This is a genomic window from Streptomyces sp. DT224, assembly GCF_049844595.1.
In the GTDB taxonomy this organism is placed as follows: Bacteria; Actinomycetota; Actinomycetes; order Streptomycetales; family Streptomycetaceae; genus Streptomyces.
Window position 1 is genome coordinate 1 of record NZ_JBNCLI010000018.1, and the last position, 88964, is coordinate 88964.

Annotated in this window: 64 protein-coding genes, 11 tRNA genes, 1 other RNA gene, 2 pseudogenes and 1 riboswitch; of the genes and pseudogenes, 43 read left to right on the forward strand and 35 right to left on the reverse strand. The window is 71.8% G+C overall.

The features are described 5' to 3' along the window. Positions 1-328: 328 nt before the first annotated feature. Entirely contained in the window at positions 329-883 is a 555-nt protein-coding gene (locus ACLQ2N_RS33695) for a MarR family winged helix-turn-helix transcriptional regulator (RefSeq protein ID WP_018101704.1), read from the reverse strand. A gap of 155 nt (positions 884-1038) precedes the next feature. On the opposite strand from ACLQ2N_RS33695, the gene ACLQ2N_RS33700 reads away from it, so the two are divergent. Continuing rightward, positions 1039-2334 (forward strand): MFS transporter, encoded by a 1296-nt coding sequence (locus tag ACLQ2N_RS33700; RefSeq protein WP_425819382.1) that lies wholly within the window; start codon positions 1039-1041, stop codon positions 2332-2334. 9 nt (positions 2335-2343) lie between these two features. On the opposite strand, the gene ACLQ2N_RS33705 is transcribed toward ACLQ2N_RS33700, so the two are convergent. Continuing rightward, complete coding sequence (locus ACLQ2N_RS33705; protein ID WP_425819224.1) at positions 2344-4005, reverse strand: ATP-binding SpoIIE family protein phosphatase; 1662 nt, start codon at positions 4003-4005, stop codon at positions 2344-2346. Positions 4006-4184: 179 nt separating this feature from the next. Then, on the reverse strand, positions 4185-5501 hold the full coding sequence (locus ACLQ2N_RS33710; protein ID WP_425819226.1) for an NAD(P)/FAD-dependent oxidoreductase: 1317 nt from the start codon (positions 5499-5501) through the stop codon (positions 4185-4187). Between the two features lie 419 nt (positions 5502-5920). Here ACLQ2N_RS33710 and ACLQ2N_RS33715 point away from each other — a divergent pair, with 419 nt between their 5' ends. Together ACLQ2N_RS33715 and ACLQ2N_RS33720 are read left to right on the forward strand one after the other, a co-directional pair. Further along, entirely contained in the window at positions 5921-6799 is an 879-nt protein-coding gene (locus ACLQ2N_RS33715) for a TetR/AcrR family transcriptional regulator (protein WP_425819228.1), read from the forward strand. Between the two features lie 227 nt (positions 6800-7026). Next, positions 7027-9063, forward strand: a complete 2037-nt coding sequence (locus tag ACLQ2N_RS33720; RefSeq protein ID WP_425819230.1) for a sigma-70 family RNA polymerase sigma factor — start codon at positions 7027-7029, stop codon at positions 9061-9063. 50 nt (positions 9064-9113) lie between these two features. Here the strand turns inward: ACLQ2N_RS33720 and ACLQ2N_RS33725 are convergent, their stop codons facing one another. Both ACLQ2N_RS33725 and ACLQ2N_RS33730 read right to left on the reverse strand, forming a co-directional pair. Beyond that, complete coding sequence (locus ACLQ2N_RS33725; RefSeq protein ID WP_425819232.1) at positions 9114-12626, reverse strand: AfsR/SARP family transcriptional regulator; 3513 nt, start codon at positions 12624-12626, stop codon at positions 9114-9116. 264 nt (positions 12627-12890) lie between these two features. Next, positions 12891-14999 (reverse strand): asparagine synthase-related protein, encoded by a 2109-nt coding sequence (locus ACLQ2N_RS33730; RefSeq protein WP_425819234.1) that lies wholly within the window; start codon positions 14997-14999, stop codon positions 12891-12893. A 1247-nt stretch (positions 15000-16246) separates the two neighbouring features. Between ACLQ2N_RS33730 and ACLQ2N_RS33735 the strand changes: the two genes are divergently transcribed. The 4 genes from ACLQ2N_RS33735 (at position 16247) to ACLQ2N_RS33750 (ending at position 21715) form a co-directional block, all read left to right on the forward strand. Next, positions 16247-17824 (forward strand): sporulation protein, encoded by a 1578-nt coding sequence (locus ACLQ2N_RS33735; protein ID WP_425819236.1) that lies wholly within the window; start codon positions 16247-16249, stop codon positions 17822-17824. 92 nt (positions 17825-17916) lie between these two features. After that, positions 17917-19167, forward strand: coding sequence for an L-2-hydroxyglutarate oxidase (gene lhgO, locus ACLQ2N_RS33740; RefSeq protein WP_425819238.1), 1251 nt, complete (start codon positions 17917-17919; stop codon positions 19165-19167). Between the two features lie 71 nt (positions 19168-19238). Beyond that, the gene (gene trmB, locus ACLQ2N_RS33745; RefSeq protein ID WP_425819384.1) at positions 19239-20105 is read left to right on the forward strand and encodes a tRNA (guanosine(46)-N7)-methyltransferase TrmB; all 867 of its coding nucleotides are present in this window, start codon (positions 19239-19241) and stop codon (positions 20103-20105) included. 50 nt (positions 20106-20155) lie between these two features. Continuing rightward, on the forward strand, positions 20156-21715 hold the full coding sequence (locus ACLQ2N_RS33750) for a PrsW family glutamic-type intramembrane protease (RefSeq protein ID WP_425819240.1): 1560 nt from the start codon (positions 20156-20158) through the stop codon (positions 21713-21715). Positions 21716-21736: 21 nt separating this feature from the next. Here ACLQ2N_RS33750 and ACLQ2N_RS33755 read toward each other — a convergent pair whose 3' ends face one another. The 4 genes from ACLQ2N_RS33755 to ACLQ2N_RS33770 form a co-directional block, all read right to left on the reverse strand. After that, entirely contained in the window at positions 21737-22681 is a 945-nt protein-coding gene (locus tag ACLQ2N_RS33755; RefSeq protein WP_425819242.1) for an aldo/keto reductase, read from the reverse strand. Between the two features lie 166 nt (positions 22682-22847). Then, the gene (locus ACLQ2N_RS33760) at positions 22848-24017 is read right to left on the reverse strand and encodes a M23 family metallopeptidase (RefSeq protein WP_425819244.1); all 1170 of its coding nucleotides are present in this window, start codon (positions 24015-24017) and stop codon (positions 22848-22850) included. An 11-nt stretch (positions 24018-24028) separates the two neighbouring features. Continuing rightward, positions 24029-24182: riboswitch (cyclic di-AMP (ydaO/yuaA leader) on the reverse strand. Positions 24183-24393: 211 nt separating this feature from the next. Further along, positions 24394-25557 carry a PP2C family protein-serine/threonine phosphatase gene (locus ACLQ2N_RS33765; protein ID WP_425819246.1) on the reverse strand — a complete coding sequence of 388 codons (1164 nt, stop codon included), beginning with the start codon at positions 25555-25557 and terminating at the stop codon, positions 24394-24396. A gap of 187 nt (positions 25558-25744) precedes the next feature. Continuing rightward, positions 25745-25818: transfer RNA gene (locus ACLQ2N_RS33770), tRNA-Met, on the reverse strand. Between the two features lie 169 nt (positions 25819-25987). On the opposite strand from ACLQ2N_RS33770, the gene ACLQ2N_RS33775 reads away from it, so the two are divergent. Beyond that, positions 25988-26392, forward strand: a complete 405-nt coding sequence (locus ACLQ2N_RS33775) for an SHOCT domain-containing protein (protein WP_425819248.1) — start codon at positions 25988-25990, stop codon at positions 26390-26392. 117 nt (positions 26393-26509) lie between these two features. On the opposite strand, the gene ACLQ2N_RS33780 is transcribed toward ACLQ2N_RS33775, so the two are convergent. The 6 genes from ACLQ2N_RS33780 to ACLQ2N_RS33805 form a co-directional block, all read right to left on the reverse strand. Further along, positions 26510-26583: transfer RNA gene (locus ACLQ2N_RS33780), tRNA-Lys, on the reverse strand. Positions 26584-26681: 98 nt separating this feature from the next. Next, a complete protein-coding gene (locus tag ACLQ2N_RS33785; protein ID WP_425819386.1) occupies positions 26682-28811 on the reverse strand; it encodes an FG-GAP-like repeat-containing protein in 2130 nt (709 codons plus the stop codon). A gap of 47 nt (positions 28812-28858) precedes the next feature. Continuing rightward, a complete protein-coding gene (locus tag ACLQ2N_RS33790) occupies positions 28859-31957 on the reverse strand; it encodes an FG-GAP-like repeat-containing protein (RefSeq protein ID WP_425819250.1) in 3099 nt (1032 codons plus the stop codon). A gap of 242 nt (positions 31958-32199) precedes the next feature. Further along, positions 32200-34260, reverse strand: a complete 2061-nt coding sequence (locus ACLQ2N_RS33795) for a DEAD/DEAH box helicase (protein ID WP_425819388.1) — start codon at positions 34258-34260, stop codon at positions 32200-32202. A gap of 241 nt (positions 34261-34501) precedes the next feature. After that, positions 34502-35077, reverse strand: a complete 576-nt coding sequence (locus ACLQ2N_RS33800) for a hypothetical protein (protein WP_425819252.1) — start codon at positions 35075-35077, stop codon at positions 34502-34504. A gap of 136 nt (positions 35078-35213) precedes the next feature. Further along, positions 35214-35564, reverse strand: coding sequence for a metallopeptidase family protein (locus ACLQ2N_RS33805; RefSeq protein ID WP_018101725.1), 351 nt, complete (start codon positions 35562-35564; stop codon positions 35214-35216). A gap of 109 nt (positions 35565-35673) precedes the next feature. On the opposite strand from ACLQ2N_RS33805, the gene ACLQ2N_RS33810 reads away from it, so the two are divergent. The 6 genes from ACLQ2N_RS33810 (at position 35674) to ACLQ2N_RS33835 (ending at position 41807) form a co-directional block, all read left to right on the forward strand. Then, positions 35674-37191, forward strand: a complete 1518-nt coding sequence (locus ACLQ2N_RS33810; protein ID WP_425819254.1) for a metallophosphoesterase family protein — start codon at positions 35674-35676, stop codon at positions 37189-37191. A gap of 80 nt (positions 37192-37271) precedes the next feature. Next, positions 37272-37344: transfer RNA gene (locus ACLQ2N_RS33815), tRNA-Glu, on the forward strand. Positions 37345-37382: 38 nt separating this feature from the next. Next, positions 37383-37457: transfer RNA gene (locus tag ACLQ2N_RS33820), tRNA-Asp, on the forward strand. Between the two features lie 24 nt (positions 37458-37481). Further along, positions 37482-37558 (forward strand) — tRNA-Phe (locus ACLQ2N_RS33825). Positions 37559-37682: 124 nt separating this feature from the next. Further along, positions 37683-41627 (forward strand): ATP-dependent RNA helicase HrpA, encoded by a 3945-nt coding sequence (hrpA, locus tag ACLQ2N_RS33830; protein ID WP_425819256.1) that lies wholly within the window; start codon positions 37683-37685, stop codon positions 41625-41627. A gap of 105 nt (positions 41628-41732) precedes the next feature. Beyond that, a tRNA-Asp gene (locus tag ACLQ2N_RS33835) sits at positions 41733-41807 on the forward strand. Positions 41808-42592: 785 nt separating this feature from the next. Here ACLQ2N_RS33835 and bldC read toward each other — a convergent pair. After that, positions 42593-42799, reverse strand: coding sequence for a developmental transcriptional regulator BldC (gene bldC / locus ACLQ2N_RS33840; RefSeq protein ID WP_003949541.1), 207 nt, complete (start codon positions 42797-42799; stop codon positions 42593-42595). A 534-nt stretch (positions 42800-43333) separates the two neighbouring features. After that, positions 43334-44179, reverse strand: coding sequence for a hypothetical protein (locus ACLQ2N_RS33845; RefSeq protein ID WP_425819264.1), 846 nt, complete (start codon positions 44177-44179; stop codon positions 43334-43336). A gap of 177 nt (positions 44180-44356) precedes the next feature. Between ACLQ2N_RS33845 and ACLQ2N_RS33850 the strand changes: the two genes are divergently transcribed. Beyond that, entirely contained in the window at positions 44357-45448 is a 1092-nt protein-coding gene (locus tag ACLQ2N_RS33850; RefSeq protein ID WP_425819266.1) for a Leu/Phe/Val dehydrogenase, read from the forward strand. Positions 45449-45737: 289 nt separating this feature from the next. Further along, complete coding sequence (locus ACLQ2N_RS33855) at positions 45738-45995, forward strand: DUF3073 domain-containing protein (protein ID WP_073966783.1); 258 nt, start codon at positions 45738-45740, stop codon at positions 45993-45995. Between the two features lie 126 nt (positions 45996-46121). Here the strand turns inward: ACLQ2N_RS33855 and purM are convergent, their stop codons facing one another. The 4 genes from purM to ACLQ2N_RS33875 all read right to left on the reverse strand — a co-directional run bounded on the left by purM (position 46122) and on the right by ACLQ2N_RS33875 (position 50648). Beyond that, a complete protein-coding gene (purM, locus tag ACLQ2N_RS33860; protein WP_425819268.1) occupies positions 46122-47195 on the reverse strand; it encodes a phosphoribosylformylglycinamidine cyclo-ligase in 1074 nt (357 codons plus the stop codon). 60 nt (positions 47196-47255) lie between these two features. Further along, a complete protein-coding gene (gene purF / locus ACLQ2N_RS33865; RefSeq protein ID WP_425819270.1) occupies positions 47256-48782 on the reverse strand; it encodes an amidophosphoribosyltransferase in 1527 nt (508 codons plus the stop codon). 363 nt (positions 48783-49145) lie between these two features. Then, the gene (locus tag ACLQ2N_RS33870; protein WP_425819272.1) at positions 49146-49946 is read right to left on the reverse strand and encodes a sterol carrier family protein; all 801 of its coding nucleotides are present in this window, start codon (positions 49944-49946) and stop codon (positions 49146-49148) included. 63 nt (positions 49947-50009) lie between these two features. Next, positions 50010-50648 (reverse strand): TetR/AcrR family transcriptional regulator, encoded by a 639-nt coding sequence (locus ACLQ2N_RS33875; protein WP_425819274.1) that lies wholly within the window; start codon positions 50646-50648, stop codon positions 50010-50012. A 126-nt stretch (positions 50649-50774) separates the two neighbouring features. Here ACLQ2N_RS33875 and ACLQ2N_RS33880 point away from each other — a divergent pair, with 126 nt between their 5' ends. Continuing rightward, complete coding sequence (locus ACLQ2N_RS33880; RefSeq protein ID WP_425819276.1) at positions 50775-52307, forward strand: MFS transporter; 1533 nt, start codon at positions 50775-50777, stop codon at positions 52305-52307. 122 nt (positions 52308-52429) lie between these two features. Here the strand turns inward: ACLQ2N_RS33880 and purL are convergent, their stop codons facing one another. The 3 genes from purL to purS are packed head-to-tail and all read right to left on the reverse strand — an operon-like array spanning position 52430 to position 55613. Beyond that, a complete protein-coding gene (purL, locus tag ACLQ2N_RS33885; RefSeq protein WP_425819278.1) occupies positions 52430-54679 on the reverse strand; it encodes a phosphoribosylformylglycinamidine synthase subunit PurL in 2250 nt (749 codons plus the stop codon). Continuing rightward, positions 54676-55356: a phosphoribosylformylglycinamidine synthase subunit PurQ gene (purQ, locus tag ACLQ2N_RS33890; RefSeq protein WP_425819280.1), complete on the reverse strand. Its 681-nt coding sequence runs from the start codon at positions 55354-55356 to the stop codon at positions 54676-54678. The genes purL and purQ overlap by 4 nt, the downstream gene beginning before the upstream one ends. Next, a complete protein-coding gene (gene purS, locus ACLQ2N_RS33895; RefSeq protein WP_018101738.1) occupies positions 55353-55613 on the reverse strand; it encodes a phosphoribosylformylglycinamidine synthase subunit PurS in 261 nt (86 codons plus the stop codon). Before purS ends, purQ begins: the two co-directional genes overlap by 4 nt. Positions 55614-55999: 386 nt before the next feature. Between purS and ACLQ2N_RS33900 the strand changes: the two genes are divergently transcribed. The 8 genes from ACLQ2N_RS33900 (at position 56000) to ACLQ2N_RS33935 (ending at position 60761) form a co-directional block, all read left to right on the forward strand. Next, complete coding sequence (locus ACLQ2N_RS33900) at positions 56000-56335, forward strand: histone-like nucleoid-structuring protein Lsr2 (protein WP_425819282.1); 336 nt, start codon at positions 56000-56002, stop codon at positions 56333-56335. 133 nt (positions 56336-56468) lie between these two features. Next, positions 56469-56540 (forward strand) — tRNA-Gly (locus tag ACLQ2N_RS33905). Between the two features lie 79 nt (positions 56541-56619). Further along, positions 56620-56692, forward strand: a tRNA-Gly gene (locus ACLQ2N_RS33910). A gap of 188 nt (positions 56693-56880) precedes the next feature. Next, positions 56881-57825: an ABC transporter ATP-binding protein gene (locus ACLQ2N_RS33915; RefSeq protein WP_425819284.1), complete on the forward strand. Its 945-nt coding sequence runs from the start codon at positions 56881-56883 to the stop codon at positions 57823-57825. Continuing rightward, on the forward strand, positions 57822-58622 hold the full coding sequence (locus tag ACLQ2N_RS33920) for an ABC transporter permease (protein WP_425819286.1): 801 nt from the start codon (positions 57822-57824) through the stop codon (positions 58620-58622). The genes ACLQ2N_RS33915 and ACLQ2N_RS33920 overlap by 4 nt, the downstream gene beginning before the upstream one ends. A gap of 18 nt (positions 58623-58640) precedes the next feature. Further along, positions 58641-60086 carry a sensor histidine kinase gene (locus tag ACLQ2N_RS33925; protein ID WP_425819390.1) on the forward strand — a complete coding sequence of 482 codons (1446 nt, stop codon included), beginning with the start codon at positions 58641-58643 and terminating at the stop codon, positions 60084-60086. After that, on the forward strand, positions 60055-60666 hold the full coding sequence (locus ACLQ2N_RS33930) for a response regulator (RefSeq protein WP_425819288.1): 612 nt from the start codon (positions 60055-60057) through the stop codon (positions 60664-60666). The genes ACLQ2N_RS33925 and ACLQ2N_RS33930 overlap by 32 nt, the downstream gene beginning before the upstream one ends. Positions 60667-60688: 22 nt before the next feature. Then, positions 60689-60761 (forward strand) — tRNA-Gly (locus tag ACLQ2N_RS33935). Positions 60762-60812: 51 nt separating this feature from the next. On the opposite strand, the gene ACLQ2N_RS33940 is transcribed toward ACLQ2N_RS33935, so the two are convergent. The 6 genes from ACLQ2N_RS33940 to ffs all read right to left on the reverse strand — a co-directional run bounded on the left by ACLQ2N_RS33940 (position 60813) and on the right by ffs (position 69234). Beyond that, on the reverse strand, positions 60813-61727 hold the full coding sequence (locus ACLQ2N_RS33940) for a phosphoribosylaminoimidazolesuccinocarboxamide synthase (protein WP_425819290.1): 915 nt from the start codon (positions 61725-61727) through the stop codon (positions 60813-60815). 116 nt (positions 61728-61843) lie between these two features. Further along, positions 61844-63307, reverse strand: coding sequence for a N,N-dimethylformamidase beta subunit family domain-containing protein (locus tag ACLQ2N_RS33945; RefSeq protein WP_425819392.1), 1464 nt, complete (start codon positions 63305-63307; stop codon positions 61844-61846). Between the two features lie 194 nt (positions 63308-63501). Beyond that, positions 63502-65328, reverse strand: a complete 1827-nt coding sequence (locus ACLQ2N_RS33950; RefSeq protein ID WP_425819292.1) for a hypothetical protein — start codon at positions 65326-65328, stop codon at positions 63502-63504. A gap of 234 nt (positions 65329-65562) precedes the next feature. Further along, a complete protein-coding gene (gene purD / locus ACLQ2N_RS33955; RefSeq protein ID WP_425819294.1) occupies positions 65563-66831 on the reverse strand; it encodes a phosphoribosylamine--glycine ligase in 1269 nt (422 codons plus the stop codon). An 81-nt stretch (positions 66832-66912) separates the two neighbouring features. Then, the gene (locus tag ACLQ2N_RS33960) at positions 66913-69075 is read right to left on the reverse strand and encodes a DNA polymerase III subunit gamma and tau (protein WP_425819296.1); all 2163 of its coding nucleotides are present in this window, start codon (positions 69073-69075) and stop codon (positions 66913-66915) included. A gap of 64 nt (positions 69076-69139) precedes the next feature. Further along, an RNA gene (gene ffs / locus ACLQ2N_RS33965) (signal recognition particle sRNA small type) lies at positions 69140-69234 on the reverse strand. A gap of 111 nt (positions 69235-69345) precedes the next feature. Between ffs and ACLQ2N_RS33970 the strand changes: the two genes are divergently transcribed. The 3 genes and pseudogenes from ACLQ2N_RS33970 to ACLQ2N_RS33980 all read left to right on the forward strand — a co-directional run. Beyond that, positions 69346-69433: transfer RNA gene (locus ACLQ2N_RS33970), tRNA-Ser, on the forward strand. Between the two features lie 277 nt (positions 69434-69710). Then, on the forward strand, positions 69711-72155 hold the full coding sequence (locus tag ACLQ2N_RS33975; RefSeq protein ID WP_425819394.1) for a helicase-associated domain-containing protein: 2445 nt from the start codon (positions 69711-69713) through the stop codon (positions 72153-72155). 94 nt (positions 72156-72249) lie between these two features. Continuing rightward, positions 72250-72783: pseudogene (locus ACLQ2N_RS33980) on the forward strand (HNH endonuclease); the annotation flags it as partial. Positions 72784-72919: 136 nt separating this feature from the next. Here the strand turns inward: ACLQ2N_RS33980 and ACLQ2N_RS33985 are convergent. Together ACLQ2N_RS33985 and serS are read right to left on the reverse strand one after the other, a co-directional pair. Next, positions 72920-73384 (reverse strand): annotated as a pseudogene (locus tag ACLQ2N_RS33985) (ATP-binding cassette domain-containing protein); the annotation flags it as partial. Positions 73385-73536: 152 nt separating this feature from the next. Next, positions 73537-74829 (reverse strand): serine--tRNA ligase, encoded by a 1293-nt coding sequence (serS, locus tag ACLQ2N_RS33990; protein WP_425819298.1) that lies wholly within the window; start codon positions 74827-74829, stop codon positions 73537-73539. Between the two features lie 402 nt (positions 74830-75231). On the opposite strand from serS, the gene ACLQ2N_RS33995 reads away from it, so the two are divergent. The 3 genes from ACLQ2N_RS33995 (at position 75232) to ACLQ2N_RS34005 (ending at position 76946) form a co-directional block, all read left to right on the forward strand. After that, a complete protein-coding gene (locus ACLQ2N_RS33995; RefSeq protein ID WP_425819300.1) occupies positions 75232-75852 on the forward strand; it encodes an HhH-GPD-type base excision DNA repair protein in 621 nt (206 codons plus the stop codon). Between the two features lie 69 nt (positions 75853-75921). Next, the gene (locus tag ACLQ2N_RS34000; RefSeq protein WP_003955420.1) at positions 75922-76218 is read left to right on the forward strand and encodes a type II toxin-antitoxin system VapB family antitoxin; all 297 of its coding nucleotides are present in this window, start codon (positions 75922-75924) and stop codon (positions 76216-76218) included. Positions 76219-76349: 131 nt separating this feature from the next. Next, positions 76350-76946 carry a LytR C-terminal domain-containing protein gene (locus tag ACLQ2N_RS34005; protein WP_425819396.1) on the forward strand — a complete coding sequence of 199 codons (597 nt, stop codon included), beginning with the start codon at positions 76350-76352 and terminating at the stop codon, positions 76944-76946. A gap of 57 nt (positions 76947-77003) precedes the next feature. On the opposite strand, the gene upp is transcribed toward ACLQ2N_RS34005, so the two are convergent. Further along, the gene (gene upp / locus ACLQ2N_RS34010) at positions 77004-77639 is read right to left on the reverse strand and encodes a uracil phosphoribosyltransferase (RefSeq protein WP_018521931.1); all 636 of its coding nucleotides are present in this window, start codon (positions 77637-77639) and stop codon (positions 77004-77006) included. Between the two features lie 116 nt (positions 77640-77755). On the opposite strand from upp, the gene ACLQ2N_RS34015 reads away from it, so the two are divergent. The 5 genes from ACLQ2N_RS34015 (at position 77756) to ACLQ2N_RS34035 (ending at position 80299) form a co-directional block, all read left to right on the forward strand. Next, entirely contained in the window at positions 77756-77983 is a 228-nt protein-coding gene (locus tag ACLQ2N_RS34015; RefSeq protein ID WP_425819303.1) for a hypothetical protein, read from the forward strand. A gap of 192 nt (positions 77984-78175) precedes the next feature. Next, positions 78176-78730: a hypothetical protein gene (locus ACLQ2N_RS34020; protein ID WP_425819305.1), complete on the forward strand. Its 555-nt coding sequence runs from the start codon at positions 78176-78178 to the stop codon at positions 78728-78730. Positions 78731-78799: 69 nt separating this feature from the next. After that, complete coding sequence (tadA, locus tag ACLQ2N_RS34025) at positions 78800-79297, forward strand: tRNA adenosine(34) deaminase TadA (protein WP_425819307.1); 498 nt, start codon at positions 78800-78802, stop codon at positions 79295-79297. 77 nt (positions 79298-79374) lie between these two features. Next, a tRNA-Ser gene (locus tag ACLQ2N_RS34030) sits at positions 79375-79462 on the forward strand. 174 nt (positions 79463-79636) lie between these two features. After that, positions 79637-80299 (forward strand): rRNA methyltransferase, encoded by a 663-nt coding sequence (locus ACLQ2N_RS34035; protein ID WP_425819309.1) that lies wholly within the window; start codon positions 79637-79639, stop codon positions 80297-80299. A gap of 10 nt (positions 80300-80309) precedes the next feature. Here ACLQ2N_RS34035 and ACLQ2N_RS34040 read toward each other — a convergent pair whose 3' ends face one another. After that, positions 80310-80804, reverse strand: coding sequence for a TrmH family RNA methyltransferase (locus tag ACLQ2N_RS34040; RefSeq protein WP_018101784.1), 495 nt, complete (start codon positions 80802-80804; stop codon positions 80310-80312). Between the two features lie 102 nt (positions 80805-80906). On the opposite strand from ACLQ2N_RS34040, the gene ACLQ2N_RS34045 reads away from it, so the two are divergent. From ACLQ2N_RS34045 to ACLQ2N_RS34065, 5 genes are all read left to right on the forward strand, one after another. Continuing rightward, positions 80907-82064: a DUF371 domain-containing protein gene (locus tag ACLQ2N_RS34045; RefSeq protein WP_425819311.1), complete on the forward strand. Its 1158-nt coding sequence runs from the start codon at positions 80907-80909 to the stop codon at positions 82062-82064. A 333-nt stretch (positions 82065-82397) separates the two neighbouring features. Next, positions 82398-82562, forward strand: a complete 165-nt coding sequence (locus ACLQ2N_RS34050; RefSeq protein ID WP_203600732.1) for a hypothetical protein — start codon at positions 82398-82400, stop codon at positions 82560-82562. 9 nt (positions 82563-82571) lie between these two features. Then, the gene (locus tag ACLQ2N_RS34055) at positions 82572-82865 is read left to right on the forward strand and encodes a Dabb family protein (RefSeq protein WP_425819313.1); all 294 of its coding nucleotides are present in this window, start codon (positions 82572-82574) and stop codon (positions 82863-82865) included. A gap of 227 nt (positions 82866-83092) precedes the next feature. Continuing rightward, positions 83093-84004, forward strand: coding sequence for an RNA polymerase sigma factor SigF (locus tag ACLQ2N_RS34060; protein WP_425819315.1), 912 nt, complete (start codon positions 83093-83095; stop codon positions 84002-84004). Between the two features lie 234 nt (positions 84005-84238). Next, positions 84239-85105, forward strand: a complete 867-nt coding sequence (locus ACLQ2N_RS34065; protein WP_425819317.1) for an RNA polymerase sigma factor SigF — start codon at positions 84239-84241, stop codon at positions 85103-85105. A gap of 172 nt (positions 85106-85277) precedes the next feature. On the opposite strand, the gene ACLQ2N_RS34070 is transcribed toward ACLQ2N_RS34065, so the two are convergent. Further along, positions 85278-85490 carry a hypothetical protein gene (locus ACLQ2N_RS34070; RefSeq protein WP_161208819.1) on the reverse strand — a complete coding sequence of 71 codons (213 nt, stop codon included), beginning with the start codon at positions 85488-85490 and terminating at the stop codon, positions 85278-85280. A 249-nt stretch (positions 85491-85739) separates the two neighbouring features. Between ACLQ2N_RS34070 and ACLQ2N_RS34075 the strand changes: the two genes are divergently transcribed. Continuing rightward, positions 85740-86261, forward strand: a complete 522-nt coding sequence (locus ACLQ2N_RS34075; RefSeq protein WP_425819319.1) for a MarR family winged helix-turn-helix transcriptional regulator — start codon at positions 85740-85742, stop codon at positions 86259-86261. 23 nt (positions 86262-86284) lie between these two features. Continuing rightward, the gene (locus tag ACLQ2N_RS34080) at positions 86285-88783 is read left to right on the forward strand and encodes an MFS transporter (RefSeq protein ID WP_425819321.1); all 2499 of its coding nucleotides are present in this window, start codon (positions 86285-86287) and stop codon (positions 88781-88783) included. The last annotated feature ends 181 nt before the right edge of the window (positions 88784-88964 follow it).

The window sequence follows — 88964 nt, forward strand, 5'->3', positions numbered from 1 at the left end:
CTTTCGCGTTTCCCTTTCCGGCGAGTCCGACTCTATCAGATCCTTTCGGGCCTGATTCCCAGTCAGCGGGGCTTGTCCTCCGGGCTGTTGGGCCCTTCCGACGTCCAAAACTCTAGCGGATTTTCCCGGCGGCTCATAATCGGGCCTTCGAAACGAATTTCGGCATGCCGAAAATTCCCCGAACGGGAGATCGTGCTGAGTTTGGAGTGCCGCATCCGCGGCGGGATCAGTCACCACAGAACCGTTCAGGCTCCGTGGCAACCCGAAGAACCTTACGGATCGCCGAGGGGTGTGTCAACCCCCGCCCCTGCCTCCCCGGCAGGGCCACTCAGTCCAGGTCGGTGAGCCGACCGCCGGCGTCCGGCTGGGCATGCTCCACCCTCCGCAGCAGGCGGGTCAGCATCGCTCCGAGCACCCCCCGCTCCTCGCCGTCGAGGTCCTGGAGCAGGTCCGCCTCGAAGTCCGTGGCCATCCGCATCGCCTCCAGCCACTTCGTACGCCCCTCGTCCGTCAGCTCCACGATGACGCGGACGCGGTTGTTCTCGTCGCGGTCGCGGGTCACCAGCCCCTCACCGGCCATCCGGTCGATCCTGTGCGTCATCGCGGCCGGGGTGAGCCCGAGCCGCTTGGCGAGTTCCCCGGGACCGAGGCGGTAGGGCTCCCCTCCCAGGACGAGGGTCTTCAGCACCTCCCACTCGGCGTTGCTGATGCCGAGCGCGGCGAGCTGTCTGCCGTACGCGACGTTCATCCGGCGGTTCAGCCGGCCGAGCGCGGAGACGACCTGTTCGACCTGGGGGTCCAGGTCGCGGTACTCGCGCTGGTAGGCGGCGATCTGCTCGTCGAGGCTCGGCTCATCGAGTCCGGGCTCGGTGGTGTCGGACATGGCGCGCAGTATGGCATGCCACCCATAGCCGTCGAAGTCCTTCGGCTCGTAGTATTCAACATCTAACTTTAGTGGTAAAGTCTTCGGGTTCGAGTCGTTCGATCGGTACGGCTCAGAGGTTCGAGAGCTTGAGGTAGGTGAGTGTGACCAGGGAAATGGGCGCAGCGCTGCGGCGGATCCAGCTGGGGAGCGCGCTGAGCGCGTTCGGGCTCGGGTTCACCTTTCCGTACCTGTACGTCTATGTGGCACAGGTGCGGGATCTGGGCGCCGGTACGGCGGCGATCGTGCTGGCGGTCTTCGCCATGGCGGCCCTTGCCGTCCTGCCGTTCACCGGCCGGGCGATCGACCGTCGCGGGCCGCTGCCCGTGCTCATCGCAGCCTCCGGTGTCGCCTCCCTCGGCGCCATCGCCCTCGGCGTTTCCTCGCAGGTCACCACCGCTGTCCTGGCTGCGGCCGTGCTCGGCGCGGGTACCGCTGTCATGCAGCCCGCGCTCGCGACCATGCTCGTCCGGTGCACCGGCGCCGCCACCCGCACACGGGCCTTCGCCATGCAGTTCTTCCTGCAGAACCTGGGCCTGGGCATCGGCGGCCTGGTCGGCGGGCAGATCGTCGACACGAGCAGCCCGGCGTCGTTCACGCTGCTGTTCCTGATCGAGGCGGTGATGTTCCTGGTGCTCGGCGTCATCGCGGCGACCGTGCGGATGCCGAACGCGTCCATGAGTGCGCCGGAGACGGTGGCCGGGGCGCCTGCGGCGCGCGGCGGACTGCGTGCGCTGGTCTCGCACCGCGCGATGGTGCAGCTGTGCGTCCTTGGCTTCGTGCTGTTCTTCGCCTGCTACGGCCAGTTCGAGTCCGGGCTCGCGGCGTACGGCACCGAGGCCGCCGGGATCGAGCCCTCCACGCTCGGCGTGGCTCTGGCCGCCAACACCGCCGTGATCGTCGTCGCCCAGTTCGTGGTGCTGCGTCTCGTGGAGCGCCGGCGGCGCACCCGGGTCATCGCGGCTGTCGGCCTGATCTGGGCCTTCGCCTGGATCGTGGCCGGTTACGCGGGCCTGGGGCACGGCAGCCAGACCATGGCGACGGCGGCGATGATCTCCACGTACGCGCTGTTCGGCCTCGGCGAGTCCATGCTCTCGCCGACCGTCGCACCGCTGGTCGCTGACCTGGCGCCGGAGTCAATGGTCGGCCAGTACAACTCGGCGTTCGCGCTCTGCAAGCAGCTCGCGCTGGCCGTCGGCCCGGCCGTGGGCGGTCCGATGGGGGCCTCCCTGCACGGCCCGTACATCGTGACGTTCGTCGTGTTCTCGCTCGGCATCACCGCGCTCGCGCTGCGCCTCGGCCGACGGCTCACCCCCGTACAGGACCGGCCCGCGCTCGCACACGCGCCGTCGCGGGTGGTGGCCGTCTCCGTGCCGGAGAGCGCGCCGGAGCCCGTGGCCGCCGCGCGCTGAGCGCGGACGCTACTGCGGCAGAACGAATTCGCACCACACCGCCTTGCCGCCGCCCGGCGTGCGGCGACTCCCCCACGACGTGGCGATCGAGGCCACGATCGAGATGCCCCGGCCCGCCTCGTCCGCCGGTTCGGCGCGGCGGCGGCGCGGCAGGTGGTCGTCGCCGTCGGTCACCTCGATGATCAGGCGGCGGTCCGTGCGGCGCAGGCCGAGGCGCATCGGCGGCGTGCCGTGCTGGAGGGAGTTGGCGACCAGCTCGCCGGCGGCGAGGACCCCGAGATCGCACAGCTCCACCGGGAAACGCCACGAGGCCAGCACGCCCGTCGCGAAGGCACGGGCGCGGGGAGCCGCCTCGATGCCGCCGAGCAGATCGAGCGAGGCGTTGTGGAACAGCTCGGCGGCGGCGCCCGTGCGCGCCGGATGCTGCACGACCAGGACCGCCACGTCGTCGTCGTGCTCGGCGGTCACGTTGAGGGAGCGGATCAGCCGGTCGCAGACGACCTGCGGCGCGCCCGTCGCCCCGGACAGCGCCCGCTCCAGCGCCCCCACGCCCTCGTCGATGTCCTCGCTGCGGCGCTCGACCAGCCCGTCCGTATAGAGGACGGCGGTGGAACCGGGCGGCAGCGGGATCGTGCCCGAGGTGTGGATCCAGCCGCCGGTGCCGAGCGGCGGGCCGATCGGGTCCTCCGCTCGGCGGACCGTGCCGTCCTCCTCGCGCACCAGGATCGGCAGATGGCCCGCGGAGGAGTAGACGAGCAGTCCCTCGTTGGGATCGTGAACGGCGTAGGCGCAGGTGGCGATCTGGCTGGCGTCGATCTCGGCGGCGAGCCCGTCGAGCAGCTGGAGGACCTCGTGCGGCGGAAGGTCCAGCCGGGCGTACGCCCGTACGGCGGTGCGGAGCTGCCCCATGACGGCGGCGGCGCGCACCCCGCGCCCCATCACGTCGCCGATGACCAGTGCGGTGCGGCCCGCGCCGAGGGTGATGACGTCGTACCAGTCGCCGCCGACCGCGGCGTCCGTGCCACCCGGCTGGTAGGTGGCGGCGATCCGCAGGTCGTCGGGCTGTTCCAGCTCCTGCGGGAGCAGGGAGCGCTGGAGCGTCACGGCGGTTTCGCGGTGCCGGCCCTCGCTGGCGCGCAGCCGCTCGGCGGCCTCGGCGTGATCGGTGACGTCTGCCGCGTACACGAGGACTCCGCCGTCGCGGCCCTTCTCCTTGTCGGGGCGCACGGGCGTGCAGGTCACGGTGTACGAACGGCCGTCGGCGGCCTTGCGGGACTTGACCGTGCGCGGGGTGCCGCTGCGCAGGACCTGGTCCATGAGGGGGAGCAGGCCGATCTGGGTCAGTTCGGGCATCACCTCGGCGGCCGGGGCGCCGCAGGGCCGGGGGCCGAAGGCGGCGGTGTACGCGTCGTTGACGTAGGCGACGTGGTGGCCGGTGCCGTGCACCAGGGCGACGAGGGCGGGCAGCCGGCCCAGGATGTCGCGGGCGGAGAGGTCCTCCAGATCGGGCGCCGAGGGCAGGGGGACGCCGGCGGACCCGCCCTGCGGCGGGGCGGCGCCCGGTTCGGCCCGGGTGTACTCGGCGCGGGCCGCCGGTACGGAGCTGTGGTCCTCCCGGGCGGCGCGACGCTGCGTACCGGGGAGGCGGGCGCTCCAACGCGTGAAGTTCACGGAATTTCTGGCCTCGTGTGTCGGTCTGGTCCGCTCGGGCGGGTGCTTCCTCTGCCAGGGCGTCGGGCGCGTTCGTCGCTCCTGGGGCGGTCTTCGCTGGTCACTGTCGGTTGCTGCCGGCCGGGTCACTCTGTGCAGATGTGGGCCCACCCATGGTCACACGTCCAGTGTGTCGGACCCTACTGACAGTCGTCCCCGTCGGGCCGCGGCCGGCGCCCGGCGGCGAGTTCGAACTCGGCCCGGGGATGCTCCAGGGAGCCCAGGGAGACGATTTCGCGTTTGAAGAGGCCGGCGAGCGTCCATTCGGCCAGGACGCGTGCCTTCCGGTTGAAGGTCGGGACCCGGCTCAGGTGGTACATGCGGTGTATCAGCCAGGCCGGATACCCCTTGAGCCGGCGCCCGTAGATGTGTGCGACGCCTTTGTGGAGTCCGAGCGAGGCGACGGAGCCCGCGTAGCTGTGCCGGTATTCGGTGAGCGGTCCTCCGTCGAGTGCGGCGGCGACGTTGTCCGCGAGGATCTTCGCCTGGCGGACGGCGTGCTGGGCGTTGGGGGCGGTCGTACGGCCGGTTCCGGCAGCGGTGAGGTCGGGTACGGCGGCGGCGTCCCCCGCTGACCAGGCGTGCTCGGTGCCCTCGACGGTCAGCTTCGCCGTGCAGACGAGCCTGCCGCGTTCGTCCAGGGGGAGGCCGGTGGCGGCGAGGAGTGGCGCTGGCTTGACGCCGGCCGTCCACACGAGGGTGCGGGTGGGGAAGCGGGAGCCGTCGCTGAGCACGGCGACGCGGTCCTCGCAGGAGTCCAGCCGGGTGTCGAGGCGTACGTCGATGTTGCGTCCCCTCAGTTCCCGTACGGCGTACCGGCCGAGGGATTCGCCGACTTCGGGCAGGATGCGGCCGGTGGCCTCCACGAGGATCCACTTCAGGTCCTCGGCCTTGATGTTGTGGTAGTACCGCGAGGTGTAGCGGGCCATGTCCTCCAGCTCCGCGAGCGCTTCCACGCCTGCGTAGCCGCCGCCGACGAAGACGAAGGTCAGGGCGGCGTCACGGACGGCGGGGTCGCGCGTGGCGGACGCGATGTCCATCTGTTCGATGACGTGGTTGCGCAGCCCGATGGCCTCCTCGATCGTCTTGAAACCCACACCGTGGTCGGCGAGGCCGGGGACGGGGAGGGTACGCGAGACGGACCCGGGGGCGAGGACGAGCTCGTCGTACTCGATCTCCAGGGCGCCGGTGCCGTCCTCGCCGCTGGCGAGGGTGGTGACCGTGGCGGTGCGCTTGGCGTGGTCGATGGCCCGGGCCTCGCCGATGACGATGGTGCAGTGCGGCAGGACGCGGCGCAGCGGTACGACGACATGGCGCGGCGAGATCGAGCCGGCGGCGGCCTCGGGGAGGAACGGCTGGTACGTCATATAGGGCTCGGGCGCGACCACCACGATCTCTGTCTCGCCGCTTCTCAGTCTCTGCTTCAGCTTCCGCTGGAGACGCAGCGCTGTGTACATCCCGACGTAGCCCCCGCCGACGACAAGGATGCGCGTACCCGGCGGGGGGCCGGGGGGTGTGCCCCCGGAAGCTGAAGCCATCACCACCCCATGACGCAACGTGCACCGGAGTTTGTCCACAGCCCCGGCAAATTGTGTGACCGGAGGTCATGGACGGGCCGCTGGTGCCGGACGGCCTGCTGGTTCGCAAGCTTCGCAGGTCAGGCATCGCGGTAGGGGGCCGGGACGGGGATCAAGTGGTGACCAACCGGTCCTTGCGCCGATCGGGGGGCGCTCCGGGCGGAACTGCCCTCTTCTGAATTGACCCTGGCTCAACTATGTTCGTATGTCGTCGGGGTGTCGGACCGTGCAGATCAGTCCCCCCGCGACGAACACGGCGGGAGTCTCCGGGGGGAGACGTCATAACCGGGGGAACAGTTATGGACATTCAGGAAACGCATTGGCCGGCTACTGCTGTCACGCCTGAAGAAAGCGGACCTATCGGGGCGGTTGGCACCCTCAACGGAACGGGCGGCACCACGACGGCCGCGCCTCCGGCGGCGGTGAACGGGCTGGGCAACGGACTCGGTGCCCAGCCCGGTGGCGCGTCGGCGCACGCACGATCGGCACCGCTGCGGGTGGACGCGCAGCGCAACCTCGAGCACGTGCTGCGCGCTGCGCGCGAGGTGTTCGGGGAGCTGGGGTACGGCGCTCCGATGGAGGACGTGGCCCGCCGGGCCAGGGTCGGCGTCGGCACGGTCTACCGGCGTTTCCCCAGCAAGGACGTGCTGGTGCGGCGGATAGCCGAGGAGGAGACCTCCCGGCTGACCGACCAGGCGCGTTCCGCGCTCGGGCAGGAGGACGAGCCGTGGTCGGCGCTCTCGCGCTTCCTGCGGACCTCCGTGGCCTCGGGGGCGGGGCGCCTCCTGCCCCCGCAGATACTGCGGGTCGGGGTGGAGGCCGAGGACGCGACCGTGGTCGGGGAGGCCGGCGAAGCCGCGGGGGACGAGCCGCGGGTGCCCCAGCAGCGGCAGGAGACGGGCACGGCCGCGACCCGGGCGGTGTCCCGGCAGCGGCCCGGTCCGGAGACCGGCGGCGAGGACCTGGGCGCCGGTGCGACCGAGCTGCTGGAGGTCGTGGGGCGGCTGGTCGACCGGGCACGGACCTCGGGCGCGCTGCGCCACGACGTGACGGTCTCCGACGTCCTGCTGGTGATCGCGACGGCCGCCCCCGCGCTGCCGGACGCGGTCCAGCAGGCGGCGGCCTCTTCCCGACTGCTGGACATCCTGCTGGAGGGACTGCGCTCACGGCCCGAGTGACGGGTGCGGGGCACGGGGGTGCGGGGCGGGCCGCGACGTCCTGCCTCTCACCCACCGTCATGTCGACCGGACCCCTGCCCCTGCCCCGAATGAGTGCCCGCTAGTGCTCACATTCGGGGAGGACGCCCCGGATGAGTGGTTGGTGGGACGGAGGGCCCGGCGCGTCGGCGCTCTGTGGCACGCTTGCCCGGTATTCGGGTCCGATGGCGCATACGGGGGCGTCCGCGATGAGCGGTGACGGGCAGAGGGAAGAGTCGTACGACGGTGTGGCCACCGCCGGTGGCGGCAGTACGGGGGCGGCCGGCTCGCCTGGGCACCAGGTACCGGGCCAGGCCGTTTCCGGCCATCAGGACGTCGGCGCGGACGCGGACAACCCCGGCGGAACGGTCCTGCCGGGCCCCTGGCCGCCCGCACCGGTCGAGGACGACGGTGCGGCAGAAACTTCCGGGAGCCCCGGCGCGGGCCCCGCCGGGACCGTTCCCGCCGTACCGATGCAGCGGGCGGGGCGGGGCTCAGGCAGGGCGGACGGGGCGGCCGGGCCTTCGGACGCGCAGTTGATCCAGCGCATGCGGGAGGGCGACGACCTCGCGTACGACGAGCTGTTCCGGCGCCACTCCCAGGCGGTCCGCCGCTACGCCCGCACCTGCTGCCGGGACGCGCACACCGCCGATGATCTGACCGCCGAGGTCTTCGCCCGGACCCTGCAGGCGGTACGGGGCGGCAAGGGGCCCGAGGAGGCGGTGCGCGCCTATCTGATGACGGCGGTCCGGCACGTCGCCGCCGCCTGGACGAAGACCGCGAAGCGCGAGCAACTGGTGGACGACTTCGCCGCGTTCGCCGCTCAGGCCGCCCGGTCATCGGAGGTGTCCGACGACGACACCCTCGACCTCGGCGCGGACGTGCTCGCGATGCACGAGGCCGAGCAGTCGATGGCCATGCAGGCGTTCCGCAGCCTCCCGGAGCGCTGGCAGGCCGTCCTGTGGCACACCACCGTCGAGGAGGAGTCGCCCAGCGACGTCGCGCCCCTGTTCGGACTGACCGCCAACGCCACATCGGTGCTGGCCAGCCGGGCACGTGAAGGGCTCAAGCAGGCGTATCTGCAGGCCCATGTGAGCCAGGCGCTCACCTCCGGCGGCGACTGCGCGCGGTACGCCGACCGGCTCGGCGCGTATGCCCGGGGTGGGTTGCGGATGCGGGCGGAGCGCGGGCTGCGGGGGCACCTGGACGAGTGCGCGAAGTGCCGGGTGGCGGCGGGCGAGCTGGCCCAGGTCAACGCCGGTATCCCCGCGCTGCTCCCGGTCGCGGTCATCGGCTGGTTCGCCGCCGGGTACGCCCTCAAGGCCGCCGGGATCGTGGCGGGGGGCGCGGTCGGCGCCGCCGGGGCGAGTGCCGCGGCGGCGGCCACCGGAGGGGGCTCGGCCACGGGCACGGCAGGTGGTGCGGCGGCCTCCGAAGGGCTCGGCGCACCTGCCAAGGCCAGCATCGCCGCGGCGGTGGCCGTCGCGGCGGCGGCCGGGCTCGTCTGGGCCCTGGTGGGCGACGACAGCCCCCGGCCCGAGGCGAAGCCGGTCCCCAAGCCCCCGGCCGCGGCGCCCGCCGTGCCCTCGCCCACGCCGCCGAAGCCGACCCCGCCGGAGCCGGCGCCGCCGAAGCCCGCGCCGCCGGTCCTCCCACCGCAGGAGCCCACGCCCCCGCCCACGCCCGAACCGACACCGACGCCCACACCGACGCCTCCGCCGAGTCCCACTCCGCCGCCGAAGCCCACTCCGCCGCCGAAGCCTTCCGCCCCACCGCCCACCCGGACCCCGCCGCCTCCCGTGCCGGCACCGGACGTCTACCAGGTCAGCGAGCTGGGCTACACCCTCTTGGGCGACCACACCGCGCCCGAGGTGGTGCTCGGGGAGAGCGGCTGGATCTGGCAGCGCTCCGGCATGTCCGTCGGCGGCACGCGGTACGCGCACGGGGTGACCGTCAACAACCGTTCCTCGGTGGTCATCCAGCTGAACCGTCAGTGCACCCGGTACGAGGCCATGGCCGGGGTGGACGACCTCACCCTGGGTCTCGGCGCGGTGCGGTTCTCGGTGTTCGGCGGGGACGGGAGGCGGCTGTGGCAGTCCCCCGTGGTGCGGGGCAACGACCCGGCCGTGCCGGTCGGGGTGAATGTGGCGGGCCAGCAACGGATTCGGCTGGTGGTCGAACCGGAGCGGCCGTTCGGCAGGGTCGCCCTGGCGGACTGGGCGGAGTCACGCATCAGCTGCCGCTGACGATCGCGGGAGCCCCGCCTCGGCTCCTCGGCGCGGCCTGACGGCGCGTGTCACGGCAGGTCCGCGACGATCTCCTGCAGCAATGCGATGACGTCGTCCAGGGACAGCCCATGGCCCGCCGCGCGCTCCTCCTCGTAACGCGCGGAGCCCAGCGCCCCGCGGCACAGGCGTTCTGCCGCATCGGCCTCGGCCTGCTCCCCCTCGCTCCGAGGGGGTGACGTCCGTCGCCAGTCGTCGGCGGCGACGGACACGCGGACGGCCACCGCGTGATGGCCGAGCCTCGCTAGGACCGACACCGCGCCGTCCGCCAGATGCGCCGTGACGATCTCGGCGCACCGGGCCTCCTTGGCCGCGACGAGGGCCCCGGTCAGCCCACGCGCCCCAGCGACGAGGCCGCCTTCGGGCCCGGGTTCGTACACCGCGATCCGCGCCGACAGGCCGGCCATCGCCACGGTGAAGTGCGACGGCGGGCCGCCGCGCCCGGCCTCCTCCAGGGCGGCCGTGAGCAGCCGCCGGGCGTCCGCGATGTCGCCCCGGTAGTACGCCATGGTGGCGCGCAGATAGTGGACGTACGCGGTGGCGTCATGGGCCTGGTGGCGTTCGGCCTCGGCCTCCGAACTGTCGAGCCGCTGCTGGGCTCCCGCCAGGTCTCCGGTCCGGTAGGAGAGTTCGGCGAGCCGGGCCAGGAGGAACGGAGCCTCGGCATGGGCGCCGACCTCGCGGGCGAGCAGCAGCGCCTCCTCGTACGCGGTGCGCGCCTCGGTATAGCGTCCGCGCATCATGCCCGCTTCCGCCGCCGCGCTCGCCACCTGGGCGCGCATCCAGCGGTCCCCGACGCGGCGGCTCAGGGCGCGCAGTTCCTCCAGATCATCGTCGATCCCGGGCATCCCGCCCGGCATGTCGACCACCATGTGTGCCCGGAACATCAGGATGACGCCGTACTCCCACGGGCCGCCGTGCGCACGGGCCTTGTCGACCGCCGCGTCGATCTGCCGCCTGCCGTCCTCCGGCGTACCGGTGAGATACGCGGTCATCGGCCAGAGCAGTCCCGGGAACCGGACGCTGTGGGTGAGCGAGGTGGCGAACGCGTCGGCTACCCGGACCACCAGCGCGTGGAGCGCGGTGTCGTCGTGTGCCATCGCGGACTGCCCGCTCTCTGCCGCGAAGAAGAACCACAGCATGTGCAGGTTCATCCGGGGCCAGTACCGGGGGTCCGACTCGTCGGTGGGCTCGGGGCCGAGGGCAAGGGCCTTCCGGGTCCAGGACAGGCCCTCGGAACGGTAATTGCGAAGCCACCAGAACCAGCCCATGCCCAGCACCAGACGGGCCGCCTCCACTTCGGCGGAGGCAGATGGCGAGGTGGAGCGCTGGAGGGCGGCCCGAATGTTGTCGAGGTCGGTCTCCAGGCGCTGGATCCAGGGCAGCTGGTCGCCGGAGCGCAGGAGCGGCTCGGCCTCCTCGACCAGGGCGAGGAAGTACGCGGTGTGCGCTGTCTCGGCGGCCGCACGCACCTCCGGGTCCTCGGTGCACCGCTCGGTGGCGTACTCGTGGATCGTCTCCAGCAGGCGGTAGCGCATCGCGCCGTCCGCGTCCGGTGCGGCGACCACCAGGGACTTGTCGACCAGCGCCCCGAGCAGGCCGGCGGTGTCGGCGGGAGGTCCGCCGGAGACGGCCGGTGTCCTGATGACCGCTTCGGCGGCGGCCAGGTCCCATCCGCCCGCGAAGACCGAGACCTGCCGCAGGGCCGTGCGCTCGTCCTCGTCCAGGAGGTCCCAGGACCAGTCGACAACCGCTCGCAGCGTCTGCTGGCGAGGCAGTACGGTCCGGCTGCCGCCCGTCAGCAGACGGAACCTGTCGTCGAGCCGGTCCGCGATCTGACGCGGTCCGAGCAGACGGAGCCGGGCGGCGGCCAGTTCGATCGCGAGCGGCAGCCCGTCCAGCCGACGGCAGATCTCCGCGATGGCGTCCGCGTCGTGCGCGGGCCCCTGACCGGGGTCGAAGCCGGGGCGCACGGCCCTGGCGCGCTCCGTGAACAGGCGGTACGCGGGGTCGGCGGGGAGGGGGCCGACCGGTCGTACGGACTCGCCGGGGACCGCGAGCGGTTCCCGGCTGGTGGCGAGGATACGCAGATGCGGGCAGCGGGTCAGCAAGGTCTCGGCCAGTGCGGCGGCGGCGCCGATGACGTGCTCGCAATTGTCGAGGACCAGGAGAACGGGCGCGGGGCGGGCGCCGTGGCCCAGGCGGTCGACAAGAAGGTCGACCGGGTCCGCGCGCGGGGGCGCGCCATCAAGGGCGGTGTCCCGCAGCAGGGCGGTCTCGCGCAGCCCGAGCGCGGAGAGCACCGCGCCGGGGACGGCCTCGGGGTCCTCGACGGGGGCGAGTTCGGCGATCCAGATGTCCGGAGGAGCGGAGCCGGAGGCGGAGGCCAGGTGTGCGGCGGACTCCTCGGCGAGGCGGGTCTTCCCGGAACCGCCGGGGCCGGTGAGGGTGACCAGCCTCGACCGGGTCAGGTCGTCGCGGATGGCGCGCAGTTCGGGCTCGCGCCCCACGAAGGAGGTCAGCCGGGGACGCAGATTGCTCCGACCGTGTTTCACGTGAAACAACCCGGTTTCGGCCGGTGCGGGCGCCGGGGTGAGGAGTTCGCGGTGCAGGGCCGCCAGTTCGGGCCCGGGATCGGTGCCGAGCCCGTCGGCGAGGGCCCGGCGCGCGTCCTCGTACGCGGCGAGCGCGTCGGCCTGCCGGCCGTCGGCGCGCAGGGCCCGTATCAGCTGGGCCCGGAAGCGTTCGTCGTACGGGTGGGCGGCGGTCAGTTCGGTCAGCTCGGCAACCAGGGCGGCGGCGGACGGGGCGAGGGCCTCGCCGGGCTCGGCGGCGTAGGGCTCGGCAAGGGAGCCCGTCTCGAAAGCGGGCTCCGTGGCGTCCCCGGCCTCCGCAGCTCGCGCGAAGCCGGAGACCCCAGCGGCGGCCCCCGAGCCCCCGGCCGCAGCGGTGATCGCGGCGCGTCCCGCACGCGGAGCCGTGGGCGCGGCGCCGAAGCCCGCACCCCCGACGCCGCCCCTCGCGCGGCGCAGGTCCGCCTCGATGCGGCGTTCCAGGGCGGCGAGACGGTGGGCCTCGGGGCGGAGTGCATGGCCCTGCTCCCCGCCGGGCAGGTCGGCCAGGGCCGGGCCGCGCCAGAGGGCGAGCGCGCGCCGCAGGGTCCGGGCGGCCTCGTCCGATGCACCCGCCTCCAGTTCGGCCCCACCGTGCCGGGCCAGCCGCTCGAACACATAGAGGTCGACGTCGTCCGGGCCGGCCGTAAGGCGGTAACCACCCGGCGTACTGGCCAGTGCCTCCCGGCCCAGCACCCTGCGGAGCCGTCCGACGAGGGCCTGGAGCGCGGCGGGCGCGTCGGCGGGGGGATCGTCCGCCCAGACGTCGTCCACGAGGTCGGCCACGGGCACGGGACGTCCCGGCCGCAGGGCGAGGGCGGCGAGAAGGGCACGCAGCCTGCTGCCGCCGAGGGGCAGCACACCACCGTTCTCGTCTCGCGCCTCGGTGGCGCCCAGGATCAGATACCGCACGTCACCATTGTGTCCCGCGGAACCGCCGGTGAGCAGCGGTCGGACGGACCGGGACGCCTGAGGACGAACCCACCCCGCCGCGCCCACACTCCCCGGGGACGCCCGAGCACGACCCACCCCGCCGCGCCCACACCCCCGGGAACGCCCGAGGACGAACCCGCCGCGACCCGACCCCACCCGGAACACCCGAGGACAAACCCACCCCGCCGCGCCCCACTCCCCGGGACACCCGAGCACGACCCACCCCGCCGCGCCCCACCCCTCTCACCCCTGAAGCGAGCGCCGGGCCGGGACGACACCCCCCGCCACCGCGCGCTGGCGGGGGGCCGCTGTGCCGGTCCAGCAGGTGCCGCGCCGGGAGACGAGGCGGCGTAGCCACAGTTCCGTGGAGGCGAGCTCGGCGAGGCCGTCCAGGGGCAGCGGCTCGCCCTCGGAGGCCGCGCGCAGGGCCTTGCGTACGACGCGAGCCTCCACCAGTCCGGCGTCGGCGAGCAGCGGGGCGTCGAAGAGCGCGATCAGCTCAGGCAGGGCGGCGCGCAGCCCGGTCCGGGTCACCGCCGTCGAGGTGTACTGCGAGGGGGCGCCCCAGCCGGGAGGCAGCTCGTGGATGCCCGCGCCCGCCAGCACGCGGCGCAGGATCGCCGCGCGGGCGCCCGGCTGGACCCGCAGCGACTCGGGCAGCGCACGGGCCGCGCGTACGACCTGGTTGTCCAGGAAGGGGGCGTGCAGCCGCTGGCTGCGGATCTCGGCGGCCTGCTCCAGGATGCGGTGGTCGGCGGCACTGCGGGCGAGGGCGGCCCTCGCCCGGGCCTCTCCCGGGCGCTGGACCGAGGACGGGCGGATCGCCGCCTCCTGAAGGCGAACCGAAACTTCTGCCAGCGCCTCGCCGGTCAGCCACCGGGCGGCCGGCCCCGGTCTCGACCAGGCGAGTGCGGCGAGCGAGGCGTCGGCCGGGGTGTCGAGGCCGGGCGCGATGCGGTTGGCGTCGGGCAGCCGGCCGGCAGCCGTTTCGAGGCCGGTGCGATAGGACGTACGGGCCAGCTTGCGGGCCGCCCGGTACACGGTCAGCGGTACGAACAGCGAGTGCGCGGTGGGGCCTTCGGCCTTGGCGAGGGCGGCGACCGGGCGCAGCAGGTGGCGGCGGCGCCGGTCCATCAGCAGGTCGGCGAGGCGGGCCGGGTGGGCGTCGAGCACCTGCCGGGCGCCGGCGCCCACGAAGTGGTCGGCGCTGCCCGCGGAGAGCCGGCGCCGGTGGCGTTCGGCGAGGACGAGGGAGGGGGCCGGCTCGTCGGTGAGCGGGCCGGCGCCCAGCTCGGCGTAGGGCAGGGCCTCTTCGCCCGCCGCGACGACGACGTGGTGGAGGCGGGGGTTGGCCGCGATGGCACGGGCCCGCTCGAGTTCGGGTTCGTGGGCGCGGGTCGTCAGGTCGTTGAAGGTGACGGCGAGCAGCCGCTCCCCCGCACCGGTGCCGTGGCCCAGGATCGTGCCGGGCAGCCCGGGGAGACCGGCGGCGAGCAGGGCGAGGGTCGCCGACGCGCTGCCCCCGGAGAGGTCGGCGCCGATGCCGGGCACGGGGGCGCCCCGGGCGGCGCGGCGTTCGGCCGGGCCCATACCGGGAACCGGACCGGGGTCGGGCGGCAGGGTCTCCGGCGCGTGGCGCGGAGCCAGGAGCCGGGCGCGCACCGCTTCGACCAGGGCGTCGCGCACCCCGTCGACGGCGCTCACCGGGTCGAGCTCGGGCGCGGCCACGGCGAGGGAGGCCACCGCCTCGTATCCGGTGATCTCCCGTGAGCCCTCGCGGAGGATCAGGGCGTGTCCGGGCGGGATGCGCTTCACGCCCGCGTAGGGCGTGCCGTCCCGCAGCGCCTCCGGGGTCTCGGGGCAGGCCAGCAGGGCGGCCAGGTGGCCGATGTCGAGCTGGGCCTCGATGAGGTCGGCGAGCGGCAGCGCGGCGGTGGCGTACGCCGTGCCGCCGGCCCAGGGCGTGTAGAAGACCGGGCGGGCTCCGGCGAGGTCGCCGACGACGGTGATCCGGCGGCCGATCTGGACGACGACCGTGTAGCTCCCGGTCCATGCGGTCAGGTGGCGCAGGGCGCCGCCCCGGGCGGCGAGCAGCCCGACGCGCAGCTGTTCGTCGGTGGCCCCGCAGCAGCCGAGAACGGCGAGCCGGACCATGGGGGCACCCTCGGCGGTGTCCACCCGGACGGTGCGGATCTCGTCGGGCCGCCAGTCACCGACCGCCCAGAGCGGATCGGGGTCGCCCCAAAGGAGTTGGGAGCCCACGGGGTGCATCGTGCGCCCGTCGCCGCCGCCCACCGCCCCGGCCGTGCCGAAGCTCGCGGCGATACTGCTCCAACCCACCAACCAACGCATCGCCGCCTCCACAGGCTGTGGACAACAACGGCGCGGCAGGCAAGCACCCGGAGAACTCCGGTGACGATCGGCGCCGTTGCGGACATGCTGCCACGACAACGGCGCGCAGGAGTGGCTACGGACGGCGCACGTCGTGAGCGCATGCGCCCCTGGCAAAGGCCGCGATGCGGACGCCGCGACGTGCGTTCCGCACAGCGCCCGCCCGCGTCACCCGGAAGGACAACGGAATTACGGATTCCGGGCGTTGCGTTCCCCCGCTCGGTCCCGCGCGAACGGCCCGCTTCCAGCCAAGCCCCGAACCCGGGTCGCGCGGCGGCGGAACGGTCGGCGCCCCCTCCGGCCCGACCTCGCCCGACCGTCGATATCCGGCCAATCTCGGCGCAGAGGGGAACCGTTGATCTCATGATGCGTTGACCGATTCATATGCGTTTAACCGCATTCCATCGACGTCGCCCCGGTCAGCGCATCCGCAAGGCCCCGCCCCTGCCGCACCGTCGGCCCGCCCCTGCGGAACACACGGTCCGGGGGGCGGGCCTCGCCCCCCGGACCGGTCCACCGCCTGCGGGGAATGAGGCGGCGATATCCCCCAGCCCCCTGCTTCCAACGCAGCGGGCCGATCCACGCAGCACCCATGCAAGCGCCGCCTCCCGGGCCGGGCCAGAGCGCACATGCGGGCGCACGGCCACACACCGGGGTGCACGCACCGAGCCCTCGGCGGACCCCGACCGACCCGGCCGGACCCGACCGGTACGCCGGCTGTCGCGTACGCCCCGCGCGCCGGTCCGCGCTGGTCGGCGGGCGGCGGAAGCGGCGGGACGAAGCCCGTACACGGCTGCGGCGAAGCGGAATCGCACACCCTCACCGGCCGACCCGCACCCCGCCCCGGCGATCTCCACTCCTCCTCCCCCGCACCCCCGTCATTCCCCCGCTCTTCCTTCTCCCTTCCTCCGCCGCGCGTTCGCCTCCACAACCTCATCCACCCCTCACGCCACTTCCCGTCCCACGGCAATCCGCGAGTGGCCGGGACGGACAACAATCCCGCCATACGGACGTCCGGCCCTTAACGGTAGGGATGCGACGAACTACGCTGGGTGTACTGATGTTCTCTGCAGGGCGGCATATTCCCCGGGGCACGGCCACATGCGTGTGCGGGCGGAGTGACAGGGTTCGTCCCTGGGGAGAACACGGTACGAATGCCGCGCGCCGAGACGGTGACGCGGCTGCCGTCTGTGTGTCGAGGGGTGGCCATGTCCAGGGAGCAACGAGGACCGAACGAGAAGCTCGGCACCGTTCTCGCCCTCGCGGGAATCAGCAACGCCGGGCTCGCGCGGCGGGTCAACGACCTCGGGGCGCAACGCGGACTGACCCTCCGCTACGACAAGACGTCCGTCGCCCGGTGGGTCTCCAAGGGCATGGTGCCCCAGGGCGCCGCGCCCCATCTCATCGCCGCGGCGATCGGCGCCAAGCTGGGCCGGCCCGTTCCGCTGCACGAGATCGGTCTCGCCGACGCCGATCCGGCGCCGGAGGTCGGGCTGGCATTCCCGCGCGACGTGGACGCGGCCGTCCGGTCGGCGACGGATCTGTACCGGCTGGATCTGGCCGGGCGGCGCGCGGGCAGCGGCGGGATATGGCAGTCGCTCGCGGGCTCGTTCTCGGTGAGCGCGTACGCCACACCCGCGTCCCGCTGGCTGATATCCCCCGCCGACCCGTCGGTCGCACGGACATCGGCCACCATCGGGGGGCAACCACCCGGCGCACACGGCGCACCGGGGGCGCACGGCCCCACCGGAGCGCCCGTACAGCCGGGCACCCCCGCGTCGCCCGCCCAGGCGACCGGCACGGCCACCGGCCACAGCCTGCTCATCCCCGCACAGCCCGGCCCCGAATCCGGAGCCGACGCCTCCTCGCTGCGCGTCGGCCACAGCGACGTCTCCAAACTGCGCGAGGCCGCCCAGGACGCGCGCCGTTGGGACTCCAAATACGGCGGCGGCGACTGGCGCTCCTCGATGGTCCCGGAGTGTTTACGCGTGGACGCGGCCCCGCTCCTGCTCGGCTCGTACAGCGACGAGGTCGGCCGTGCGCTGTTCGGCGCGGCGGCCGAGCTGACCCGGCTCGCCGGCTGGATGGCCTTCGACACCGGCCAGCAGGAGGCGGCCCAGCGCTATTACATCCAGGCACTGCGCCTCGCGCGGGCGGCGGCCGACGTGCCGCTCGGCGGCTATGTCCTGGCGTCGATGTCGCTCCAGGCGACCTACCGCGGCTTCGCCGACGAAGGCGTCGACCTCGCGCAGGCCGCCGTCGAGCGCAACCGGGGCCTCGCGACCTCCCGCACGATGAGCTTCTTCCGCCTGGTCGAGGCCCGCGCGCACGCGAAGGCGAACGACGCACCGGCCGCGGGGGCCGCGCTCAAGGCGTCCGAGAGCTGGCTCGAACGCTCTCGGGAGGGCGACGCCGACCCGGCGTGGCTGGGCTTCTACTCGTACGACAGATTCGCGGCCGACGCCGCCGAGTGCCACCTCGACCTGAAGGCGCCCCGACAGGTCCGGCGCTTCACCGAGCAGGCGCTGTCCCGGCCCACCGAGGAATTCGTCCGCTCGCACGGGCTGCGGCTCGTCGTGTCGGCCGTCGCCGAGCTGGAGTCGGGCAATCTGGACGCCGCCTGCGCGGCGGGCACCCGGGCCGTGGAGGTGGCGGGCCGCATCTCGTCGGCGCGGACCACGGAGTACGTGCGCGACCTGCTGCACCGCCTGGAGCCGTACGGGGACGAGCCGCGCGTCGTGGAGCTGCGCGAGCGCGCCCGCCCTCTTCTGGTCGCCCCGGCATAGCGGTCGCGATTCCCGGGAAGCGCCACGCTGGCCGCACGGGTTCGGGTGCGTTGTCAGTGGGTCGGTGCACTATCGGGGTGGGAGGTGGCGTGATGATGACGCACGCGGCGTACGACTGCGATGTGCTGGTGATCGGCGGCGGGATCGTCGGCCTGTCGGCCGCGTACGCGCTCACGCGCACCGCGCCGGGCACCCGCGTGACCGTGCTGGAGAAGGAGAGGGGCCCGGGGCGCCACCAGACGGGGCGCAACAGCGGGGTGATCCACAGCGGGATCTACTACCCGCCGGGCTCGCTCAAGGCACGGTACGCGCTGCGCGGCAGCGCCGAGATGACCGACTTCTGCCGGGACCACTCCATCGCCCACGCGGTGACCGGCAAGCTGATCGTCGCCACGGACCGCGCCGAGCTGCCCCGGCTGCACGCCCTGGTCCAGCGCGGCCGCGAGCACGGTCTGCCGGTGCGCGAGCTGGGGCCCGCGCAGATCGCCGAGTACGAGCCGAAGGTGCGGGGCCTCGCCGCGATCCGGGTCGGCACGACGGGCGTATGCGACTTCCGGGCGGTCGCCGGGCGCCTCGCCGACGAGGTACGCGGCGCGGGCGGCGTGATCCGCTTCGGCGCCGAGGTCGCGGCGATCGACCGCCGCCCCTGGGGCGTGGCCGTGCGCACGGCCGACGGTCTCGTGGTCCGGGCCAGGGTGCTGGTGAACTGCGCGGGGCTGCACTGCGACCGGATCGCCCGGCTGGCAGGCGACGACCCGGGGATGCGGATCGTGCCGTTCCGGGGGGAGTACTTCGAGCTGGCGCGGCCCGAGCTGGTGCGCGGGCTCGTCTATCCGGTGCCCGACCCGACGTTCCCGTTCCTCGGCGTCCACCTGACCCGGGGCTTCGACGGCTCCGTCCACGTCGGTCCCAACGCGGTGCCCGCCACCGCCCGCGAGGGCTACGGCCGGCCCGTCGTCCGGCCCCGCGAGCTGATGGACACGCTCAGCTGGCCGGGCTCGTGGCGCATGGCCCGAAGGCACTGGCGGTACGGGGCCGGTGAGGTGCACCGCTCCCTCTCGAAGCGCGCGTTCACGGAGGCGGTCCGCCGCCTCCTGCCCGAGGTCACGGAGGAGGACCTGCGCCCCGCGCCGGCCGGGGTCCGCGCCCAGGCCGTGCTCCGCGACGGCACACTGGTGGACGACTTCCTGATCCGCGAGGCCCCGCACACGGTGCACGTGCTGAACGCCCCGTCGCCCGCCGCCACCGCCTCGCTGCCCATCGGCCGCGAGGTGGCCCGCCGCGCCCTGCTCCGGGCCCGGGCGGCCGGCTGGAAGCCGCCGGAGCGCGCGGCGGCGGGGTGACCCCGTGCCTGTCGGCACCGGACGCCCCCGGACGCCCGGCCCCGTAGAATCAGGGCATTGTGTCTGAGCCGATGAACCCCTCCCGCCCGACGCCCGGCGACCCCGCCGAGGCGGACGGCGCCGCGTCCGCAGCGCCCGACGGCACCGTGCCCACCACCGCCGGAATCCCGGACGACGTGCGGGCCGCGTCCCTGGAACGCGCGCGCCGGATGCGTCAGCAGCCCCGCTTCCCCGGCGGCCCCGCGGCCGACCCGGCCGGCTCGCACCACGAGCGCCGCATCCGCAGCTTCCAGCCGCGCCGCAGCCGGGTCACGCCCGGCCAGCAGAACGCCCTGGAACGGCTATGGCCCAAGTGGGGCCTGGACATCGACGGGTTGAGCGTCCTCGACCTGCCCGCCCTGTTCGGCGGGCTCCCGGTGGTGCTGGAGATCGGCTTCGGCATGGGTGAGGCCACCGCGCAGATGGCGGCCGACGACCCGGGCACCGGCATCCTCGCCGTCGACGTGCATACGCCCGGTCAGGGCAACCTGCTCGGTCTCGCCGACCGGAACGGCTCGACCAACATCCGGGTCGCCAACGGTGACGCGATCATCCTGCTGCGCGAGATGCTGGAGCCGGAGTCGCTGGACGGGCTGCGGGTCTACTTCCCCGACCCGTGGCCCAAGTCCCGCCACCACAAGCGCCGGCTGATCCAGCCGGAGTTCCTGGACCTGGTGGCGGGGCCGCTGAAGCCCGGCGCGATCGTGCACTGCGCGACCGACTGGGAGCCGTACGCCGAGCAGATGCTCGACGTGCTGACCGCGCATCCCCGCTTCGAGAACACGGTGGCCGACGGCGGCTACGCCCCGCGCCCCGCCTTCCGCCCGCGGACCCGGTTCGAGGGCCAGGGCCTGGGGAAGGGCCACGTGGTGCACGACCTGCTCTTCGCACGCGTCTGAGCCGGGCGGACACCATGGCCGTTGTCGGACCCGCTCGTTAGGGTCGAGGGGTGTCCGACGGGTCTGTTCAGCGACAAGAGCGGGATCAGCCGGCCGTCCCGGTGCTCCAGGAGCAGCGGGTCGGCGAGATCCTGGCCGCCGTGCCGGCGCGTGGCCAGTGGCGCTACCGCCCGCGCCGCGTCGGCCTGCTCTGGCGGAATCGGACGTTCCGAGCGGTCGCCGTCTCCACGCTGCTCGCGCTCTGCGGGGTGGTGATCCTCGCCCTGGTCCGCGACCAGACCGGCACCGAGGGATTCCTCGTCGGCCTGGGCCTGGCCGTCCTGCCGGTCCCCGTGCTGATGACCGCCTTCCGCTGGCTGGACCGGGTCGACCCGGCACCGTGGCGGAATCTGCTGTTCGCCTTCGCGTGGGGCGCGTGCGCGGCGGCCCTGGTCGCCATCCTCGCCAACTCGTTCGCGGTCCGGTGGATAGCCGACAGTGATCCGGGGAACGCGGACACCCTCGGCGCCACGGTCATCGCACCGGTGGTCGAGGAGAGTGCCAAGGCGGCGGCCGTCCTGCTGCTCTTCCTCTTCCGCAGGCGGGAGTTCACCGGGATCGTGGACGGCGTCGTCGCCGCCGGCTTCACGGCGACGGGGTTCGCCTTCACCGAGAACATCCTCTACCTGGGCAACGCCTTCGGTGAGGACCAGCAGACGGACTCCGGCTTCGCGGCGGTGACCGTGGTGACGTTCCTGGTCCGGGCCGTCATGACCCCCTTCGCCCACCCGCTCTTCACCGTCCTGACCGGCATCGGTCTCGGGATCGCCGCGAGCACCGCACCCGGCCGCCGGGTGCGGCTCATCGCCGTCCCGCTGCTCGGCCTGGTCCTCGCCATGGGCATGCACGCCCTGTGGAACGGCTCGGCGACCTTCGGCCGGTACGGCTTCTACATCGTGTACGGGGCGTTCATGGTCCCGGTCTTCGGCCTGGTGACCTGGCAGGTGGTCCGGGCCCGCCGCAAGGAGCTGCGCTCCCTGGCCGTCGAGCTCCCCGCGTACGCCGAAGCCGGCTGGCTCACGCCCGACGAGCCCCGCGCCCTCGCCTCCATGCGGGCCCGTGCCCTCGCCAGGAACGCGGCGCGCCGGCGGTACGCGGCGAGCGTCTCCGGCCATCCGTACCACCCGGCGTACGCGACGGTCCGCGCCAAGGAGGCGAAGGAGCGCGGCAGGGCGGCGGCGCGTGCGGTCGCCGAGTACGAGGCGTTCGCGACGTCCCTCGCCTCCCTGCGGCGGCAGGCCGGCCGGGGCAGGGCGGACCCGGACTTCGCCGCGCGCGAGCTGGAGCTGCTGCACCACCTGTGGCAGCGCCGTGAGATCGCCGGCCCAGCCCTCGCGTACGCGGCCCGGGCCACCCACCGCCGGCCGCCCGGCTACACGGCCGCCTGGCCGCCCGGCCGGCCGTACGCGGGCACCACGCCGTACGCGTACGGCGGCCCGCCCCCGTACAACGGCGCCCCGAACTCGTACATCGGCCCGTCCCCGTACCCGGCACAGCCCTACGACCAGCAGCCCCGCACCGCACCGCCCTGCACCGGAGGTCACCGGCCCGATCCGTACACAGGCCGGTGACCTCCGCGCAGGCGAACGAGCCTAGGCCGAGGCCGCCGTCAGCGTCGACAGTTCCTCGTCCGTCAGCTGGAGACCGGCGACCGCCAGCAGCGCGGGCAGTTGGTCGACCGTCCGGGCGGAGGCGATCGGCGCGGCGACCGTCGGGCGGGAGGCGAGCCAGGCCAGGGCCACCGTCGCGATCTCGGCGTCCCGGTCCCGCGCCACCGTGTCGAGCGCGGCGAGCACCCGCCGGCCGCGCTCCGACTCCAGGTGGCCGGCCGCCCTCCCGGCGCGGGCGCTGTCCACGGTCGTCCCCGGGCGGTACTTGCCGGTGAGGAAGCCGGCGGCCAGCGCGTAATACGGGACGGCCGCGAGCCCGGCGTCGGCGGCGGTGTCCTGGAGATCGCCCTCGTAGGTGTCCCGCGAGACGAGGTTGTAGTGCGGCTGGAGCGCCACATAGCGGGCCAGTCCCTCGCGTTCGGAGAATTCGAGGGAGGCACGCAGCCGGGCCGGGCTGATGTTGGAGGCGGCGATCTCGCGGACCTTGCCCTCCTTCACCAGCTCGTCGAGGGCGGTGATGATCTCCTCGACCGGGACGGTCTCGTCGTCGAAGTGCGTGTAGTACAGATCGATGTGGTCCGTGCCGAGCCGGCGCAGCGACTCCTCGGCGGCCGACTTGATCGTGGGCGCCGAAAGGCCCTTGTAGCCGGGGAGGGCGCCGACTTTGGTGGCCACCACGACGTCGGACCGGTTGCCGCGCGACGCGAGCCACTTGCCGATGACCGTCTCCGACTCTCCGCCCTCGTTGCCGGGAACCCAGTGCGAGTAGGCGTCGGCCGTGTCCACGAAGTTGCCGCCGGCCGCCGTGTACGCGTCGAGGACGGCGAAGGACCGCTCCTCGTCCGCGGTCCAGCCGAAGACGTTTCCACCGAGGCAGAGCGGGAAGACCTGGAGGCCGGACGGGCCGAGATTGCGCAGTGAAGTCATAAGGGGGAGAACGGTTTGCGCACACCCCGCTATTCCGTGCCGCATACATCCGTCAGGCCGCGGCCACGCGAACCGGCAGCCCTGACGTCGGGGGGTGTGCGTCAGGGCTGCCGGGGTTCGGACGGCCGCCTACCGGGAAGGGCCGGGTCTTCGGGGGAAACGGACCTCAGACGGTCAGACCGCGGGCGCGCAGCCAGGCCATCGGGTCGATGCCGGTGCCGTCCGGGGTGTGGACCTCCAGGTGGAGGTGCGGGCCGGTCACATTTCCGGTCGCGCCTACGCGGCCGATCGTGTCGCCGGTGGTGACCTTCTGGCCGACCGTGACGCCGATCGAGGACTGGTGGCAGAACCACAGCTCGGTACCGTCCTCCAGCTCCAGCACCGTGCGGTAGCCGTAGGCGCCGGACCAGCCGGCCGACTTGACGGTGCCGGTGTGAATGGCCTTGATCGGGGTACCGGTCGGGGCCGCGAAGTCGAGGCCCGTGTGGTAGCCGGAGGACCACATCGAACCGGCCTCGCCGAACGTCGAGGTGATCGTGTACGAGGAGGTGGGAATGGCGTAGCCGGCGGCGAGCTTGGCCAGGCGCAGGGCCTCGGCCTTCTTCTTCGCCTCCTCCGCCTCCCTCTTCTTCTCCGCGGCGGCCTTGGCCTCGGCCTCGTCCTGCTGCTTCTTCGCCTCGGCGGCCGCCTTCTCGGCAGCGGCCTTCTCCTCGGCCGCCTTCGCCTCGGCGTCGGCGGCGCCCTGCTGCTGTTCGGCCTGCTGGAGGATGCGGGCGCGCAGCGCCTCGCCGGCGTCCGTGGTGCCCTGCTCGGCCTCGGCGGTGGTGATGCCGGCGGTGGTCAGCGGTGCGGCGGCGGTGGCGGTCGCGGGGGTTTCCGCCTCGCTCTCGCCGGAGAACAACGCACCCACGCCGGGAAGGGACTTGGCGTCGGGGAGATTGTCCGCGATGGAATCGGGAAGAGAGATGGAGACCGGCGGTTTGCTCTGTGCGGTGGCCATGCCGCCCGCGCCGACGGCCGCGATGACACCGACGCCGAGGACGGTGGAGCTACGGGCCAGACCATTGCGCTGCTTGGCGACGCGGTGCTTGCCGCGGACGGGACGGACGGACTCCTCGGTGGGGTTCCATTCCTCCCAGGTCCGCTCGGAGTCGGCGTCGTCGGCGCGGAAGCCGCTGCCGAAACCGGCACCGGTGCCGAAGCCGTCGCCCCGATCGGCCGCGTAGTCGCTTCCCTGTTCCGGAATGTACGCGGCGCCGGGGACGGACGCGGAGTCGGCACCGTATTCGGGCACGAACCGGGAAGGTGATTCGGGGGCAGGCTTGTTGGACGCCACGCGGGCGCACTCCTTTCCTTCCTTCTCGCCTACCGGGTTAGCTGACGGGTTCGGAGCAGGAAGGTCTCCTACGGGTCCCTCCGCCTCTTGTGAAGACGAAGATGCCCGATTCACCCCATGTAGGTGGTTCCCCGGTTCCCTTGCGGAATTCGGCGCACGCGCGCGGCGCCGTCCCTGACGACGGCTGGGACAACCGCGCTGCGTTATCGAACGTTAATAGACAGACGGGTCCGATTCCAAGCTGTTCCCACTGATCGTTCACGCCCATGGCCTGGACTTTACGGGACACAACCGGGTGGAACCGGGCGAGTTGATCGCCACCCGGCCACTACGCGTTTTCTGACGTTGCGTCAAATGTTATGCGGAGCGACGCTCCTCAGTCACCCAGCGTGGCACCCCGCTTGACGATCTTCACCGTCCTGCGGCGGTCCGGCTGCCCCTTCGCCGGCCGGGCCACCGCGAGCAGCGCCATGTCGTCGGTCGACTCGCCCCCCGTATGCAGTCGTACGTCGTCGGTCAGCGCGGACAACAGCTCCTCGGGACCGGGGAAGAGGCGCCCGCGCAGCCGCTCCGCCGGGTCGTAGAAGACACCGTCGGCGTTCCGCGCCTCCGACAGGCCGTCCGTGTAGAACAGCAGCGTCCCGCCGGGCGGCAGCTCCCAGCCCTCCGCGCGGTCCGGCCGCACCCCCAGGCCCAGGCCCAGCGGAAGCGCGGGCTCCGAGGGAGTCAGCGCCTCCACCGCCCCGTCCCCGTGCAGCAGCAGCGGGTCGGGGTGGCCCCGGTTCACGATCCGCGCCACCTGGCCGCCCGGCGGGATCTCCGCCAGGACAGCGGTGACGAACTCCTCGAACTCGTCGAACCCGCCACCCCGGGTCGACTCGCGTGCCAGCGCGCGCTCCAGCCGCTGCGCCACGCCCTCCAGCGACTTCTCCTGCTCCGCCGCCTCCCGGAACGCCCCGATCACCACCGCCACCGCGCCGACCGCCTCCAGCCCCTTCCCGCGCACGTCGCCCAGCACCAGCCGTACGCCGTACGGAGTGTCAGCGGCCGCGAAGAGGTCTCCCCCGACGAACTCGTCCGCCTGTGCCGCCTCGTACCGCGCGGCCACCTGGAGTCCGCCGATCCGCTCGGGCGGCGCGGGCAGCACGGCCCGCATGGCCGTCTCGGCGATGATCCGGGCGGACGCCAACTGGTCGCTGCCGCGCCGCACGACCCGGTTGATCACGCACGCCTGCACGGCGACCGTGAGCACGGTGACCATCTCGATGAACGAGACCACCTCGACCAGATCACCGGTGCAGAGCCGGATTCCGGCGACGGCGAGCACCGAGGCGATCCCGATCCGGATCGTGGTGCCCATACCGAAGAAGGGCGCGGCGGTCAGCGGGGCGGCCGCGAACATCGGGACGGCCGTGTAGGAGGGCGGCGTGAAGAGGTCGAACACCACCCCGATGACGATCATCGCCACCGGCAGCACCCGGACGAACCGGCGGCTCACCGCGCCGTCGGGCCCGCGCCACCGTCGTTCCCACTTCCCCACCTGCGGTCTCCTGCCCGGTGCAGCCACGGCCGCGGACGGTACCGCGCACCGCCTCCAGCCTCGCGCCCGCGCGGTCGCCGGGCGAATCCTCGGCCGCCGATGGGGCGAAGCGGGTGCGCTCGTTCGGAACCCCGCCGAAACGCATCAGGCCCGGCACGCTGCCTGCGTGCCGGGCCTGATCCTTCAGTAGCGGGGACAGGATTTGAACCTGCGACCTCTGGGTTATGAGCCCAGCGAGCTACCGAGCTGCTCCACCCCGCGTCGGTGAACCCAACTCTACGTCATGTTCGGGGCCCCCATGACCACGGCCCGCACGCCCCGGCCCCCTCGCCTCCCCGCCCCGCGCCCCACATCGACGAGCAATGGGGTGAATGTGGTGATATGACTGTTTTCAGATTCAGCCAGTCCGACGCGGACCCGGGAGTGGACGATGGACGACTATCCCCTGCTCAACCTGTTCTGGACGATGCTCTGGTTCTTCCTCTGGATCATGTGGCTCTTCCTGCTCTTCCGGGTCATCATGGACATCTTTCGCAGCCACGACCTGAGCGGCTGGGGCAAGGCCGGCTGGCTGATCCTCGCGCTGGTACTGCCCTATGTGGGCGTGCTGATCTACGTGATCGCCCGCGGCAAGTCCATGGGCAAGCGCGACGTCCAGGAGGCGAGGGAGCGTGACGCCGCCTTCAAGGCGTACATCAGGGACGCGGCGGGTACGGAGGACGGCAGCCACAAGGGCAGCCACGTGGAGGACCTGTCGAGGCTCGCCGACCTCAAGGACAAGGGTGCGATCACCGAGGAGGAGTACCAGCGGGCTAAGACGAAGCTCCTGGTCTGACACACCCTCGGGCGTCGGCCCCTGCCGGCTCCGGCCCGGACGACGGCACACAGCACCGCCCGCCCTCGGACACGACAGAGCCCCGGGCCGCGCACGCGCGGACCCGGGGCAACGAGGTAGGCCGTGTGGGACTCGAACCCACAACCAACGGATTAAAAGTCCGCTGCTCTGACCAATTGAGCTAACGGCCCTCGGCACATCACCCCCGAGCATAGCCCGCCCCGGCCGCGCAACCGATCGGGTATCGGCTGCGCGGCCCCGTCATCGGGACCGGGGCGGGCTCAGAGCCTCAGAAGATGCCCTTGTACGTCTGCCAGCCGGTGGCGATCTGCGTACGGGATCCGAACGAGCCCTTGCCGTTGCCGTTGTTCCGGAACAGCTTGCCCGCCGAGTCGCGGACGACGATGTCGTTCCGGCCGTCGCCGTTCAGGTCGCCGATGCCGACCATGGTGTTGTACGAGCGGCCCCAGTCGGTGAACACCTTCACGCGCGCGGCGAAGCGGCCGTTGCCCAGGCCGTTGTAGCGCCAGAGTCCGCCGTTGCGGTCGTGGCCCAGCAGATCCGGGATGCCGTCGCCGGTGATGTCGCCGACGCCGGTGATCTGGGCGTACGTCCGCCAGTCGGTGTTGATCCGGGTCTTCGGGAGGAACTTCCCGGCGGCCGTGCCCGCGTAGAAGTAGAGGTCCCCGGTGGACTTCTGACGGGCCACGAGGTCGGCCCGCCCGTCGCCGTTCAGGTCGCCGGGCGACGTCAGCACGTCGTACTGCTGCCAGCCGCCGCCGATCACGGTGTGCTTGCCGGCCGGCCGGTAGCCGGAGGTGCCGCAGCTGCCGTCGTACCGGCGCAGTTCCCCGCCGGGCATCCGGACCAGCAGCTCGGAGCAGCGGTCGCCGCCGGTGTCCGCGAAGGGCACGGCGACGGTGCCGGCCGGCCAGCCGGTCCCGGACTTCTTGCCGCTGAAGACACCGGAGGTCTGGCCGAACTGAAGGGTCAGGTCCCCGTAGGCGTTGAGCGTGACGAGGTCGCCGCTGCTGTACTGGCCCTGGTCGTGGAAGCCCGGCCGGCCGCCGGTCACGGACAGGCTCCCGCTGGTGGAGTACGTCCCCGAGCCGTCCTCGGCCGTCGCCTTCAGCGTCCAGGTGTGCTTGCCGTTGCCCGCGTAGTCGCCCGCGGCCGTACGGCCGTCCCAGGCGACGTCGGCCTCGGTGCCGGAGTCGCCCTTGAGGGTGCGCACCGTACGGCCCGTCCAGTCCTTGACGGTGTACGTCCAGGAGACGGGCTTGTTGAACTGCCAGGTGCTGTTCCAGCTCTCCAGCCCGTCGACGCCCTTGACGTCCATGTAGGCGCCGCCCAGGTCGGACGCGATCTTCGCGAGAGGCTGCGCGGGCACCCCGCTGGGCACGATGTGCAGGGTCTGCGCGGCGTCGAGATACACGATGTCGCCGCCGAACTTGTCCACCGCCCAGGTCAGCCGCCGCTGGTCGGCGGTCTTCCCGGCGGGGAGGTCCGCGACCGCGCGCGGGGCGGCCGCCTTGCCCGTGTGGAAGTCGGTGAGCAGCAGCTTGCCCGCCGTCCGGTCGTGCCGGACGAGGTAGCCGTCGCCGACGAGGGCGGGCCCGGACGGCACGGTGAACGACTTCTTCGCCGTACGGTCGTACACGCCGGCCGCAGCGCTCGTCCCGCAGTTCCAGTAGACGAAGCGGCCGACCGCGCGCACCTCCTTGATCACGCAGGGAGCGCCGGTGGCCGCCGTCTCCACGGCCTTCTTCGTCCCCAGGTCGGTCGCGGCGAGCGCCCCGGTGGCGGTGGTCGCCGCCCAGAGCGTGGTGCCCCAGACGGATGCCGCGCCCGGGGTGCGGACGATCGGATCGGCGGTCGAGGTGTAGCTCGGGTACATGCCCGCCCGCTGCTTGACGGGGGACCCGCCGTTGACGACGTAGGCCCGCCCGGTCAGGTCCACGATGTCGGCAGTGGCCACGGGGTACTTGACGTCACCCCCGTGGTACGAGTTTCCGGGAGCCCAGAACTTCACCGACTCGGTACCGGCGTCGTCGCCGTCGACGAACACCGTGCCGACGTCACCGTGACCGGACGCGACCAGCTCGACGCAGCCGCCGTTGTCGCAGGGCACCGTCCCCAGGTGCGCGCCGTTGGCGTACGTCCCGGCGAAGACACGGCTCTCGCGCGCCCCCACGGTCATGCCATCGGCGGACACCCGGCGGTCGTACACCATCCGGTCGCCGGAGGGGCTCCGCTCCGCCGTCACCAGCCGTCCACCCGCGAAGTCGAGGCCGTACACCCCGGTCGTCGCCACAGTGGCCGGGGCGGGGTCGGCGGCGCTCGCCGGTACGGCGGCCGTGGTGAGCACGGTCGCCCCGGCCACGGCGCCCACGAGCGCGGCGCGCCCGCGTATGAACACGGTCAAGAGAAGTTCCTTTCCGGAATACCCGGATGTCGAGTGAGTCATCAGAAGAGACGGGTGTACATCTGCCAGCTGCCGCCGACCTTGGTACGCGCCGCCAGCGCGCCCTTGCCGTCGCCGCGGTAGCTCCACAGCACCCCGGACGTGTCGCGGGCCAGCAGGTCCGCGACGCCGTCGCCGTTCAGGTCGCCGGAGCCGACCATCGTGTCGTACATGGTCCAGCCGTACCCGATCTTGGTGCGGGTGCCGAGTGTGCCCTTGCCGGTGGCCGGATAGCGCCACACGTTGCCCGAGCGGTCGCGGGCCACCAGGTCGCCCTTGCCGTCACCGTCCATGTCGCCCATGCCGGCCAGGAGGTACTGCTGCCAGCCGTAGCCGATCTTCACCCGGGGCTCGAACAGGCCGTTGCCCTTGCTCTTGTAGAAGTACAGGTCGCCCGTGGGCGTCCGGCCGAGCAGGTCGGCTCGCCCGTCGCCCGACATGTCGCCGGGCGAGGTCAGGGCGTCGAACATGTTCCAGCCGGTGCCGATCTTCTTGTACGGCGTGCCGGGTTTGAGCGCGGCCCCACAGGCGGGCGTGTACGCGCGCAGCTCGCCCTCCTGCGTACGGACCAGCACGTCGTTGCACCGGTCGCCGCTGATGTCCTCGAACGGCACGGCGGCGGTCACGGTGTTGCCGCCCGTCCAGCCGGTGGCCGACACCTTGTCCTCGACCCGCCCGGTCCCGGTGCCGGTCCCGGCCCGCCAGTCGGCCTGGCCGGCCGGGGTGAACGCGAGCAGGTCCCCGAACCCGTCCTTCTTGACGAAGTCCCGCGCCACCGCCGCCCCGCCGGTCAGCTTGAGGGTGCCGGACGTGGTGAGGGCGGCGCCGTTCCCGTCAGCGGGGACGGCGGTGAGGGTCCAGGTGTAGGAGCCGTTGGGGGCGTACGCGCCGGAGGCGGTCTTCGCGTCCCAGGCGGCCGTGATCAGGCCGCGCGCCTCGCCGCCCGACAGGGTGCGCACGATGGCACCCGTGGCCTGATTCGTCAGCGTCAGCTGCCAGGAAGCGGCAGGCTTCGACAACCACCAGCGCGCCGTCCAGGACGGGACCCCGCCCCGCAGCGCCGCCGATGCCGGTACGTCGGAGTCGATACGGGCCAGCGGCGAGGCAGGGACCCCCAGATCGGCGACCGTGATGTCTCCGTCGGCCTGCCGCTGATACGCGATACGTCCGGTTCCGGTGTCGATGGCGTACTTCTGTTCCCGCTCACCGTCGCCGGCCATCACGTACGTGTGCACCGGTACGGGCGTCTTTCCCCGCACGTCAGTGATCTTCACGTCGTCTCCGTTGCGCCATGCGACGTAGCCGTCGCCGAGCACGGACACCGGGTCGAGATAAGTCAGATTGGTCTTCTTCTCGAGATCGAACACGCCGCCTCTGGCGGTGCTTCCGGCGCAGTCCCAACTGAGCCAGTGCGACGTCACCTTGATGGACTCGGCCCTGCACCCGGTGCCGAGATCCACCGTCTGCCGCACTGCCCCGGTCCGGGCGTCGCGACTGACCACCGTGCCCGCCACCGGGCCCGCGCCCCACACCTGGTCTCCGTACAGATCGACGTCCTCACCGCTGAACGGCATGCTCGCCAGCAGCTTCCCCGTGTCCAGGTCCACGGTGACGGCGCCCGCGTCGTCACCGTCGGTACGGCCGGCGCCCCCCAGCGCGTAGCGGCCCGACACGTCCTTGACCTGGAACCGGGAAAGACCGGGGACCGACAGCGGAACGGCCTCGGTACCTCCCGGCCCCACGAGCCACGGCATCTGTGGGCGATCACCGCCGGGCGCCGGCATGATCACGGTCCGTCCGTCACCTGTGGCGAACAGGGTCGGGCACCCGTCTCTGTCCCCGCAGTCCGCCAGATCGAAGCCACGGTCACCGGCCGGCCCCGTGCCACCGGCGGCAAGCGGGCCCGACACGGACACCGTTCGCGAGCGGAAGCCTCTGCTCTGGTCGGGCAGGAACTCCAGCGATTCGAGCCTCCCCTGACTGAAGCTCATCTCCAGCGGTCGCGAGGTCGCCGGTGTGACGTCGGCCAGCTTGCCCGTGGTCGGCCCGCCGTCACCAGGACGGACCAACTGCACGCCCAGCCCGTCAGGGCGGGAGCCGGCCACCACGAGCAGCCCGCCGTCCGGGGTGGGCATGGCGTCCGCCCGCCCGTAGGCGAAGAGCACCTCCTCGGGGCCGCCGTCCAGGGGAACGGTCACGAGTCGGTACGGAGTCGAGCCTCCCTGCCCGGAGGCGCGCGCGACCACCAAGTGCTGCCCGGTGACGCCGAGAAGCCGGTCGCCTTCCGCGTACGGAAGGTCCTTCACCTGGCTCGCGGGCAGAGGCCCCGTCTGCGACGTGCCCTTCGCGTAGAACGTGACCTTGCCGTCCTTGGTCCACTCCACCACGTGGTCGCGCGACACCACCGTGGACGCTGTCGCCGCGGAGACGCCGGAACCCACCGGGCGGGCCTCACCGGTCGTCAGCGAGATCCACAACGGCCGGAGGCGGTCTCCCTGGCCGTACCGCACCAGAACACCATCGGCCCCACCGGTGACCGCCTTGAGAGGGCGCTCGGCGCCGTCCGGCCATCCGACGACCTCTGTGTCCTGGACAGCACGGTTCACGAGACGCAGCAGATGCCACTCCGGCGCCGCCGTGGGGCTCGTGCGGCTGTAGGTCACGACGGTCGTTCCGTAGGTACCCACGTAGTGGTGCCCGGCGGGCAGTTCGACGTAGGAATTGGTCCCTGCGGCCACGTCGTACAACCGGATCTCGCCGGCTTCGGCCATCCCCCCGCTCTGGTACGCGGCCACGACGTCGGATCCGGCCCCGTAGGTACCGTCGGCATCGGGCCCCTCGAGGTCGTTGTAGATGATGTGGTTCTCACCGCTGTACGAACTCCAGAACTGACCGCGCCCCTCCTCGTACCGGAGGTACCCCGTCGGCCCGGCCGACAGAGGGATGACGGTCCTCGGCTGTGCGGCGACGTCTGCGGGAAAAACCACCTCGTCCCCGGTCGCCGCACGAGCGGGTCCTGCGTCCAGTGGCACGAAGCCCGCACCGATGACAAGGGCCGCGACAACGGCCGCCGCACTGCGCATGCCCATCTGACGTCTCAAGCTGAGTCCCTCCCGGACACCCTCGAAGAGGCATGGGGAGGACGCGGCAGCATGTGCCGCGGTCTGCGTGAAGTGAAAGCCCCCCGGCCCCGACCCCCCATGCGAGTCACGTGACATTAACAGCAGCCGCGCATGCACAGATAGCTGGATTCGAACCCGTTCAAGGAACAGGGCCACACAACGAAAGCGGGCCCGTCCGCGAAGGACGGGCCCGCTTCATCAGGTCGGAGACCTACGGACGATCAGCCGTTGCGCTTCCAGCGCGGCTTGTCGTCACGGCGGCCGAAGGAACCGGTGCTCGTGCCGGTCGAACGGTGGTCGTCGCGGCGGCCGGTCGGACGCTCGCCGCCGGAGCGGAAGCCACCCGACGGGCGGTCGTCACGACGGTCACGGTTGAACGGACGGTCGCCACCGCCGGAGCGGAAGCCGCCCGAGGGACGGTCGTCACGCCGGTCTCGGTTGAACGACGGGCGCTCGTCCCGGCGCTCGAAGGAGCGGCCGCCGCGGTCGTCCCGGCGGTCGCCGCCGGAGCGGAAGCCACCGGACGGGCGGTCGTCACGACGGTCACGGTTGAACGGACGGTCGCCACCGCCGGAGCGGAAGCCGCCCGACGGGCGGTCGTCACGCCGGTCGCGGTTGAACGACGGGCGCTCGTCCCGGCGGTCGTTGCCCCGGTAGCCACCCGACGGGCGGTCGTCACGGCGGAACGGACGGTCGCCGCCCCGGTCGTCGCGGCGGTCGTTGCCCCGGTAGCCACCGCGGTTGTCGCGGCGCTCGTAGTTGCCCCGGTCGTCGCGGCGGTCCTCGCGGGCGGCCGGCTGCTCCGGCACGGAGGCGGCGGCAGCCGCGAGGGCGGCCTCGGCCTCGGCGGTGACCTCGGCCACGGCGGCCTCGGGGTCGTCGCCGCGCTCACGGGCGGCACGCGCCACCAGGCGGTCGGCCTCCTCGCGGAGCTCGACGGCGCGGCGCTGGGCGCGCTCCAGCTGCTTGGTCAGCTCGGCGGCCTCGCGTTCGGCCTGCTTCGCGGCGTTGTTCGCGGAGTCGGCCTGGACCTCGGTGAGCGAACGGGCGCCGGTGATCTCGGCGACCTCCGGCTCGAAGACGCCCGCGCCCTGCACGATGTGGCGCGAGGCGTCGACGCCCGCGTCCTCCATCAGGCGGAAGATCTGGCGGCGCTGGTGCGGCAGGGCCAGCGAGACGACCACACCGGACTTGCCGGCACGGGCGGTACGGCCCGAGCGGTGCAGGTAGTCCTTGTGGTCACCGGCCGGGTCCACGTTCAGGACCAGGTCGATGCCGTCGACGTGGATACCGCGCGCGGCGACGTCGGTCGCGACGAGCGCGTTGACGTAACCCTTCTTGAAGTCCTCCAGGACCCGGGTGCGCGCGCCCTGCGTCATGCCGCCGTGCAGCGCGTCCGCCTTGACGCCCGCGTCGACGAGCTGCTCGGCGATGCGGTCGGCGCCCAGCTGGGTGCGGACGAAGATGATCGTGCGGCCCTTACGGGCGGCGATCGCGGAGGTGACCGGCGCCTTGTCCTTCGGCTTCACGACGAGGACGTGGTGCGACATGGTCGAGACGTTGCCCTGGGCGGAGTCGACCTCGTGGGTGACCGGGTTGCTCAGGTAGCGCTTGACCAGCGTGCCGATCTCGTTCTCCATGGTGGCGGAGAAGAGCATGCGCTGGCCGCCCCCGGGGATCTGGTCCAGCAGCTCGGTGACCTCGGGCAGGAAGCCCAGGTCGGACATCTGGTCGGCCTCGTCGAGGACGGCGACCTGGACATTCTCCAGCGAGCAGGCGCCGCGGTTGATGATGTCGCGCAGCCGGCCCGGGGTGGCGACGAGGATGTCGACACCGCGCTCCAGGGCGTAGATCTGGTTGCCCATCGACGTACCGCCGCAGACGACCTTCATCTTCAGGCCGAGCACGTCGCCGTACGGCTGGAGCGCGTCCGCGACCTGCATCGCGAGCTCACGCGTCGGGGTGAGGATGATCGCGCGGGGCTTCTTCTTCTCGGTGTGGCCGTCCGCCAGGGCGGACAGGGTCGGCAGACCGAAGGAGAGGGTCTTGCCGGAGCCGGTGCGGCCGCGGCCGAGGATGTCCTTGCCGGCCAGGGCGTCCGGAATGGTCGCCGCCTGGATCGGGAAGGGCGTGGTCACACCGTTCTGCGCGAGCTTGCGGACGATGCCCTCGGGCAGGCCCAGGTCGGCGAAGGTGACGGTCGGCTCAGCGGCCTCGGAGGACTCGGCGACGACGGCCTCGGCGACAGCGGTGAGCTCGTCGTTCTCGACGTTCTCGGGCATGACGGTGTGGTCAGAACTGGAAATTGACATGCGAAATGCGAAACCTTCCGGAGTCTCGGCACGCGCCCATAACTCCGTGATTTCGCAATGTCGACCGCCTCAATGCGGTCCAGCCACGGCAAGGGAGAGTACGCGCCACACGGCGCTCTTCTGTGTCGGCGCCGGGCAATAGGATCAAGCGATCTACCACCATACGCACTCTCACCCCCGTTGCGCAAACCGCCTCCCCTGATCCACCCCCTCAGACCGGCCCCACCTGCGGTGATGCCTCCGGCGTCCGCAGCGCCGCCACCCCGCCCGGCCACCCCATGGCATCGGTACGGAACTGAGCGGCCGGAGACGCCGAGGGCGCCGGAGGCGCGGGCTCCGAGGGCTCCGGCTCGGGCTCCGGCGGCTCCGGCGGCGCGGGCGTGTCCGCCGGATCCTCCGGACCGGGTACGGGGCCGGCCGGCGCCGAGGGCTCCGGCGGCGCGGACGCGGCCGGACCCGCCGGCAGGGAGGGGCGGGCGACCCGGTCCCCGCCCGCGTCGGGCGCGCCCCCGGGCCCGTCGGCGGCCGGGGCGCTCACCGAGGGCGACGCGGAAGCGCTCGCCCCGGCGCCCCGGCGCTCCGACTGCGCACCGGCGCCCCCGAACCGGGAGCGGCCGGTCCCCGTCACCGTGGAGCCGTTCGGCTCGACGGCGGCGTCCTTCGGCTCGGCGGACCGCGAGGGCGCCGGTTCCGCCCCGTCGGAGCCGACGCTCATGCAGCCGGTGGACGTGGCGAGCGTGACAGCGGTGACCGCTGCCCAGCGGACAGGAACGGAGAACGGGCGCACGAGGGCACCTCCGGGGACACGAGGAAGGGCGGGGCCTGACACGAACGAGCCGGGTGCGCTGTGCCCAACTCCCGCGACCCCGCCCGGGACACGCCCGGCGGGCCGGCTCCTTCCCGGCGGTCGCCCCGCGCCCGGCTCACCCGTAACCGAGCGCGTGCAGCCTCTCGTCATCGATGCCGAAGTGATGGGCGATCTCGTGGACGACGGTGATCTCCGTCTCGGCCACCACGTCCTCGCGCGTCTCGCACATCCGCAGCGTCGGGCCCCGGTAGATCGTGATCCGGTCCGGCAGCACGCCCGCGTACCACTCCCCGCGCTCGGTCAGCGGCGTGCCCTCGTACAGCCCGAGCAGTTCCGGGTCGTCGGACTCCGGCTCGTCCTCGACGAACACCGCGACGTTGTCCATCAGCCGGGTCAGCTCCGGCGGGATCCGGTCCAGCGCCTCGGCGACCAGTTCCTCGAACGCTTCCCGCGTCATCTCCAGCACGCGGCCATTGTCCCGTACGGCCACCCGGCCCGCCCAGGCCCCGCACCCGTGCCCTCGCCCGTCCCCGCACCCGGGCATACCCGCGCCGTGCCTGGGGCAGGGGCACCCAATGGCCCGCGCCCGACTCCCCCTCCGCCGCCCGATACCCCGCCGCGCCGCCCACGGCCCCCTCGCCGCGCCCCGGCCGTTCCTCCGGGCGCTCGGACTGGTCGTCGTGGTGCTGTTCGGCGCCTGGCTCGGGCTGCTCGCGGTCGGCAGCGTCCGGACGACCGTGGGGCCGATGGACACGACGATGACCCTGCGGCCCTCGCTCAGCGGCGGCACCAAGATCAACGTCTCCCCGCTCGGCGCCCTGGAGCTGGACTCGCACCACGCCCCGGTCCGCCTCGACGTGGACGTGGACCGGCTCGACCCGGTCCGCTCGCAGGCGCTGGTCCAGCACCCCGAACGGCTGGCCGGGCTGGAGGACGAGGTCACGTCGGACGTCGCGGCGGGCACCCGCGAGCTGGCCCTGCGCTCCTGCGTGGCGGTGGTGACCGGGGCGACGGCGCTGGGCCTCGCGGTCTACCGCCGGCCACGCCGGGCCCTGGCGGCCGGGGGGCTGGCCCTCGCGCTGTTGGCCGCGTCCGGCGCCGGCGCGTACGCCACCTGGAACCCGAAGTCGGTCTTGGAGCCCAAGTTCTCCGGGCTGCTCTCCAGCGCCCCTTCGGTCGTCGGCGACGCCCGCTCGATCGTCAGCGACTTCGACGTCTACCAGCAGGAACTGGCCCGCCTGGTCACCAACGTCACCAAGTTGTACGACGCCACCTCGACGCTCCCCGTCTACAGCCCGGACCCGGCGACCCTGCGCGTCCTGCACGTCTCGGACGTCCACCTCAACCCGGCCGCGTGGCACATCATCGGCTCGCTCGTGGAGCAGTACGACATCGACGTGATCATCGACTCCGGCGACACGATGGACCACGGCGCCGCCGTCGAGAACAGCTTCCTGGACCCCATCGCCGACCTCGGCGCCCCCTACGTGTGGGTGCGCGGGAACCACGACTCGGCGGTCACACAGAAGTACCTGACCGACAAGAAGCGCTTCCCGAACGTGCACGTCCTGGACCAGGGCCGCGCCGTGACCGTCGGCGGGCTGCGGGTCGCCGGGGTCGGAGACCCGCAGTTCACCCCGGACCGCACAGGCCCCGAGCAGGCCGAGGACGTAGAGAGGGTGGCCGGCCGCACGCTCGCCGCCGCCCTGCGCGAGCAGCAGCGGTCCGGGACCCCCGTCGACATCGCCGTCGCCCATGAGCCGGAGGCCGTGAAGGAGACGGACGGCGAGGTGCCGCTGGCGCTGGCCGGCCACGTGCACCACCGGCAGAACGAAGTCCTGAAGGGCGGTACCCGGCTGATGGTCGAGGGCTCCACGGGCGGCGGCGGGCTGCGGGCCGTCCAGAACAAGAAACCGGAACAGGTGCTCGCGTCGGTGCTCTATCTGGACCGCTCCACCCGCCGCCTGCAAGCCTGGGACGAGATCACCCTGGGCGGCCTCGGACTGACGACGGCCGAGGTCAGCCGCCATCTGCCGGAGCAGGAGCCGGCCCTCACGCGTCCCTCTCCGACCGGGCCGACCCCGTCCCCGTAAACCGTTTTGGCGAACGCCCCCGGCATCCCATATGCTTCTCACGTCCCCGACGCGCTGCAAGGCGCGCAGGTGGGCCCTTAGCCCTCATCGTCTAGTGGCCCAGGACGCCGCCCTTTCAAGGCGGTAGCACGGGTTCGAATCCCGTTGGGGGCACGCTTGAACGTGTGCGAGACTTGTCTCGCACATTGCTTGGTCCTGTGGAGCAGTTAGGAGTGCTCGCCACCCTGTCAAGGTGGAGGCCGCGGGTTCAAATCCCGTCAGGACCGCTGAGGTTTCACGTGAAACCTCGTGGCTGGGTAGCTCAGTTGGTACGAGCGATCGCCTGAAAAGCGATAGGTCGCCGGTTCGATCCCGGCCCCAGCCACCACCCGAAGGCCCCGCCCACTGGACGGGGCCTTTGTCGTGCCGGACCGCCTCCGTCCTCCCCGGAGCGACCGCCACCCGAAATGGGTTCGCCCTTCCTCCGGCCCGGGTGAGATCCTGGGGTCCGTATGTCTACTTCCTTCGCCGATCTCCAGTCCCGGCTCGCGCAGCTCTCGCTCCGCGACGCGAACCGGCTCGGCCGCCGCCTCGAAGGCGCCCGCCGCATCCGCAAGCCCGAGGCCCAGCAGGCCGTACTGGACGAGATCGCCGCCCAGGCGGACAAGGCAGCCGGGCGGCTCGAGCAGCGGGCCGGCCGGATGCCCGCCCTCACATACCCCGAACAGCTCCCGGTCAGCCAGAAGAAGGACGAGATCCTGGAGGCGATACGCGACCACCAGGTCGTGATCGTCGCGGGTGAGACCGGCTCCGGCAAGACCACCCAGATCCCCAAGATCTGCATGGAGCTGGGCCGGGGGCTCCGGGGCATGATCGGGCACACCCAGCCGCGCCGGATCGCCGCGCGCACGGTGGCCGAGCGGATCGCCGACGAGCTGAAGACGCCGCTCGGTGAGACCGTCGGCTGGAAGGTCCGCTTCACCGACCAGGTGAACCCGGACGCGACCTTCGTCAAACTGATGACGGACGGCATCCTGCTCGCCGAGATCCAGACGGACCGCGAGCTGCTGGCGTACGACACGATCATCATCGACGAGGCCCACGAGCGGTCGCTGAACATCGACTTCCTGCTCGGCTATCTGGCCCGCTTGCTGCCCAGGCGCCCCGATCTGAAGGTCGTCGTCACCTCCGCGACCATCGACCCCGAGCGCTTCTCGCGCCACTTCGGCGACGCCCCGATCATCGAGGTCAGCGGGCGTACGTATCCGGTCGAGGTCCGTTATCGGCCGCTCCTCGAGGAGGACGGCGACGACGCCGACCGCGACCAGATCACCGCGATCTGCGACGCCGTGGACGAGCTCCAGAGCGAGGGCCCGGGAGACGTGCTCGTCTTCCTCTCCGGCGAGCGCGAGATCCGGGACACCGCCGACGCGCTCGGCAAACGGAACCTGCGCAACACCGAGGTGCTCCCCCTCTACGCGCGCCTGTCGCACGCCGAGCAGCACCGGGTGTTCCAGCGCCACACCGGCCGCAGGATCGTGCTGGCCACCAACGTCGCCGAGACCTCGCTGACCGTCCCCGGCATCAAGTACGTGATCGATCCGGGCACGGCCCGCATCTCCCGCTACAGCCACCGCACCAAGGTGCAGCGGCTGCCGATCGAGCGGATCTCGCAGGCCAGCGCCAACCAGCGCAAGGGCCGCTGCGGCCGCACCTCGGACGGCATCTGCATCCGGCTGTATTCCGAGGACGACTTCCTGACCCGCCCGGAGTTCACCGACGCGGAAATCCTGCGGACGAACCTGGCGTCCGTCATCCTCCAGATGACCGCCGCCGGCCTCGGTGACATCGAGAAGTTCCCCTTCATCGACCCGCCGGACCACCGCAACATCCGCGACGGCGTACAGCTCCTCCAGGAGCTCGGCGCGCTCGACCCCGCGGAGAAGGACCCGAAGAAGCGGCTCACCCCGCTCGGCCGCAAGCTCTCGCAGCTGCCGGTCGACCCGCGCCTGGCCCGTATGGTCGTGGAGGCCGACCGCAACGGCTGCGTCCGCGAGGTCATGGTCATCGCCGCCGCGCTCTCCATCCAGGACCCGCGCGAGCGGCCGTCCGACAAGCAGACGCAGGCCGACCAGCAGCACGCCCGGTTCAAGGACGAGACGTCCGACTTCCTGGCGTTCCTGAACCTGTGGCGCTACATCCGCGAGCAGCAGAAGGTGCGCGGCTCCTCCAGCTTCCGCCGGATGTGCAAGCAGGAGTACCTGAACTTCCTCCGCATCCGCGAGTGGCAGGACATCTACGCCCAGCTGCGCACGGTCGCCAAGCAGATGGGCCTCGAGCTCAAGGAGTCCTCGACGGGTGCTGACGCGCCCGAGCAGTCGGTGCACACCTCGCTGCTCGCCGGACTGCTGTCGCACATCGGACTGAAGGACACCGAGAAGAACGAGTACCTGGGCGCCCGCAGCGCCAAGTTCGCGATCTTCCCCGGTTCGGCGCTGTTCAAGAAGCAGCCGCGGTTCGTGATGTCGGCGGAGCTCGTGGAGACGTCCCGGCTCTGGGCGCGGGTCAACGCCAAGGTCGAGCCCGAGTGGATCGAGCCGCTGGCCCAGCATCTGCTGAAGCGCACCTACAGCGAGCCGCACTGGGAGAAGGACCAGGCCGCGGTGATGGCGTACGAGCGGGTCACGCTGTACGGCGTGCCGATCGTCGCCCAGCGCAAGATCAATTTCGGCCGGATCGACCAGGAGACCTCGCGGGACCTCTTCATCCGCAACGCCCTGGTCGAGGGCGACTGGCGCACGCACCACCAGTTCTTCCACGACAACCGCAAACTGCTCGGCGAGGTCGAGGAGCTGGAACACCGCGCCCGGCGCCGCGACATCCTCGTGGACGACGAGACGCTGTTCGACTTCTACGACCAGCGCATCCCCGAACACATCGTCTCCGGCGCCCACTTCGACTCCTGGTGGAAGCACAAGCGGCGCGACGAGCCGGACGCGCTCGACTTCGAGCGCTCGATGCTCATCAACGAGAAGGCCGGGGCCGTCACCAAGGACGACTACCCGGACTCCTGGCGGCAGGGGAAGCTGAAGTTCCGGGTGACCTACCAGTTCGAGCCGGGCGCGGACGCCGACGGTGTGACCGTCCACATTCCGCTTCAGGTGCTGAACCAGGTGACGTCCGAGGGCTTCGACTGGCAGATCCCGGGCCTGCGGGAGGAGGTCGTCACCGAACTGATCCGCTCGCTGCCCAAGCCGATCCGCCGGCACTACGTGCCCGCGCCGAACTACGCCGACAAGTTCCTGGACCGGGCCGTGCCCCTCCAGGAACCGCTGCCGGTCACGCTGGCCCGTGAGCTCCAGCGGATGGTCGGGGTCCCCGTCACCGCCGACGACTTCGACCTGAGCCGGGTCCCGGACCACCTCAAGATCACCTTCCGGATCGTGGACGAGCGGCGCCGCAGGGTCGCCGAGGACAAGGACCTGGAGGCGCTGAAGCTCAGGCTGCGCCCGAAGGCCCGCCAGGCCCTCTCCAAGGCCGCCGCGGCCACCGCGGGGCCCTCCGGCGAATCCATCGAACGCTCGGGTCTGAAGGACTGGACCATCGGCACGCTGAACAAGGTCTTCGAGACGCGGAGGGCCGGGCAGCCGGTCAAGGCGTACCCGGCGCTGGTCGACCAGGAGGGAGCTGCGGCGGGCACAGTGGCCGTACGCCTCTTCGACACCGAGGCCGAACAGGCGCAGGCGATGTGGCGCGGCACCCGGAAGCTGATCCTGCTGAACATCCCGGTCAACCCCGCGAAGTTCGCGTCGGACAAGCTGACGAACCAGCAGAAGCTGGCCCTGTCCCGTAATCCGCACGGCTCGATCCAGGCCCTCTTCGACGACTGCGCGACGGCGGCCGCCGACCGGCTGATCGCGGCACACGGCGGCCCGGCGTGGGACGAGGCGTCGTTCCGGACGCTGTACGACAAGGTGCGCGCGGACCTGGTGGACCTGACCGTGCGCACGGTCGGCCAGGTGCAGCAGATCCTGGCGGCCTGGCAGGCGTGCGAGCGCCGGCTGAAGGCCACCAACAGCCTGGTGCTGATCAACAACGTCACGGACGTACGCGATCACCTGGCGCGTCTGATGCCGCCCGGCTTCGTCACCGCGACCGGCCTGCGCAGGCTGCCCGACCTGATGCGCTACCTGGTGGCGGAGGACCGCAGGCTCCAGCAGATGCCGACCAACGTCCAGCGCGACACCACGCGCATGGAGAAGGTCCACGAGATGCAGGACGAGTACGCCTGGCTGCTGGAGCAGTTGCCCAAGGGCCGGCCCGTCCCGCAGGAGGTGCAGGACATCAGGTGGATGATCGAGGAGCTGCGGGTGAGCTACTTCGCGCACGCCCTGGGCACCGCGTTCCCCGTCTCGGACAAGCGGATCGTGAAGGCGATCGACGCCGCCGCACCCTAAGGGCTGTCCGTTACGGGACCGCGACCCTCAGTGAGTTCGACCGCACCCGCTGGACTCCTGTACAGTCTGTCTTCGCAGCCGGACGCGAGGAAGGCAGCGAAACCTGGTCCTGTGGAGCAGTTAGGAGTGCTCGCCACCCTGTCAAGGTGGAGGCCGCGGGTTCAAATCCCGTCAGGACCGCAGAACGAAAGCCCGGATCTCATTGATCCGGGCTTTCGCGCGTCTTGACCGCGGTGTTCGCCGACGAGTACTCAGAAACCTGGTGCCGCCCCGGAATCCCGGAGCGGGGCGGCGCACATGCACCAGGAGGTGGCGCGATGGGGGCAGCCACGGGCGCGAGTCACCGTGAACGGGCACCCGCCCGCTGCGGCTCGCCCTGAAGCCCTGAAGGCCCCGCAGGCCGCCCGGACACCGGACCGGCGCCCGCCGGACCGCCCGAGCCGCCCACGGGGCGCCGACAGGCCTCCGTACGGCCTTGGTGAAGCGGGGACGTAAGTCCTCCCACGAGATGACCTTCGGCGCGGCCAACGACCTCCTCACAGTGGCAGGCTCGTAGTTGGCAACACTCGTGCAGTGTGACGGGTGTCACTGAATCAGTTTTGAGAAGGGGGCCCTTTACACCCTTCCTACAACTAGCGAATTTAATATGTGCAATTGCACCTCACGGAAGGATGTCTTCCGGATACCCCCGCGCTGCCCGCCGACACCCCTGGCGAGCCCCCCGGCCGCCCGGCCGGGCTGCGCGAACGGCACCGTGGGCCGACGGGGAGCAGTCCCGGCCGGAACCGGTGCAGGCGCAAAAAAATCGCGCTGGACCCGGCGGAGTCCAGCGCGATCGGATGACATGACCCGTACGGCACAGGTGTGGCGCCCGTTGGGGCGGGCGCCCGTCATATGGAGCTATGGGTGAGCAAGTGGGTTGGGGGACCCAGAAGCCCAGGTGTGGCGGGGTGGCAGGGGGTTTGTCAGGCCTCGCTGCGCTGCTGCGGAATACCCGCAAGCAGTGCGCGGACCTCTGCCTCGCGGTACCGGCGATGCCCACCGAGCGTGCGGATGGACGTGAGCTTGCCTGCCTTCGCCCAACGGGTAACCGTCTTCGGGTCCACGCGGAACATCGTGGCAACCTCAGCCGGGGTCAGCAGCGGCTCGGCATCAGGGGTGCGAGCGGTCATGAGCGGCCTCCTCGGGAGAACCGAACCATCTCGGTTCTTTCCTCTAAATTCTGCACCTTGACCCACGTTGCCCGAAATGGCGGACGCGGGCCGAGTCGGTTATAGGACGAACGGCTTGTCCTCGGCACTACAACTACACCATCCGTCCAGCCACGTCGGCCAAACCGATGGAATTGCCCTCCCAGGTGTTCATCAGCGACGGAAAGCCGATGGACCATGCCATAGCGGACAGTCACACCACCGTGACGATCAGTCACAGGAGCGATCAGGGGTCATCAGACCCCTCATAGCGTGCAATGCTGAGCGATCCGCCCATACATGGACGGATGGAGTCCTCACCGGACTCCTTGTCCTATTTTGGCACGAGGGGTAGGGAAGGGCGCAAGGGCCCCGTAAGTGCTATCCATCACGGTTGAGGCAAAGGCCCGGTTCGGGACGTAGGTCCCACGCCCCCTGCGAACCTTCCGCCCCTTCACCCACACGTGTCACATCCGACACCGGTTCACGAGCCGTCCGCGCACGGTGCCTCGGTGGTCAGTTGGCGAACTGACGGTCCCTTACGGCCCGCCAGCGCTCCGCGAGACGCGCGTACGCCTCGGCCGCCCTCTCCGCGTCGCCCGCCCGCAGCGCGGCGATCCCCTCCGCCACGTCGGCGGCGCTCCGGTCGACGCTGAGCTCCCGCTCCGGCAGGGCGTGCACAAGCCCGCCGTAGTCCAGCTCCACGAGCGAGCGCGGGTGGAACTCCTCCAGCCACCGCCCGACGTCCACCAGCCCCGCGGTCAGCGGACCCTCGTCCATCGTCTCCCGCAGCGTCCGCAGCGACCTGGCCAGCCGGCGCCGCGCCTCGACCATCGGTGTCCGGTAACGGAAGACCGGAGGCTCCCCGTCCGGCCCGGCGACCACGTGCTCCCGCTCCTCGTCCGCGAACAGCACGAACCAGCGCACCGGAACCTGCCACACCGCCGTCCTGATCCACGGCCGGGCGTCCGGGTTGCGCTCCGCCCACCGCTCGTGGTCGGCCAGCGCCTGGCCGCGCACCACCGGCGGGAGCACCGCGTCGAGCACCGGCCCGGGGAACAGTTCCGCCAGCCCGTCCAGCGCCAGCCAGCCGCGCAGCCGGGTCCGCCACGGACACACGCACACCACGCCGTCCACCTCGGCCACGAACGCGTCGGCGCTCTCGTGCGCCGGCACACCGGCGGGCGGAGTCGCCGCCAAGCCGGCCAGCGAGCGCCTGAGTTCGTCCTGTGCCGTGGGCATCCGGTCGCGGGCCGCATAGCGGGCCCAGTGGGCGCGCTCGCCCTCCGGGAAGGCCGCCAGTGGCTCGTACACCCGGAGGTAGGACGCGTAGGGAACCAGCACCGAAGACACCACCGACATGCGGTGATCGTGTCACGCCTGTCCCCCTGCGGGGGGTGATCCTTGGCACTGGAACAGATCTACGTGGGGGTAGGACTTACGCTCTTGCCCAGCCGGGCCGTCCCTACGGCCGGTCCGGCGGGCCCTCCCCACCTTCAGGAGGGTCTTTCCGCCGCTTCGTACTTGGGAGTCACCACAGTGACCGATGTGACCGGCGCGCCTGTCGATGTCCTGCACACCCTGTTCCACTCGGACCAGGGCGGACACGAACAAGTCGTCCTCTGCCAGGACCGGGCCAGCGGCCTCAAGGCCGTCATCGCCCTCCACTCCACCGCCCTGGGCCCCGCCCTCGGCGGCACCCGCTTCTACCCGTACGCCTCCGAGGCCGAGGCCGTCGCCGACGCGCTGAACCTCGCGCGCGGCATGTCGTACAAGAACGCCCTGGCCGGGCTCGACCACGGCGGCGGCAAGGCCGTCATCATCGGCGACCCCGAGCGGATCAAGAGCGAGGAACTGCTGCTGGCCTACGGCCGGTTCGTCGCCTCGCTCGGCGGCCGGTACGTGACGGCCTGCGACGTCGGCACCTACGTCGCCGACATGGACGTCGTGGCCCGCGAATGCCGCTGGACCACCGGCCGCTCCCCCGAGAACGGCGGCGCCGGCGACTCGTCGGTGCTCACCGCGTTCGGGGTCTTCCAGGGCATGCGGGCCTCGGCCCAGCACCTGTGGGGCGACCCGACGCTGCGTGGCCGAAAAGTGGGGGTCGCCGGCGTCGGCAAGGTCGGTCACCACCTGGTCGAGCACCTGCTCGCGGACGGCGCCGAGGTCGTGATCACCGATGTGCGCGAGGAGTCCGTGCGCCGGATCACCGACAAGCACCCCGGGGTCGCCGTCGCGGCCGACACCGCCGCGCTGATCCGTACCGAGGGCCTGGACATCTACGCCCCGTGCGCGCTGGGCGGCGCCCTCGACGACCACACCGTGCCGGTACTCACCGCGAAGGTGGTGTGCGGCGCGGCCAACAACCAGCTCGCGCATCCGGGCGTCGAGAAGGACCTGGCCGACCGCGCCATCCTGTACGCCCCCGACTACGTGGTGAACGCGGGCGGAGTCATCCAGGTCGCCGACGAGCTGCACGGATTCGACTTCGACCGGTGCAAGGCGAAGGCCACGAAGATCTTCGACACCACGCTGGCCATATTCGCACGTGCGAAGGAAGACGGTATTCCGCCGGCCGCCGCAGCCGACCGGATCGCCGAACAGCGGATGGCGGAGGCCCGCCGCAGCTGACCCGCACCCCTCCGTGCGGCCACGACGCGCCGACCGGCGAGACAAGACTCACGCCGGTCGGCGGGTCGCCTGCCGATAAGAGGTTAAAATCGCAGTTGACCAGCGAGGACAGGGCGTCTCGCGGGTCCTCTTCCGGGGCGCGTGATGCGGGCGGCGTACCGTATGGCCGCGGAAGCAGGTACCGTTAAAGCTCTACAGGCACGGTCTCTCTGCCGAGAGTCCGTCCTGAAACATGAACGCGTGTCAAGACTCTGGGGCCGTCGAGCCCCGTCACCGAGGGGGTCGAGCCATGGGGCGCGGCCGGGCAAAGGCCAAGCAGACAAAGGTCGCCCGCCAGCTGAAATACAGCACCGGCGGGACGGACCTGTCGCGTCTGGCCAGTGAGCTGGGCGCATCGACTTCGAGTCAGCCACCGAACGCGGAGCCGTTCGAGGATGACGACGAGGAAGATGACCCGTACGCACAGTACGCGGATCTGTACAACAACGACGAGGACGAGGACGAGAACGACCAGTCCGGTCCGTCGTCCAAGCGCCGCGGCGCTTGACCTCGCGCTGACACATCACCCCGGTTCGGAGCTCCTCCGGACCGGGTTTTGTGCTGCCCGCGCACGGGAAGGGCGAGGCTGCTGCCGGTGACCGGCCGGGCCCGTCGGCCCGACCGGTGTTCCCGCTCAGCGTGCGTACGAACCCACCAGCTCGGCGCCGGTCGCGTGGTCGCCACGGGCGGTGATCTCCCCGGCGACCCAGGAGTCGACGCCCCGGTCGGCCAGCGTCGTCAGGGCCGCGTCCACGGACTCGGCGGGGACGACCGCGATCATGCCGACACCCATGTTGAGCGTCTTCTCCAGCTCCAGCTGCTCGACCCGGCCCGCCTTGCCCACGAGGTCGAACACCGCGCCCGGGGTCCACGTGGAGCGGTCCACCGTCGCGTGCAGGTCGTCCGGGATGACCCGGGCCAGGTTGTTGGCCAGGCCGCCACCGGTGACGTGGCTGAAGCCGTGCACCTCGGTCGTACGGGTGAGGGCCAGGCAGTCCAGCGAGTAGATCCGGGTCGGCTCCAGGAGCTCCTCGCCCAGGGTCCGGCCGAACTCCTCGACCTGGCGGTCCAGCGCCCAGCCGGCCCGGTCGAACACCACGTGGCGGACGAGCGAGTACCCGTTCGAGTGAAGCCCGGAGGATGCCATGGCGATCACGGCGTCCCCCTCGCGGATGCGGTCGGGGCCCAGCAGGCGGTCGGCCTCGACCACGCCCGTACCCGCTCCGGCCACGTCGAAATCGTCCGCGCCCAGCAGACCGGGGTGCTCGGCGGTCTCGCCGCCGACCAGGGCGCAGCCGGCCAGCACACAGCCTTCGGCGATGCCCTTGACGATCGCCGCGACACGCTCGGGGTGCACCTTGCCGACACAGATGTAGTCGGTCATGAACAGCGGCTCGGCGCCGCAGACGACGAGGTCGTCCACGACCATGCCGACGAGGTCGTGACCGATCGTGTCGTACACGCCCATCTGGCGGGCGAGGTCGACCTTGGTGCCGACGCCGTCCGTGGCGGAGGCCAGGAGCGGACGCTCGTAGCGCTTGAGCGCCGAGGCGTCGAAGAGGCCGGCGAAGCCGCCGAGGCCGCCGAGACCCGCGACCTCGGGGCGCTGCGTCTTCTTCACCCACTCCTTCATCAGCTCGACGGCGCGGTCGCCGGCCTCGATGTCGACGCCCGCTGCCGCGTAGGAAGCACCTGTTGTCTCAGACATTGCCTGGGATCTTTCGTGTGGAGATACGGGGCTGGGGGAAGGGCTGCCGGGCGGTCCGGTTCACGGACGCCGCAGCGCGTCGGACGCCGCGGTCGCCGCGGGGCCCGCCGCCAGCTCGGTCTCCAGCAGCTGCTTGCCGAGCAGCTCCGGGTCCGGGAGCTCCATCGGGTACTCGCCGTCGAAGCAGGCGCGGCACAGGTTCGGCTTGTCGATCGTCGTCGCCTCGATCATCGAGTCGATCGAGATGTACGCGAGCGAGTCGGCGCCCATCGAGGTGCCGATCTCCTCGACGGACATGCCGTTGGCGATCAGCTCGGCGCGGGTCGCGAAGTCGATACCGAAGAAGCAGGGCCACTTCACCGGCGGGGACGAGATCCGGATGTGGATCTCGGCGGCGCCGGCCTCGCGGAGCATCCGGACCAGTGCGCGCTGGGTGTTGCCGCGGACGATCGAGTCGTCCACGACCACCAGGCGCTTGCCCTTGATGACTTCCTTGAGCGGGTTCAGCTTGAGGCGGATGCCCAGCTGGCGGATCGTCTGCGAGGGCTGGATGAAGGTCCGGCCGACGTAGGCGTTCTTCACGAGGCCGGCGCCGAACGGAATTCCGCTGGCCTCCGCGTAACCGATGGCGGCCGGGGTGCCGGACTCCGGCGTCGCTATGACCAGATCCGCCTCGACGGGCGCCTCGGCGGCCAGCCTGCGGCCCATCTCCACCCGGGAGAGGTAGACGTTGCGGCCCGCGATGTCGGTGTCGGGGCGGGCCAGGTAGACGTACTCGAAGACACAGCCCTTGGGCTTCGCTTCCGCGAATCGCGAGGTGCGCAGACCGTTCTCGTCGATGGCGACCATCTCGCCCGGCTCGATCTCGCGCACGAAGCTGGCGCCGCAGATGTCGAGGGCGGCGGACTCCGACGCGACGACCCAGCCGCGCTCCAGGCGGCCGAGGACCAGCGGGCGGATGCCCTGCGGGTCACGGGCCGCGTAGAGCGTGTGCTCGTCCATGAAGACCAGGGAGAAAGCGCCCCGCACCTCGGGAAGCACCTTGGCGGCCGCCTCCTCGATGGTCAGCGGCTTGCCGTCGTCGTCGGTCTGGCCGGCGAGCAGCGCGGTCACCAGGTCGGTGTCGTTGGTCGCGGCGACCTGGGTGGCACGGCCGTCCTTGCGCGGGAGGTCGGCGACCATCTCCGCGAGCTGGGCCGTGTTGACCAGGTTCCCGTTGTGACCGAGGGCGATCGAGCCGTGCGCGGTCGCACGGAACGTCGGCTGCGCGTTCTCCCACACCGAGGCACCGGTGGTGGAGTAGCGGGCATGACCGACCGCGATATGGCCCTGGAGCGATCCCAGGGAGGTTTCGTCGAAGACCTGCGAGACCAGTCCCATGTCCTTGAAGACCAGGATCTGGGACCCGTTGCTCACTGCGATGCCCGCGGACTCCTGTCCACGGTGCTGCAGGGCATACAGTCCGAAATAGGTGAGCTTGGCGACCTCTTCACCCGGAGCCCAGACACCGAAGACGCCGCAAGCGTCCTGGGGGCCTTTCTCTCCGGGGAGCAGGTCGTGGTTGAGTCGTCCATCACCACGGGGCACGCCATCGAGTGTAGGGGAGATCGACCACTGGTCCGAATTGGGGACCTCCCACTCCACCACCGGAGAAGCGCCTTCGGAGCACGCTGCCGGACCCCTCGGAACAGTCACGCACAGTCATTGCGCCCCTTCCCCGATCTACGCGCGGCAACCGCCGGAGGGCAGGCGACGCCCGGATCACGGGCCGTTCACCGACAGGTTCCGGCCACCCGGCAGAGCCGTTGAGAAGGCCCGTGGTGGCACTGTGTGAGCCGGTCCCCGGGCGGCGGAGAGGACCAGCCCGACCGGTCGTTTCGTGGCGAGCCTCACACCGCGGGCGCCCGGTATGCGGTATCTCGGGGCACCCGCCGGGCGCCCGGGGTGGGCTCAGCCCATCAGCGGCAGCAACTCGGAGAGATCGGCGCGCTCGCCGCTCGCGGCGACCTTCGCCGCTTCGACCTCACGCGCCCACTCCGTGCGCCCGGTCGCGAGCCGTATCCAGGTGAGCGGGTCGGTCTCCACGACGTTGGGCGGAGTGCCCCGGGTGTGACGCGGCCCCTGGACGCACTGGACCACCGCGAACGGCGGCACCCGGACCTCGACCGATCCGCCGGGCGCCCTCTCGGCCAGCGCGTCGGCGAGAAGCCTGCTGCACGCGGCGAGCGCCTGCCGGTCGTACGGGACGGAGAGCCCGGTCGCCTCGTTGAGGTCCCAGGTGTGGACGACCAGCTCGACGGTGCGGGTGACCAGGAAGTCGCCGAGGCGCATCGCCCCGACCCGGGTGGCCAGCAGCCGGTCCTCGGAGGCGCCGGGCACCAGGTCCTCGAAGCGGGCGCCGGCCTCCGCGTAGAGCGCGTCCAGGTCGGGGGCGGCGGCGGCCCGTTCGGCGGTGTCGTCGGCGATCCGGGGGGCGCGGGCCGCTGTGGTGAACGGCCACTCCAGGAGCGACACCTCGGGTTTGGCGAGGGCCGGGGCGGAAAGCTCAAGCGTCCGGCTGACGTGCGAGAGGGCCATGGTGATGTGCGCGGCGAGCTCGCGCACCGTCCAGTCACCGAGTCCGCTCGGCGCGGCGAGCTGCTGCGGGGTCAGCGTGCGCACGGCGTCCCGGACATGGGCGAACTGGGCGAGGACAGCGGTGCGGGTCCTGGCCGGGTCGTAGCGGCGAGGGCGCTTCTGCGAGGGCGGCATGCCGGCGAGCCTACGACGCGGGACTGACAGGGCGTCCGCCCCGCGTGCGCCGAGCCCTCGGGGTCAGGTGCGCGTCGCGTAGTCGCCGAGGCCCTTCTCCAGCAGGTCGAAGCCCCGGTGGGCGAGGGCCACGGCGTCGGGGACGACCGCGGTGGCCGGTTCGCCTGCCAGCAGGCGCCTGCGGTTCTCGGTGAGCAGCGCGTTTCGCGTACCGAGGAGCTGGGAAGCGACGATGCGCGCGATGACCGGCTCCTCGCCCTCCTCGATCAGGGCCTCGGTGAGCTGGTCCTGGGTGCGCACGAAGAAGGAGTGGGCGCGCGTGAGCAGGGCGGGCGTCTCCACGATGAGCCGTACGATGCCCAGCGCCAACGGCTGGTCGCCCATCCCCACCGACGGATCGTGGCGCTCGACGGCCTCCACGAACTGCCGGCGCAGCGCCGCGACCACCGATTCACCGGGCGTGCGCTCCCGCACGATCCGGGCGGCGTCGCCGACATGCTCCTCCAAGGGCGCGAAGACCAGGTCTTCCTTGCTGTCGAAGTAGTTGAAGACGGTCATCTTCGACACATCGGCCGCGTCGGCGATCTCCGCGACGGACACCTGATCGAACCCGCGCTCGGAGAAGAGCTTGGTGGCCGTCTCCAGCAGCCGCCGCCGGGTTTCCCTCTTCTTGCGCTCGCGCAAGCCCATCCCCTCAGTCATGTCCTCACTGTACCAGGATGAAAATTAATCCTGGACGAAAACTTGACTCGGTACATTTATCTCGGGAACGATGAGGCCCACCACAGCGGTGCGCGTCAGCGCCGCTCAGCAGGGGGGACCCCAGCCATGCCCGGAACAGCCACCGCACCCGCACCGCGGCAGACGACCGCGGCCGAACAGCCCGCCGACGGCCGGAGCGCCACGATCGCCCTGGTGCTCTGCATCGTCACGATCCTGCTGGCGGTGCTGGACTCGAACATCGTGTCCTCGGCGACCGTCCCGATCGTCCGCGATCTGGATCCGGTCCACGGCGTCGACCGGATCCCATGGCTGATCGCCGCCTACCAGCTCGCCGCGACCGCCGCACTGCCCCTGTACGGCAAGCTCTGCGACTCCCTGGGCTCGAAGAAGGTCTTCATCGGGGCGCTCGCCACCTTCCTCACCGGGTCCGCACTCTGCGGAATGGCCCAGTCCATGGGCGAGCTGATCGCCGCACGCGCCTTCCAGGGCATTGGCGGCGGCGGGCTGATGAGCGTCACCATGGTCGTCCTCCACCAGCTCGGCGCGGCGGCCGGGGCGAAGGAGGGCAAGGCCGAGAAGAAGGCCAAGGGCGGCGACAAGAAGGGCAGCATCGGCGGGATCATCGCCGGTGCGGGCATGGCGCTCGGCCCCTGGCTGGGCGGTGCCCTGGCCGACCACGCGGGCTGGCGCTGGATCTTCTACGTCAACCTGCCCGTCGGCATCGCCGTCCTGATCGCCGCGGTCGTCGTGGTGAAGCTCCCCGTCCGCACGACGCGCCACCGCATCGACTTCCTCGGCGCCGGTCTCGCCGCCGCGTTCTCCACCGCGCTGCTCCTGGTCACCGAGTGGGGCGGCGAGGACTACGCGTGGACCTCGCCGGTCGTCATCGGCCTCGCCGTCGCCGCCGCCGCCGCGCTCGGCCTGTTCCTGTGGCGCCAGGCCACGGCCGCCGAACCGATCCTGCCGCTCTCGCTCTTCCGCCTGCGGACCATGCGGTACGGCTTCGCGGTCCAGGGGCTCGTGGGCGTCGCGATGATGGGGTCGATCGTCTACGTGATGATCTACCTCCAGGTGGTCCGCGGAGTCGCCGCCACCTCGGCCGGTCTCTTCCTGGTCCCGATGGCGATCGGCATGACCGTCGTCGGGCTCGTCTCGGGGCGCCTGGTCGCGGCGGGCTGGTCGCAGAAGACCTTCGTCATCAGCGGCACGGTCTTCGCCTCGGCCGCCCTCGCCCTGCTGACCACGCTCGACACGGACACCGGCCTGTGGACCGTGCGCGGCGCGCTGCTGCTCATGGGGATCGGCTTCGGCCAGCTCATCGGTCAGTTGATCCAGCTCGTCCAGGACACCGCCCCGCCGGCCCAGCTGGGCGTCGCCACCACCGGTGTCCGCTTCTTCCAGACCCTCGGCACCGCCCTGGGAGCCTCGCTCTTCGGAGCCGTACTCACCAGGGTCTACGCCGCCAAGGGCCCCGGCGGAACGACCAGTGACATCGCCCGCCTCACCGGGACCGCCCGCGACCAGGCCCTGGACGCCTTCGTCTCCTCGGCGGACGTGGTCTTCGCCTGCGCCACCGGCGCGATGCTCCTCGCCCTGGTCCTGGCGATCCGGCTGCCCGGCACCCGTACGAGGGCCTGACTCTTCCCCGTACGAGCAAGGGCCGAACCCCCGCCGAGGCCCCGCGCTTCCCCGTACGCACCACGCGAAAACCCCCGACCGGGCGGAACCGGTCGGGGGTTTCGGCGTGTGCTGTCCGGGAACTACGCGAGCAGCGCCGGGATCGTCTCCTCGTGCGCCGTGCGCAGCTCGCTCAGCGGGATGCTGAACTCGCCCTGGATCTCGATCGCGTCGCCGTCCACGACACCGATGCGGGTCACGGGCAGACCGCGCGCCCCGCACATGTCGTTGAACCGCAGCTCCTCGCTGCGCGGCACCGAGACGACCGCGCGGCCCGCGGACTCGGAGAACAGCAGCGTGAACGCGTCGAGCCCGTCCGGCACGACCAGCCGGGCACCCTTCCCGCCACGCAGGCAGGACTCGGTGACCGCCTGGATCAGACCGCCGTCCGACAGGTCGTGCGCCGCGTCGATCATGCCGTCGCGGGAGGCCGAGATCAGGATCTCGGCGAGCAGCTTCTCGCGGCCCAGGTCCACCTTGGGCGGCATCCCGCCGAGGTGGTTGTGGACGACCTCGGACCAGGCCGAACCGCCGAACTCCTCATGCGTGTCACCCAGCAGGTAGAGGAGCTGGCCCTCTTCCCCGAAGGCGACCGGCGTACGCCGCGTGACGTCGTCGATCACACCGAGCACGGCCACGACCGGCGTCGGGTGGATCGCCGTCTCACCGGTCTGGTTGTACAGCGAGACGTTGCCGCCGGTGACCGGGGTCCCCAGCTCCAGGCAGCCGTCCGCGAGACCGCGGGTGGCCTCGGCGAACTGCCACATGACGTCCGGGTCCTCGGGCGAACCGAAGTTCAGGCAGTCCGAGATCGCGAGCGGCTTGGCACCGGTCGCGGCGACATTCCGGTACGACTCCGCCAGCGCCAGCTGCGCACCGGTGTACGGGTCGAGCTTCGCGTACCGGCCGTTGCCGTCGGTCGCCATGGCCACGCCGAGGTTGGACTCCTCGTCGATGCGGACCATGCCGGCGTCCTCGGGCATCGCGAGCACGGTGTTGCCCTGGACGAACCGGTCGTACTGATCCGTGATCCAGGACTTCGACGCCTGGTTCGGCGAGGCGACCAGCTTAAGGACCTGCTCGCGCAGCTCCGCGCCGTTCGCCGGGCGGGCCAGCTTGCCGGCGTCGTCGGCCTGGAGCGCGTCCTGCCAGGACGGGCGCGCGAACGGGCGGTGGTACGTCGGGCCCTCGTGGGCGACGGACCGCGGCGGCACGTCCACGATCTGCTCGCCGTGCCAGAAGATCTCCAACTGCGAGCCCTCGGTCACCTCACCGATGACGGTGGCGATGACGTCCCACTTCTCGCAGATCTCCAGGAAGCGGTCGACGTGCTGCGGCTCGACGATGGCGCACATGCGCTCCTGCGACTCGCTCATGAGGATTTCCTCGGGCGAGAGGGAGGAGTCGCGCAGCGGCACGGTGTCCAGCTCGACGCGCATGCCGCCGGAGCCCGCGGAGGCCAGCTCGGACGTGGCGCAGGAGAGCCCGGCACCGCCGAGGTCCTGGATGCCCGCGACGAGCTTCTCCTTGAAGATCTCCAGGGTGCACTCGATGAGGAGCTTCTCCTGGAACGGGTCGCCGACCTGGACGGCCGGGCGCTTGGCCGGACCGGTCGACTCGAAGGTCTCCGAGGCCAGCACGGAGACGCCGCCGATGCCGTCACCACCGGTGCGGGCGCCGTACAGGATGACCTTGTTGCCGGGGCCGGAGGCCTTCGCGAGGTGGATGTCCTCGTGCTTCATCACACCGATGCAGCCGGCGTTGACGAGCGGGTTTCCCTGATAGCAGGCGTCGAAAACGACCTCGCCGCCGATGTTCGGCAGGCCCAGGCAGTTGCCGTACCCGCCGATACCCGCGACCACACCCGGCAGGACCCGCTTGGTGTCCGGGTGGTCGGCCGCACCGAAGCGCAGCGGGTCCACGACGGCGACCGGGCGGGCGCCCATGGCGAGGATGTCGCGGACGATGCCGCCGACGCCGGTCGCCGCGCCCTGGTAGGGCTCGATGTACGAGGGGTGGTTGTGCGACTCGACCTTGAAGGTGACCGCGTACCCCTGACCGACGTCGACCACGCCGGCGTTCTCCCCGATGCCGACGAGCATGGCGTCGTTGGCGGGGACCTTCTCGCCGAACTGCTTGAGGTGGACCTTGCTGCTCTTGTACGAGCAGTGCTCGGACCACATCACCGAGTACATGGCGAGCTCGGCTCCGGTGGGGCGCCGGCCCAGGATCTCGCGGATGCGGGCGTACTCGTCCTCCTTGAGGCCGAGTTCCTTCCAGGGCTGCGCGGTGTCCGGGGTTTCGGCCGCGTGCTTGACCGTGTCCAGGCTCATGCGTTGACCAGCTTCTTGATGATCGAGGTGAAGAAACCGAGACCGTCGGTGCGACCGGTGCCGATCAGCGGCTCCACGGCGTGCTCCGGGTGCGGCATCAGACCGACGACGTTGCCCGCGGCGTTGGTGATGCCGGCGATGTCGCGCAGCGACCCGTTCGGGTTGTGGCCCACGTACCGGAAGGCGACGCGGCCCTCGGCCTCCAGCGCGTCGAGCGTGTGCTCGTCGGCGGTGTAGCGGCCGTCCATGTTCTTGAGCGGTACGGAGATCTCCTGGCCCACGGAGTAGTCCGAGGTCCAGGCGGTCTCCGCGTTCTCGACGCGCAGGGTCTGGTCGCGGCAGATGAAGTGCAGGTGGTTGTTGCGCAGCATCGCGCCGGGCAGCAGGTGCGCCTCGGTCAGGATCTGGAAGCCGTTGCAGATGCCGAGGACCGGCATGCCCGCCTTCGCCTGCTCGATCACCGTCTCCATGACCGGCGAGAACCGGGAGATGGCTCCGGCGCGCAGATAGTCGCCGTACGAGAAACCGCCCGCCAGGATCACCGCGTCGACCTGGTGCAGGTCCTTGTCGCGGTGCCACAGCGATACGGGTTCCGCGCCCGCGACGCGAACGGCCCGCAGGGCGTCCTGGTCATCGAGCGTGCCCGGGAAAGTGACGACTCCGATACGAGCAGTCACTTCGACTCCTCGGCGTTCTCCACCTTGACGGTGAAGTCCTCGATCACGGTGTTGGCGAGGAACGTCTCCGCCATCTCGTGAATACGGGCGAGGGCGGCGTCATCGACCGGCCCCTCGACCTGCAGCTCGAAACGCTTTCCCTGACGTACGTCCGCGATTCCCTCGAAGCCGAGACGGGGCAGTGCGCGCTGCACCGCCTGTCCCTGCGGGTCGAGGATCTCGGGCTTGAGCATGACGTCGACTACGACGCGTGCCACTGGCACTCCCGGTGTGGTGGTGTGGTGCGGCTGTTTCTCCGGAGGGGGTACCCCGGACCCCCGCGGGTCCACTCAGCGTACCTGGCCGGAAATTCTACGCGGGTAGATATCAATCGGGATAGATCACGTCCAGATATCGGGCGATCACCGGACGGCGGAAAAGCCGCGAAACAAATGCCCCCGAGCGGCACACATAGCGGGCGGACACGCGGAAGTAATTGGACGGGCTTCACAATGCGGCACCACTCGCTGTACAAATGATTACCGGGGAATGCAGCATTGCCCCGGAGCACCGACACCAGTCGGCCCGCATCCGCGCTCACAGCCGGAAGGCCGGCATCGGCGCATGTCAGACGCGCCGACGCCGTAGGAAAGGACCGATATCCGTGGCGCAGCGCGTAGTGGTCACACTCTCCGACGACATCGACGGGGGAGCAGCGGCGGAAACGGTCACCTTCGCCCTGGACGGGAAGTCGTACGAGATCGACCTCAATCCGTCCAACGCAAAGAAACTGCGGAACGCCCTGGCCCCGTACATGGCGGCCGGCCGCAAGCAGACAAATGCCGGCAAGCACGGCAAGGCGCCCGTTCCGTACCGGCACACCTCGCTCGCACCCGACCCCGCGGCGGTGCGCGCCTGGGCGCGCTCGCACCGGATGGAGGTGCCTGCCCGCGGCCGCATCCCGAAGAGCGTGTACGAAGCGTTCCAGGAAGCGAGTTGACCCGGCGACAGGTCCGGCGGGGCGCCGGCGGAGGCCCTGCGGGGGAGCCGACTTGCGCGACACCCCCGCAGGTCGGCTAGAGTCTGGAGCACGCCGAGGGGCGAGGCCGGGAAGGCCGAACCCCACGCAGCGTGCGGGTGTAGTTCAGTAGTAGAACATCCCCCTTCCAGGGGGAAGGCGCAGTGTGCAATTCCTGTCACCCGCTCTGCACGACTCGCAGGACCACTCCGGTGGATCAGGTAGAGTAGTGCTCGCTCCACCGGTGAAAGCCGAGTGGGTGCAATGCGGACGTAGCTCAGTTGGTAGAGCGCAACCTTGCCAAGGTTGAGGTCGCCAGTTCGAACCTGGTCGTCCGCTCAGAATACGAAGGCCCCGGTTCATTACGACCGGGGCCTTCGTCATGTTCCGGGTCTTCGTCATGTTCCGGGTCTTCCAGAGGCTCCGAGTGTCTTCCCGGGCCGTGCGTCACCACCCATGACGTTTGTCATGAGTGGTCGTGACAGTCCGCACTGCCCCCGGCCCGCCGCGGACGGAAACCTGAAGACATGACCAGCGACGACATGTCCCGTGAGTGCGTGATCCAGGCGGAAGGCGTCCGGCGCAGCTACGCCGGCGGCTTCGAGGCCGTGTCCGGTGTCTCCTTCTCCGTGGCACGCGGCGAGCTCTTCGCCCTCCTCGGCACGAACGGGGCCGGCAAGACCTCCACCGTCGAGCTCCTGGAGGGCCTGGCCCGGCCCGACGGCGGCAGGGTCCGCGTGCTGGGCCACGACCCCTACGGCGAGCGCGCGCAGGTCCGCCCACGCATAGGCGTGATGCTCCAGGAGGGCGGCTTCCCGTCCGAGTTGTCCGTCACCGAGACGGTACGGATGTGGGCGGGCTGCACCAGCGGCGCCCGGCCGACCGGCGAGGCCCTGGAGCTGGTCGGGCTCGGCCACCGCGCCCGCGTCCGGGTCAAGCAGCTGTCGGGCGGTGAGCGGCGGCGGCTCGACCTGGCGCTGGCCCTGCTCGGCCGGCCCGAGGTGCTCTTCCTGGACGAGCCGACCACCGGTCTCGACGCGGAGGGTCGCCGCGACACCTGGGCGCTGGTGCGCCGGCTCCAGGAGGACGGCACCACCGTGCTGCTCACCACGCACTACCTGGAGGAGGCCGAAGCCCTCGCGGACCGGCTGGCGATCATGCACCGCGGCCGGATCGTGACCGCGGGCACCACGGCCGAGGTGACCGCCGCCCGGCCCGCCCACATCCGCTTCGAGCTGCCCGAGGGCGTTCCCCCGGCCCGGCTGCCCCTGGAGCTCCACGCCGCCGCCGACGGCCCCCGGGTCGAGATACGGACGCACCATCTCCAGGACACCCTGGCCGGACTGCTCCGCTGGGCCGCCGAGTCGGACGTCCGGCTGCACGGGCTCGACGCCCGCTCCGCCTCACTCGAAGAGGCGTTCCTCGACATCGCGAAGTCCGCCGCCGAAATCGAAGAGGTGCCCGTCCCATGACCACCGCGACCACCCCCGCCGCCGGCCCCGCGCGCACGACGACCGTGAGCCGGCTGGCGGCCCTCGGCCGGGCCGAGCTGTCGCTGCTCGCCCGGAACCGGACGGCGATCTTCGTCGCGCTCCTCATGCCGGCGGCCATGATCATGGCGATGAGATCGGCCTTCGAGAAGGTCGACCTCGACGGGACCGGGCTCACCGTCGCCGGAGCGGCCCTCATGGGCGGCGTCGGGACGGTGCTCATCCAGGCCGTCTACATGAACCTCGTCGCCGCCTACGTCGCCCGGCGCGAGGAGCTGGTCCTGAAGCGGCTGCGCACCGGCGAGGTCACCGACGGGGAGATCCTGGCCGGGACCGCCCTTCCGGCCGGCACCCTCGCCCTGGCGCAGAGCGCGGTGATCGTCGTCGCCGGTACGGCCTTCTTCGGCCTCGGCGCACCGGAGCGACCGGAACTGCTCGTGGCGGGGCTGCTGTTGGGCGTGGTGCTGCTGGCGGGCCTGGCCGCGGTCACCTCCGTGATCACCCGCACCGTGCAGACCGCCCAGCTCACGACGCTGCCGCTGTTCCTCGTCTCGATGATGGGCTCGGGGCTTTTCATCCCGCTGGACATATTCCCCGACCGGCTCGCGACGGTCTGCGCATACCTGCCGCTGACCGGCGTGATGACGCTGGTCCGGGCCGGCTGGTTCGGCGGCCCCGAGGGCACCGACCTGCTCGGCGCCGCGTTGACCGGGCTGGTCTGGACGGCGCTGGCCGTGTTTGCTGTGCAGCGGTGGTTCCGCTGGGACCCCCGCCGCTGACAAGGAGGTTGGGCCGTGATGCGCGTACGGGGCTGGCACCGCAGCTGGCAGGAGCGCAGCAAGATGGAGCGGATCGACCTGTATTCGCGGTTCACGATCTCCTGCATCCCCTGGCTCTTCGCCCTGGCCTGGCAGGGGACGCCCTTCCACCACGACATCCGCCATGAACCGCTTCCGCTGGCCCTCGGCCTGGCGCTGCTCCTGGTGAGCCTCGCGCAGTGCCTGCTGAGCAATCGCAACCTCACCGCGTCGTACGGGCACTACCTGGGCGTCTCCGCCTTTCCGGGGCGGCGCCTGCTGGCCCCCCTGGTGCTTCTGGTCGTGGCCGTCGGACTCCTGGCAACCCTGGCCGGGGTGGACGGCGTCAAGGGCTCGGGGCTGCTGCTCATGACGTTGAACGCGCCGATGGCCCTCGTGATCACGCGGGTGCTCCTGGTGCCGGTCCGCCGCTTCCTGGTCGAGTCCGTCTGCCTCACCGCCCTGATCACCAGCGCCCTCGCGGTGGCCGGCATCAAGGGCGGCACCCTGGCAGGAGTGGTGCCCTGCAGCCTCTTCGGCTGTGTGCTGGTCCTGATCTCGGTCCGACCCAGCGCCTGGAGCATGAGCGTGATGTGGCAGGCCGAGCAGGCCCGGGACATACAGGCCAGGCTCGCCGTGGCGGAGGAACGGCTGCGGTTCGGGCGGGACATGCATGACGTGCTGGGCCGCAACCTCGCGGTGATCGCGCTCAAGAGCGAGCTGGCGGTGGAGCTCGCCCAGCGCGGCAGGCCGGAGGCGGTGGACCAGATGGTCGAGGTGCAGCGCATAGCGCGCGCCTCGCAGCAGGAGGTACGCGATGTGGTGCGCGGCTACCGCGAAGCGAACCTGGACACGGAACTGGCGGGCGCGCAGGGTGTGTTGAGCGCGGCCGGTATCGAGTGCGCGGTGACCGGCGACAGCGGCGGGCATCTGCCCCCGCCCGTGCAGTCGGCCCTCGGCTGGGTCGTCCGGGAGGCGGCCACCAACGTGCTGCGCCATGGCGACCCGAGCCGCTGCCTGATCCGGGTCGGGGTCACCGCCGACACCGCGGTGCTCCAGGTGGAGAACGACGGCGCGACGCCCGCCGGAGCGGCGTCCTCGCCCGCGTCCGCGCCCGACGGGCCGGGCTCCGGGCTGGCCGGCCTCCGGGAACGGCTCGCCGCGCTGGACGGCTCGCTGGAGGCCGGACCGGCGAAGGGCGGCCTGTTCCGGCTGACGGCGACGATCCCACTGGCGGCGCTCTCGGCTGAACCCGGGGAGGGGGACGGGAGCGAGGGGAAGCCCGGCACGGCCGAGGAACCCCGTCGGCGGACGCCCGGCGCCCGCCGGGCGCCCATGAGTTTGTGTGCCGCGGCCATAGTGGCCCCGGGCGTGATGGTGGGGCCGGAAGGACCGGCCTCGTGGAGGAATGACGATGACCGCGGTACGGGTGCTGCTCGCCGATGACGAGCATCTGATCCGGGGCGCGCTCGCCGCCCTCCTCGCTCTGGAGGAGGACCTGGTGGTGGTCGCGGAGGCGGCGACGGGGCCGGAGGCGCTCGCCATGGCCCGGGCCCACCGCCCGGATGTCGCGGTGCTCGACCTGGAGATGCCCGGGGCGGACGGTGTGAGTGTCGCCACATCGTTGCGGGCGGAACTGCCGGAGTGCCGGACCATGATCGTGACCAGTCACGGCCGGCCCGGTCATCTCAAGCGGGCCCTCGCGGCGGGCGTCCGGGGCTTTGTACCGAAGACCGTGAGCGCCCGCCAGCTGGCCGGCATCATCCGTACCGTGCAGGCCGGGAACCGTTACGTGGATCCGGAGTTGGCGGCCGACGCCATCGCCGCCGGGGACTCGCCGTTGACCGCCCGGGAGACCGAGGTGCTGGAGCTCGCGGTCGACGGGGCGCCGGTCTCGGAGATCGCCGAACGGGCGTCGCTCTCGCAGGGGACCGTACGGAACTACCTGTCGGCGGCGGCATCGAAGCTGGGTGCGGAGAACCGCCATGCGGCAGTGCGTCTCGCACGCGAGCGGGGATGGGTATAGTAGTTCTCGCGCTTCGGCGCCTGCGGACGTAGCTCAGTTGGTAGAGCGCAACCTTGCCAAGGTTGAGGTCGCCAGTTCGAACCTGGTCGTCCGCTCAGATGAAAAGAAGCCCCCGGCCTTTCGGCCGGGGGCTTCTTCGTGTGGCGTTAGCGCCAGGGCGTGCCGGTGAGGAGTTCGTACGCCTCGATGTACTTGGCGCGGGTGGCGTCCACGATCTCCTGGGGCAGCGGCGGCGGAGGCTGCTCGCTCTTGCGGTCCCAGCCGGAAGCCGGGGAGGTCAGCCAGTCGCGGACGAACTGCTTGTCGTACGACGGCTGGGCGTGACCCGGCTCCCAGGTGGCGGCCGGCCAGAAGCGGGAGGAGTCCGGGGTCAGGACCTCGTCGGCGATGATCAGTTCCTCGCCGCCGTCGGCGGTGGGCGCGTAGCCGAACTCGAACTTCGTGTCCGCGAGGATGATCCCGCGCTCGCGGGCGATGTCGCGGGCCCGGCCGTAGACGTCCAGGGTGGTCCGGCGCAGCGCGACGGCGGTCTCCGTACCGACCTGGCGGGCCACCTCCTCGTAACTGACGTTCTCGTCGTGGTCGCCGACGGCTGCCTTGGTGGCGGGGGTGAAGATCGCGCCCGGGAGTTCGGAGCCGTCGGCCAGGCCGTCGGGGAGCCCGATGCCGCAGACGGTGCGCGAGGCGTTGTACTCGAGGAGGCCGGAGCCCGCGAGGTAACCGCGGGCGACGCACTCGACCGGGACCATCCGCAGCGACTTGCAGATCATCGTGCGGCCCTCCCAGTCGGCGGGGGCCCCGGCGGGCACCTCGGTCGACAGAACGTGGTTCGGCACGAGGTCGGCGAGCTGGTCGAACCACCACATCGAGAGGCGGGTCAGAACGCGGCCCTTGTCCGGGATCTCGGTCGGCAGTACCCAGTCGTACGCGGAGATCCGGTCGCTGGCGACCATGACGAGGTCACCGGCCTCGTTCCGGTACAGGTCGCGCACCTTGCCGGTGTGCAGGTGGGTGAGACCCGGCACCTGCACCGGCTCGGGCTTTTCTACGAATCCGGACACGCTGCCTCCGCGTACGTTGTTCAAGAACCGTTCCGATTGTCCCGTATCCGGGAACGCCCGGCTGCGGAGGGGTGGCGTCCGGGTGGGCGGGGCAGCGCGGAGTGACGGTCCTCCGGTCAGGCGCGCTTGCAGATCCGGTCGAGGAGGTTGGCGGTGGCCTTCTGGATGCGGGGGTCCACATGGCCGGGGCGGTCCAGGGCCGGGGACCAGGCGAAGGTGCCCGAGGCGAAGACCAGCGCACCGGACGGGGCCCGGTACAGGGAGGTCTCCTGGTGGCGCATCACGCCCTCGCCGTCCTGGTACGGGGAGTGGGCGAGCAGGATGCGGTTGTCGTGCTCCGGCAGCGTGGTGCGCGGGAAGTAGCGGTCGGCCTCTCCCGCCACCAGACCCTCGATCTCGTCGCCCTCGCCGGCACCCGTCGCGTCCCACAGCCAGTGCTCCGCGTTCCGCACGACCAGGGGGTGGGGCTCGGGGACCCGGCCCGCGTACTGGATGCCGAGCAGCTGCTGCTCCGGGCGGTCGATCTCGCGCCAGAGCGCGGGCTTGCCGGGTCCTCGGCGCTTGCGGCAGGTGAGCAGCCGGTCCGGCACGCCGGACGCCGAGGGCCCCAGGCTGACCTGCCAGTACATGGTGTTGGCGGAGAGGTAGACCAGGGAGGTGCCGTGCTCGCGGGCGCGCTCGGCGGCACGGCGCATCGGCACCGACCAGTATTCGTCGTGCCCCGGGAAGACCAGGCCCCGGTAGCGGGTGGGGTCGACCCGGCCCGCGTGCAGGTCGCGGGTGTCGGCGTAGGCGAGGTCGTAGCCATAGCGCTCGGCCCAGCGGATGAAGTCGTACGCGTGCCCGACGTGCAGCGGGAGACCCGCACCCGCGTAGGGGCGGTCGAAGGAGACGGTGACCGCCGCGTCCTCCTCCCCCAGCAGCCGGCCCTCCTCGTCCCAGGCGTGGTAGAGGCTGGCACCGGTCCGGCCGTCCTCCGGGTAGAGGTTGTACGCCTGCCAGGTGACGTCCGGGAGGACGAGCAGCAGGTCCGCCGGGTGGTCGTCGCGGATCGTGAACGGAATGTGCGAGCGGTAGCCGTCGAGCGTGGTGAGCACGGCGACATACGCCCCGATCGACCAGTAGCTGGGGATCTGCAGCCGCCAGGACAGCCACCAGTGGTGGCAGGAGACCGTGCGGTCGGCGGTGAGGGGGGCCGGCTGGACGATGCCCGAGAGCCGGGGGCTCGTCGTGATCTTCGAGGCGCCGTCGCCGCCGTAGTGGCCGATCCGGTAGACGTCCACGGAGAACTGCTGCGGCGGGTCCACCGTGATGTGGAAGTCGATCGCCTCACCGGGGGCCGCGGCCCCCGTGGAGGTGAAGCCCTTGATCTGCCGGCGCACGTCGTCGGCGGTGCGGGTGCCGCCGTCGGTGGAGCCGCGGGACAGGGCGGGGTCCACGTACCAGGGCACGACCTGGCCGGTGTCGTCGAAGTAGTTCTCGCTGCCGCGCAGCCAGGGCAGCGGCCCCTGGCCGAAAGGGTCGGTCACGGCATGCGCCAGGGCACCCGATTCCCACCGACGGATCTGTTCTGCCCCCATCACGCTCCCCCTCCCTCAGGCCCCCGGATCAACAGTGGTGCGCCGTCAGTCAGCGCCGTTCCCCAGCACATCACATAACGCACGCACTCCGTCACCGTTCGTCGTGAATTGACGTGAACGGAAGCCGTCACTCCGGTTATGCGGTTGTTCTCGGCCATCCCGTCCGCCGCGTCCCGCGTAGGCGGGGGCCTGTTTCAGACGAGGCGGACGGGCTTGTCGATGCGTACGCCGACCGAGGCGAGCCAGGACCGCAGCGGCCCGGAGTCGCCGTCCTCGATCAGACTGAGGACGGGGCTGCCGAGGTCCGCGCGGCGCTCGCCGTCGACCAGCAGTGTGGGCCCGTCGAGCCAGTCGAGCCCGGGCGCCGCGCCCGCCGTGTCCACGGCGGCGCAGCAGACCATGGCCGCGACGTGATCGGCGAGCAGCTCGGTGCCTGTACGGGGCGGCTGGAGCGGGAACAGCGGGAGCGGGTCGGGTCCCCAGAGGGCGACGAGGTCGTCACCGACGGCGGGGCCGGGGCTCGGGGCGGCGGGGACGGAGACGCCCGTGCCGGGGCCGGGCCCGCCGAGGGGGCCGGCCAGGCTCTTGGAGGCTCCACCCGGGGCCGTGGAGGCATCGCCCAGGCCCGTGGCGGCCCCCGCTCCGCCCGCTCCGCCGGGTGCCGGGTCCGGGCCGGGCAGATCGCCCGGGGCCGTCGCCCGTGCCCGCTCCTGCGCCTCGGCCTCCTCGCGGGCCACGGCGGCGATGATCCCGGCCGCCAGCTCCTCCCCGCCGCTCTCCCCCGCCTCCAGGTGCTCGACCACGCGGGCCAGCGTGGGCACCCCGCCGGCGGCGGCAGCGGGCGGCACGCCCATGGCGTCCAGGACGTGGTGCAGCCGGGCCGCCTCCGAGCGCCACTTCCGGTCGACCACCTCGTCGGGATACTGCTGCCAGTCCACCGGGGACCAGTCGGGGCCGGTCCCGGCGGGCCCGCCGTGGAAGAGCCGGGCCGCCAGCAGGGACGCCGCCTCGTCGGCCGTACCCGGCTCCTCCAGGAGGTCGCAGGCGGGCCGCTCACCGAGCCGGGAGGCGTACCCCTCGGCCAGTCGGTCACGGCGGGAGAGCTCGGTGAGCGCGGCGACGACGCCCGCGTCCAGCTGCGAGGGCCAGCGGCCCATCCGCCAGGCGGGCAGCGCGACCCGGGTCAGCAGCCGGTCCCAGCCGGCGTAGGCGAGGCCCACCTGCTCCTGCGCGACGATCCGCAGCCCGTAGTCCACCGTCCGGGCGCGCGAGGACGCGGCGGCGGCGACCCCCCGCTCCATCTCCGCGGCATGACCGCGACAGCTGCGCAGCAGTATCCGGGCGATCCGCCCGATGAGGACGCGCGGCAGCCGCACGGCCCGGCGCACCGGCCCGCGGGCGGGCGCGGCGGCGTCGGCGACCGCCCCGTCCAGGCCCCGGACGAAGCGCCGGGCGGCGGCTATGTCGGGCTGGGCGGACGCGCTGGTGCCCGCGACGACCGGGGCGAGGAGGGCGCGCAGCTCGGCGACCCGCATCCACCACAGGAACGGCGAGCCGATGACCAGCACGGGGGCCGCCTCCGTCCGCCGGGCGGGGCCGCCGGCCACCGGATGGACGCGGTCCTCGAGCCAGCTGTCGCAGTCGGGCGTGAGGGCTATGGCCGAGGGCGCGGGCACGTCGAGCCGGTCCGCCAGCTCGCGGACCAGGCGGTAGAGGCCGGGCGCCGCCGCCTCGCTGACCGGGACGGTCGGGCTGACCGCCGGCTTCGCCCGTACGACCGCGAGCGCGACGGCTCCCGCGATCAGCAGGACCACGACCGCGCAGGCGGCCACGGCCCAGCGCGCCGCGTCCCAGCCGCCGCCGTCCGCGAACCCGCGCGCGCCCGCGGCGAACAGCACCACGGCCAGCGCGGCGGGCAGCAGCGCGACCGCCGTCGCCCTGCCGCGGATGCGCAGCAGGACGAGCGCCCGGGCCCGCGCAGCCCGCGCACCCGGCTCCTCACCCGTACCGGTACCGGACACGGCTGGACCTCACCCCCTCTGCCCCCACGGCGGTCTTGCTCACTCCCCCACCATGGCACCCGCCGCTGACATCGCAATGCCGGTGGGCCAAGTGCCGGAACGCTTGCGCCGCACCCTAGTTGGGGGTGCGGCGGGCGTCATCCGGATGGCTCAGCCGTCACTCGATGGAATGGCTTTGGTCAAAGGTGTTGAGGGCCACGGGGTCAGCGGGGTACAGGCCGGGACCGCCACTCGTCAGGCTCGGGTGGCCGCCGCTTCCTCCGCGGCCTTCTTCGCGATGTCCGTACGGAGCTGGGAGCCGTCGAGCCGGATCCGCGCCGCCGCCGCGTAGGCGCGCTCGCGGGCGCCCGCCAGGTCATCGGCCGTCGCCGTCACGGACAGCACGCGGCCGCCCGCGCTGACGACCGCGTCACCGTCGCGCCGGGTGCCGGCGTGCAGCACGTACGCGTGCGGGGCGTCCTGCGCCGCGACCTCGTCCAGCCCGTCGATCGGGTCGCCCGTGCGCGGGGTGCCCGGGTAGTTGTGCGAGGCGATGACCACGGTGACGGCCGCCTCGTCGCGCCACACCAGGGGCGGCAGCTGGTCCAGGGTGCCGTTGGCGGAGCCGAGCAGCACACCGGCCAGCGGCGTCCGCAGGCGCGCCAGGACGACCTGGGTCTCCGGGTCGCCGAACCGGGCGTTGAACTCGATGACCCGCACACCGCGCGAGGTGATCGCGAGGCCCGCGTACAGCAGCCCCGAGAAGGGCGTACCGCGCCTGCGCAGCTCGTCCACGGTCGGCTGGAGCACCGATTCCATGACCTCGTCGACCAGCTTGGGGTCGGCCCACGGCAGGGGGGAGTAAGCGCCCATGCCACCGGTGTTCGGGCCCTCGTCGCCGTCGAGGGCCCGCTTGAAGTCCTGGGCGGGCTGGAGCGGCACCACGGTGGTGCCGTCGGTGATCGCGAAGAGGCTCACCTCGGGGCCGTCGAGGAACTCCTCGATGACCACCCGGTCGCAGGCCAGCGCGTGGGCGCGGGCCACCTCCACGTCCTCGGTCACGACGACGCCCTTGCCCGCGGCCAGACCGTCGTCCTTGACCACGTACGGCGCGCCGAACGCGTCGAGGGCGCTGTCGATCTCGGCGGGCGTGGTGCACACGTAGCTGCGGGCGGTGGGCACGCCCGCCCCGGCCATGACGTCCTTGGCGAACGCCTTCGAGCCCTCCAGCTGCGCGGCGGCACCGGACGGGCCGAAGCACGGGATGCCCGCGGCGCGCACGGAGTCGGCGACACCGGCGACGAGCGGCGCCTCCGGGCCGACGACCACCAGCCCGGCGCCCAGCTCGGCGGCGAGGCGCGCGACGGCGACGCCGTCGAGGGCGTCGACCGGGTGCAGTTCGGCCACCTCTGCGATGCCGGCGTTGCCGGGGGCGCAGTACAGATCGGTGACGTCGGGGTCGAGGGACAGAGAGCGGCACAGGGCGTGTTCGCGGGCGCCGCCGCCGATGACGAGGACCTTCACGGGGTGCAGCCTAGCCGCCGGGGCGCGGGGCCCTTGACGGCCGCCGGTCCGTGGACAGGGGCGGCGGCTCCACCGGCGCGCCTACTCGTTGGTGTATTCCTCGACCACCGTGGCCCCCAGCTCGCGGACGATCAGCTCGTGCCCGGAGAGGGCGGAGTCGACCAGGTCGGGGTCGTCGGCCTCCGGGATGTCGTCCTCCGGCGCGACCGGCTTCGGCGCTTCGGGGGCCGCATAGGGCGCGGGCGGCGGCCCGGACGGGGAGGCGGAGCCGGGGCCCGGCTGCTGCGGGGCGGCTGCCGGGGCCGGGGCGGGCGCGGGCGCGGCGGGCCGCTCGTACGGCTGGGGCGCGGCGGGGCGCGGCGCGGCGGGCGGTGGGCTGTACGGACGCTGGCCGCCGGACGGGGGCTGCGGGGGCTGCCCGGCGCCGCCCGAGGGATCGACGATCGCCTCGATCTTCCACTGGGCGTTGAACTGCTCGGCGAGCGCCTGCCGCAGCACGTCCTCGCTGCCGCTGCTCGTGAAGTTGTCCCGCGCACCGGCGTTGAGGAAGCCGATCTGCAGCGTGCTGCCGTCGAACCCGGTCACCTGGGCGTTCTGGCTGAGAAGGATCCACGTGAAACGTCGGCGGTTCTTCACCGCCTCCAGGATGTCGGGCCACATGTTGCGCACCTGACCGGCGCCCTGCGCCATGCCCGGAGCGGGCTCGGAGGCCGCGGGCCCGGGAGGCGCGGCAGGGGCGCTCTGCGGGGCCGGAGCCGGGGCGGGGGCGGAGGCCCGGCCGGGCGCGGCGGCGGTGGGCCAGCCGCCGGGCCGGCGTCCCTGGTCCGGGGCGGACGCGGCGGCGGGCCAGGCACCGGGCCGCTGCCCGGCGGCGGGCGCCTCAGCGGGCGGCGGCGCCTGTACGGGGGCGGGGGGCGGGGTCCGGGGCGCGACCGGGGCCGGGGCGGCGGCGGGGGGCTGCGCGTCTCCTCGGGCGGCGGCGGGCCCGGCGTCCGGCTGGGGGGCGGGCGGGACCGGTGCGTGGGCGAGGGCCTCGGGGCCCGGCACGTACCCCATGGCGGGGCCGGGGCCGGTGGTGGCGAAGGACGCGCCTCGTTCCAGCCGGTCCAGCCGGGCCTGCATCGAGCGCTCGTCGTCGAAGGCGGCGGGCAGCAGGACCCGGGCGCAGATGAGCTCGACCTGGAGGCGTGGCGAGGTGGCGCCGCGCATCTCCGTAAGCCCCTCGTTGACCAGGTCGGCGGCGCGGCTCAGCTCGGCGGCCCCGAACACGGACGCCTGCGCCTGCATCCGCTCCACGACGTCGGCCGGCGCGTCGATCAGCCCCTTCTCGCCGGCGTCCGGCACGGCGGCGAGGATCACCAGGTCGCGCAGCCGCTCCAGCAGGTCGGCCACGAACCTGCGCGGGTCGTTGCCGCCCTCGATGACCCGGTCCACGACCTCGAAGGCCGCGGCCCCGTCGCCCGCCGCGAAGGCGTCCACGATCGAGTCGAGCAGCGAGCCGTCCGTATAACCGAGCAGTGCCGTCGCCATGGCGTACGTCACACCCTCGTCCCCCGCGCCGGCCAGCAGCTGGTCCATGACGGACATCGAGTCACGCACGGACCCCGCGCCGGCCCGCACGACGAGCGGCAGGACGCCGTCGTCCACATGGCTGTTCTCCCGGTCGCAGACCTCGGCGAGATAGTCGCGCAGGGTCCCCGGCGGTACGAGGCGGAACGGATAGTGGTGCGTACGCGAACGGATCGTCCCGATGACCTTCTCGGGCTCCGTGGTCGCGAAGATGAACTTCAGGTGCTCCGGCGGCTCCTCCACCACCTTCAGCAGGGCGTTGAACCCCGCCGACGTCACCATGTGCGCCTCGTCGATGATGTAGATCTTGTAACGACTCGACGCGGGCCCGAAGAACGCCTTCTCCCGCAGATCACGGGCGTCGTCCACGCCACCGTGCGAAGCGGCGTCGATCTCGATCACATCGATGGACCCCGGCCCGTTGCGCGCCAGGTCACGGCAGGACTGGCACTCGCCGCAAGGCGCGGGCGTGGGCCCCTGCTCGCAGTTCAGACAGCGGGCCAGGATGCGCGCACTCGTCGTCTTGCCGCAGCCCCTCGGGCCGCTGAACAGGTACGCGTGATTGACCCGGTTGTTCCGCAGGGCCTGCTGGAGCGGGTCAGTGACATGCTCCTGACCGATGACCTCGGCGAACGACTCGGGGCGGTAGCGGCGGTACAGCGCAAGGGACGACACACCTACGAGGTTATCGGGGCGCACTGACAACCGGCCCCGGTCGTGACCCGCACCACCCGGAAACGCAAGGGCCCCCCACGCACCCGCCAGAGCCAACCTACCCTTGCTGCCTTCCGGCCCTGGGGGAGTTCAGTCAGATAGCGCCACGTGAGGGGCTGACGCCCACCTTAACCGATCCCCACCCCCACAAGTCCACCTCGGGCACCGCCCCGACCCCTCCCCGGGGAACGGGTTCGCGAGCACTCCTCAACGTCTTGTATTGTTTGCGGCGGAGGATTCGCCTAGTGGCCTAGGGCGCACGCTTGGAAAGCGTGTTGGGGGCAACCCCTCACGAGTTCGAATCTCGTATCCTCCGCCATTGCTCTCACCGGGCAATACGTCGAAGGCCCCCGCTGCTCGCAGCGGGGGCCTTCGACGTTGGTGGTCTCAGTCCCGGTCTCGTTTATGTCCGACATAAGAGACATTCCATTCCCCTGACGTGCCGTCTCCGGGTCGAGTCCAGGACATCGCCTTCACTCGGAAGCGGGTTTCTGCCGACTCAGGACTCAGGAGTCCTCCGCGATCCGCCATTCTGGGTCTGTGCAGGACCGATTCCGGTCGGAGACCACCGGCACTCGCCTTTGTGAGGTGTCCCCATCGGCAAGCCCAGCGGATCGACTCTGACCACGTGGCTGAGTGATCTGGAAGCCGACCGGCTCGAACGGGTCCTGGCAGCTCGCCCGGATGCCGTGTCCCCGCCGGAACCACGATCGTTCAGCGAAGTCGCGGACCGCCTTCAGCGCCCGGCGTCGGTGGCCGCGGTGCTGCCCGGACTCGCGCTGCCACACCTGCAGGTGGCCGAGGCACTGGCGGCATTGGGGCCCGTTCCCTGTGCCGCCCTGGCCGATCTGCTGGATGCGACCGGAACGGAGCGCACTCGCAGGCTGGACGCGGCCTTGGAGGCGCTGGCCGACCGCGCACTCGTCTGGCCGGACGGCGAAGGGGTGCTGCGCATGGCGACGCCGTTGCGGCAGGCGTGGGACTCACCGCTGGGGCTGGACGCTCCGCTCACCCGGCTACTGGCGAACACGGCCTCCGAGGAGCTGCGCCGCATGCTGGTGGCCCTGGGCATCCCGTCGCCCGGCACCACCAGGAAGCATCGGCTGACCGCCCTGCTGGAACACCACAGCAATCCGGAGCGGCTGGCCGCGCTGATCGCTTCGGCACCTGCGTCCACCCGGAAGCTGCTCGAGCGGCGAGCGTCTCACCAGGGTGAACAGGCTCAATCACCGACGCGTCCGCATACGTTCAGGGCCCCGTCGGCCGACTCCGAGGCAGGTGCGCGCTGGGCGCTGGAGCGGGGACTGCTGGTCCAGGACCGGTACTCCGGGTACGGATCCACGCGCATGCCCGCCGAGGTGGCGCTCGCACTGCGCGGAGTCGGCTGGCACGCCCCCTTCGAGCCCGTCCCGCCCGTGATGAGGACGACGTCCGTCACCTCGGCGGAAGTGGACCGGGAGGCGGCGGCAGCCGCCACGGCGTTCGCCGCACATGCCGCGTCGGTTCTGGCGACATGTTCCGCCGCTCCGCCGGTCCTGCTGAAGTCCGGCGGGGTCGGAACACGTGAGCTGTCCCGGATCAGCAGGGCGGCGCAGTGCGACGACATCGTCGTACGCCTTGTTCTGGAGACGGCTTACGACGCCGGGCTGCTGGCCCGGGACGGCGACCGGGTCGCGGCAACGGACGCATACGACACGTGGGCGGAACAAGAACCGGCGGAGCGACTCACCGCGCTTCTCCACACCTGGCGGACGCTGCCACTGACTCCGGCCCAGGCCCGCGACGGTGACGGCAAGGTACTGCCCGCGCTCGCCGGAACACCGCCCTGCGGCGGCTGTGTGCAGGCCCGAGAGGGGCTCCTCGCCGCCGCAGCGGAGTTCCCGGCGCACCAGGGAGTGCACAGCCCCGCGGAACTGGGGCCGATGATTGCCTGGCATCACCCGCTCGCCGAACAACTCCCCCAGGACACCACGCCCTTCGCCACCGCGATCCGGGAAGCGGAACTGCTCGGGGTCGTCGCCCGCGGCTGTCTGTCCCCCATCGGGGCCGCTCTGCGAACCGACGGCGCCGAAGCCCCCGAAACGCTCGCCGCTGCCTGTGAGCGGCTGCTGCCGGCAGCCACCAGGACAGCCCGTTTCGGCGCGGACCTCACCGCCGTCGTCACCGGCACACCGTCCGCCCGCCTCGCCGCACTGCTGGACACCGTCGCGGACAAGGAAGTCGGTGGCACGGCATCGGTGTGGCGGTTCAGCCCCACAACCGTTCGCCGCGCCCTGGACACGGGCCGCACGGCGGATGCCATCGCGGCTGACCTGGGCGCCGTCGCGGTCGGCGCCCTCCCCCAGCCGCTGTTGTACCTGATCAACGACTCCGCACGCACTCACGGCCGTGTGCGCGTAGCTCCCGCCGCCTGTGTGATCCATGGCGAAGAAGCCGCCCTCCTCGCCGAACTCGTCACTCACCGAAAGCTCGCCGCCCTCGGCCTACGCGTGTTGGCACCGACCGTGCTGGTCAGCCGGACCCCACTCGACAAGACCCTCGCCGCGCTTCGGGCCGCCGGCTACGCCCCCGTCGCCGAGAGGGCCGACGGAACCGTACGCGTCGAGGAGACCCGGCGCCGACGTACCGCCGTCCCGGTCCCCCCACTCCCAGGCCAGCGGCAGCGGTCCGTGCCGACGGTGACTCAGATGACTCCGGTGCCCGTAGACCTGAGCACGCTGGCCGCCAGGCTGCGGGCCGCCCCGCCGACACTCCCGGCTCCCGACCCGTTCGGCACCGGGGTCCCCTACGGCACGGACACCGAGGAGATCGTCGCCGCGTACGCGAAGAACCTGGCGTACAGCGATGTCCGCCAGCTCGCCCATGCCGTCGACGTCGGCACAGCCATCACGGTCGAGTACGTCGCCGCGTCGGGCAACCGGACCGTACGTGTCCTCAGCGAACTCGTGCTCGAACCGCCCTACTTGTACGCCTGGTGCCAACTGCGCGACGCCGAACGGGTCTTCACCCTCTCCCGCATCCACGGCATCATGCCCGGGTAGCCGGGATCCGCATCGTGGCTCGGTGTTCGGCCGGCTACTGCGGCCATGTCCCGCCAGCAAGCACTGCGACGAGCCGCCCTTACGATCGCCGACCATCGACTGGGTCGAGCGCACCGCGCAGTTGAGGCAGTGGACCAGGAGTGGGGCGCGGGCTCCGCACAAGCCGTTGCTGTTCCTGTACGCGCTCAGCCGGTTCCAGCAGGACGCCGACGACGAGCTGCGGTACAGCACGGTGGAGCAGGACCTGCGGCGGCTGCTCGACGAGTACGGTCCTGGGAACCGGACGACGCCCGCCCCGCCCCTGCTCGGCCGAATGACACGCGTGCTCCTCGATCTGCACTTCCCGCCCTCCCTCCACGGCGAGCTGTGCGAAGCCGTCGGCCTGGGACTGGAGGAGGCCGATACCGGCCTGGTCTCGACCGAGCGCAGGCAGCGGGACCGGCGCATGCGGGAGATGGTCCTGACGGCGTACGAGTACCAGTGCGCCTTCCGCGGGTACGACGACAGGATCGGCACGGTGCCGGTCGGGCTCGAGGCCGCCCATGTGCGCTGGTGGGCGTTCGACGGACCGGACGACCTCGAAAACGGGCTGTGTCTGTGCTCGCTGCACCACAAGCTGTTCGACCGAACATGACCGTCATGCCGCGCTCGGTGTCCTCGCGGACCGTGGCCCAGAAGTGCCGGCGGGAGCCGACGTCCATACCGGCCGTCGGCTCGTCGAGGACCAGCAGTTCGGGCCCGGAGAGCAGGGCGAGGGCGAACCGCAGCCGCTGCTGCTCGCCGCCGGAGCACTCCGCGACACGGCGGCTGCGCAGCTGGTCGAGCCCGGCCCGGGCCAGCACCGCGCCGACGTCGGCGCCGGGGTGCAGCGAGCCCAGCATCCGCACGGTGGCCTCGACGCTCAGGTCGGGCAGCAGCCCGCCCGTCTGCAGCACCGCTGCGACCTGCCCGGAGCGCACCGCCTGCCGCGGCTCGCGTCCGAACAGCCGCACCGCGCCCTCGTCGGGCCGGGTCAGCCCGAGAAGCATGTCGATGGTGGTCGTCTTGCCGGCGCCGTTCGGTCCGAGGAAGGCAACGATCTCACCCCGCCGGATACGCAGGTCGATGCCGTCGACGGCGGTGAACCGTTCTCCCTTGGCATCGGTGAACCGCTTCACGACGGAGCTGAGCCGTACGGCATCCGAGGACGTCACCTCCTCGGGCACCGGGCGCGGTCGGGTCTGGATCATCTTCGAGTCCTCACGATCTCAGCGGGGGTGGCCTGGTGGGACCACTCTCCCGGGACCGCCTATCCGTCCCTGCCCGGCGTTCTATCCGGCCGCTATCGGGTTGCGGACGTGCCGCCGGGCAGGTGAGGAGGAAGAGGGGGACGAACGGGTGTCTACGCCTCCGGCGTCCCGTCCGCCGCGATCCTGCGGAAGCCCAGGTACGGGGTCAGGGCCTCGGGCAGGACGAGGGAGCCGTCCTCCTGCTGGCACTGTTCGAGGAGGGCGGCCAGGGTGCGGCCGATGGGGAGGCCGGAGCCGTTGAGGGTGGCGACGAGCTTGGGCTTGCCGTTCTCGTCGCGGGTGCGGATGTGGGCGCGACGGGCCTGGAACGTACCGAAGTCGGAGACCGAGGAGATCTCGCGGTACGTGTTCTGGCTCGGGATCCAGACCTCGATGTCGTACGTGAGCCGGGCCGAGAAGCCCGTGTCGCCGGCGGCGAGCCTGACGACGCGGTAGGCGAGGCCGAGCTCCTTCAGGCACGCCTCCGCGTGGCCGACCATCCGCTCCAGTTCCGCGTCGGCCTCCGCCGGGTCGACGATGCGCACCATCTCCACCTTGGAGAACTGGTGCTGGCGGATCAGGCCCCGGGTGTCCCGGCCGTACGAACCCGCCTCGGACCGGAAGCACGGGGTCTGGGCGGTCAGGGCGAGGGGAAGCTCGGCGGGCGGGATGATCTCGTCCGCGTACAGGTTGGTCAGCGGGACCTCTGCCGTCGGGATGAGGAACAGCTCGCGGTCGGCCACGCCGGTCCTGAACAGGTCCTCCTCGAACTTCGGGAGCTGCCCGGTGCCGGTCATGGTCTTACGGGTGACCAGGTACGGGACCGCGTGCTCGACGTAGCCGTGGCGGCGGGTGTGCAGGTCGAGGAAGAGGGTCGCCAGGGCGCGTTCCAGGGCCGCGCCCGCGCCGCGCGTGACCGCGAAGCGGGGGCCCGAGAGCTTGGTCGCCCGGGCGAAGTCGAGGATGCCCGTCGCCTCGCCGAGGTCCACGTGGTCCTTCGGCTCGAACGAGAACACCGGCGGCGTGCCCACGCGCCTGACCTCGACCGCGTCCGCGTCGCTGTCGCCGTCCGGGGCCTCGTCGGCCGGGAGGTTCGGGATGCTGAGAAGGAGGTCGCGCAGCTGCTCCTGGATCTGCTCCTGGCCCGCGTCGATGTCCCGGATCTGGTCCTTCAGCTCCCGGGCCCGCTCCTTCAGCGCGGTGATGTCACCGCCCTGACGTGCCGTCTGCTGGACCTCGCTCGCCACCCGCTTGGACTCCGCCCGCAGCTCGTCGGCCGAGCGGATGTTCTGGTTGCGCCGGGACTGGAGGTCCTCCAGTGCGGGCAGGTCCAGCGTGTAACCGCGTCGAGCGAGCCGGCGTACCGCTTCGGCACCCATGTCGATCAGGGCGCGGGCATCATGCATGAGGGAGATCCTTCGGGTCCGGCGAACGGGTCGGTGCGTTGTGGGACCGACGGTAGCAATCAGCGCACCGCGTGCGACCCGCAATATCGGCGGGGCCGCCCGTCGGCCCCGCGCGGACCACAATCGGACTTCACGGTTCCTTCACCTTTGGAGACCGGGTTCATCCGCAGCGTCGACGACGCCGTGGACCACTTTCACTCGCACGTGATCGCCCACCTCGCGCAGGCCGAGCGCCGCACCCGCCGCACCCCGCCGCACCACGGCCCCGGAGCCGGGAGACGCCCCGGTCCCGGCGTCCGCGGGGGCCTGAGCCGGGCCCGCTGACCGGCAAACGGCTGCAAACCGCTCGGTCGGCGGTGGTTGTGCTGGCCGTCGCCCCCGGGGCTCGCCATGATGCCGCCCATGACCAAGAGCGACGATGGCCGAGACATCACCCTCCGGATCGCCCAGGAGCCGGCGGCGGACGAGCTTCTCGCACGCAGTCCGCTCGCCGCCCTGGTGGGCATGCTGCTCGACCAGCAGGTGCCCATGGAGTGGGCCTTCGCGGGCCCGTACGCCCTGGCGCGGCGCATGGGCAAGGACGATCTGGACGCCCATGAGATCGCCGCGTACGACCCGGAGGCGTTCACCGGACTGTTCACCGCCAAACCCGCGCTGCACCGCTATCCGGGCTCGATGGCCAAGCGGGTGCAGCAGCTGTGCCAGTTCCTGGTGGCGCAGTACGACGGCGAGGCCGCCGCCGTGTGGCGCGACGCCACGACCGGGGCGGAGCTGCGCCGGCGGCTCAACGCCCTGCCCGGGTTCGGGACGCAGAAGGCCCAGATCTTCCTCGCCCTCCTCGGAAAGCAGTTCGGGGTCCGGCCGCCGGGCTGGCGGGAGGCGGCCGGGCCGTACGGGGAGGAGGGCTCGCACCGGTCCGTCGCGGACATCACCGGCCCCGGCTCACTGGCCGAGGTGCGCGCGTACAAGCAGGAGGCCAAGCAGGCGGCGAAGGCCGCGAAAGCCGCGGCGAAGGGCAAGTGAGCCTTCTTGCACGCGGCATCGTGGCGATCGTGGCTGCGCCCGGTGGCTCTTGACCGGTAGGCTTTCCGTGTGATCTTCAAGCGCATCGGAAATGGGCGGCCTTATCCCGACCACGGCCGGGAAAGCACCCGGCAGTGGGCGGACGTCGCGCCGCGCCCGGTCCGCCTCGACCAGCTCGTCACCACCAAGGGCCAGCTGGACCTCGAAACCCTGCTCGCCGAGGACTCCACGTTCTACGGCGACCTGTTCGCGCACGTCGTGAAATGGCAGGGCGACCTCTATCTGGAGGACGGGCTGCACCGCGCGGTCCGTGCCGCGCTCCAGCAGCGCCAGGTGCTGCACGCCCGCGTGCTCGAACTCGGCTGACGCCTCGGAGCCCGTACGGGGTTCGTTCGGGTGTTTTCCCACCCGGACGGGTGCGATCCATTGATCATTTAGTAGGCATCATCACCGGGTCGCACTACGCTGCGCCCATGAGCATGCTCACTCCCCCCGGCATGGGCGGAAAGTACCGCATCACGGGTGACAAGTACCCCCGCATGCGCCGCCCCCGCCGCCGCAGCAAAGTGGTCCTCGCGGCCATCGCCTCCGTGGTCGCCCTCGGGCTGGCCGGATGGGGCACGTTGCAGCTCATCGATGTCTTCACGGGCGGCGACAAGACGGCCAGCGCCGCCGACCGGACCGAGCGCTGCCCGTCCCCGAAGGCGTCGAAACCCGCCAAGGTGCTGCCGCGGCCCGCGAAGATCACGGTCAACGTCTACAACGCGACCACGCGCGGCGGTCTCGCCAAGACGGCCGCCGACGAGCTGAAGAAGCGCGGGTTCAAGATCGGCGAGGTGGGGAACGCCACCGCCGCGTACGACAAGAAGGTGCCCGGCACGGGCATCCTGCTCGGCGCCCCGGCCGCCGCCGACGGCACGTTCCCGGTGCTGGGCGCCCAGCTGCCCGGGGCCACGACGAAGACCGACGCCCGCAAGAACGGGGAGGTCGATCTGATCATCGGCAAGAAGTTCACGGCGTTCAGCAAGCCGCAGACGGCCGCCGCCGCGCTGTCCGCGCTGACGAAGCCCGCCCCGGTGCCCTCCTCCTGCTGACCGCGGAGGACGGCACCGGGCGAGGGCGCCGGGTGAGAAGTGCCTAAGAGCTGTCCCTTAGTCCACGGTGCCGTACATGCGGTCGCCCGCGTCGCCGAGGCCCGGGACGATGTAGCCGTTCTCGTTGAGCCGTTCGTCGACCGAGGCGGTGACCACGGTGACCGGCGTGCCGGCGAGCTCGCGCTCCATGACCTCGACGCCCTCGGGGGCGGCCAGGAGCACGACGGCGGTGACGTCGTCGGCGCCGCGCCTGATCAGCTCCTGGATGGCCGCGACGAGCGTGCCGCCGGTGGCCAGCATCGGGTCGAGCACATAGACCTGGCGGCCCGAGAGGTCGTCGGGCATCCGGCTCGCGTACGTGGACGCCTTGAGCGTCTCCTCGTCGCGGATCATGCCCAGGAAGCCCACCTCGGCGGTCGGCAGCAGCCGGACCATGCCGTCGAGCATGCCGAGACCGGCCCGCAGGATCGGGACGACCAGGGGGCGGGGGTGCGACAGCTTCACGCCGGTGGTGGGTGTCACCGGAGTCTCGATGTCGACCTGCTCGGTGCGCACATCGCGGGTCGCCTCGTACGCGAGCAGGGTCACCAGCTCGTCGGCGAGGCGCCGAAAGGTCGGGGAGTCGGTGCGCTTGTCGCGCAGGGTGGTGAGTTTGTGCGCGACCAGCGGGTGGTCGACGACGTGGATCCGCATGGCTCCCAGCGTAGCCGCGCCTCCCGCACCCGTGCGCTGGCATCATCCACGCGTTCGGGGGGAAGGTGGTGGCATACGGAGCCAGCGACGCAGCCAGCCTTGGGGGTGAAGAGCCGATGGCCGACGGGGCACAGAGCGCCGAGCACCCCGGGAACGCGCGGAACCCCGGAAGCACACCGGACTCCCCCGGCGCACCCGAGACCGACGCGCAGCGCCGCCGGCGGCGCGCCCAGTTCCTCCGTGAGCTCCACGAGGCGAAGGCGCTGCGCGACCGGGTCCAGCCCCGGCGGGTCAAAGCCGCCCGAATGCGCCAGGCCATGCGGATGCGCACGTTCCGCTGGTAGCCCCTCCGGCCTGCGGAAAAGCCGCTGGTGACGGTGGCGGAGAGAACTGATGGCCGACTCAACCGCCGAACTGCTCTCGCGAAGCGCCGGTTTCTGTCACGATGCCGAATGGGCGGGACGCAGGGCAGCCGGAGCACCGGCTGCTCCCCGCCCGGACCGGCCCTTGGCCCCGAGACCAGTGGGAGAGTCACGGTGTACTTCGCCGCACTGCTCGCGCGCACCGAAGACGGGTGGGAAGCGAGCGACACGGAGCTCGACGATGTGGAGACCCTGTCCGACCTGACGGATCTGGCCCGTGACGCCTCGGTTGACGAGGACACGGTGCTCGTATTCATCGAGCAGGAGGACGCCTGGTTCGGCGTCGTCCGGGTGGACGGTGAGGAGGACCCCCGGATCTACGTCTCGGACGCCTCCGCCGCCGCCCGCTCCTCGTACGGGGAGATCCTGCTCACCGACGAACTGCTCGGCCGCGAACCAGGGGCCGAGGAAACGATCGCCGCCCTGGAGGAGCTCGTCGGCCTCGACGGCACCGAGGACGGCGAGCCCCAGGCCACCGCCCACGACGACGAGGACGAGGACGAGGACGGGCCCTCCGCGGGCGTCGTCCCGGCCGGCCCGATCGGCGACTCCGGGGTCCTGTCCGACCTCGGGCTCCCCGAGGCAGAGCTGCTGATGCTGCGGACGGACGCCCTGGCGGAGATCGCGGACGCACTGGGGGCGGCCGAGGTGCTGGAGACCGTCCGCTAGGGTCTCTCCTTTGGATCAGCCCGCTCCCTGATCCGGCATGTTCCAAAGGAAAGGCCCTGGGGTCCGCTCGTGACCGAAGCATCCCGCCCGCACACCCCGGACCCGCCCGATCCCGTACGGGACCCGTGGCGGGCGGTGATGCGCCGCGCCCTGGCCGAGGCCGACCGTGCGGCGGCGACCGGTGACGTACCGGTCGGCGCCGTCGTCCTCGGCCCGGACGGGGCGCCGCTGGCCGCCGGGCACAACGAACGCGAGGCGACCGGCGACCCGACCGCGCACGCCGAGGTCCTGGCGCTGCGCCGGGCCGCCGCCGCGCTCGGCGAGTGGCGCCTGTCCGGCTGCACCCTGGTGGTCACCCTGGAGCCCTGCACGATGTGCGCGGGCGCGCTGGTGCAGGCCCGGGTGGACCGGGTGGTCTACGGCGCCCGGGACGAGAAGGCCGGTGCCGCCGGTTCGCTCTGGGACGTCGTACGCGACCGCCGTCTCAACCACCGCCCCGAGGTGGTCGCCGGGGTCCTGGAGGCCGAGTGCGCGGCCCCGCTGACGGCCTTCTTCCGGGACCGCTGACCTGCCGGAGCCGGGGCACGCGCCATCGCCCGGAAACGGATTTCGGCGTACGGCCAACATGGTCTAAGCTCTCTCTCGGTAGCGTGTCCGAGCGGCCGAAGGAGCTCGCCTCGAAAGCGAGTGTGGGGAAACTCACCGAGGGTTCAAATCCCTCCGCTACCGCCAGCGAGAACCGCCCCCGAACCGTGTGAACGGATCGGGGGCGGTTCTGCGTGTGCCCGCGCCCGTGCCGGTTGGTCTCCGGGCGCCGCGCTGGGGGATCATGCCGGGGGCGGCGGGACGCCCGCCGGGGCCGGCTACCGCCGGCCGGGCAGCCGAGAGAAGAAAGCACTGGCCGTTATGCAGATCGTGCGGGGCAAGAAGCTCGAAAAGGCCGCCGAGGGCGCATTCGAGCGGCTGGTCCAGGGGAGTTCCCGGGTCGTCGTCGATGTCGGCACGGGGGACGCCCGGGCGTCCTATCGCATCGCCAAGGAGAATCCGGACTGGCTGGTCGTGGGCGTGGACCCGGCCTGGCAGCGGATGACGCAGACGAGCATTCGCAGCCGCCGCAAGCCCGCCAAGGGCGGCGTACCCAATCTGCTGCTCGTGAACGCGGCGATCGAGAATGCCCCGGAAGAGCTGCGGGGAGCCGCCGATGAATTGCTGGTCCTGATGCCGTGGGGGAAATTGCTCCACGGTCTCGTGCGCGGCGACGAGGACATCTGGAGCGGCCTTCGTACCGTCGCCAAGCCGAATGCGCCCCTCACGGCCACGGTCGGCACCAGCATCTGGCGGGAGCCCGTGCCGCGCGACATCCAGGGACTTCCCGAGCTGACCCCTTCGTACGTCGAAGAGGTGCTCGCCGGAAAGGCACTCGCCGCCGGGTGGAAGGTCACCGGCTTCCAGCTCACGAAGGCCGAGGAGGCCGCCGCCGTCTCCTCGTCGTGGGCGCGCAGGCTGGACTCGGACAGCACCGAGATCATCGCGACCCTGACGGCGGTCACGTCCGGACCGGAGGAGTGAGCCCGGCGGGTCAGCCCGTCGGGAACTGCCTGCAGTACTCGTACATGGCCATGGCGCCGGCCGTGGCGACGTTGTAGCTGTGCGGGGAGCCCCAGACCGGGATCTCCACACACTCGTCCACGCAGGCGAGCTCGTCCTCCTTGAGGCCGGTCCGCTCGTTTCCGAGGACGATGACCGACTTACGGGGGAAACTGATCTCGTGCAGGCTCTTCGAATTGGTGGCCTGTTCGAGCGCGATGATCGTGTAGCCGTCCTCGCGCATCTTCTTCAGCACCGGCGGAAGGCTCCGCCGCATTTCGATCTCGACGTTCTCGGCACCGTCGCGGGCGATCTTCGGGTCGAGTTTCACATTGCCGCAGGCGATGATCCGCTCGACTCCGCAGCACCCCGCCGTCCGCACCACGCTGGAAAGGTTCACGCGGCTGCGGAACGCCGAGCACGCGATGACGAGCTCGCGATTGCGGAGCAAAGGGGTGCCCGGCTTGTGGCGGAGGTGTTCGAACATGCCGGGAAGTCTACTGGGCTCCGGTCGGCCCGCTCCGCGTCTGCGGGCGCGGACTACCATGACCGGTCCGGACAGGACACCTCATAGGCCCTGGAGAAGGCAATGAAGATCCACGCCAGGGGCCACGGACACGTCCGCGCGACCCACACGAAGACCCTGGAGCTGACCGGCGAGCAGGAGATCACGCCCCGGGCCACCTGCGTCGTCGGGGTGGGCGCCGCCATCGACGAGGAGGGCCTGGCCCTCCTGCGCGGCCCGGTAGCCGTCCGCCTCGCGGCCGGGCCCCATGTCGCGACCGGCACCGCCGTGGTCAACCCGCACCACGAGGTGACCGACCGCCTGGTGCTCCGGCGCAGCGATCACGCCTCACCGGACACCTTCGCCTTCCGCAGCACCCTGGTGGCGAGCGACCTCGGCCCGGACTTCGTGGCGGCACTGGGAGACCCGGCCGCCGAAGTGACCCTGACGCTCACCGAGACCGGGCCGCGCCGGCCGCTGGTCCTCGTCCAGCGCCGCGGCCTGCCGGAACCGGAGGGGCGCCCGGGGCTCCTGTGGCGCACGGCGGACGCCTCGGTCGACCTCGACGCGGCCCGCGTCCCGGACGAGGCGCGCGCGGCCCTCGCGGACGGCGGGGTGATCGCCGCCTCGGTCTCCGGCCCGCTGGAGGGCGTCTCGCAGGCGGCCGGGGCGTGGCTGGCCGACGCGGCCGGTCAGGGGGCCCGGTTCGAGGTGGCGGGCGACGCGGCCGGGACCGTGGCGGTGCTGCTCGCGGCGGGCCTGCCTGTGGCGCCGGCGGTCCACCTGGGCCGGACCGACCGCCGCTCGCTCGCCGCCCCGCCGCACGCGGAGCTGCTGCGTACGGCACCGGCCCCCGTGGTGTTCCGGGCGCCCGCCGCCGATCTCGGCGCGCTCGCGGAGGTGCTGGCCGGGTCCGCGGAGGACCGCCGGATCGCCGTGCCGGACGGGCATCCCGATCTCGGGCACGGGGTGAGGTGGCTGCCGCTCTCCGAGGCGGTGGCGGCCTTCGCGGGCGAGGACGAGGGCGTGTTCGTCCTCGCGCCCCCGCAGCGCGCCGCCTGGAACGTCGACCTGCGGCCCCTGGTCCCGCTGCTGGTGGAACAGGGGGTCACCGCGCGCACCCTGAGCACGGTGCTCCGGCCGTTCGGGATCAGCCGGCGGGACCTGTACGACGCGCTGGGCGATGCGCCGGCTTCCCGGAGCAAGGGCGCGCGAAACGAGGAGCGCGGCGAGAAGAAGTAGGGGGAGGGGGAAGCGGCATCGGGGGGATGTGCCGCTTCCCCCGGTCACGGGGCCTGCCGCTCCGTGCCGCGGTCGGGGGAGGCCACGGCACGGGTCCCCGGCAGGGGTCCCGTTCCCTGCCCCTCGGAGACCGAGGGGCTCCCTTCCATCCTGCCTCGCCGGACCCCGTTCGCGGGCGGACGAAGGGCCCTTGTGCGCGGGACGTTGGTCCCTGACCGCTGGTGAACGACAAGTGACGGAAACGGCAGGCAGATCCGCGCATGTGTGTGGATAGACTCGCCCGACCGCACAGGGGATCGAAACCGCAGGGGATCGAAGGGGAGTCAGGGGCTGATGGCGCAAGCGAGGAAGATAGCTCTCTACGTGATAGGCGTCTTCGTGCTCTACACGATCATCAACTCCCCCGCCCGGGCCGCGGACCTGGTGCAAGTAGGGTTCGAGGGCATCGCGGACGCCGCGCAGAGCGTCGGCGACTTCATGTCCGAGCTCGTCAACTAGGGGAACCGCGTGATCCGCCATCTGGTCCTGTTCAAGCTGAACGACGGCGTCGAGCGGGACGACCCGAGGGTCGTCGCGGGTGCGGAGGCGTTCCGGGCGCTGGAGGGGACCGTCCCCGAGCTGGAGTTCTGGGAGTGCGCCTGGAACATCACCGACCGGCCGATCGCGTACGACTTCGCCATCAACTCCGCGGTCGCGGACGAGGCCGCGCTGAAGCGCTACATCGAGCACCCCGCCCATCAGGCGGCTGCCGGTCAGTGGCGTGAATTCGCCACCTGGGTGATCGCCGACTACCCGTTCTGACGCCTTCGGCCCTGCGAGCCCCTCACCGCGACGGTGAGGGGCTTTTCTTTGTCCGAGGCCCGATGGACGCCCGGCGGCCGTTTCAAACCCGGGCAAGGTCAACACGGCGCTATGGGGTGCTTGCGCATAGTGGTCATGTCTTGTGATGCTATGACCGCTTTTGACGGATGGATTGACCGAAGTTGACCGCAAGCCGTAGTTGTCGACCGCGAAGGGGTGGCGTCATCGTGCCGGCCAGTACAGCGCCTCAAGTGCCTCCCCAGGCCCACCAGGCGGCACCGGCCGCCCCGCCCGCCGGGCCGTACGCCCCGCCGCCGGGCCAGGTGCAGACGACGGTCCACGAGACCCCCGACGAGACGGGCACTCCCGCCCGCTCCCGGACCGCCGACACCAGGGCGCTCACCCAGGTGCTCTTCGGGCAGCTCAAGAACCTGGAGCCGGGCACCACGGAGCACGACCGGGTGCGCACCGCGCTGATCGAGGCCAACCTTCCGCTCGTGCGGTACGCCGCCGCGCGGTTCCGCAGCCGGAACGAGCCGATGGAGGACGTCGTCCAGGTCGGCACGATCGGGCTCATCAACGCGATCGACCGCTTCGACCCGGAACGCGGTGTGCAGTTCCCGACGTTCGCGATGCCCACCGTCGTCGGCGAGATCAAGCGGTACTTCCGGGACAACGTGCGCACCGTCCACGTCCCCCGCCGGCTGCACGAGCTCTGGGTGCAGGTCACCGGCGCCACCGAGGACCTGACGACCGCGCACGGCCGCTCGCCCACCACCGCGGAGATCGCCGAGCGGCTGAAGATCTCCGAGGACGAGGTGCTGGCCTGCATCGAGGCCGGGCGCTCGTACCACGCGACCTCACTGGAGGCCGCCCAGGAGGGCGACGGGCTCCCCGGCCTTCTCGACCGGCTCGGCTACGAGGACCCGGCCCTCGCGGGCGTGGAGCACCGGGACCTGGTCCGGCATCTTCTCGTACAGCTGCCCGAACGGGAGCAGCGGATCCTGTTGCTGCGGTACTACAGCAATCTGACGCAGTCCCAGATCAGCGCCGAGCTGGGAGTCTCCCAGATGCATGTGTCAAGACTCCTGGCCCGGAGTTTCGCCAGACTTCGATCCGCAAACAGGATCGAGGCGTAACCGAAACGGGTAGACCGTTTCCGAGGCGTTTCCCCGGCACCAAAAGCCTCACACCCCTTGTTAACTGCGCAGACTCCCCCTGGACTTGTCGACAAGTCACTACAGCGCGTTGCCGACATGTGACATTCTGCGGGAAGTGAGTTTGCCGCAGCCCCGCCTCCGGTATTCAGGTGGAGGCTGCGTTCCTCCGATGGTCGTGGCCACCGCGACCGTCCGCGACCTCAAGGGGGTGGCATGTCCGTAGAACAGGGCAGCTCGAAGGTGCTCACGCTCGACAAGAGCGAGCCCGCACCCGTTGCGCTCACCAGCTCGCCGGAAGCCATCGACACCCGCACGCTCTCCCGCTCCCTGTTCCAGCGGCTCGCCGCGCTGGGTCCCGCCCCGGGCCCCGGTGGGACCGACAGCCCGGAGCGCGCCTATGTGCGGGACACACTCATCGAGCTCAACCTGCCCCTCGTGCGGTACGCGGCGGCGCGGTTCCGGAGCCGTAACGAACCCATGGAGGACATCGTCCAGGTCGGCACCATCGGCCTGATCAAGGCGATCGACCGCTTCGACTGCGAACGCGGCGTGGAATTCCCGACGTTCGCGATGCCCACCGTCGTCGGCGAGATCAAGCGGTTCTTCCGGGACACCTCGTGGTCGGTGCGGGTGCCGCGCCGGCTTCAGGAGCTGCGGCTCGCCCTCACCCGGACCAGCGACGAGCTCGCGCAGAAGCTGGACCGCTCGCCGACCGTCCCGGAGCTGGCCCGGGCTCTCGGGGTCTCCGAGGAGGAGGTGGTCGACGGCCTGGCCGTGGGCAACGCCTACACCGCCTCCTCGCTGGACTCGCCCGCCCCCGAGGACGACGGCGGCGAGGGCTCGCTGGCCGACCGGCTGGGTTACGAGGACACGGCGCTGGAAGGCGTCGAGTACCGCGAGTCGCTCAAGCCGCTGCTGGCCAAGCTCCCGGCGCGCGAGCGCCAGATCATCATGCTGCGGTTCTTCGCCAACATGACCCAGTCGCAGATCGGCGAGGAGGTCGGCATCTCGCAGATGCACGTCTCCCGCCTGCTGACGCGTACCCTCGCCCAGCTCAGGGAAGGGCTCATCGCGGACTGAGCCGCCCCGAGGGCACGCTCACCCGGCCGCCGAGGCGCCCCCTCGGCGGCCGTGCGCGTTCCCGTACGGCCGCAGCCGCAAGCCGACAGCGCCGCCCCCTCGCGGATCGGCGAGGGAGCGGCGCGGAGACGGATGCGGGTCGGAACGCGGGCGGGACGCTGAACGGGTCGGGTCAGCCGAGTGCGAGCCAGGCGACCGCGCCGAGCACGATGACCACCGCGACGATTCCGGCGATCAGGCCGGTCCTCGGTCCGGAGGAGACGGCGGCGGGCTGCTGCGCGCGCTGCGGTTCGCCCTCGTCGACGAAGGCGCGGAACATCTGGGTGCTGCCGGCCGGGTCGTAGGAGCCCTCGGGACCCTGCGGTGCGTGGGGATTGTGTGCCATGTCGCAGGACCCTAGCGAACTCGGGCGAACGGCCCAACCCCCGGGCGCCGCCCGCCGATCCGCCACTGCTGTGGCACAGACCACATCACCCCCTCCCCTACCGCACACACTGCGGGTTTGACCAGTACCCGGCGTACCCTTTTGCGTTCCTTTACTTCCGCAAGCCCCGTTTCGTTTGCCTGCAGCAACCAACGGCTTCTATGGTTGCCCTAAGCAACAAGATGACCGGTGAGATCGTCAGGGGGTCCCGTGGCCGCACGGAGTCAGTACGAAGAACTGGCCCGGCAGCTGAGCGCCATCGGGGCCGTCAAGAGGGGTCTCGCCCGCATCCTGCCCGCCGACTGCCCCGGCGGCTCCGCCGCCGTGCTGACTCTGCTGAGCCGGCACGGGGAGATGCGGATCAGCCGGCTGGCCGAGCTGCTCGCGGTCGACATGTCGGTGACCAGTCGGCACGTCGCCCACGTGGCGGACCGGGGCTGGATCGAACGGTTCCCGGACCCGGCGGACAAGCGCTCCCGCATCCTGCGGCTGACCCCCGCGGGGGAGGGGGTGCTCGACGACCTCGACCGCCGGTCGACCGAGATGTTCGCCTGCCATCTGCAGGATTGGTCCGACGACGAGGTCGGACAGCTCAACACGTTGCTCGCCCGGCTGCGCGACAGCTTCTCCTGTCGCGGCACCGGAGGGTGCGCCTCCGGAAAGCACAGCGGCGACTGCCGCTCCCGCCGGGATGACAGCCATGACGGCTCGTACACCCGTACACCCGCGTAACAGAAGCAAAGACAAGGACTTACATGGCTACGACCACACCAACCGGTGTGCGGGGCGGCCACGCCAAGCACGGGGGCCACGACGCCTCCGACGGCACGCCGATGACACACCGGCAGATCATGGAGGCACTGGCCGGGCTGCTGCTCGGCATGTTCGTCGCGATCCTGTCGTCGACCGTCGTCTCCAACGCCCTTCCGGAGATCATCTCCGACCTGGGCGGCGGCCAGAGCGCCTACACCTGGGTCGTCACGGCCTCACTGCTGGCCATGACGGCGACCACCCCCCTGTGGGGCAAGCTCTCCGACCTGTTCAGCAAGAAGCTGCTGGTCCAGATAGCCCTGGTCATCTACGTGGCGGGCTCGGTCGTCGCCGGCCTGTCGACCAGCAGCGGCATGCTGATCGTCTGCCGTGTGGTGCAGGGCATCGGCGTCGGCGGTCTCTCCGCCCTCGCCCAGATCGTGATGGCCGCCATGATCGCCCCGCGCGAGCGCGGCCGGTACAGCGGCTACATCGGCGCGGTCTTCGCCGTCGCCACCGTCGGCGGCCCGCTGCTCGGCGGTGTCATCACCGACACCAGCTGGATGGGCTGGCGCTGGTGCTTCTACGTGGGTGTGCCGTTCGCGGTCATCGCCCTCATCGTGCTCCAGAAGACCCTGAAGCTCCCGGTCGTCAAGCGCGAGGTCAAGGTCGACTGGACCGGCGCCTTCTTCATCAGCGCCGCCGTCTCGCTGCTGCTCCTGTGGGTGACCTTCGCGGGCGACAAGTACGACTGGATGTCCTGGCAGACCGGCGTGATGCTCGCGGGCTCCCTGGTTCTCGCCCTGCTCTTCGTCTTCACCGAGTCCCGCGCCAGCGAGCCGATCATCCCGCTGCGGCTCTTCCGCAACCGGACCATCACGCTCGCCTCGCTCGCCTCGCTGTTCGTCGGCATCGCGATGTTCGCCGGCACCGTCTTCTTCAGCCAGTACTTCCAGCTGGCGCGCGGCAAGTCGCCGACGATGTCCGGTGTGATGACGATCCCGATGATCGGTGGTCTGTTCCTCTCCTCGACCATCTCGGGCCAGGTCATCACCAAGACCGGCCGCTGGAAGGCATGGCTGGTCAGCGGTGGCTTCCTCGTCACCGCCGGTCTCGGCATGCTCGGCACGATCCGCTACGACACGACGTACTGGCACATCGCCATCTTCATGTTCGTGATGGGTCTCGGCATCGGCATGATGATGCAGAACCTGGTGCTCGCCACGCAGAACCAGGTGGACCCGAAGGACCTCGGTTCGGCCAGCTCCGTCGTCACCTTCTTCCGTTCCCTCGGTGGTGCGATCGGCGTCTCGGCGCTGGGTGCCGTCATGGCCAACCGCGTCACCCACTACGTCAAGGACGGCCTCGCGGACCTCGGTCCGCAGGGCGCGGCCCTGGGCCACGGCGGCACCGGCGGCGGGGGCATCCCCGACCTGGACAAGCTGCCCGCCCCGTTCCGTACGGTCATGGAGACCGCCTACGGGCACGGTGTCGGTGACGTCTTCCTGTACGCCGCTCCGGCCGCGCTGCTCGCCTTCCTGATCACGCTGTTCATCAAGGAGGTCGCGCTCAGGACGCGGGCCGTGGGCGACGCCCCGGCGCAGGCCGACGCGCCCGCCGAGGCCCCCGCCGACACCACCGAAGCGGTCGCCGAGGGCGCCGCCGGAGTCACCGCCGTCGCCACCGCCGAGGCGGCCCCGGCCTCCGAGGCCGAGGCCCCCGTGGACTTCGCCAAGGGCGGCACCCCCGTCCGCGGTGTGGTCCGGGGCGCCGAGGGCGTGCCCGTGGCCCGGGCGGCCGTCACGCTGATCTCGCTCGGCGGCCGGCAGCTGGGCATCGCCGCAGCGCAGGCCGACGGAAGTTACGCGCTGGCCGCCCCGGGCGCCGGTTCGTACGTCCTGATCGCCTCCGCCGACGGGTTCCAGCCGCAGGCCTCCACCGTGGTCGTCGGCGACGAGCCGCTGGCGTACGACATCCTCCTCTCGGGCACGAGCGGCCTGGCCGGCACCGTGCGCGCCGCCGAGAGCGGCGCCCCGGTCGCGGACGCCATGGTCATCGTGACCGATGTGCGCGGCGATGTGCTGGCCACCGGGAAGTCCGCCGAGACGGGTGACTTCACCTTCGGCGAGCTGGTCCCCGGCGCGGTGACCGTCGCGGTCAACGCGTCCGGCTTCCGCCCGCTGGCCCTGCCGGTCGAGATCGGCGGCCAGGGGGTCACCCGGGTCGACGCCGCCCTCCAGGCCGGTGCGCTGGTCCAGGGCGTCGTGCGGGCCGGTGCGAGCCGCCGCCCGCTGCCCGACGCCCGGGTCACGCTGGTCGACGCGGCCGGCAACGTGATCGCCACCTCGACCACCGGGGAGGACGGGGCGTACGCCTTCGCCGACCTGGACGCGGGCGAGTACACGGTCATCGCGACCGGCTACCCGCCGGTGGCCGGTGCCCTGACGGTGGCCGGTCACGGGGTCGACGGCCACGACATCGAGCTCGTCCACCCGGGCGAGTGACCCACGCGGTCCGGGGGTAGACCCCGGACCCGTACAGACCCCTGGCGGGGGCGGCGTTCTTCGAGCGGAGGTGCCGCGCCCGCCGGCGGAAATGGGCCCCGGCGGCGGGGGCGGCCGGCCGGGGGCCGCCGGCCCGCCCCCCCCCCCGGCCCCCCCAAATGAAAGTACCCCGCCCGGGGAC

Excerpts from the sequence above, each read along its gene's own strand:
- ACLQ2N_RS33695 (WP_018101704.1), bottom strand. The coding sequence starts at position 883 with ATGTCCGACACCACCGAGCCCGGACTCGATGAGCCGAGCCTCGACGAG.
- ACLQ2N_RS33700 (WP_425819382.1), top strand. The coding sequence starts at position 1,039 with ATGGGCGCAGCGCTGCGGCGGATCCAGCTGGGGAGCGCGCTGAGCGCG.
- ACLQ2N_RS33710 (WP_425819226.1), bottom strand. The coding sequence starts at position 5,501 with ATGTACACAGCGCTGCGTCTCCAGCGGAAGCTGAAGCAGAGACTGAGA.
- ACLQ2N_RS33715 (WP_425819228.1), top strand. The coding sequence starts at position 5,921 with ATGGACATTCAGGAAACGCATTGGCCGGCTACTGCTGTCACGCCTGAA.
- ACLQ2N_RS33720 (WP_425819230.1), top strand. The coding sequence starts at position 7,027 with ATGAGCGGTGACGGGCAGAGGGAAGAGTCGTACGACGGTGTGGCCACC.
- ACLQ2N_RS33730 (WP_425819234.1), bottom strand. The coding sequence starts at position 14,999 with ATGCGTTGGTTGGTGGGTTGGAGCAGTATCGCCGCGAGCTTCGGCACG.
- ACLQ2N_RS33735 (WP_425819236.1), top strand. The coding sequence starts at position 16,247 with ATGTCCAGGGAGCAACGAGGACCGAACGAGAAGCTCGGCACCGTTCTC.
- lhgO (WP_425819238.1), top strand. The coding sequence starts at position 17,917 with ATGATGACGCACGCGGCGTACGACTGCGATGTGCTGGTGATCGGCGGC.
- trmB (WP_425819384.1), top strand. The coding sequence starts at position 19,239 with ATGAACCCCTCCCGCCCGACGCCCGGCGACCCCGCCGAGGCGGACGGC.
- ACLQ2N_RS33755 (WP_425819242.1), bottom strand. The coding sequence starts at position 22,681 with ATGACTTCACTGCGCAATCTCGGCCCGTCCGGCCTCCAGGTCTTCCCG.
- ACLQ2N_RS33775 (WP_425819248.1), top strand. The coding sequence starts at position 25,988 with ATGGACGACTATCCCCTGCTCAACCTGTTCTGGACGATGCTCTGGTTC.
- ACLQ2N_RS33795 (WP_425819388.1), bottom strand. The coding sequence starts at position 34,260 with ATGCCCGAGAACGTCGAGAACGACGAGCTCACCGCTGTCGCCGAGGCC.
- ACLQ2N_RS33810 (WP_425819254.1), top strand. The coding sequence starts at position 35,674 with ATGGCCCGCGCCCGACTCCCCCTCCGCCGCCCGATACCCCGCCGCGCC.
- hrpA (WP_425819256.1), top strand. The coding sequence starts at position 37,683 with ATGTCTACTTCCTTCGCCGATCTCCAGTCCCGGCTCGCGCAGCTCTCG.
- bldC (WP_003949541.1), bottom strand. The coding sequence starts at position 42,799 with ATGACCGCTCGCACCCCTGATGCCGAGCCGCTGCTGACCCCGGCTGAG.
- ACLQ2N_RS33845 (WP_425819264.1), bottom strand. The coding sequence starts at position 44,179 with ATGTCGGTGGTGTCTTCGGTGCTGGTTCCCTACGCGTCCTACCTCCGG.
- ACLQ2N_RS33855 (WP_073966783.1), top strand. The coding sequence starts at position 45,738 with ATGGGGCGCGGCCGGGCAAAGGCCAAGCAGACAAAGGTCGCCCGCCAG.
- purM (WP_425819268.1), bottom strand. The coding sequence starts at position 47,195 with ATGTCTGAGACAACAGGTGCTTCCTACGCGGCAGCGGGCGTCGACATC.
- ACLQ2N_RS33870 (WP_425819272.1), bottom strand. The coding sequence starts at position 49,946 with ATGCCGCCCTCGCAGAAGCGCCCTCGCCGCTACGACCCGGCCAGGACC.
- ACLQ2N_RS33875 (WP_425819274.1), bottom strand. The coding sequence starts at position 50,648 with ATGACTGAGGGGATGGGCTTGCGCGAGCGCAAGAAGAGGGAAACCCGG.
- ACLQ2N_RS33880 (WP_425819276.1), top strand. The coding sequence starts at position 50,775 with ATGCCCGGAACAGCCACCGCACCCGCACCGCGGCAGACGACCGCGGCC.
- purL (WP_425819278.1), bottom strand. The coding sequence starts at position 54,679 with ATGAGCCTGGACACGGTCAAGCACGCGGCCGAAACCCCGGACACCGCG.
- ACLQ2N_RS33915 (WP_425819284.1), top strand. The coding sequence starts at position 56,881 with ATGACCAGCGACGACATGTCCCGTGAGTGCGTGATCCAGGCGGAAGGC.
- ACLQ2N_RS33920 (WP_425819286.1), top strand. The coding sequence starts at position 57,822 with ATGACCACCGCGACCACCCCCGCCGCCGGCCCCGCGCGCACGACGACC.
- ACLQ2N_RS33925 (WP_425819390.1), top strand. The coding sequence starts at position 58,641 with ATGCGCGTACGGGGCTGGCACCGCAGCTGGCAGGAGCGCAGCAAGATG.
- ACLQ2N_RS33930 (WP_425819288.1), top strand. The coding sequence starts at position 60,055 with ATGACCGCGGTACGGGTGCTGCTCGCCGATGACGAGCATCTGATCCGG.
- ACLQ2N_RS33945 (WP_425819392.1), bottom strand. The coding sequence starts at position 63,307 with ATGGGGGCAGAACAGATCCGTCGGTGGGAATCGGGTGCCCTGGCGCAT.
- serS (WP_425819298.1), bottom strand. The coding sequence starts at position 74,829 with ATGCATGATGCCCGCGCCCTGATCGACATGGGTGCCGAAGCGGTACGC.
- ACLQ2N_RS33995 (WP_425819300.1), top strand. The coding sequence starts at position 75,232 with ATGACCAAGAGCGACGATGGCCGAGACATCACCCTCCGGATCGCCCAG.
- ACLQ2N_RS34005 (WP_425819396.1), top strand. The coding sequence starts at position 76,350 with ATGGGCGGAAAGTACCGCATCACGGGTGACAAGTACCCCCGCATGCGC.
- upp (WP_018521931.1), bottom strand. The coding sequence starts at position 77,639 with ATGCGGATCCACGTCGTCGACCACCCGCTGGTCGCGCACAAACTCACC.
- ACLQ2N_RS34015 (WP_425819303.1), top strand. The coding sequence starts at position 77,756 with ATGGCCGACGGGGCACAGAGCGCCGAGCACCCCGGGAACGCGCGGAAC.
- ACLQ2N_RS34035 (WP_425819309.1), top strand. The coding sequence starts at position 79,637 with ATGCAGATCGTGCGGGGCAAGAAGCTCGAAAAGGCCGCCGAGGGCGCA.
- ACLQ2N_RS34040 (WP_018101784.1), bottom strand. The coding sequence starts at position 80,804 with ATGTTCGAACACCTCCGCCACAAGCCGGGCACCCCTTTGCTCCGCAAT.
- ACLQ2N_RS34045 (WP_425819311.1), top strand. The coding sequence starts at position 80,907 with ATGAAGATCCACGCCAGGGGCCACGGACACGTCCGCGCGACCCACACG.
- ACLQ2N_RS34050 (WP_203600732.1), top strand. The coding sequence starts at position 82,398 with ATGGCGCAAGCGAGGAAGATAGCTCTCTACGTGATAGGCGTCTTCGTG.
- ACLQ2N_RS34065 (WP_425819317.1), top strand. The coding sequence starts at position 84,239 with ATGTCCGTAGAACAGGGCAGCTCGAAGGTGCTCACGCTCGACAAGAGC.
- ACLQ2N_RS34070 (WP_161208819.1), bottom strand. The coding sequence starts at position 85,490 with ATGGCACACAATCCCCACGCACCGCAGGGTCCCGAGGGCTCCTACGAC.
- ACLQ2N_RS34080 (WP_425819321.1), top strand. The coding sequence starts at position 86,285 with ATGGCTACGACCACACCAACCGGTGTGCGGGGCGGCCACGCCAAGCAC.